Origin of the sequence: Streptomyces sp. NPDC047880, from assembly GCF_040706515.1 — a bacterium.
Lineage (GTDB): Bacteria > Actinomycetota > Actinomycetes > Streptomycetales > Streptomycetaceae > Streptomyces.
Map to the genome: position 1 here is coordinate 20,426 of NZ_JBEZOK010000032.1, position 81,782 is coordinate 102,207.

The window sequence follows — 81,782 nt, forward strand, 5'->3', positions numbered from 1 at the left end:
CGGACGTCGCCGAGGCCGTGGTGGAGGAGCCGGAGCCCGAGCTGGTCCGTGACGACGAGCGGGCGCGCGACGAGGACCTGGCCGTCGAGGAGGCCGCGGAGGTCGTGGCCGAGGCGGCGGTGGACGCTGCGGTCGACGACGTCGCCGAGGCCGTGGTGGAGGAGCCGGAGCCCGAGCTGGTCCGTGACGACGAGCGGGCGCGCGACGAGGACCTGGCCGTCGAGGAGGCCGCGGTGGACGTGGCCGAGGCGGCGGTGGACGCTGCGGACGGGCAGGAGCAGGAGGCCGATCGGGAGGAGCGCCGGCAGCGCAACGAGCCGGACCGGCGTCCGTACGCTGACGTGCCCGACGCCGAGCTCTCCTCGACACTCGCCTACTACGTTGAAGCGGCCGATGCCGCCCAGGAGCACGCTGCCGCCCAGGAGGCGAAGGCGGAGGAACTGCGGGCCGCTCTGGAGCCGGGCGGTGCGGTCGAGCGGAGCGTGGCCGAGCGCGCGGCCCGGGTCGAGGCCATCCGGGAGCTGCGGGCGACGGCCGTGGAGCTGCCCGCCATGGAGGCCGCCGACATCCGGAGGCGGGAGGAGGCTCTGGGGATCGAGGCGCGTCTGGCCGAGACCACGCGCTTCGGACGGCCCGCGGTGCGGGGCGACGACCGGGCCCAGTTGGAGAGTCGTCTGGCTGACCTTCGGGCGGAGCAGGAGCGGGCGGCCGAGCAGATCACCGCACTGCGGCAGCGGCAGGCCGAGGCCGAGCGGAGGGCCGGCCCGGAGGCTCAGCACGATGAGGTGCTGGCTTCGTGGGAGCGCAGCGGCGGGTCGCAGGAGGCGGTGCTGGAGCGCACCCTGGCCGCCCGCCGGCGGCGTGCCGAGGCTGCGGGCAAGGAGGCGATGACCGCGCGGAGCGAGGTCGAGAAGCTGGACGCGGCCGCCGCGACGGTCCGGCAGGAGATGAACCTCCGCGACGCGCAGCCGTACGAGCAGCGCGTTGCCGAGGAGGCCCGGCGCATCCAGGCCCAGCAGGAGGCGGCCCGGCAGCAGTCTCAGCAGCAGTCCGCGCAGCACCCGGGCCCTGACGAGCAGCAGAGCCGGGGCGGGACCAAGCGGTGATCGGGCCGCACACGGCGGAGGCCCCGGGGAGCGTTCCCCGGGGCCTCCGCCGTATTGCCGTGAGCCGTCAGCTCTCCTTCTTCTCTCCGCTCTCCCGGCGGGCAGCCCGCGCCTTCGCTGCGGCCTCGGCCTCCTTGGCCAGCCGCGCCACCTGAGCCTTCGCCGGATGGGCGCGGGGAGCGGTCAGGAACTCCGGCGGCTCGTCGAGCCACTGGCCGAACGCATCGTCGCCGTCGGTCAGCTGCGGCGCCGGTGAGTCCATGTGGGAGGTCTGGCAGCCGGCGCTGTTCAGGCGCGGCAGGAACGCGTACAAGTCCTTGATCCACTCGGCTTCCGCTCGCAGGCCCAGCTTGGTGGGGTCGCCCGCATACGTGCGGACCCACCCGATGTACAGGGCCGTCAGATGCTCGATGATCCGGGGGTGCCGGTACCAGCACCGGGCGATCTGGTTGCGGACGTCGTACGTCTTGATCAGCCAGTCCACCCAGAGGGTGAGCTCGCCCAGTCGCTTCTCCCGGTCGTCGGGGTCCATGTCGGCCCACACCCACCGCTGGGGAGGTTCCGGCTTCTCCTCCTGGGTGTCGGGGGCTTGGGTCTCGGTGGTGGCGTCAGCCATGGTGTGCCTCCAGCGCGGGAGCGTCCGCCTTGTCCAGGGATACCGGCGGCAGCGGACGGGCCAGCCATGCCCGCAGATCCTCGTCCCTCCAGGTCAAGCGCATGTTGGCCCGGATCGGCGGCAGGTTGAAGTATTGGACGATCGCGGTGAACGTGGGGATCTCGCGGAGCTTGTCCACCGGCAGCAGATCGGTCTCCACGATGCCGGTCGACGTTGAGCTGCCCGAGGGGCCGGTGGAGTGGGTCGGCCGCTCGGTCTGCTCCTTGGAGAAGATGTAGTTGAAGTACCGCAGGGTGTTGTCGTCGGCCAGGCCCGGCAGCAGCATCCGCAGCGTGGACGCGGAGATCACCGTCCGGGCCCCGTCCTGCCCCACCCTGGACGCCAGTTGGGCCAGGTCGTGCCAGATGGTCAGCATGGCGATGCCGATGCCGCGGCCGGTGGTGAGGGTCGTGGGCAGCTTGGGGTACCGCAGCGCGTTGCCGGCCTCGTCGATGAAGCAGCCCAGGGCCTTCTCCAGCGGCTTGCCGGTCTTCTCGAACCGGTCCTCGGCCGCGTGGATGATCGAGGCGATGATCGAGGTGAACAGGGGCCCGTACCGCTCCGCGTTCGAGGGCGAGGCGACCAGGCAGACCGTGCCGTTCTCGTCCAGGAGCTGCTCCGGGCTGAAGTCCGTGCGCTCAGCGACGACCCGGACGTCCTTGTTGCGGTAGACGGCGGCGACCACGTTCAGCGTGAACTGGACACTGCCGGCGCCGTCCTCGTGGAGCTTCAGCCACGGCTGGGCGTAGTCCATGGCGACTTCGGGGTAGTCCGGTTCGAGGATCGCGCGGACGTGGTCGACGGCGTCCTTGCCGAGCGCGAGCCACTCCCGGAAGGCGCGGATGCCGCCCTTGGAGATGTGCGCCGCGAGGAGCAGGCCCGCGAGGATGGCGCGGGCCTGCGCGATCCACGGTTCGGCGCGCGGGTCGTAGTGCTTCTGGGCCGCATCCGCCATCCACTCCGCCATGCGCTCGGCGGAATCGGCGTCGCGCGCGTAGTCCACCGGCGACCAGTGGGCGGTCGCCCGCCCGCCGGGCAGGCCCGCGGGTGCGATGACCCAGACCGGGCCGAGGGCCCGGCGGCTGTTGTAGATGGCCTCCAGGTCGGCGGCCTTGGTGGTGGTGAGGACGCACGGACCCTGCCACTCGGCGGCGTTGCCCAGCAGGAGACCGGTCGTCTTCGCCGAGCCCGGCGGGCCGAAGGCGATGGCCGACCCGCTCCGCTCGATCACGGCGACGATCTTCTTGGTGTGCTGGCCGCGTCCGGCCGTGATGCGGTCGGGCCGCTCCTGCGGCTTCTCCGGTACGGCCATCTCCAGCTCGGTCTTCTTGCCGCCCCACCGGGCGCCGCCCAGGTGGGGCTTCCTGCGGCCGAAGGCCCGCAGCAGGAAGGCGACCGCGACGACCAGCAGGACGAGGAGGAGCGCGACCACGAGCCAGAACGCCCACGTCGGCGGGGCCGGATCGTAGACGGCGCCGGGCCCGTGGCTGACGGTCAGGATGATCGTCTCGGGAAGGGTCTTGGTGGAGCTCGCCCACCCGTTGCCGGTCACCAGCCCGGCCAGCGGTGCGGCGGCGAGCACGATGGCGCTCGCCCCGAGGACGAACCCCGCACCGATCGCGGCCAGGAGGGTCTGGTCGTCCACGCTCTTGTCGCCGGCCATCAGACCACCATCCGCTCGTCCGTCTCGAACAGGGACTTCTCGATGTGGCTGAGCATCAGCTGGACGGCGTGCGAGCCGCCGCCGCGGCCGACCTTCCACAACGCGCGGCCGCGCTGGCCGGCGCCCCAGCTGCCGATCAGCTCGCACTCGGCGTCGGTCAGGCCGATCGCCTCGCGGGTGATCTGGAGCGGCTTGGTGTCCTGGGCCAGCTGGATACGGGTCTCGCACGAGGCGATCAAATCCTTGGCGATGGCCACGGCCTCCGAGCCGGCCGCGCCCACGGACTCGAAGTCCGACAGGCGGTGCGTGGCCAGCAGCTGGATCGTGCCCGTCGCACGGCTGAGCCGGAGATCGGCGTCGATCTTGCGGACCATGGCCGCGCCGCCGGATCGCATCTGCCGCCACAGCTCGTCACGGACGACGATCCACGGACGCTCGCCCGGCCGGTCGATCGCGGACTGCGCCCAGGAGGAGACACAGGTCAGCACCATCGCCACGGTCTCGTCCCCGTACTGCTCCAGGGCCGAGATGTCGACGGACTGGATCGGGGCGTCCCAGTCGAGACCGATCGAGGTCTGCTCGTCGAAGAGGCCGCCGAGATGACCGGTGATCATCCCGCCGAGCGCGCTGCGCAGGGACGCCATGTGCTCGCGGGCGAGCTGAATGTCGTCGTCCCGTACACGCAGCTCGCGCGCCATCGCCTCGGTCGGGTCCTTCAGCTTCGCGTAGACGAGGGGCAGGGTGGGCACACTCAGCCGGCTCTGCCCGTGCAGCTCGCCGGTGACCTCGCGGACCGCGACGTCGAGGCACTCCTCCTCCTGCGGCCGCAGGTTGCGCTTGAGCTGGAGTTCGAGCAGTGCCTTGAGAAGGGTGAGCCTGCGGCGGTGGATCTCCTTGAGGCGGGCCTGGAGGACGGTCCGGTCCTTGATCAGCTCCAGGTCGTAGCCCAACGGGCCCGCGTCCAGGGGATTCAGGCGGCCCGACAGGCCGGGGCCGAGGCGGACCGGGTCGACCCCGAGGTATTCGCACAGCGCCTTGTACTCGCCCTTGACGTCACCGGCGATCAGGGTCCGGTGCCCCAGGGCCATGAGCCGGAAGCACAGCGCCTTGATGTGCGCCGACTTCCCGGAGCCCGGGATGCCGGTCACCATCACGTTCGGGTTGGTGCACAGGCCCTCGCGGACCCACGCCGCAGGGTGGGCGGAGAACGCCTGCATCGTCAGCGTGTTCCACCCCATGTACACGCCGACCGGCGGCAGGCTCGCGGCGTGCAGGAAGGGGTAGATCCCGGATGCGCGCTCGGTGTCCGCCCGGAAGACCTCGGGCTTCGCGATCGAGGCGACACGGCCCGCGAAGGGCTGGGGCCAGCCCTTGCGCGGGGCGATCCGCATCGCCGCCTCGGGGTCCTCCAGCAGCCGGGACCGGCGCCGCTCCGCAGCCGAGAGCTGCTTGGGGATCGGCTGGTCTTCCGCGTCGTCGAGGAAGTCCCCCAGCCGGGACGCCTTCAGCTTCGTGTCGCCGCCGTCGCTGCGGCGGAAGGGGAGCGCCATCAGAGGCCCACCCTCCGGTCGGGCAGACCCAGACCCAGCGGCAGGGCGGCGACGGTGAACGCGTCGTCCTGAGCGCCCCAGACCCTCCTGATCTCCAGGCCCGCAGAGGAGGCGTCCGCTTGGAGTTCGGCGCACGCCGTCTCCAGCTGCTCCAGGTCGGTCACCGTGACGGCGATCAGCGCCATGAGCCGGACGACTCCGTGGCCGCTCGCGCGCGCCACGTCCTGGGCCCGCGCGGTCATCGCCTCACGGCGCTCGTCCTCGCTCTCCGCCCTGCCCGTCTTCGCCCGCAGCTTGCGTGCCGCGTCTCGCTTCGTCTTCTCGCGAGCCAGTTCCTGCCGGGCCTTGGCCGGGCCGATCGGCTCGTACACCAAGGTCAGCGAGCGGCGCGCGTTGGAGCGGGGACGCAGCAGCGGCTGGAGGAAGGTGGCGTACACCTCCGACTGGGGGAAGCCGCGGACCTGGTAGCTGACGGTCCATGCGCCGTCGTGCTTGTAGAGGCCCCAGACGGTTTCCGTCGCGGCCGGGCCCGCGAGTTCGGGGTCGACCCCCTTCGGGGCGCCCTTCCAATTCGAGTCTTCCGCCGCGGTGTTGCGCGCGGACAGCGCGAGCTGGGCCTCCGGGTCGAAGGCCGTACGGATCACCTGCGCGACCCCACGGGGCGGGAGCCACTCGACGACCTGGAGTCCGGCGCTCGACAGGGAGCCCGCCATGGCGTTGATCTCGCGGACGAGGACGGCGGCCGCGCCGATCTGCCCGCCGCCGGCGCCCTTGACGGCGAGCCGGGCACGCGCGGCGGACAGGGTGACGGACAGGTAGGTCTCACGGATCGTGGCGGCCGGGCCCGCGCCCTGCATGAGCTCGTCGAGGGCCTCGACAGCTGCGGCGGGGGCGTCGGGGGCGGTGTGGCGCTCGGTCCAGGAGCGCAGGGCCGCCCCGTCGTCGGGCAGGCTGCGCTGGTGGACCGAGATCCGGGTGATCGCCCCGTCCTCCTTGCAGTGGCTGCGCAGGAACGCGGCCCAGCCCTTGACCCGGACGTTCTGGCGCTCGGTGTCGATCAGTGCCAGGCCGGGGAACTTGACCTGGCAGACGGCCGTGTAGGTGTTCTCGATGGGGTTGTGCATCACCCCGATCTGCCCGCCGAGTCCGTCGGGCGCCTCCAGCAGGTGCAGCCGGGCCAGCCGTCCGGGCAGGTCCATCGGCTGGCTTCCGTCCTTGGCCCGGGGCGCGAAGGCGCCGGAGAAGAACAAATTGCGGTTGGTTGCCACTGCGATCTGATGCCTTACTGCGAGAACGATCCACTCGTCTGCCGACAGGCCGAGCACGCGTCCGTACGCGAGGACGAGCAGCACGGCGGCCAGGGGAAGGGCGAAGAACGCTGAGCTCCAGGAGCGGGTGTAGATGGGGATGAGGGCGATAATCACGGAAGCCGTGACCAGGACGAAGCCGAGGCCACTCAGGTTGCCCATGAAACCCGAGCGCTCCGACTGCCATCCGCCGTACAGGGCGGGTTCGGTTTGGGCCACGGGTCAGCTCCCTTCGGAGGACGAGGGTGTGGGGGGCGTGGGTGTGGGCGACGGTGAAGGCGTGGGCGGGGGAGGCTCGGACTCCTGTGTCGCGGGCTGCGGCGCTGGAGTAGACGCGGGGGGCGCGTCCCCGCCGCTGCGGGGCGGGACCACCACGTGGCGGCCGCCCTGGGCGGCGTGACCGAGACCCGCGTTGGCCGCCGCGTTCTGGAACGAGCTCTCGGCCATGTCCTTGCCCACGGCCGCGACCTGGAGGCCGACGCCGACCACGCCGCCGGCCTTGCCCATGAAGCTGCCGCCCTTGCTGCCCATCACGGCCTTGGACCAGAACCCGCGGCCGCCGCCTCCGCCGTCACCGTCGGCGGCGCTGGAGTTCTCGCCCTCCAGGGCCTTGGTGTAGGCGGCGCCGCCGCCGGAGGTGCCCGCGCCGCTCATGGCGGGCTGGTTGCCGCCGAACATGCTGCTGACGGAGCTGCCGACGCTGCTGATGAAGGCCGAGCCAGTTGAGTTGCCATCGCCGTTGGAGGTGATCACGATGAACTTCGCCAGGACGGGCCAGCTGGTGCCCGCGACGACGAAGATGATCAGTCCGACGATGACATTGCGGACGCCCTCGGCGCCCGACATCGCGGAGAAGCCGATGCTGAACACGATGACGATCACCGGCTTCATCAGGATCAGCGCGATGAGGGCGTTGCGCGCCTTCGGCCACCAGTCCTTGGTGGCATCGGCCATCTGGCCGGCCAGGGCCAGCGGCATCATCGTGACCAGGATCATGATTCCGGCCTGGCGGACGAGCATCTCGATCCACAGGGCGCCGATCGCCAGGATGCACAGGATCGAGATCACGATCACGAAGCCGACCGCAGTCGGTGCGATGCCGCTGCCCGTGATCAGCGCGGAGCCCGCCGCAGCGGTGCCGCCGCCGCCGACGAGGCCCGCGAAGAGGGTCCCGAGCTGTTTCTCCATCGCCTTTGAGGCAGCTTCGGTGTCGCCGCTGTTGTTGCCGCTGTCGAATGTGTAGTTGATCAGCGCGGTGCTGAGTGTGTCCGACCAGTTGAGCGCGACCTGGGTGGCCATGAGGTACACGCCGAGGATGACGCCCCACTTGGCGAGCCCGACCACCGCGGTGACCAGCGGCCCGCCCTGTTGGGAGACGGCCAGTTTGCCGAACTGGACCAGCAGCAGGAACGCCGCGACGATCACTGAGAGCCCGGTACTGATTCCCAGCACGGGGCCGATGCCCGTCTTCGACAGGTCGATGGTGGAGATGGAGTTGAAGGCGTCGGCGAACTGCTTGAGCAGCCAGACCACCGAGTGGCCGAGCATCGAAGCGGCCTCTTCGAGCGCGTTGGCCGCCATCTCGCTGATCTTGCCGGCGACCCAGTCCAGCGGAGTCTTCGCCGGGGGCGGCCACTTACTGCCAGCCTCCATCTTGCATTCCTGGAAAGTCTTCTTGTCTTCCTTGACGCACTTTTCCAGGTACGCCTTGATTTTCTCGTAGTTGGGCTGGTTCTTGTCGGCCTTCTTCAGCCACCGCTTCAGCTCGTTGAGCTCGAAGACCCGGGCGTCCTCCGGGTCGGTGGACCCTTCGCCGATGCAGGCCGTCATGCCTGCGGGGAAGTCCTCGCAGTCCACTGGGGCGCGGCAGTTCAGGCGCTTCTTCGGATCGGAGTCGTCCAGGTCGCAGTATTCGCCGGTCTGCTTGTTGATGCCGACCCGTTCGCCGTGGCTCAGCTCCGGCGGGTAGGGGTCCGGTGGCTTGGCGCCGGCGAGGGCTATCGACGTCCCGGACGTCATCAGGATCAGAAGTGCGCCGAGCAGCGTGCCGAGGCGCGCGAGCGTCCTAGCCATCGGCGACCACCCGCCACCCCTCCATCCACGCGTACTTGCTGTCCGGGTCGTACGCACGAGGACCCTTCACCTTGGCCGTGTACTTCGGGTCGGTGGTCACCTTCCAGTCGCCGTCCTCCCACTTGAGGACCAGGTTCGTGACCTCATCCCGCAGCGGGTTCTCGTCGGCGCCCTTGTCCTTGATCGTGGCGAACCGGTCGTAGACCATCCACACGTCGACGACGTCGCCGCTCGTGTCGAGCGAGCGCGAGAGGGCGGCCTTCACGTTGGTGCTGAAGGTGATGCCGTCGGGTGTTCCTCCGGACGGCGGCAGTCCCACGCCCTCACGGACCTTGCGGACCTCGCTGACCCCCGCGTCGATCGTGCCGGGGGAGTCCTTGGCGGCGATGGCAGTCCACTGCTGCCGGGCGATCACGTCGTCCAGGAGGTCGAGGTCCTCCCAGTAGGAGACGGCGGCCGACGTCGCGCCGAGCGCGGAGTGCTCGAAGCCGGTCCCGATCCCGTTGGCGTTCGACTTCGCCTTGAGCAGCGGGATGCGGGGCGCGCTGGCCGGAGTGAACTCCTTGCCACCGCCTGGCGGCTGGGACGAGGTGCTGGACGGACTCGGTGACGTCTTCCCGTCCGATCGGGCCGGGCCGTCGTCACCGTCGAGCGTCGTGATGGCGACGGCTCCGCCGACGGCCAGGGCGGCGACGACAGCGACGCCGATCGCCGCGAGCCGCAGCCGGGCCCGGCGGGCCTTGCGGTCGAAGGAGGCGGCCATCACTGCCCGCCCTGCGTCATGCTGTAGAAGCCCCAGACGAGGCCACTGGTGACGCCGATGCCGACGGCGGCGATGACCGACCAGAGGATGGCCGACTTGCCACGCGAAGCCAGCTGGGCCCTCTCCGTGTTGTGGCCGATGGCGACGCAGGCCCAGCCGGCCAGGCCGCCCAGCACGGCGAGGGAGAGGCCGCCGCCCGCGGTCCAGCCCAGGACCTTGCCCGTCGGGGTCTGGAGGGTGCCGGGCAAGGACGGCTTGAAGCCGGGGATGACAGGCTCATCCGCGGCGAGCGTGATGACGTCGTGCATGGTCTGGAGCATCTGGCTCATGTGAGGACCCCTTCAGGAGCAGGTTGGGCAGGTCGAGCAGGACGGAGGTCTGTGGGGGAGGCGGGCAGAGCCGCGGGAACGGGAGCCGGCGGCAGCGGATCGCCCCAACTGCGCTGTGCCGAGGCCAGCAAGGCCGCGACCAGGGCGGCCCCGGCTTCCGTGGTGCGGCGCGAGAGGCGGGTCGCCTCGGCCAGGCCGTGATTGCGGACGTGCGGATCGAACGGCACGTTGACCACGGCGGACACCTGGGACTGGAGCATCGTCGCGGCAGCCTTCACCACGGGGGGCATACGGCCCTCACCCGTCGCGGTCAGCGCGACGACCATGCGCTGGAGGGGAAGCCCTTCGGCCGAAGCGGCCTTGACCGCCGTCTGGAGAGCGGCCACTCCCGGCCCGGTCGTCGGTGCGCACAGCACCGGCACCGAGAAGGGCAGGGAACACCAGGCCGCGGTCAGGCCGGGCAGCCGCTTCGTGCGCGCGGTGACGATGTCGTGCGCTATCGGATGGGAGGTATCGGCGACCACGGCCTGCCACCCGCCTCCCGCCGCCAGCTGGTACCAGGCCGCTGGATCAGAGGGCAGGTCGAGCGGCCCGTGGCTCCACTCCTGGTGATCGGTGAGCACGCTCCAGGTGCCGACCGGTCCCGGCGAGCGGGACGCCGCCGCGTGCACCTGCTCGCGCGTGAACGGCTGGTCCGGAGGCAGGGACACCAGGCCGGTCCCCGGCTCCGCCGGCCACGAGGGCCAGGGCGACGTCAGGCGCGGCGCCGTGTCCAGCACGATGCTGGTCCCCACCGCAGCCAGGGAACAGGCCAGTAGGCCCGCAGTAGTTGAGCGGCCGCTCCCGCCGCCCGCTCCCAATACCGGTACGACCAAACGGCTTTGGACGGGCAACGTCACGGCCGGTTGCGATTTCTTAGCCAACGCTCCCCCGCATTGCAACTGTAATCACTACAGCAGTCACTTGATGTGAACACGTGTCCGGAAGTCTATGCCGGGCAGGTGACACACCAGTGGTGCCCCTGATGTGGCCTGCGTGTCAATTCCTTTATGTGGCATGGTAGTTGTGCACGTTCATCACCTTTAACGACAGTTTGAGGCGTTCTGTTGCGCCTCGTGAGGGTGATGGCTGCGCGATCGGCGTTACTTCCTTTGGGGACGGAAATGCCGTATGGCAGTGTGACGTTCATGTCGCCGGGGGGTGGCCCGCCGGACGGGTGACACGCCGCCGGGGCGAACGAGCCCCGGCGTGGTGCTCCTAGCAGCGACAGGGACACGGCAAGGGGGAAGGCTTGAAGGCCAAACGGGGGATCGCGGCACTGGTGGCGGCCTTCGTGGTCAGCCCGCTGGCGCTGGGATTCGGCGTGATCATGCTCGTCGCGATGTCCGACGACGACGGCGGCGGAGGGGGAGGCGACTTCGAGCTGAGCGGCGGGTCCCTCCGGGTGGGGAAGGGCTACGTGCCCGCCGAGTACGCGGGGCTGATCGAGAAGGCCGCGGCGGACTGCGACGCGGGCCTGCCGGCCGCCGTGCTGGCGGCTCAGATCAAACAGGAATCGGGCTTCAATCCCCAAGCCCAATCCTGGGAATACAAGAAGGACCCGAAGACCGGAAAGATGGTCAAGTGGCGCCCCCTCGCCAAGGGGATCGCCCAGTTCATAGACAGCACCTGGGCGTCGTCGGGAATCGACGGAAACGGCGACGGCAAGAAAGACGTCTGGGACCCCGAGGACGCAATTCCGTCTCAGGGCCGGATGATGTGCAAGCTCCTCAAGACGGCCAAGAAGCACCCCGAGTACAACGGATCGCCGATCGAGCTGGCCCTGGCGGGATACAACGCGGGCTGGGGGCGCGTCGAGCAGTACAAGGGCGTGCCGCCCCGCTCGTTCGCCGAGGGGCAGACCTACGACTACGTCAAGATCATCATGGCGAACGTGGCGAACCTGACCGCGCCGGACACCTCCGGGGACCCCGAGGTCTCCGGAGGATGGGGCCTGCCGGTCAAGGCGCCGCTGGGAACGCCCTACCACCAGCAGGGCAGCATGTGGTCGAGCGGCTATCACACCGGGATCGACTTCGCGGTGTCCGTCGGCACCACCATCCACGCCATCGGTCCCGGCAAGGTCGTGGCCGCCGGGGACGGCGGAGCGTACGGGAACCAGGTCGTCATCCGGCACTCCGACGGCATGTACAGCCAGTACGCCCACATGAGCAAGATCAAGGTCTCCGTGGGCGACACCGTCCGGGGAGGCACGGTCATCGGTCTGTCCGGCGCCACCGGCAACGTGTCCGGCCCGCACCTGCACATGGAGGTCCGCACCGGCCCCGACTACGGCACCGACATCAACCCCCTGCCGTACATGAGGAAGAAGGGCATAGACATCTGACCCGTCCCGGCGACCGACAGCACCCGCACCACCACGCAAGGAACGGCCTCGTGCACCAGCAACAGCAGCAGTTCGCCCCGTGGGGCGCCGTAAGCCCCACGTTCTGGCAGACCGGACAGCCCGACCACCAGCGTGCCGAAGCCGCTCCCGCACCGCCGCAGGACCGGGAAGCAGCTTCGGCTGTGACCGAGGAGCCGCAGGCGGCCCCCGCGCCTCCGCCGCGGCCCGAGCAGCGGATCGACGCCGCTCACGTACCGCACGCCCGGAGCGCCGGCCCGGCCGCGGCCGAGGATGCGCCCCTCAAGACCGAACCGCAGGACCAGGAGAAGCCCGCCCAGGCGCCGCCGACAGAACACCAGCGGCCCCACGGCGGTGAGCCGCCCGCAGCACGGCCCGAAGCGGACGCCGAGCGTCAGGGAGGTGCCGCCGGCGACGAGCCGAGCGGCCCGCCCGCGGAGTACCGGGACCGGATCAACGCCATCACCGCCGCGTTCAACGCCGCGAACGACGCCGCCCGGCTCGCCGCCGCGGCGGTCGACGCGGAACGGCTAGACCAGGAGTTCACCGCGCGGTACGGGCAGCAGCACGCCTACACCATCAACCTTCGCGAACTGCGGGGCCACCTCGCCTACCTGCAAGGGCAGCCGGGCGTTGCCGTCCGCTGGTGCCTGCACACCGCCGGGCTCCAGGCCCAGCTCTGGGGCAGCGGCCACAAGGTCACGCAAGGCTCGGTGCAGCGGGCCGTCCACATCTGGCTGAGCATCCCGGACCCCCAGGAGAGCCTGACGATCGGGCGGGAGCTGCTGACGATGCTCGCCGCCGTCACGGGCGAGGACAGCGGCCTGTCCCGAAAGGTCCGCGCGCGCCTGGAGGCGATGAGCGCGCCCGGCGCCACCCCGTAGCCCAGGAACTTCGTGCGGCGACCCCCGGCCAACTGGTCGGGGGTTTTCGCATGAAGGGGGGCAACTCCGCGTTCCTCGGCGCGAGGGCAACGCGCCGCTGAGCTGCACTGCTTGACGCTTGTCGGGATTCCCCTACATAGTCAGTCTGTCGGGAAACCCCGACAGACTGCGGAGGGATACCCCGTGACCACGTACAGCGCCAGCTACCAGGGGGACCAGTGGGAGATCAGGAAGGTCTCCCTGGACCCCGAGACGATGACCCCCGAGACCGTGCTGATGGAGCCGGACACCGTTGCCGGCCCCACCGCCTACTGGCCCGACGGCACCACCTCGTACGTCCTGGCCTTCAAGGGCGGCCCTTCCTCCTGGACGATCGCCGACGAGGCCGAGACCGCAATCGCCGCGCTCGAAGCGATCCAGAACGGAGAGGAGATCGGCAAGGAGCTGCTCCAGGCGTACACGCGGGGCGTGCGGCAGCTGGAGATGCGGCTGACCGCCCTGAAGGAGGAACTGCTGCTCTACGCCCGGGAACCGGGACCCAGCGGCAAGGCCCGGCTGACCTTTCGCGAGCTCGGCGACGAACTGCGCCAGCACCACACCACCGTCGCCGAACGCCACCAGCGCATCGTCGACGGCGACACCGCCGACTGGCGCCGATGGGTCACCCACAACACCGACCGCGCTGCCCTCTACGTCAACGGAGGGGAGCCGCCCCGGCCCCCGGAGGCGCCGCGCGAGCACGAGACCGGAGTCTTCGACAGCAGCGAGGAACCCGGCAAGGTCTTGGCCCGCTGCCGGTGCGGCTGGTCGGGCCCGGCCGGGACCAACACCGTGACCGCTTCCCGGCAGGGCAAGGACCACGAACGGAACCCGCTCGACGCGTGAAACCCCGGGGCTGCCGACGGCTCGGCAGCATGGCGGCCGCCCCGGGGACTCCCGATCCGCATCACGAAACGAGGAGCCCCACCATGATGACCGACCGCTCAACCTCCGTGCAGGGCCTGGCGCTGGCCGGCGCCCTGCTCGCCACCTGGGACGGTCTGCACCCACTGTTCGATCAGTGGGCTCAGGCGAGCAGGGACGCGGTGAACAAGGGCGCGCACGGCGACCACCTGGTCTACCGGGACGGAACCCCCGTGGGCGAGGAGACCGACGACCGCACCGGACAGCGCACCATGACCGCCACGCGGCTGGGCTGGATCAGCGCGGCCCGGCACGTCGCCGGATACACCGCCGGCCAGCTGGCCGGAACCGTCGCCGTCACCAGGACCCTGGGCTACCGCGTCCCGGCCGGTGCCCTTCTCACGGGCGCGGGGATCAATGCCCTCACCCACCTGGTCATCGACAAACGCCAGCCCTTGCTGTGGCTCGCCGCCAAGGCCGGGAAGGGCGGCTACGTCGAGCACTGCACCGTCGTGCGCACCGTCGACGAGGAGGGCAATGCGAGGGTCGAGGACTCCGGTCCCGGTAGTGCCGCCTTCGAGCTGGACCAGGCGGCTCACCGCGCGATCGGTGTCGTCGCCGCCCTCGTCACCACCTGGATCACCCTCCGTGCCGCGAGGAAGGGGCGTCGCAATGACCGATGAACTGTGGCACCTGATGCGCGAGACCACAGAGGTCCGTCGGCTGGCTGACGCGCTGCGCCTGAGCGACCTGGCCGGCACCACCACACCCGACCAGGAACGCGAGTACCTGCTGCGCCGGGCGGCGGTCGACCAGCGCCACCTGGTCCTGTTCCCGGCCGACGAGAAGGGGATCGCGGAAGCCCAGCGGTCGGCCGTGATGCTCCGCGATCACGATGCCGTCCACGCGAGCCACCAGGGCGCCGTCCCGGCGGCCGCACCCCAGTGGGTCAGCCTGGACGGAGCCGCGGACTACGTCCGTCAGGAGGCTGCGGCTGCCGGCCTCACCGGCCAGGGCTGAAGACCGCAGGTCCCGAAACACAGGATGCCCCCGCCGAAGCGGGGGCATCCTGTGTTTCCATCCGAGGTCACCGACGGCTGGGCACCATCCCCACGGACAGGCCGGGATTGGGGTCGTGCACCTCGTGCAGGGGCCGCACTCGTCCGTCCGGCATGACGGGGATGGTCGTGCCGTGCATCCACCGATAGAGCTCCTCGCCGCGGTACAGCCCGTACACGTACCGGACCTTGCTCCCGTCCGGGTTCGGGCTGTTCAGCAGGGACAGCAGATAGGTGATGAGCTCACCGCCGCGCTCCGCGTTGACCGTCGCGGCCTCACGCCACGGCTCCTCTTCGTCGCCGTCGATCTGAAGCATGATCCGCGCGGGCTCGTCGGCCACGACCTCGGTCTGCTTGTGGCCGTTCGGTGGACCCCACAGGTCGACCGCGACGATGCGGTCAGCTCGGACGAGGCGATCTGTGGACAAGCGGACCCAGGTGTTCACCAACGACGACATGCTGTATCACTCCCCGCGTGCACCGAACAACCGGGCAACCGCGCCCACTTGGGAACGACGGCCCAGAGTGGCGCGATCTATCCCACGCCACTGTCTGCTTTCTACCACTGGGTACAGACACGTGGCCTGCGCGTTTTCTTCCACCGCGCCGTCCTCCGCCCAGCGGAGTCGACGGGGGCGCCCGGAAACGCCAGTGGCCCGGCAGGAGAGATTCCTCCTGCCGGGCCACTGGCGTTCGATCAGGCAGCTGCTGCGCAGAGCTGCGGCTCCCTCTTCAGTACGCCGTCGAGGAAGAACAGCCACTCGCGGTGCGTGTAGACGTGCTCCGGAGCCTGGTCTTGACGATCGCTCAGCAGCACGGCGTCGTCGGTGATGGTGACCACGATCCGCGAGTCCTCCGCCGGCACCAGCCCGCGGAGGTGGTCCTGGAACACGGTCCATGCGGCCACCGGGTAGACGTGCGCGGTCTTCAGCGGGTTCTTGCTGTCGCGTACCGCGACCAGGTCGCCGGAGAGGAAGGCAACCTCAACGCATCCTTGCGCGCTCTCGGAACGGAGGGCCTTCCGCCACCGCGCGTTAGTGAGGTCAGGGGTCGTGGTCATTTGATCTCCTTCAGCACGGTCTGCATGAACCGCACCGACTCATGCTCATCGAGCGCCATGCCGCGCAGGCGGCTGTGGGACTGGTCGAATCGACGGGTGTCCTTGGCCTTCTGGAGGTACAAGTTCCCGCCGGGGCTATCCAGGTAGACCACCGCGGGCTCCGTGGGGTCCGGAAAATCGGGGATGGTGAAGGCGCCGGTGAGACCCGAGTGGGCGCCCTTGCTGTACGGGAGGACCTGCACGACGACGTTGGGCACCTCCTCCGCCTGCTGGATCAGGTGCTTCAGCTGCGCGCGCTGGCAGTCGAGCCCGCCGACCTGGCGCCAAAGGCACGCCTCGTCGAGTACGACGATGAGGTCCAAGGCCCCGGAATCGCGCTTGAGGACCTGCTGGCGCTGCATGTGGAACTTGAGCAGGTCCTCGATCTCCCCGGCCGGCGCCGAGGGACTGGTGCCGCGAAGAACCGCACGGGCGTACTCCTCGGTGCGGAGGAGGCTGTGGACGGTGCCGAGGGCGTAGACGCGGAGGGTGTCCGCCTCAGCCTCCAGACCGACATAGGTGTCGAGGTTCGGCGGGAGGTCGAAGACGGTCCACCACGCCTCTTCGGGCGTGGCGCTCAGCAGGTTGATCAGGGCTTCCCGCGTTTCGGCGGGGGCCTCGTACGCCTCCAGGAGGCCCTTGAGCTCGATCAGCTGGACGTCTCGCTTGCCATTCTCGATGCGACTGATCGTCGAATCGGAGCGGCCGATCGCTTTTCCTGCCTCTTCGATCGTCAGTCCAGAAGTTTCACGAAGCGTCTGGAGCTCGCGGCCGATCTTGCGTCGTTTGACCATCGGTCCCTGAGCCGCCATCTCCGCACCTCCCCTCAGTCTCCGCCTGCCAACACGGCCCCATCCTGCCGTACCGCGTGGCCGCGGCGTAATCGGTGTGCCCATGCGACCCTCCGCCCGCCAGAAACTTCCGTGAATCTTCTCAGGGAAGTTGCAGAGAGAATCTTCTGAGGTACATCCTAGGGTGACGGGCTCATAACGGCTGGTGATCGCGAAGTCCGGCCGGACGCGTTCCTCGGGCGGACATGCCGAGCGCTGCGCGGCAGACGGAGCCCAGGGAGGGAAGCCCTCGGGATGCGTAACGACGAAGTGCGGCACCAGGAACCGGCGCTCACGACCGGGGCGCCCGACGCGAGCGGCGCCCGGCGATTCGAGATCCCCGTCAGTACGGAGGTCTTACGCAAGCTCCAGGGAGCGCTCTGCATCCGGTGCGGCATCCCCGGCGGGCGGCTCTACCCCGACGGCCGCGCCGTCACCGTCTCCCCCGACGACTCCAACCCGATGTCATGGGACGTCCGCGCACACTCCAAGTGCATGGGACGGACCCAGTGACCGCCCCCGCCGCTACGAGCGCCGTCCGGCCCCGCGACCTCCAGCTCCCCGCCGGCCTCGCCTGGGATGCCGTCGTGATGCCCCAGGCCCTGGGCGTGGCCGTCCGCCACACCCTCGACGTCCTGTTCGTCTTCGAGCAGGAACCGGCGGTCATCGACGCCCCGGAGTGCGGCCGCATGTACTTCCTGACCGAGCCCGGACGCGGAGGCGTCTGGGGCGCAGACGTCTGGACGCTCGACGCCGGATCGTGGCTCCCCGTCCCCCACCTGCCGAACGGCGGCCCGCTGCCCGTCTCGGACCTGCGGAGGGCTCTGAACCTGGCGTACCCCGCCTTCCGCTGGCGCACCGCGGGGCTCCCCCCACAGCAGTCGACCCCCGGAGGCATTCTGTGACGCCACCACTCACCCCGACCGCGGCCGCCGTCCCGGAGAGCCGGGCGTACGTCTTCGACCGTGACCGCCGTACGGCCGCGCTCGCCCGCCACCAGGTCCGCGCGGACCTGACGGACTGGAAGGTGCCCGAGGAGCGCATCGAATCGGCGGTCCAGGTGGTATCCGAGATCGCGACCAACGCGGTCGAGCACACGCAGTCCATGCGCATCCGGCTTGAGGTCGAGCGGCACCCCGAAGAGATCCGGATCGCCGTACGAGACAGCGGCCCCCGCCCGCAGGCTCCCCTCGACACGTACCTGACGGCGCCCGCCGATCTGGCGGAGGGCGGCCGCGGCCTGCTTCTCGTGCAGCTGCTCGCCGCCCGATGGGGAGCTGAACCGACGCCGGGAAACGGCCTGCGGGTCTGGGCAGCGATTCCGGCAGGAGACCAGCAGTGAACATGACCGCCGCATCCCAGCCCGCGCCCCCGAGCGCATCGTGGACGCCGCCCCTGGACGCCGAGGGACTCGCGCGGGTCGTCAGCGGACTGCGCGGAGTTCGGCCGCTGGACGCGATCCTCGACGACGTCGGCGACGTGCTCAGCAACCAGGCCCCCCGCGAGGACGAGTTCGCGGAGCTCGACGAACGCCTGCGGGGCGACCTCCGGCGACTCGTCAACATCGCGGTCGCCGCGGAGAACGATGACGGCCAGGTGGCCGACCTCATCGGCCGAGCACAGACGTTGACCGCCGAAGAACTGCCGGCGGACTACCGCGCGGCGCTGGGCTACCTGCGACGAACAGCCGGCGTCACCAACGACCTGCTGGAACGGCTCACCGAGACCGGGACCATAAAGGACGTCGCATGACACCGCCCCGCCAGTTCTACCTGAAGGGGCTGCACGTCCCCTTCATCGCGCCGTGGAGCGCGGAGACCCCGCTCCCGTACGAGATCACCAAGAAGGTGCGGCCGGACGGCCGGGAAGGCATCGGCTACACCGACGAACTCAGCCATGCCGACCGCAGGAACGGCAACCTCTGGGTCCGATGGCCGGCACTGCGCGGACGAGGCAAGCCCGACCTGGCCGCCATCCACCCGCTCCGCCAGCGACAGGCCATGTCGCACATGCTGTGCATGGTCTGCGGCCACTCCACCTTCAACGACGACTTCCGCCGCTTGGGCCACCGGCACCTCTTCATCGCTCGCGCCGTCGAGGGCCACCCGATCCGCGACGGGGAGGTGACCGACACCCCACCGGTGTGCCTGCCCTGCGCCATCGAGTCCGTCGACGCCTGCCCGCACCTGCGCAAGGGCCACACCGCCGCCCTGGTGAAACGGGCGGAGCCCTGGGGAGTGGCCGGGATCGTCTACGACCCGCGCACCCTCCGCCGTATCCCGGCCCCCGCCGACAAGGAACTCACCGAGGTAGCGGACGAAGACCCCGCCATCTGCTGGACGCTCGCCGCCCGCGACCTCGTTGCCCTGACCGGCTGCACCCCCGTGGACCTGAACGATCTCGCGGCGCTGAGCACAGCGGCCTAGACCCCGCCCGGCGGTCCGGCTGCTTCGCGCCCGGACCGTCGGGCGGTCAGCACCGGCGGAATCCGTCCGCCGTTCCGACCCGACGAACGACCGAGAGAGCGAACCCGTATGCCTGACTTCCCTCACCTGCGCCGCATCCGCGCGAACCGCGCCTCGCGCAAGGACTACGAGCCCCGGACGCTCATGGACCTGGTCCTGGACGCCGACGACCACCGTCCGGTGCAGGTCTCGGCCGTGACCATCGGGATCTTCGGCTTCCAGGCGCGCTCACAGGGGAGCACGGGCCTCGCCGCGCTGCGAAACCTGCACCGGGAGCACCCCGTGCTGGTCCGCTGCCTGTGCACCTGGGTCAGCGTCATGTGGCTCCTGGCCGCCGTAGCCGTCGCCAACTCCATCTAGGCGGACGGTCGCCGGCCTCGGCAGCCGCACCCCGGCTACCGAGGCCCAGGCCGTCCGCCTCCCCGACGACCCGACCGCGACCACCGCGGGCATCGCAGAGAGGCCAGCCGTGTTGGACGAGAGAACACAGACCGCCAGCCTTCCAGGGCAACGCGCGGGAGCGAGCCCGCAGTTCGGCCGGGCCGACGCCGAGGCCGTGGCCGGAGAACCGGCCACCTGGGAACTCATGGCAGACCACCGAGACACGGCTGTCTGGCGCGTGGCCGGCCCGCGCGGGCTATGGGCCCTGAAGGTCGGCACGGGCGAGAGCGTGGCCACCGTGGCGCGAGAGGCGATGGTCCTCCAGCAAGCCCACTCCCAGGTACCCGCCCTGTCATACGGAGGCCGAGCGAAGGCCGGCCGGGCCGAGAGCGCGGCGTGGCTCATCACGCCGTGGCTCGAAGGCCCCTCCACCTGGAGCCGATTCGAGGTGGTGCGGGAACGGCGCGACGCCGACCGGGCCGCCGCACTGGCGGCCGCGGTGGACATGTGCGCCGCCGTCGGCGCCCTGCACGCGGCGGGATGGGTGCACGGCGACCTCCAGCCCCACCACACCGTGCACACGACCGGAGCGGTCCGGCTCATCGGCTGCACATGGACATCGAGCCTGACTCTGGCGCCGCCGCACACCTACCTGGGCGGGCTGGTGCACCTGATGTCGCCGGAACTGATGAGCCGCGCGGAGTCATCGGTCCGGCCGGTCGTCACCGACCCTCCGGCCGAGGTGTACGCCCTCGCTGCCGGTCTGTGGTGGGCGGCCACAGGCACCTGGCCGCTGGACTACGCCCAGCTCGGAATCGACCCCGGGAAGTTCACCGCGAAGGTGCTGCGGCAAGTCCTCGCACAGCGCTGGCCGCCCCTCGGCCACATCCCCCAGTGGCCGCAGCTGGAGGAGGTCCTGCGCCACGTACTCACCAGGCGTCCGCAGGACCGGCCCACGGCCCTGCACCTGGCCGAGTGGCTGCGGTCCATGCCCCTGTAGAACTGGCGGATCGCCGCACAGGGAAGGGGCCCGACGGTCGTTACCGTCGGGCCCCTTCCCTGTCTCGCCGAGCCGTCTGTCTACGCGAGCGCAGCCTCCCTCTCCTCGCTGCTCGTGTCGGCTTCCTCTCCGCGCTGGTGTCCGATGCCGGGTGCCTCTGGCTCCTGGCGCTCCCGGGACTCATCCGCGCTGCTCGTGCCGCCGTCCGCAGGCCCCTGATGGTCCGGCGCGGGCTCAGGAGCCCTCAGGGACGCGGCGGCCGCAGCGCGCCGGGCCCGCTCCTCCTCCGCGATCTGCCGCAGCTCCGGGAGCAGTTGCTTCACCGCCGTACGGACCGCTCCATCGGCCAGGATGCCCTCCTGCTTTCCGTTCTTGAGGCCCTTCCCGGCCGCCTTCCCCAGCTCCATGTTCGCCCGGTAGGCGGCCCCGTTGCTGACCTGTGGGCTGTCGTCCAGGACGCGGAGGTCACCGGCCCGGATCTGCTCTACCAGGGCGTCGCGGAGCTGGTCCTTCTTCGGCTTGTTCGAGGGTGCCGGGGACGACGGCACCGGTACCGGCTGGGCGGCGGCCTGCGGAGTCGGACCGGGCGACGGCGCCGGCTGCGCGGCGGCCGCGGTACCTATCGGGCCGGTTGCGGCGGCCGGGGCGGGGGCGGTCGCCGCGGGCGGCTGCTGGGCGGCGACAGGACGCGGCGCCGTCGCCGCCTGCGGCACGGGTGCCGGCGCGGCGGACGCGGCCTGTCGCTGGACCGGAGAAGCGCCCTCCCGCGCCTGAGACGGCTCCGCCGGCTGCGGCGCGGCCGTGGCGTGCTCCACCTCGGGGACGGGCTTCCTGGAGCCCGGGGCGCGGACGTACTGCAAGGTGCTGTGCAGGTCCTCGCGCCACTTCTTCCACATCTGCCAGGGGTAGCCGACGAACGGCACCCACAAGAGCAAGCTGTAGCCGCGCTCGACGTTCTTCTTGACCTTCCGCTTCGGGTACTTGCCGAGGACCAGCTGCTCGACCTTCTTGAGCAAGGTCTCCAGGAACACCGCGTACACCAGCGGCGGGATGACCGCGACGAGCCGGCCGCCGAGCGAGGCCGACGGGGCGTGCAGCAGGTTCATCGTCGCGGAGGCCACGATGAACGCCACCAGGTAGAAACGGGTCAGCTGGCTGGACCGGGCCGTCAGCGCCTCGAACAGCCGCAGCAGCGACAGGCCGAGCGCACCCGCGTCCAGGAGGAGGGCGAAGCCGGTCGCGGCCGACCAGGAACCCCCGTTGCGGTCGAAGGCATACGCCTTCTGCGCGCCGAAGGAGAGCCAGGCCGCGATCCCGGCGATGCAGAAGATGATGACGAAGGCGACCGACAGGCTGATGACGGCCAAGCGGCGGCGCCAGGTCTTGCGCCGCTCCTCGGCGAGCCGTTCGCGCTCCTCGGGGGACATCTTGTCCTGCTCCCGGCTGCGACGCGAGCGCACCACGATCGCCACGGTGCCGAGGACGCAGAGTGCGGCGAGCACGATGCCGCCGGGGAGGATGAACTTCTCGACATCCATCAGCGCGGTCCCCTCCCCCACCACAGGGCGCCTCCGGGCCTGTTGGGCCTGCGGCTGACGGCCGCCGCCTGGTGACGCATGGACTCTCCGTTCATCGGTTTCTGAGGCTCGGGCGTCCCAACCCTAGGACGCCGCTCCGTCAGCCCCGGATACCGCAGCATCCTCCTCCAGTACCGGGCGCCCCGGCGGCCCCTTTTCCTGCACTCGCCCATCGGGCCCCGACGATCGTTGGCCCGGCCGCAGCACAGATGTCGTCTTGACGGGTGGTCGTACTAAAAACCGGCGTCCGTACCCTCCCGAATGCCCGATTGTCGATACCCTCCGGCCCATGGACTGGACTTGGAATAACCCCCTCCCAGAGGAGGGACGGACGATCTCGTTCGTCGGCAAGGGAGGGAGCGCGAAGTCCACCACTCTCGCTCACCTCCTGCGGAACTGGAAGAAGATGGGCATCCCCGCTGTCGCCCACGATGCCGACGACAGCGACGGCCAGGAGGAGCCTGGTTCCCTGCTCGCGTGGGCCGAGATGCTTCCCGTGCACAGTGAGGGCCTCGGTGCCCCTGTGTACCGTGCCCCGGCCGCGCCCTCGCTCAAGGCCGAAGTGGACCGGCTCCGGCCGCCGCACGGCCTGTCCCTGATCGACACCAAAGCCTGGGACCGCGGCAAGCAGAACTCCCACCTCGCCGCGATCCGGGCCTCGGATCTCCTCGTGCTGGCCCTCTATCCGAGCGGCATGGAGAAGTTCCGTGGCGCGTCGATCCTGGGCGCGATGGACGAGGTCGAGACCATGTCCGGCCACCGGCCTCACGTCGTCTGCCTGCTCACGCGCTTCAACCCCAGCGCGGGAGCGGCTGATGGAGTCCGCAAGGAGCTGGAAGAGGAGGGGCTGCACGTCCTCAAGACTGAGATTCCCGCGTCCGAGTCCAAGACGGGTTACGCCCAGAGCTTCGGCACGGTCCCCCGGCTGAAAGCGGACTCCGACATGCACAAACTCGCCAAGGAGCTTCTAGTGGAGGTCACCCGATGAGCGCCCAGGCGCCGGCCCGACCGAGCATGGCCGCGGGCCGGCTCCGAAAGGGCGCCCAGCCCGTGAAGAAGGTGCCCGGCCTGGAGGCCGACCGCTTCAACGGCACCAACGTCATCGACCCTGCCCGCGTCATCAAGGGAACGCCGCAGGAGCAGCTGGAGCAGGTGACGGCCCTGCTCCGCGACGCCAAAGAGAGCGGAGAGGAAGCCGTCGCCGACGTCCTGGCCGTCGGCGCGGTCAACAAGGGTCTGCTCCTGGCCTACGCCAAGGAGAACGACCTGTGGCAGCACTCCAGCTGCACCAGCTTCGAGCAGTGGGGCGCGGAGGTGCTGGAGATCAGCACGAAGTACGTCCACCGGCTCGTCAGGGAAGCCGCGGCCCTGGCCAAGGTGGTGGCGCTGAACATCCGGTGTAAAAAAGTGCACCGCATCAGCAGGCCCTCCCACGCCGTCGTCATCGCCGCGGTCATCGACCAGCACGGCGAGGACGCCGCCCTCGCGGTCATCCCCAAGGCGTGGGAGCTGGCGGCGGCCGAGAACCGTCGGCGCCCCACAGCAGCCCTGTTCGAGCGGGCGGCCGCAGAGCTCAAGTACCCCATCAAACTGATCACGGACGAGAGCGACGACGCGGCGCCCGCGCTCACCGCTCCCCCTGCGGTCCTGCGGACCCAGAAGACCCTGACCCGCGTCACCGCGGCGCTCGGCAGCGTCAAGGAGCGGCACATCGCCGCCATGGAACGCAAGGACGCCGACGCGGTCCGGCGCCAGGCGGAGGAAGCCCGTACCCGCCTGACCGAGTACATCGAGACGATCGACAAGGTGTACCCGAAGAAGGTCGTCCCCGCCTCGCGCCCAGAGCTGGAGGGCGACGGGCGGCAGGACGAGGAGCGCACCGCCGTCGCCTGACCGTGCCGTCGCGAAGAAGGCCCCTTGAATCCGCCGACGGCGGGGGCCTTCTTCGCGACCGGGACGCTACTGCTTGGGGAGCAGCGCAGCGCCTGCCGCGCGAGCGGCGGCAAGAGCCTGGTCCAGCTCGCTGATGACGCTCGCCTCCGAGTCGCGGGCCATCATGGCCAGGACCTCCTCCGTGGCGCCGTCTCGGCTGCCGAGGCCCCGCAGCTGCTCACGCTCGCGGTACGAGATTCCCGCCATCGTTACCAGCGCCGCGTACTGCTCAAGGAGGGCCACCCGCTCGGTGATCCCTTCGAGGCGACGGCCCAGGCCCGCCCGGCCGGCGTCCAGGACCCGCGCGGCTTTCTCCCCCGCCGGCCAGGCCGGGAGACTCATCGCCTCCCGGCTGTACGCGGCGAGTGCCTGCGCGATCTCCCACTCGAAGGCGGGCAGGCCGGTGAGGTTCAGGTCGCGGTCGAGGAGTCCCTGCTCATGGAGCTCGGAGCCCAGGATCGAGTCGGTCGCGGCCTGGACGCGCACGAGGACCATGGCGGCGTCGGGCATGAATTCGGCTGGGCCGAGATAGCGGCCGTGGGACTCCTTCAGGAGCTGGGTGGAACGGTGGCGACCCCCCATGCGCTGGTTGGTCACCGCGATCACGACCCAGAACCCCAGCACCGCGAAGAGTGCGCAGCCCCACAGCAGCGACCGCAGCGCGGCCCAGTACGACAGGTCAGCGACTTCGCTGTAGAGCGTTGCGAAGATGGGGCAGAGCGCCACCATCCCCAGCATCAGCCCTGCGAGCCTCCTGAGCGGACGGAAGGCCGACCGCAGGAGTCCCGGCGCCGCGACGTCGGGGACGGGAGTGGACGCGGAGCGCAGGAGAACCGGGTCGAGGCGACGCAGGAACGTCTTCGCCTCTTCGGGGAGGCCCGGGTCGACGGCCACGCGTGGTGTGGCCATTGCGCGGGCGGAGTTGTAGGTGGTCATGAAGCCGGAAGGCCCTTCGTTGCAGGTTTCGAGATGGCCGGGAGAGGGGTGCCGCCCCTTTCCCGGGCGGAGCGTACGAGGGTCGGACGCAGGCGCCGCCGCGCTGATTCGGGTGGCGGGGACGTCGGCGCCCCGATCGGACCGCTGGGCGTCCCCCGGCGGAGTGGACGGGTCAAGTTGACCGGGTACTCCGCCGGGGTGTCTCCCGGATTCCTCACGGCAGCGCCTCGGTCTCGATGTCCGGGTACAGGGCGCGCAGCCGCTCGGGATCGCCGGTGATCACGGGCCACTGCCGGGCGGCGGCCAGGTAGGCGACGTGGCCGGCGGTGGTGCTGGCTTCGCCGTCCACGTTCGCGCGCAGGATGCCCGCCCCGCGCGCGTCCGCCTCATCCAGCGGGGCGACGGTCAGGAGGGGGAACTGGGCGATGGTCGACAGCGCGTGCGCCGCGTCGGTCTTGAGGTCGGCGTGCGCATCGGACAGGGCGGTCGCGGGGACGAGGAGCGGGATGACTCGCTGATGGGCGATCGACAGGAGGGCCTGCATGTAGAGGCTTCCGCGGGCGGCGGCGGTCAGCGCCGTGGTGTCGAGGATGCGGCCGCCGATCACGCGGCGCTGCTCTCTCCGGTGCTGGCGCCGACGCCGAGTGCTTTGGCGGCCCACCCCAGGTGCTCAGCGCCGGGGCGCTCGCCGGGGAAGAGGCGCGCGAGGACGGCGTCCACCTCGGCGGCCTCCTGCTCGCGCTGGAGCAGAGACGTGATGTGCCCCGATACGCTGCTGATCTGTCCTGCGGCCTCCCGCTCCTTGAGCTGGTCGAGAACTTCCTGCGGAATCGTGATCGCTGTCTTCGCCTTGGGCGGGGTCTTCGAGTCGGTCATACCAGAGTCATACCGCATCTCCGCCCTGGGTGCGAGGCACTCGGGGGAAGTCGTTGGCTGGAGCCAACAGGGGTCGATACGCTCGCCTTCGCCGTTGGCTACAACCAACACAGGGGGTTCCGTTGGCGTACGACGTCGACATGTTCGCCGATGAGGTCGAGCAGCTCGCCCAGCAGGCCGACCAGGCCGAGGGCGCCGAGCGCGTTGAGCTCCTGGCTCGCGCGGCCAATCTCGCGATAGACCCCCTGCGTCGCATCGAGCTGCTGATGCAGACCGCGGACGCTGCGGGCCGTGCCGCTCACCAGGCTGCGGGCGCGGCCCGGCGGGGCGAGAACCGGCCGGGGAACGAGCCCGCGACGTACGAGCAGATCGGGGCCGCCGCCGGCTTGAGCCGGGATGTGGCGTACCGGCAGCACACGCACGGTGCTGCGCTCGCATGGCCGGCGAAACGGCGGGGCGTACACAACGGGCGCACCGTGGCGCAGCCCGAGGCGCCTCTGGACAGTGCGGCGGGGGACACGAGGGAAGAGGTGGACGTATGAACGAGGATGACATCGCGCGTGGGGTGGCCCGCGGACTGCACGAGCATGAACAGCGTCGGGCCGAGGGGAACGCGCGCTCGCTGCTGGCGGGCCTGGGCATCATGGCTGCCCTGTTCCTCTTCTTCATCTGGCTGGTGACGTACGCATGACCAAGCCCTTCGAGGTGCATCTCTTCCTCATCAACGGCCAGCCCGACCCGGCGACGTGTGCCTGCCCCCGGGCGGCCTGTGGCGGACTCGTCAAGATGCTCGACGACTGCCCCGTTCACTGCCCCCTCTCGGGGGACGCCCCGATCATGGGTTTCAAGCCCGTCGCGCGTTGCTGCCCGGCGCCGCCCCAATCGGCTTCGGCGTGGAGACGCCCCCCACGAACCGAGGCCCGGACCAACATGGTCCGGGCCTCGGTTCGTGGGGGCGCGGCGCCCTACCGGTCGCCCGCGCTGGTGGAGGGGTCCACCAGCGCGGCCGCTTCCTCCAGGGCCTGCCTGGCCCGTTCGGTGGTCGCGGGCGGCTCGCCGGTCCGCCTGGCGTGCGCGTACGTCTCCCGCACGACGCCGCGCACGTACACGACGAGGTTGGCCCGCTCGGAGGCGTCCCGCCGGTCGTCGACGACGTCGGCCAGCTCGCTCCACCAGAAATCGTCATCCGGGTCGCTCAGGATCTCGCCGGCCTCGAAGTGCTCCAGCAGGGCCCGCGCGGCGGCATCCATCGCCGGGTACCGGGCGTCCTCCGCCCGCTCGCGTTCCCGCCGCTCCAGCTCCTCCTGGGCGGCGCGGGCCTCGATGATCCGGGCCACGTGCGGCTGACGCCGGTCCTCGGGGCGGCCGAGCACCGCCACCTTCAGGCTCGCGTGCCGGTTGAAGGCGCTGGACGGGTTCGGCTCGCCGTCCGCGTTGGTGTACTGGAGGGCCAGGGCCACCTGATCCCACTGCACCCCGGCGCCGCGGGCATCGTCGAGCGCCCGGAGCTGGAGCGGGTCGGCCTGCTGCCGCAGCCACTCGGCCAGCGTGATCCGCAGGAGCGCCGCCTGCTGGTACGCCTCGCCCTCCAGGCGGTCCGCGTGCGCCTGGGCGAAGTGCAGGACGCCGTGCGTCTCGCCGTCGCCCGGCCACCGCTCCAGGTATCCCTGGTCGCCTCGGCGTTCCGCGCGGGCGTGCAGCTCGTACAGCTTCCCGGCGAGCACCCGGGGATCGACCCCTTGCAGTCGTCGTGCCGGGCGGCGCTCCCGCGTCGCCTTCGGCGCCGCCTTCTTCGTTGCTCTGCGGCCCATGACCCCCTCGTTCCTACCGCCGCCACCGTACCGAGAGCGAGGGCGGCCCGCCCGCATGTGACAGCCCTCATGGTCAGTGCAGGTCAGAGCGACGGTGGCGGCTTGTAGCGTGGGCGACATGCCTGTCGATATTCGTACTGTTCTGCGTAAGCACGAGGGAGAGCTGCGGCGTTTTCGCCGGGGCCTGTTCTCCACGGACCCCGCCGACAGTGAGCTGGCCTCCGCGCTGCCCTCGTCCGTGCTGGAGCGGTACCGGGCGGGGGGACTGGCGGTGCCGCACTCTTTCGGTCCGGTGCGCTCGGTGACCGATCGGTTTGCCACCCTCAGCTTCGTCGGGGACATCAGCGACCAGGCCGCGCTCCTGGAGCAGCCGGGCCGGGAGGGGAGTCTGCTGACGCTGTCGGTCGCCGCGAAGCACAAGCAGCTCGGCACCCGTCAGCCCGTTAATCCGGCGGAGGCGCGGGCCTGGGTGGAGGCGATCGTGGGCCCCGAGTGGCTGCCGCACGTCTACTCTGCCGGCGCTCTGACCGGCGTCACCAAGGGCGGTTCCTCGACCTCGAAGCCGCTCACGACGCAGTTCTTCTACCTGTTTCTGGGCGCGGACGGTGTCCCGCACGCCGAGCCGGAGCATCACCTCGGCGTGCAGCTGACCCCGCTCACCGACGCTGCCTGACGCGACGCTGGGCCGCCCCTCGACGAGGAGGCCCGGCACGGCGGAACTGGACCGTCGACCTGCACGGGTGATCCCGTGCATGGGGGCTGACCAGGCGTTTTCTGTCGCCTGGCCCTCGGCGGGCCGCCCGCTCGGGAGGGGTCTCCGCAGCCGCGACCCAAGTTCGGAAACCGGGCGATCTTCGCAAATCCCGGCCGGTCCGCGCGCTTTCACTACTAGTGAAACACGTTCGGAGTACGCCCGGATCATGACATGCGCACGTCATCTAGACCGCGCATAACCGGAATTATGCGCGGCCTAAGTGATCTTGGTTGGATGTCAACAAAACGGTGACACCGCGTCGATGTCATCAATATGATGACGCCATGACTCAAGATCCCGACTCGTACGCGCAGGAGGCGGCCGCCCTGGAGCGGCTCACCCGCCGCCACGGCGGCGAGCACTACCGACGGCTCAACTCCCACGGCGGCCCCTACCTCACAGCCACCCCCCTGGAGGCGGTGATGCTGGTCGCCAAAGCCCTGGACCACGACGGCGGGGGCCGCGTCACAGGCCAGGACCTGGAGGACGCGATCCTGCTGCTCGACCGTGCCCGCGGCGAACTCGACCTCCACGAGCTGGAGCTGATCGACCACGCTCGCCTTCACCACGGCCGTACCTGGGGGCAGGTTGCCGAGGCGGCAGGAGCGGGACGAGACCGCCGCATCGCCCAAACCCGCTACAGCCGCCTGCGAGGCCGCGTGCCCGGCTACACGCCGCCGGTCACCCCCCAGGGGGCGGCCGGCGCATGAACAGCGACTACGAACACACCCGGGACCACATCCGGGCCACCCGTGGCCCGTTCACCCCCGCGGAACAGCGCGCCGCGGAGCTGGAGCTGGCGACGCTCCATGCCGACGGGCACCTTCTGCACCTGCGGGCGTCCGAGGGTGATCCGCCGACGCTGGAGGAGTGGGGGACGCACTACCGCCGCACGGCCCCGCTGCTGGTGCGTCTGGCGCTGTCGAACCCGGGACGCTACGAGGAAATGGCCCGCGTGGCAGTGCGGAAGTGGAGCGAGGCCGAGCAGCTCGAAGTGACCGCCATCGCCGCGGTGGGCACGGGCGAGGACGCCGAACGCTGGCTCGCGGGCAAGGAGGGCCACGCATGAGGGCCCCACACAACCCCTTCCCCGGCGCAGGCCCGCAGGATGAGGACCCGGTGCCGCCGGTGGCGGACCCGACCACGGGGGAGATCCGGCTCCTGGAAGACCGCTGCACGACCTGTGTCCTGAACCCCGCCGCGTCGGCCGCTCCGCTTCGCCCGGGGCGGCGGCAGCAGTTCATCCGCGAGGTCCGGGACTGCGGCGGACAGATCGTGTGCCACTCCACCGTGTCGCCCGTCGTGCCGGACGACTTTCCCGCCGCGATGTGCAGGGGGTTCGTCGATGCCTACGGGCTTCCCCAGGCGGCCCGGGAAGCCATCGAGCTCGGGGTCGGGCACATCGTGGAAGTCCCCGACCCCACGCGGACCGGCGCCAGTGCGCACGGAGGGCTTCAGCAGTGAACGGACCGAAGCCCGGCCAGGTCCAGATTCCGACCAACCTGGTCGTCATGCGGAGGCAGGAAGACGGAAGCGCCCTGCTTCCCGCCCGTCAGGTGACGGAGCTGCTGCGCACCCTGTCCACGGCCTTCCGGGATCACCCGGAGATGGACCCTGCGGAAGGACTTGCCTCCCTGGCGGACCAGCTCGACCTCATCGTCATCACTGCACTCGGCAGCGACACCGAAGGAGACACGTGACCACACCCCCCATGCTGCGGCGTCCGGCGCCGCGCCCCCTCGGCACCGACCCGGCCCACGCGGAGCACGGCGCCCCGGTCGCACGCCGGGGTGAACTCGCCATGGCGCCCAGGGACGCCAGTTTCCTCCGCAGCCCCAGCACCGGCGGCGACACCCAGCTGCACGTCGCCGTCTTCACACAGCAGTACGCCGTCGGGAGCGGCATGGTCGGCATCGCCGCGGCGTGCGACCCCGTGCGCATCCTCCTGGACGAGGGCCTGTTCTTCGGGGCCCACGAACTCCCCAAGTCCCGCTGCCGCCGCCCCGGCTGCCGGACGCTGTTCGAGGCGGCCGACCGGCAGCACGACGACCTGGAGCACATGAGGGCGTACTACGGCCTCCAGGAGCGCCACGGCGTTCACCTCGGCCTGGCCGTCCGCGTGCGGCGCCACGGCCGCCCCGGGACCGTCGTCGACACCGCCGGCCGGTACCTCCTCGTCCGCCTGGACGACGAGCCCCGGCCCGTGCGCTGCCACGTGACACACGCGATGGAGTACGAGACCGGGCCGGGGGAGTGGGTCGCCGTCGCCCCCATCACCCACGACGGGGCGCCCGCGCCCGCCGGATAGGCGGCGGGGGAACGAAAAGGGGGTCCGGAGGCATTCGCGCTGCCTCCGGACCCCCTCGAACTGTACGGGCCCCGAACGAGGAAGGGGCCTCACACCGGTTGTCCCGGTGTGAGGCCCCTTCCCTGTGCGTGTCAGTCGACGCCGGGCACGGCCACGGGGTTGTCGCCGAGGTAGCCGAGCCGGGCGTCCACGTTCGCCTCAGCCTCCCGGAGCCGCTTGGTGTGCGGCTTCTCAGACACCCGCCCGTTCCTGGTCACGCAGCGCTCGCCCGAGCTGACGTGGCAGGTCTCGCACTCCAGCTCCAGGACCTCGACCTCGACCGCTGCGTCCCGCTCCCTGCGGCGCCTGGCCTGGGCCGCCTTGGATTCCCAAATGACCCGCATCCCCGCCATGGCCTCCGGGTACGTGGTCGTCTCCGTTCCCGGTACCCGGGCGCCGTAGGCGAGGTGGAGCAGCTGGCGCGCCGTGGGCACGACGGCGGGCCCGCCGAAGTCCTCGCGATCGGTGCCGCGCGCCGCAGATCCCCACGGATCGCCGGTACCGGAGAACTTCGTGGCGAGCGGGACGTCGCCCTCGACGATCCGGGCGAGCTTGCCGGCCTCCTCGCCGATCTCCCGCAGCTGTCCGGCCTTCGAGCGCAGACTGTCGATCATCGGCTCCAGCTCGACCGGCGTGGCGGGCGTCTCCGCCGCGCGAGCGATCTGCCGCAGCCTCAGCTCGATCGCCGCCAGTTCGACCGCGATCTCGTCGAGCGTGATCTGACGCCCCGCCATGAGGTGGGCGATGTCGGCCTCGGCGTCGGTCTCGTACGACGTGTCGTTGTTGTTCAGCAAGTCCGCTCCAAACGGGGAAGCAAGCCCCTGTGCGAGATTTCGAGTGATGACGCTGGTCGAGGTGCCACCCCCTGCCAGCAATGACAACAATACCACCTTTATTGGTGGCGTGGGAGGGAAAAGGGTCCTCGAACGTCTCGCCGTCGAGCTCCTCCGGCTTGTGCCGGAGCGTGCCCGTGCGTTCAGCGGAGAACGGTTGGCTGCTCTGGCGGGCCGTGGCTGAGGAGGTCAGCGATCAAGTCCGCGAGGCCGCGCGGGTAGACCGTCTCTCTGGTGTCGCGGAGCTCCTGGAGCGTCCACCAGCGGCGGGCTCGGATGTTGTCGGTCTGGGTGGCGCGAGCTGGGTCGACGTCGGAAGCCTCGATACGGGCGAGGAAGTATTTCTCGACCTGGCGGACCAGTTGCCCGGCGACGGCATGGTCCTGGCAGCGTTCAGCGACCTGAGCGACCAGGGTGACGTTCGCAGCCCCGAGTTCTTCGCCGAGCTCCCGCAGGACGGCCGTGGGGTAGTCCTCGTCCGGCTCCAGGCCCCCGCCGGGGGTGGCCCAGAAGCCGCCGACCTCGGCGTAGTGAAGCAGCAGGACCCGCCGGTGGGCGTCGATGGCGACGGCTCGGGCCGCCTTCCGGAGGGGCGGAGCGCTCATCGGGCCAGTCTGGCAGCAAGATGATCCGTGGCGGACGGTGACCGCCCGTCCAACATCCGTTTATCCCTGCTGCTCAGTGCTGGGGCCTGCGCCGTGGGTGGTGCGGTCCATGCGCGCCGTGAATCCTCCCGCGCTGTCCCTGGTGAGCAGGAGCAGGGGCTCGGTGGCGATCAGGTCGGGGGTGCCGGTGATGCCGCCGACCTTGCGGGTCGTGGTGACCGCGACGAAGTCGCCGCCCGCGGCGATCTCGTCGAGATACTCGGTGTTGCGCCGGGCGCGTTCCCCGTTGAGTAGGCACTTGGCGGCGCCGAGGACGCCGAGTGTCAGGCAGCCGCCGAGCAGGATCACGGTGGTGCCCTGGTCGAGGGTGAGCCGGGTGATGATGGTCAGGTCCGCCAGGAGCTCGCCCTCGGGTGCCCAGGTAGGGGCCAGCCGGATGTCCCCGTGGCCGGGGAAGAGGAGCGCCGGGTCCGGGGGAGCGGAGAAGCGGTAGGGGAGGTGAGGGCCGAACTCCGCGTACGCGGTGTTCCGGTCCGGTGCGCCGAGAACCACCAGGCAGTCCGGCTCAGCGTTGTAATACTCCCCGGGGTGGAAGTCCCGGACCTTGGCGGCCGGGAAGTCCTGGGCGAGGCGGGCGCGGACGTAGAACAGGGCGTCCAGGTCGGCGAAGCCCGCATAGCGGGAGTACAGCGGGTCGTTGGGGCGCTGTCGGGGCCGGTCCGGGAGCGCCGAACAGACGACGTCGATGCGGGAGGCCCCCGAGACTCCGAAGAACTGGGCGGCCTCACCGGCCGGGGCGGGTGCGCCTTCGGGCGCCGGCGGGGTGTGTGCGAGGTAGCTCCCGTCCGCGACGAGGAGCGCGAGAGTGTCCAATGCCTGTCCAGCGTGACGGCGAACGGTCTTGGCGGAGCAGCCCAGCACCCGGGCGAGCGACTCCTGCCGCTCCGTCAGGGTCGGCCAGGAGTGTTCGGGCAGCAGATTGAAGTCGGCGGCAGCGTAACGGCGCTCGTGCGGCGTCAACCCGTCGATCGCCCGGCGCAGGGCCGCGACCAGGCGGGTCGTCTCGCTTCCGGCGTCCGACAGCGGGGCCTGGCGGGCCAGCAGCAGCCCGCGGAGTTGATCGCTCAGCGCCGCCACGGCCCCCGGGTGGCCCAGGGCAGGGCCCTGCCGGAGTCTCAGCAGCTGCGTGCGGACGTCCTCCGGGGAGAGTCGGGGCGGCGGAACGGCGGGTGCCGGCGCCGGGCGTTGACGTACTCCGTCGCGCATCCGAGGCGCCCCCTTCCGGGTCCGGCCACACAGAAAGATCACCAACTGTCACGATCTCGTCACCCTAGGGTGTACCGCCTGAATCTTCTCCTTGCAACTTCACTGCGAAACTTCACCGACTGCCCAGGGGGTGGGCGCCCCTTGTCCAAGCGGTGTCCAGCGGGCGGGATCTGTCCAGGTCTTGGGGCAGCTGACGGGATGTCTGCACGGTGCGAACCGCGGCGACGATGACGCAGCCCGCTGACCCGATGCGGGCTCTGGACCTGCGACGACAAGGGAGTAATGCCATGCCGCAGCCCCCGCCTCCTCCGCCCCCGCCTCCGCCTCCGCCGCCGATCCCGCAGCCCCCGCCCCCGGGCGGCGGTCGCTGAACCGACGCGACGGTTCAGCCCCCTGCCCGCGGCCCCGGGACCGGACTTCCTCCGGCCCCGGGGCCGCACCCCTTTCGAGCCCCGAAGGAGAACCTCCGTGGAAGCACGCCCGGTGTCCGCACTCGTACTCAACCCCGACGAACTCGGCCCCGACCCGGTGCCCGGGATGGACCTGGCGGTGAAGCTGGGCATCGGCCAGCTGGAGATCCGATCGGCCGAGGGCGCCAACGCGGTGACCCTGCCCGACGAGCGGCTGCGGCACATCCGCGCGCTGGCCGACCAGCGCGGCCTGGCGGTCGCCGCGCTGGCGTCGCCGCTGTGGAAGTGGTGCCGCCCCGAGGCCCGCCCCGGACGCGTGGACACCTTCGGCTTCCCCACCCAGGTCCCGCCCGAGGAGAGGCTGGACTGGGTGCGCCGCGCCCTCGCGGCCGCCGTGACCCTCGGCGCCCCCATCGTGCGGGTCTTCTCACACCTGCGCGTCGAACCGGAGCTGACCGAGCAGTTCGCCAGTGATCCCCTGCTCGCCCAGGCCCTCGAAGAAGCCGACCGGGCGGGGGTGCGGCTGCTGCTGGAGAACGAGCCGGTGTGCACCGTCGCCCATGCCGAGCCCCTGCTGGAGGTGCTCGACCGCTACCACGCGCAGGGCCTCGGTCTGTGGCTCGATGTGGCGAATCTCCACGAGGTCGGCCAGGCGAACAAGGAGACCGTCCGCGCACTGGCCCCCTACGTGGGCTACGTGCACGTCAAGGACTACCGGCCCACCGACGCCGGCCGCACCTTCTGCCCGGCAGGCGAGGGCTGCGTGCCCTACGCCGAGGTGCTGCCGCTACTGCACGCGGCCCACCCGGCCCTGCCGTACGCGCTGGAGACCCACGTACGCGACACCCCCGCCGACGCCCTGGCCGCCGGGGCGGCCTTCCTGCGCACGGCCATTCCCGGCGGGCTGGCGTGAAGCGGGTCCTGCTGGTCGGCGCCGGCGAGGTCGGGGCCAAGCACCTCACCGCCCTCGCCGGAGCCGACGGCCTGACCGTCGCGGGGATCGTCGATCCGGCGCCGCGCACCGAACTGCCGGACGGCATCCCGTCCTTCGCCGCCCTGCGCCCGGCCCTGGCCGTCCTCAAGCCCGACCTGGTCGTGGTGGCCGCTCCGCCCGGGGCCGCGCTCGCGGCGGCCCGGGTCGCCGCCGCCGATGGCGCCGCGGTCCTCGTGGAGAAGCCCGCGACCATCGTCGTTACCGCACTGGCACCCCGGCCGGAGGACGGGCGGATCTTCGTGGGCTTTCAGCCGCACTTCGCCCCCGGCCTGCACGATCTCCTCGCCCGGCCCCCGGCCGTCGAGCGCGCCGTGGTCCGCCTTGCCGTACGGCGCGACCCCCCGTACTTCCGCGGCTGGAGACGCACCCATGCCGCCGCCGGCGGGGTGCTCCACCAACAGGCCATCCACGGCCTGGCGCTCGCCCTGCGGCTAATCCCGGGCGACGTCGAGAGCGTGAGCGCCACGGCGGTGCACCGCCGCAACCTGGCCGAGACCGAGGACCGCATCACCGCCGACCTCACGCTGGCCGGCGCGCGGAGCGTGCACGTGGACGCCCGCGTCGACCATGAGGGCCCGCCCCGGCACGAGGTCCTGCTCCAGCTCGCCGACGGGCGGCGCCTGCACATCCGCGGCCGGAACCTCGAAGCCGGGCTAGCAGACCCGGCAGCCGCCCCCACCCACGAGCAACTTCGGCGCCAGATGTACGCGGCCGTGCTCGACGCCGCCAAAGGCCGCCCCGCCCACCCCTGCCTGTTCCCGCTGTCGGCGCTGCGGCGCCCCCTGGAGGTGATCGAACGTGTCTACCGCGACGCGAACCGTGTCCGCGCAGCGCACCCCGCTGCCGCATGAACTGGCCGTCGAGATCGTCGAGCGCAAGGGCATCGGCCACCCCGACACCCTCGCCGACGGCATCGCCGAACTGGCGTCCATCCGCTACAGCCAGCACTGCCTGAACGAGACCGGTGCCGTCCTGCACCACAACCTGGACAAGGTCGCCGTCCTCGGCGGGCGCGCCGCCTTCACCGACACCGACGGCGTCTACGACCGGCCCCTGCGCGTCGTCTTCGGCGGCCGGATCTCCACCTCCTTCGCCGGGCAGGAGCTGCCGGTGCGGGAGATCCTTGAGCAGGCCGCCGTCGACCACCTCCGCGCGGCCCTGCCGGGCTTCGACCGGGTCCGGCTTGAGATCCGGCACGAGACCACCGACTCCAGCAAGTTCCGCCACTGGTTCGCCCCCCGCTCGCTGCACGACCTTCCCGAGCGGCCCCGGCCGTTCTCCAACGACACCGCCTATCTCGTCGGCTCCGCCCCGCGCACGGCCGCGGAGAGCCTCGCCCTGCTGGCCGAGGCGTGGTTCCGTAACCGCGCGTGGGCCGGCAGCGACATCAAGGCCCTCGTCGTGCGGCGCGGCGACGCCTGGACGGTGACGGTGTGCGTGCCCGCACTCGCCGGTCACCTGGCCACCTCGGCCGAGTTCGACGACGCGGTGACCACCTGCGCCCGCGAGCTGGAACAGCGGCTCCCGGGCCGCGTCGAGGTGGTGTGCAACACCCGGGGCAGCCGCACCGGGCCGATCTCCGGGCAATACTTCACGCTCTCCGGCTCGGCGGTCGACTACGGCGAGGACGGCCTGGTCGGCCGGGGCAACGCCCGCACCGGGCTGATCAGCGGTGCCCACCTCGCGGGCAACGAGGCGACGTTCGGGAAGAACCCGGCCTACCACGTCGGCAAGGTGGGTGGCTGGCTCGCCGACGCGGCCGCCCGCGCCGTGGCCGCCGAGTTCGGGCCGTGCCGCATCGGGCTGCTGTGGCGCAACGGCGCCGCGTACGATCAACCCGCCTCCGTCGAGATCACCACCAGCGAGCAGGCACCGCCCAAGGCGGCGGAGGAGCTGGTGCGCGCGACGCTGGCCCGAACCGACTGGACGGAAGACCTGCTGTCCGGCCGGTACCTGCCCAAGGTGGAGCCGGTCGAGGACCTGCTGACCGACTTCATCAAGGCCCTCCGGTGACCACGCACCGGATCGTCACCGGCCACGTCTCCGCGCTGCTCGCCCTGCCCGACGGCCTGGACAGCGCGGCCGCCCGCGCCGCCGATCGGTCCCTGCCCGGCGGCTGGCGCCTGGAAGCCGCCCCCGACGCCGCGGGGACGGCGGACATCGAGGTCACCATCGGGGCCGCGGCCGTCACCGCCGGCAGGCACACGGTGCGTGTCCGCCTGCCCCGAGCCGCCGCCAGCTCGGACACCCTCGCGTACGTCACCTACACCGCCCTGGAGCGCGCCCGCCAGCGTCGGCGCAAGGTCACCATGCACGGCACCGCCCTGCACCCGCCCGGCGGTCCGGCCGTGCTGCTCCTCGGAGCCAAGGGCGCGGGCAAGACTTCCACCGCGCTCGCACTCGCCGCCCGCGGCTGGCTCCACGGCGGGGACGACCTGGTCGTCCTCGAAGGCGCCGAGGCCGGGGCAGCGGTGTGGCCGGGCAAGCCCACCGCCGCCGTCCGCGCCCCCGCCCGCCCGCTGGACCCCAAGCCCCAGCACTCCCTGCGCCCATTCGTGACGGGGCCGGCCCCGCTCGGGCGGATCGTGCGGGTGGCCGTCCACCCCGAGCTGACCGCGGCATCGCTGACGCCCGCGCGCCCGCTGTCGGTGAACGAACGCCTGCGTCTGCACGAGAACCTGGCCCGCTACATCTCCGGCCTGCCCACCCCGCTCAACGGCGTGTCCGGGATGCCGTACGGGCCGGTGTGGCCTCTGGACACCCCCGCCCTGGCCCGGTGGCGAAGCCACCTCATCGCCACGCTCGCGGCCAGCCGGTTCGACTACCTGCACGCCCCCGACGCCGAGACGGCCGCCGACCTGCTCGCCAAGGAGACCGAGACCGGATGAGCCCTGCCGTGATCCTGCCCAGCCGGAACGAGCCGACCACCATCAGCGCCGTCACCGCCGCCGTCGACGCCGCCCTCGGCGACTCCGCGGCGGTCATCGTCCACGCCGACACCTCCGACACCCCGCAAACGGCCGAGCAGTTCACCACCACGGCGACCCGGGCCGCGAAGCTCGGGCTGACCGGACTCGTACGCGGCAAGGGCGCCCAGATCCTGGCCGCCGCCCGGTGCCCGCAGACCGCCGGGGCCGCGGTCGTGCTGATCGCCGACACCGACACCCGCAACCCCGATCCCGCCGTCTACCGCGCGCTGCTGGACCGCGTGCGCGGAGGGGCCGCCCTGGCCATCGCCGACTACCCGCGCCACTGGGACGAGGCCAACCTCACCAACCACCTCGCCCGGCCGCTCATCACCGCCGTGACCGGCCACGACGTGCCCCAGCCCCTGGCCGGGGACCTCGCCCTGTCCCGCGCCGCTCTGGACGCCGCCCTGCGGGCCGCCGAGGCCCTGCCCGAAGACCTTGCGGCCTGCGTGGACGGCTACGGCATCGACGCCTTCCTGCTGCTGACCGCCGCCACGGCCGGACCCGTGACCTCGGTACGGCTGGCCGAGCCCAAGCGGCACGCCGCGTCCTTCCCCCACCTGCCCGTCATCTACCACCAGGCCGTCCCCGTGCTGCTGCACCTGACCGCCGGAAGGCCGCCACGGACTCCGGTCGACGAGGACCCGGCGCTCTACCGGGCCGCCCCCCGCGACATCGAACCCGCCCGCCTCCAGGCCATGCTCACCGCGCTGGACAGCCTTGGCCCACGCCCCGACGGATACGATGAGCGTCCCTGGCCGCTCCCGGCCGCGGACGCCTGGCACGCCGTCAACTCCGGTACTCCGGCGGCCGAAGCCGCCCGCCAGCTGTGGCCGTACTACCTGCACCGCGTCCGAGACTGGCTCGCCACCGGACAGCACGCCACCGCCGAACAGCGAGCCGAGACGCTCGCCGCCGCACACGCCCGTCTGCACACCGCCCTCACCACCGCAGGAGCCTCGTGATGACCGCCCCGACCTCCGGCTTCTCCGCTTTCGCCCTGGAGCCCTTCCCCGAGATCCACCCCGGTGACGACCTGGCCGACGCGATCGCCGACGTCATCACGCGCACCGGCAGCGAACTGCGCGACGGGGACCTTGTGGTGGTGGCCTCCAAGGTCGTCTCCATCGCGGAGAAGCGCTACGTCGACCTGGCCAGCGTCACCCCCACCCCCCAGGCCCTGGAACTCTCCGCCCGCACCGGAAAGCCCGCCGAGATCGTCCAGCTGATCCTGGACAACTCCACCGAGCACTTCCTGGCCACCGAGGGCGGCCCGATCATCGCCCGGCACACCCTGGGCTACCAGCTCACTTCCGCCGGAATCGACCGCGCAGGCAGCGAGGGCGCGTGGCTGCTGCCGCTGGACCCGGACGGCTCCGCCCGCGCCCTGCGGGACGCCCTGATCACCTACACCGGCGCCGAGGTCGCCGTCGTCATCGCGGACTCCGACGGCCGCGCCGACCGGCGCGGCGCCACCGTCATCTCGATCGGTGCCGCCGGAGTCGCCCCGCTGCGTACGACCGAGCACGACGGCAAGCGGCAGGAAGAGACCCTCACCGACCTGATCGCCGCGGCGGCGGGGCTCATCCTCGGCCAGCGCGGCCGCGGCGCCCCGGTCGCCGTGCTGCGCGGCATCAACTACCCGGCCAGCGACGAGGGCGTAGCCACGATGCTCCACCACCGGCCGTGACCCTTCTGATCACCGGGGCCGCCGGGACCATCGGTGCCCGACTGGCCGCCGATCTCGCCACCCGCGGGGTGCCGCTGCGGCTGCTCGACCGACGGCCCCCCAGCTCCGGCACGCCCGCGGGCGCCGACTTCGTCCAGGCCGACCTCCGCGATCAGGCCGCCATCGAGGCGGCGGCCGCCAGAGTCTCCGCCATCGTGCACCTCGCCGGCGTCACCGACGAGGGACCGTTCGCCGCGATGGTCGAGCACAACATCACCGGCACCCACCACGTCCTGGAGGCGGCCCGCCGCCAGCGGGTGCCGCGCGTCGTGCTGGCCAGCAGCCACCACGTCACCGGCCTGAACCCCGTTGGCCATCCGATGGCGGACGTGACGGCCCCAGACAGCTTCTACGCCGTCAGCAAGGTCACCCTGGAAGCCCTGGGGCGCCTCTACGCCCACAAGACCGGCGTCGAGATCGTCGCCGTACGGATCGGCAGCTACCGCACGCACCCCAGCGAGCCCCGCCACCGGGCGACCTGGCTCAGCCCCGCGGACGCCACCACCCTGCTGCACGCCGCCGCCACCCGGCCGCTGCCCTGCCGCTTCCTCACCGTCCACGGGACCTCGGGCAACAGCGAATCCTGGTGGCCCCGCACCGGCTGGGACGCCCTCGGCTACCACCCCGCCGACGATGCCGCCCGGCACCCCGAGACCGGACCGCTCACCGATACCCACGTGGGCGGCGCCTTCGCCGACTACGACCTCCCCGCGTAGAAGGAGCGCCCGGATGAGGCAGCTCGCCGTCCTCGGCTCCCCGATCACCCAGGCCCTCTCTCCGGTGCTGCACCGCGCCGCCTACCGGGCGCTCGGGCTCGACTGGACGTACCGCGCCATCGACTGCGCCCCGGACCAACTGGCGCCCTTCCTCGCCGCCATGGACGACCGATGGGCCGGGCTGTCGCTGACCATGCCACTCAAGCGGGCCGCCGTCCCGCTCCTGGACGAGGTCTCACCCCTGGTCCAGGCGACCGGAACCGCCAACACCGTGACCCGCCGGGGCGGTCGGCTCCTGGGAGAGAACACCGACGTCGACGGCATGGTCCAGGCCCTCCGCGAGGCCGGAGTCCACCACGTCGAATCGGTGTGCGTCCTCGGGGCGGGCGCGACGGCCGCGACCGCCCTCGCGGCCGTCCACCGGCTGGGCTGCACCACAGCGACCGCCGTCGCCCGCGACCCCGGCCGCACCGGCGAGCTGGGCCGGGCGGCGGAGCGCCTCGGGATCGCCCTGCGCATCGGTTCGTGGGACGCGGCACCCCGGCACCTGGAGGCGGGCCTGGTCGTCTCCGCCCTCCCGCCCGGGGCCGCCGACCGGCTCGCCCCGCTGTGGCCGGCCGCAGCCGACACGCTGCTCGACGTCGTGTATCGGCCCTGGCCCACCCCGATAGCCCGCGCCGCGCGGGAGGCGGGCACCACGGTCGTCGGCGGGCTGCCCATGCTCGTGCACCAGGCCGCCCGGCAGGTCGAGCTCCAGACCGGCCATACCCCGGCCCCCCTGGCCGCGATGAGGCGCGCGGCCGAACTCGCCCTGACGTCCTCCCAGCACCGATGACCCGGTCCTGTCCGACCCCACGGGTAGCTTTGGTGATCCAGAGCAAGGAGGGGACGCGTGGACGACCAGGGCGTGAAGTTCCAGATGATCGTGCAGAGCGAGGCGAAGCTGGACCGCGACCGTGCACTGGTGGCGTTCCTGCGGGCACGCATCGCTGAACGCGCGCCGACCGCCGACGAGCGGGAGCGGCAGCTGCTGGCCGGCACACAGAGGGTCCTGGACGAGTTCGCCGCCAACTTCGAGCGCGCCGCCAAGGTCGAGCACACGGACTACTTCCCCGGGCAGATCGACGCCCTCGGCTGGTCGCTGCGCTGCACGGCCTTCGCGGCCTTCTCCGAGCACCCCGACTTCCAGATGGACTTCAAGCCGTGATGCCCCGCCCGGAGCTGGCGGAGCGCCCCGCCGGCGAGATCGCACGACCCACGACCCGGGCGGAAGACGCCTTTGCCAAGATCCGCCAGGATCTGGGGCAGGTGGCCCCGCGCGATCCGGTCAAGCGCACGCTGGGCCCGCGCCGTCACCGCATGGACATCCTGCGCGACATCTGCACCGCCGAGGCGTTCACCACCGTCATGAACTGGCTGGCGTCCTCCACGATCCCCAGCATCAACTCGAAGCGGAACTACGCCGACGACATCCGGTTCTGGCACCAGTTCGCGCAGGAACTAGGGCACGAACGCTTCTTCATCGGCTGCATCACCCGCGGTGACGTCACCACCTGGCGGCTGAGCGAGGAGAAGCGCGAGCGAGCCAACCGCAGCATCGCGCGCCGCCTGTCCGCCCTGTCCTCCCTGCACAGCTTCGCCGCCGAGGAGGCGCAGACCTACATCCCCAACCCGGTCACCCGCCACAACCGGCCCAAGATCGACCGCCACGACGAGACCACCGCCACCCCCGTGGTGGAGGTCGACGAGTTCGCCGCCCTCTTCGACTGGGCGGAGTGCCTGCGCGACGTCGTCGTGACCAGCCTCGTCTACACCTTCGCCGGGCGCGTCAGCGAGTGGTGCGAGGCCGACGTCACCGACTTCCGCGACGGCCGCAACCCCGTGATCGACCTGACCCGCAAGGGCGACAAGGGCAGGCAGTGGTCCCTCCCGCACCAGCTCGCCGAGCTCCTGGTCCTCCTCATCAACGGCCGGACCGACGGGCCGCTCCTCCTGGACTCCGAAGGGCGGCGGCTGGACCGCCACGACGTCGACCGCATCCTGACCCGCCTGGGGAAACGGGCCGGAGTCCTGCCCGGCCGCGACCTCACCCCGCACGTCCTGCGCGCCTCCCGCCTGACCCACATGCACGACGACGGGGTCCCTCTGGAGGAGATCCAGGAGTTCGCCGGACACGACGATCCAGCGACCACGCTCTCCTACATCCGGCGGCGCGGCGACCAGGCACGCCGGGCCCGGCACGCGGCCGATGGCGTCGACAAGTTCAGCGCACAGCTCGGGCGCTGGCTCGCCCTGGCCGCATGACGTGCACCCACCCGGCCCGAGCATCGGCAACCTGGTGCCTGTTCTCGGGCATGGTGACGCCATGAGTGAGCGCTCCTACTCCTGCGAGACCGCGGTGGCCGTCGCCGAGGCAGTGCGTCCCTGGCTGGACAAGCACACCGACGAGCCACCGCCGGCCGCCGCGATCGTGGCCGCGCTACGGGCCGCCGAGGCGGAACACGGCGGCTACCAGCGGGATCTGTGGGGCCACGCGGCGGGCAATGCGGCGTGCGCCACGGCCGCCACCGACGAGTCCCGCGCGGGCTGGCTCTGGGCCACCTCGCTCGACTACGTCGTACGCGCCGTCGAGGCCGCACCGCCCGCAGAGGTCCCCTCTTCGGGTGAAAGCGCCAACGCCGCCTGTCCGCCACCCTCACGCGCAAGTGCTCCTGCCAGCCGCGACACGCCCCAAGTGGAAACGGGCAACCCCTTCCTGTCCCGCCTCACCGCCAGCAGCCTGGAGCCATGAACCCCGTACCGGTCACGATCGAGTCCTTCGGCTTCCGCCACCGGGACGACCAGCCCGTGGGCCACGCCCTCCTGTTCGACGTCCGTGGTCTGCTGCCCGCCTCCGAGGCCGGGCTTCCGCGCGATACCGGGCTCGATCCCCGGGTACGCCAGCAGATCAGGCAGAGCGAGTGCGCCGAAGAACTGGTCGAGCGCATCGCGGGGGAGACCGCCGCGCTCCTCGCCTACGCCCAGCCCCGCGGCCGCAGCGTGCACGTCCTGGTCGGCGGCCTGGACGGTGTACGCGGAAGCGTTGCCGTGGCCGAATGGGCCGGGGAGCTACTGCGCCACCGGCTGGGCCCCGCCGGTGGCGCGGTCGAAGTCGTCCACCGGCACATCGCCGGGAACGTCGTACGGCCGTGAGTCACGGCACGGCCTACTGACAGGCGCGGGCCCCGCGCCACGCTTGTCACCGAAACGTTGACGCTCGGGCGGAGTGGTTCCGGAGCCGCGACAGGCGATCCCTACGGCACCCGCGTGATGCTTTCGAGGCGTGCCCTCATCTCGTCGCCCACGTCGGTCTTGCTCATCCACTCCGACAGGCGGTCGTGGTCCTTCGCGGGCAGCGCCCCCTGCTGGAGACCGGCGTAGAGCAGACCGCTCATCAGAGTTCTCTGGACCGTCTCCGGCGAACACATCGTCGTCAGAAGGCCCTGGAACACCCGGGCCGTCGCCTCATCGCCGGCGCCGGAGGCATCGACGTACGCGCGGAACAGCATCGACGCCCGCAGCTGGTCCGCGAGGACTTCCCGGTCCTCCGGGCTGGTGGCCGCCTCGGCCAGCAGGTGGTCCTCGATCTTCTTGGCCTGCTCCAGGTCACCGGCCATGAGGGCGTCACGGAACGCCTTCACCTGCCGCGTCTCGAAGATGTCAGGCAGCTGCATCGCCACGGAAACGCCCCCTTGCGTACGTCCAGTTCCGCCCCGAGCGTATGCCGCCGCGGTCGCCCGCCGGTGACGATGCCCAGGAAGCGGCCGAGATCAATCGGACACGCGAACGTGCCGAGAGGCGATCAGGAGGCCAGCCACCGGCCGAGGAGCACGGCGCCGAGGATGACCGGCGAGAAGATCCCGAGCAGGTTGACCGCCTTCATCAGGGGCCCGTCGCCCCTGCGTGTACGGACATGGGCCACGTGTCCTGCTCCCCTCTTTGCGGACTCGGCCGACGCCCGACAGCATCCCACCTCCCAGGGAAGCGGACAGCCCGAACAGGGGTGATGCCGCAGCCCGCCCGATACGGCACAATGAGCAGCCGGCCGGGGGATAATGAGTCCTTATCGGGAATCGAAGGGAATGCCGCTTGTCCGCGAACACCGTTGACGATGACCGTTTTCCCGCGGTCGAGGAGCTGCCCGCGCTCATCCAGAAGGTGCTGGCCGCCCCGGACATGACCGAGAGCGTGGCCGGTCACGTCCGCTGGGTGGAGGGCACGCTGAAGAGGGCGCTGGAGCGGGAGGACTTCCGGAACCGGTACGGGAAGTCGATGCGGGATCTGCTCGGGCCCGGCGCCACCGCCTTGTGCGAGATGACCGACAACGGCGAGCTGCGGGCCAAGGAGCTCAAGACCCCGCCCAAGGGCGTGACCGCCTCCCAGCGGCGCCGGGCGAGCATCCTGCGCCGCTTCGCCGCCGCGGCGGGCGTCCCCAGCGGCGCGATCTCCTACCCGAAGCCGACCCCGAAGCCGACGATGCCGGCTTGGGCCCGCAGCGAGCTCCACAACCGCCTCCAGGACGAGGTCGACCGCAAGCCGTCGGCCCCCGGCCGGGCCCGCCTCCTGGTTGTCCTCGGCGTGGTCCTGGACACCGCCGCCCGGTCCGGGGAGCTGTGCACCATCGGCATTGCCGACCTCGCACCCGATCTGTCCTGGGTCAAGATCATCCGGAACCCGCAGGCCATCGGCTCCCCCCTCCACATCACGGAGGTCTGGCCCCTGTCGCCCATCACGCAGGCCGCGCTCGCGAACTGGCTCCCGATCCGCGGCCGCCTGATCGAGGATCTGGAGGGGGGCGCCAGCGCCCTGCTCGTCGTCCTGCACGGCAACCGTGCCTTCCACCGCGCGGGCGCCTACAAGAAGGGGATGCCGCTCAAGGTCCGCGGCCTGATCGACAGCTACCGGGCGCACGTCCAGGAGCTGAAGGCCGAGGTGACCAACCGCGGCGAATCGGGCTGGGAACTTCCCCAGGGGCTGGAGCAGCTGCGGCGCGGCGTCGAGGAACGCCGCAGCGCGTACGACAACGACCGGCGGGCCGGGGCCCGGACTCCGCAGTGGTGCCCGGCCGTCGTGCTGAACCCGCTGCTGCCCGAAGAGGCGGAGAAGAAGAAGACGGCGGCAGCGTTCGCCAAGGCCGCCCAGGCGGTGACGGCCTTCCACCAGGCCCGGGAGGCCGCCGGAGGCGACGAGACCGACCCGCAGGTCCTGAAGACCCGGCGCACGCTGCGGGAGACGACGCGGATGGCGTGGGCGCGGTCCGACCACGCCACCACACTCAAGCTCCTGCGGCAGGCCGGCCTGTCCGACGACGACCTCGCGGCCGCAGGCTACAGCGAGCTGCTGCTGGACGCGCTGGAACGCTCATGAGGCGACGGCCACCGGAGTAGCCGGCCGCTGGGTGACCGCAGCCCGGCGGCCGCGGTCACCCAGCTCGATCATCAGCGGCGGCCCGCCACGATGAGGGCGCGCGCATGGCTCTCCACGTACTCGTACATCCGATCCCGGTCGAAGCTGAAGGCGTAGGCGAGCATCGTTGCGGCGAACCAGCCGCCCGACAGCAGCAGCTCGACGTGATCCCGCCCGGCCCCGGGCCGCGCCCACTCGATGACCAGTCCGGCGGCCCGCTGTTCCCTCGCCTCCAGCTCTGCCTCGTCGACGTCACCGCCTGCTGTGCGGTGCAGCTCCTCGGCGAACACCGCGGCGACGTCGACGACGACCGAGTCCGCCGGATGCTCGACCGTCAGGCTGACCTGGTGCTCGCGCACCGTACGGGCGTGGACGTCGAGCCAGGAGGTCACCGCCGCCGGGTCGTCGTCCTGCGTGATGGCCAGCGCGGCGACCGTCGTACGCCCCAGCGCGCACACGATGGGCACGATCTCGGTCCGCAGGTCCGCGCCGCGCGCCCACTTCGACATGTAGAGCAGGCCCTCGCGGACCCCGCCCCGGGCCTGGTCCACCGTCTGCTCCAGGCCCTTCCTCTCCAGAACCCCGCCCATCAGGGACCGCACCAACGTCAGGGCGGCGAGCTGCGGGCCCACGGCCGCGCGGACCGTGCTCCCGCTCACCGCTCGCCCCTGTCCTCGATGGCGGCCGGGGTGCCGATCGGCAGGCCCGAGAGCTCCGGGTGCCGCTCGGCTGCCAGGTGCGCCCCGTGGTCGTACGCGGTCACGCCGGCGGCGTGCATCCAGTGCATGGCCCGCCGCAACCAGTCCGCCGCGGTGTAGTCCGGCATCCGGGTCTTCGAGCGGTGCCGCTGCCAGTGCCGTTCACGGCCCAGTTCGCGGCGTACCTCGGGGAGCGTCTTGCCGTCGAGGGCACCGAGCGCCCTGGCCTGCGCCAGCGCGTCGAAGCTACGAGCGTCACCCGATGCGGCGGGCAGCGCCGCCCGTGCCCCGGTCATCGCCTGGCGCACGCGCGACAGGGCGTACGCCAGCTTGGGCACCCGCTCCGGCTCGATGCCCAGATGCTCGCGCACGGCGGCCGCCGCCTCGTCGAAGGCGTCTTCGTCGACGTCGACCAGAAGCCCCTCCGCCATGCGGCGCCGGATCTCGTCCAGGGTGAACGTGCAGGCGCTGGTGAAGGTGTCGGCGAGTTCGTCCAGGCCGTCCACGGCGGCCGCGAGATCGGCCGGGGTGTCGCCGGGCGCCTCCCAGTGCTGGCAGACGTAGCCGTACAGGGCCCGCTCCGCCGTCCACACGGCGGCCGCCGGGGTGCCGGCGACCGCGGGGAGCGCCCGCTGCACCGACCGCCCCGAGGCCCGCGCGCTGTAGCGCTTCTCCGGCACCGGCCCCAGCAGCTGCGTCGCGATCGGGTGCTCCGCGCCCTCCTCTTCCCGCTCCTCGCCGGGCGGCGGCATCGTGCCGCCCGGCACCGCGCACCATCCGCCCGGCGGGTAGAGCACCGCTTCGGCCCGCAGCTGCTCCTCGGACGCCGCGATGATCTCCGGCAGGACCGAGACCGCGCCGGAGGCGTGGGCGGTGTGGCTGCTCCACTCCCGCAGCTCGTACAGCAGCCGCGACGCCGTGCTGAGCGTCTGGTCCACCGCGTTGTCCGGGGCCTGGCCGGGCTTCGGCCACTCGGAGACCAGGCCGTCGCCGTACGTCTGCACCAGGTCCCGGAACGCGGACAGGTGCAGGTGCGCCGCGTTGACCTGGCGCGCCATCAGCACCGCCACCGTGGACGGCACTTCGGCGGGCCGGTGCTTGGAGGCCCTGGGCATGTCCGGCCCGTCGTCCTCGATGCCGGCGCCGGTGCCGTGCGGCGCCGCGTCGGGCCGGGTGTCGACCTCCAGGTAGCTGCGGCCGCCGCTGTAGGGAGCCGGCTCCGTCACCGTGAAGTGCTCCGCGAGCACGTCGAGCAGGGCCTGCGTCGCCGCGTCATCGCCGGTGATCCGTACGCGGGCGACCCCGGGCAGGGTCGTACGGCGGCTCACGACAGCGTCCCGCGGACCGCAACCAGACCGCCCAGCACGTGGCCGGCCTCGGCGGCCCGGCTCACCGCCGTCAGCCAGTCGTCGCCCTGCCGGTCGCCCACGGTGCCCGCGGGCACGACCAGAAGCAGCGCCTTTCGCTGACGGGCCGCCTGCCGCCAGTTGCCGGGTGTCGCATACCCGCCTTCCTGGCGGTACCAGGCTCCACCGCCCGCGCGCATCACCGAGACCATGCGGCCGCGCTCGCACCGCAGGTGCCATCCGTCCAGCACCGGGAAGGGCGTGGCCCCGGTCAGGTCGACGGGCTTGAACCCCTCGGACAGGCGGGCCGCCAGGTGCCCCTCGATCCCGTGCTCGTCGTGCTCGCCCGGCTCGACGAGCACCAGCGGCACCGTCCCGCCGCCCGGCTGCCGGGCGACGCTGAAGTGCGTGTAGTCCGCGTTCCGCGGGCCCTGCGTGGCCGGCTTCTCCGGCTGACGGTCGTCGGGGGCCACGTACAGGCCGCGGCGCTGCCGCTCCGTCATCAGCTCCGGCCACGGCCAGATGCGGGTCCGGCCGCAGCCGGAATGCGTCCACACCGGTTGCACCGCGTCGAGCTCGCGGCCGTCGACCGTCAGCGTGCGGGTGCTCAGTCCGACGTGCACCTCCGACTCCGCCGCCACGTCGATCGGCTCGTCACACAGGAAGCACACCACGGGATCGCCCGCCCCGGCGGACTTCTCGGCGTGCTCGACCAGACCCTGCATCTCCTCCACGCTCAGCAGCTGGTCCATGCCCGCGCTCATCAGGTAGGCCGTCCCGCTCGCTGCGGCGTAGCGGTGGGCCTCTTCCTCCTTCGCGTCCGTCTCCCGGTCCGGGGTGCCGGCCTCTGCGGCCGGGGCGGTCCCGGCGGCGGCCGCCCACAGGTCGAGCGTGTCCTCCAGGAGCGCCTCCAGGTCCTCCGCGTTCAGCTCCTCGACTGCGGCGAGGACCGCCGGTCCGTAGCCGGGGCGCGCGGTGTCGTGGGCCACGGCGTGGAACCGCTGGGTGGCGGGGGAGCACGCGGAGCCGGGGGAGGGCAGCAGCGAGTAGACGCTTCCGGCGAGGCTGGCGATGACGAGCCGGTCACCGGCGAGGACCTTGTCCGCCAGGCTGGCCTGGCACGGTCGGCACTTCTCCACGCAGGCCCCGATCAGCGCGGAAGCCGTCTGCATGTCGGCCTGCCGGTCGGCGCCGAAGCCGGAGCCGTCGACCGGGCCGATCTCGGGGCCCCGGTGGCGGTGGACGGTGCCCGACTGGGCGGAGGTGTACGAGGCGCCGCTGGCGGCCTTCTTGGCCTTGATCCGCTCCCGCTCCGCGTGGCTCTTGCGGCGGCGGTTCTTCTTCTCGATCTTCGACACAGCTGACTCTTCTCGGCGCGGCACGGTCCCATGACCCGGCGCGCACGAGATCAGCGCACGACGGAGGAAGTCGTCCAAGACGACGGTAAGGAACTCGTGCGCTGGCGCGCTGCCGTGTCCGGCGAGCTGACCGGGTCCCGGGGGACCCTGGCACCTTTGCCCTTCGTGCCTCCCGGTCATGGGCCGGACGGCGGGCTTGGGCCTACGCGATGCCCGCACCCATGGTACCCGCGGCGCGAAGTCAATCCAGGGAGAAACCCGCCATGTTGGTCCATGTTTCCGGCCGACCGTGTCCAGGCGGAGCCGCCGCCGTTGGACGCGGAGGCGCGACCGTCCGGCGCGTCATCGCACGCGGCGCCGCGACCTTCTGCCGCGCCGCCGAATGAGAGGGCGCCGATGACCGAGCACCCCGCACCCGACGACAACCGCCTGCCCCACGCGGTGACACAGCTCGTGACCGTCTTCGAGCAGCTCGGGGCCGAGCACAAGGCCCTGGTCGACGAGGCCGAGAAGACCGCCGCGAAGGAGCGGCGCGGCACCGTGAACCGCATGGTCGACTGCATCGCTCAGGCCGGCTACACCCTGAACCACATCGTGAACATGCTGGCCACCGTCCACGGGCTGAGGGTCCTGGGGATCGACAGGCAGTTCTCCAAGGACGCCGACGGCCGCGACTACAGTCCGCTGAACAGCCTTGGGTACCCCGGCGAGACGCTCTACGAGGCTGCGGGCCACATCCAGGCGGTCGCCCACACCCTGGGCAAGGCGTACACGCCGACCCGGAAGCACCCTTCGCTGGCCAGGGCCCGATGTCCTCAGCAGATGCGAACCGTCCTGGCCAGCCTGCGGTCGGCCCTGGAATCGGTGTGCGCCGACCTCGCCGCCGACCAGGACGTGGAGGCGGTGGACGAGTACACCCCCACCCTGAAGTTCCTGAGCGAGCTGGAGGACCGTGTGTGCCGCACCGTGCCCGCTCAAGGCGCTTGGCCCAGCTCCGAGCACGTGCTGGTGAGTACCGAGCTGTGGCGCGGCCTGCTGGACGCCGGGATCGGACATGTCGAGCGCGACGTCGCGATGTGGCTCATGTGCCAGGCGGGCGAACAGCAGCAGCGGCCTACCGACAAGATCGCCGCGCAGCTCGACTATGACCAAAGCGAGGTCGACGAGGCACTGATGAAGTTGAAGGAGATCGGCATGTTGCGGGATGACGGGACCCTCCACGGTGTCCACTGCGGCCCGGTGCCGGCCTGACGCCACCCTGTGGTTCATGTGCCGCCCGGCCCGCACCACCGCGGTGGGGCCCGTGCAGCAGCAAGCCGCTCCGGAAGGCACGGGGGAAGCCTTCCGGAGCGGCTTTGCTCAGCGTACGGGCTCCGCGCCGGCCGGGGCCCGACTTTCAGTCAGTCGCTCGTGATCATCTCGTCCACCAGTCCCGCGAAGCTCTCCCGTCCGATCGCCGCCACGCCGTACATCGCGAGGAACACCGCGGCGTAGTGCGCCGACACCTGCCGCCCGTGCGCGGTGTCGACGTCCACGCCCCCGGTCGGGTGCCCGGCCGCCGTCGCCTCCAGGTATGCGACCAGCGCCATCCTCATCTCTTCCGGGGCCAGCGCCGCCAGCTCGTGCAGCCGCTGCTCCTGCTGCTGGGTGGAGAGCTCGACCCCGACCGCCGTGGCCATCCGCACCACGTTCTGCATGAACCCGCGTACGAGCATCCACGTCTCGGTTGCCACCGAGACGTGCGCCGCCATCCGCCGCTGGGCCTCCGCCACCTGCTCCGGCTGGCCCAGGCCGTAGCCGCCGACCAGCTGGGCCGTCACCTCCTTCGCCGCCTGGAGGGGATCGAGAGGCGCGGCCGCTGGCCGGCTTCCGAAGAACCCGAGCGCGTCCATCGTCATGAGCGCTTCGGCCTGGGACTGCGTCACCTGCTCGGCGGTGGCCATGGTGGCCTCCACCGTGTCCAGCCAGCGGCGCACGTTGGACCGGCTCAAGTGCGCCGCCTGCTGCCGAAGGCAGCGGATCGCGGCGGCGTGGACGACGGCCGCGAGCTTCTCCCCGACTAGGGGCTCCTCGCCGAACAGGCCGGTGAGTGATCCGGCGCTGAGCGCCCGCAGCGCGTCGGCGACGTCGCGCTCGATCCCGGCTGGGGCGACCCCGACGGGCCCGAACAGCTCCGGCAGCCGGGTGCCCGGGTCCTTCTCCTTCAGCTCCGCCGCGCCTTGACGCAGCAGCAGCCCCACCACGGGCACCGCCCGCTCCAGCGTGCCGCTGTCGGCCATCAGGTCTGCGTGAGCCCGCAGGACAGGGGCCTGTTCCGCCCGGAAGTAGCCGCGCAGCAGGCCCAGCACCGCCGTGTTGGCGGTGCGGAAGTCGGCCAAGTACGAGGGGTCGGCGTCAGTGGTCGTCACGCCGGTACAACGAATCGCCCGGTCGGCGGACACGCTGCGGCAGGCAGGCGCGCGACGCAGGGAACCCGCTGTCGTTCAACGGGCATGGAGATCACGGAGCTGCCCACGACCGCCGCGCCGGGCCTGGCCGAGAACGCCGAGGCCCTGGCGGACACCGCGTGCGCGCTGCACGACATCGCGGCCACCCCGGGCAGCTGGAGCGCGTCGGCGGCCGAGGACGCCGTCGAGGCGATCGAGATCACCGCGCTCGCCCTGGGAAGCGCGCACCCGGCCGCTGCCGCCGCGGTGCTCCCCCTTCTCCGGGACCTGACCCGGCTCCGCCAGACCCTGGCCCTTCCGCCGAGCGACCGGCCCGAACCGGTCCTCCAAAGCGAAGGCCAGACGGTCGCGCCGCCGGTCCCGATCACCCGGGGCCGCTCCCGCCGTGGCCTCGGCCCTGGGTACAAGGGGCTGCGCATTCCCGCGGGCCGTACCGTGCCGGAGGCGTGACCGCACCAGGGTGAACGACGGCTGTCACCGGACCGTTGACATTCGGGCTGCGTCGACCTCCAAGCGGACCGCTGCCAGGTCGGAGAGCAAGGCCACGGCGGCGTCGCGGGCCTGCGCCGCCTCCCGGGCGCGTTCGCCGGCGGGCTCCAGGGGCGGCTGCCCGTGCGGCGCGAGCCTGGTGCGCAGCGTCTCCAGATCGTCGAGCAGCTTCACGCCGTCGCCGTCGCCGTTCAGCCTGTTTTCCAGCGCGCGCAGGGAGTGGGAGGTGAGGAAGTCCTCGGCCAGCTGCGGCCAGGCTTCGGCGACATCGACCAGGCGCTGGACGGTCTGCCGGATGCGGGCCTGATGGGCTGCGCACCACGCCTCCACGGCCCGCTGCCGCGCGCGTTCGCGCCGCTGGGTGGGGACGTCGCGGTCGCGGCTGTGGGACTCGGCCGCCCGCTCCAAGCGGGTCGCCCTGGCCTCGGCGGCCTGCCGGTTCGCCATGCCCAGGCTGTCCGCGATCTTCTGCCACGACGCGCCGCGGTTACGAGCGCCGCGGATCAGGTCCCGCTCCAGCGCGTCTAGACGCGCGCGGGCCTCCTCGACCTGCGTCAGCGCCGCCAGGAGATCCTCCGCCGGCACCTCCGGCGCCTCCTCGCCCTCGCGCACGAAATACCCGAACGCCTGCGCCCGCACGTCCTGCATCACCCGGATCGGGTCCAGGTAGTTGCGGCCCTCCCCGTATCGCGCGCGGAGCAGTTCCTCCGCCGCATCCCGCGTCCGCTGCCGCTTCACGTGGTCGATCGCCATGGGCTCACCCTTCCACCCCGAACGCCGTGTCACCAAAACGTTGACAAGCTGCTGCGCAGCGGGGACGGCCCCGGCGGATCGGGCCCGCCCCTCCCATGTCACCGAATCGTTGACACCGGAATCCGGGTCAGATGCTGCGCCTGCGGACCGGACCCGTCTGCGCGAGTGGGAGCAGATCGAGACGGCCGTCCTCCAGGAGACGGAACCCGGGATGCGGCTGGTCCAGCCGGTAGGCGGCCGCCTCCTCGGCGGGGCACGCGACGGCCACGGCGCCCCGGTCCTCGGTGACCAGCACCAGCCTGCCGAAGGGGTCGTATGCCGCGCGGGCCGCGCCGCGTTCGTCGTCCCACAGCGCTTCCCGCAGCTGACGGTCCACCTCCTGGTGCTCCGTCTTGGGGCCGTACCAGGCCAGGGTCCGTACGTACTCGTCGAGCTGCGGATGCTCGGCGGCCGCCAGGCGCAGAGGCCAGCCGCCCAGGTCCCTGCCGACCGTCTGCACCGGGCCGGGCAGCATCTCGTCGTTCTCCGCCACCGCGGCGAGCAGTGCGGCGTGCCGCTCGCCGGGCAGGCCCTCCCGCCCGGCGAGCAGGACGGTGGCGCGGTGCAGACGGAGCCAGTGCCCCGCCGTGGAACCGCCCGACTCGGCAGCGAACCGGCGAAGTTCCTCCACCGTCGCCGGGTCCAGCTGCGGCACGCACCGCTGCACGACATCACGGGCTTCGTCGCCGTAGACGCGCTCGTAGTAGTCGTGAGCCAGGAGCACGGCGTTGGCCGTTGTGGTGGCGGCGTCTGCCACCGTGGCCGTGTCCCGGTCCTGCCCGGCCTCGGCGAGCTCGGCAGCCCAGGACCGGAGCACCTCGGTGTGCTTCAGGTGCGTCTCCAGCCCCATCGGGTCCCAGTCGACGACCACGGGACGCTCCCCGCCGGCGTACCGGGCGACCACCTCGGGGGTATGCGTGCCCTCCGGGTAAATCTCGACCTCCTCGCCCACCAGATGGGCCAGGTGCGACAAGCGCGCCGGGATCACGCTGGACCCCGCGAACAGCTCCCCGCGCGGCTTGCGCCACCGGTCGAGCAGGCGCGGGAGCGCGCCGGGCAGCAGGAAGGACACGTACATCAGGGACTGCGGATCGTCGCTGGACAAGGGGTTCGAGTTGCGCACCCCGAGCGCGAACACGAAGGTCCGGTACGCCTCTTCCCGGGTGAGCAGCCCGGCGGCCACCACCGATTCCATCACCCACTCGCCGTTGCCGGCCGACGTCGCGTGCATCGTGGCGTTCTCCATGACGGACAGCAGGCACACGATCCGCTCGGCGCCGTCGACACGGCCCCGCCAGATGCGGACGTGGAACAGGTGCGGGTCGCCCGGCGACTGCGTCCACATGCGCGGCACCTCGACCACCCGGTCCACGACGCGCGGCAGGGGCTCCGGGAGCGCGGGCCAGTCCACCCACATCGGTACCGGCAGCCGCCGCACTCCTCCGGCGTGCTCCGCGAGGGCCTGCCCGCGCTGCGCGGCGTACAGCCGCACCATGCCCGGCACCCATAGCGCGTTGCGGGCCTCCCCGGCGTGGTAGCGCGGCGCGGGCTCCTCGCCCCGGCGCAGCCGTCGGCCGACCTCCGTCGCGGAGATCCCCAGGACCCGGGCGACTTGGTTCGCGTTCCACAGTTCCTCGGTCCCGCCCGCTGCACCCGGCGACGTTCCGCGCATCCCCTACCTCCGAAGTCAGGTGAAAGTCATCGCAGGCTATCGGCGGGTGGTTACGCACGTAACCGAGTTGGCGAGTTCGGCGTCCAGGACCAGGTCGTGCGCCAGCTCAGCCGTACGTCGAGCGGCACAGATCAACGATGTTCTGCCCGACTGCCTGACCGGCAGCGCGAAGGCCCGGCAGTGTCACCGGAAAGTTGACACTGCCGGGCCTGTGGACCCCGGCGCCCGTGCGCCAGGAGATCAGTGGAGGTACTTGCTGGCCACCCAGCCCGTACGGCCGTCGAGCGGGCCGTTGAGCACGTAGACCCGCATCCACCCGGCCTTCTTGGCCTTGCACTTGACCTCGACGCCGTCGCCCTCGTGCAGGAGGCCGAGCGAGGAGTAGTTCGTTCCCGGGCCGGACCGGAGCTTGAGGTTGGTGGTGGGGTAGGTCCACCAGTAGCCGGCCGGGTACGTCTTCCCGCAGGCGGAGGTGCCGACGACGGACGCCTTGACCGGGGCGGCCTGGGCGGTGCCCACGAGCGCCGGCACCGTCAGCGTGGCTGCGACCAAGGCGGTGAGCAGTGCTTTACGCATGATCCCCCTAGTTCCATGATCATGTTTGGTCCCGGGCACCGTACCCACCGTCAGCCCCCGTTCCGCAAACGGGTTTTGACGTCGTGTTGACGCACCCCTCGAAGCCACAGAAGCCCCAGACGCCCCTGTGAGCGCACGGCAGCGCGTGCGGCGCGGAATCGGGCACGGAAGCCCTGAACGCGCCCCAGGGCCCGCGCCAGGCCCCTTCTCGGCCGCCTTGGGACCCGAGGAAGCCCCGCCACCTGCACCGATGCGGCGCCCTGCTTCTTCAGTCGCCGCGCGAAGCGCGTCCTTTCTACCCCTTCCACGGACCCGCACCCGGCAACGGCGGGTCGGGGGAGCACGGATGAGAAGCCGAGCGGATGGGTGGGGCGGGGCCTGCCCGGCCCGTACGGCGCGGAGAGGGCCCGGGAACCGCAACCACGGCCCCGCCCCACCCATCCGCCCCTCTTTCGCGCGCCCGCGGCGCGCACTCTCACCTCTGGGGGATAATTAGTCCTCGCGCTCTTGAGGATCGCCCTGGGCTCCGCTCCGTGTGAGGGTGCCGCGCCGTGGGCGAGGGCCCGGCCCGGTGCCCACCGGTCCTGTCCGCTCCGCTCCGCACGGCGACGCCGCTACTACGTCGCGGGGGTTCGTCGCGGCACGTCAGCCCGGGTGTCCCGAGGGGGAGTGGGCCCAGTAGGGCCCACGGACCCGAGGGAGAGAAGCGGTCGCGGGGGACTCATTATCCCCGCGACCTCTGGCGAGGGCCGTACGGCGGGCACGCCGAAGGCCCGCCTCCCATGGATCGGGGAGACGGGCCTTCGGGCCGGGCGGTCAGGGACGGCCGGAGCTCTCGGGGCTGCTGGGCGAACCGGCCACGCGGCGCCGGCGGTGCTCGTCGAGCAGCTCGTCGATCTCCTGGTGGAGCTGGTCCTCGATGTGCTTCGGCCCGGTGGCCGCGTACGCCCTGGCCCACCGGGCGAGAGCCACCAGCGAGAGCTCCATCTGCGCGGTCGCCATGTGGTCGTAGCGGCTCATGACGCCAGCGCCGCGAACAGCGCGACGCACAGGACGGCGGCCGCCGCCACCGTGAGGTCGACGGCGACGCGGACCAGGCGGTGCTTGTCCCGCGCGATCCTGGACAGCGCGATCGTCTGCTCGGCCCGCCGGTCATGGGCCAGCTCCTCCACCAGGGCCTCCGGGGTCAGCGTCGCCCAGTGCAGGAACGAACCCCGGGTCGACTTCCCGAACCGGGAGCGGATCACCAGCAGCACCGTGACCATCGCCGCCGCGTTCAGCGTCACGCCCAGGCCGACCAGGGCCGCGACCAGGCCGGAGAGGTCCGCGTTCGGCAGCACCCCCAGCAGGATCGCGGCCATGACGCTGGACGCCGTGAGCATCGCGCCGGCCTTGCCGTCGTTGCGTGCGACCTCAGCGGCCGCGGCCGCCTGAGCCTTCTCCAGCGGATCGCCCGCGTTCCCCGTACGGCTCACGCTCGCCTGCATCGCATCCTCCTGCGGTTCGGGTTCCGAGTGAATGCCGGTCAGGGAGCCACCCCCTTCCAGCATTGGGAACAATACCAGTTTTCAACCCGACAGGAAACGGGCTGTTGGCTGCAACCAACAGGAGGCGTGGCCATGCGGCACCTCGTTGGCTCCAGCCAACGCCCGCAGACGGCGAAGGCCCGCGCCCCGATTCCGGGCGCGGGCCTTGAAGCGCAGGTACGTCAGTCGATCGGCGTGGGCACCGGGAGATGCCGGACGGTTGCGAGCGGCCGGTCCTCCTTCTCCAGCCGAGCGCCGTTCTTGTCGATTTCGAGGGCTCCGTACACGGCCGGTCCGACCCGGTAGGTCTGGACTCCGACGATGCGCCCCGCGGGCTCCAGCCACCCCTCCGCGAGGAGCGCGTTAACCGCCCGAGAGGTCGCCGAGGTGCTCATCTGGAGCCTCCCGCCGATCGCGGAAGCCGACTCCTCGACGCGGTGACCCAGGGGAGCCCCGCTGGCGACGTACATCAGGATCTTGGTCGCGGCAGGAGGCAGGGCACCGGACTTGCACAGCAGCTCGTGGAGCTGTTCGCGGTCCAGCCAGTGCTCGACGTCGAACTGCTCAGCCGGCGAGCTCATCACTTGCCCTCCTTTGAAGGCCGCGACTTGGAAGCGGACTCCGGCGTAGGTGCCGGGATTACAGGATGCCTCATATCCGCCACCGCCTTCACCTGGTCCTCGGCCGATCCGTCGTAACCGAATCGCCCGTTCAGCCGGTAGAGCTGCACCCTGGCCATGGTTCCGGCCTCCAGCAGGAAGCCGCCCGCGTGGAGCTTCTTGATCGACTTCGAGACCTGCCGGGGGTTCATCCCGAGTTCCTGGCCGATCTCGTCGAAGGTCTTCTCCAACCGTGCGGCCTTCTCGCCCGAGTTGAAGATGTAGTAGCCCAGAACGTCCCGGTCGTTGCGGTCGTACCCGGAGTCCTTCCGCCAGACCGCCGCCCCCATCTCCTTGGAGACGTTCATGTGGCGGCCACGCCAGCTGTACCGGACCGGGGCCTTCTTGGGTTGCTCGTCCTCAAAGCCCGGCAGCATGTCGACGTGCATCATCTCGCCAGTCTCGCGAACCACTCCGGTGCGCCTTGCCATAGCCTCCCACCTCGGGTTTTCCCATGTACGGGAACCAGTGGGCGCCACCTTACACACCCTTCCCGGAATCGGGAAACGCCCCCCGGGGAGCCCGGCGTGTCGAGGCTGGCCCGACCGTTTCCCGATATCGGGAAGGGTGGTGCAGATACTTACATTCGTCTGTCGGGAAACGTACAGATCAAAACGCTCTGACCTGCGGAAACGATCTTCGCCTCTAACTACGTAGTAGACGTCCGTGGGCGACGTGCGGCACGGAGGCGCCTTCGGCGCGTTCACCCGCACCGGCCCGTCGGACAGCGTCCCCGTTGACGGGGGCCTGGGCGAGGAGGCGGCTCCGCCGCGCACCGAAAAGCAGCGCGATCCCGTCCAACTCCCTTCCTGCCAGCCGCTTCTCAGTACCAGGGCACCAGGGTTCGACGGGTGGCGGGCGGCCACGTAATCCGCCCAGGGATGCCGTGCCCCGGTCCTGCTGCACCTGTTCGACGACGTGAAGTTCCTCCGGCCCCGATGTCCACCTCAGCCCGTGACCGGAACCCCGACCGGACCGAGGGCAGTGTTCAACCTCAGCCGATGCCGGCACCACAACGGCGGCCGACCACCAATTCCGGGGGCAACTGCCCAGGGAGGGCCCCCTGGGCCCGAGCGGTCAAGCGCGCAGGTCGCGGAGCGCAGCGGAGTGGCCGAGCACTTGAGGGCAGGCGGCAGTGGCTGGTCCAGCGCAGCCGAAAGGCGCTGGTGGGGGGTCCGGGGGGAGGCGCCCCCCGGCGATGGGCGGTCCAGCGCGCCCTGGGCGCTGGCGAGGGGTCTGGGGGCGAGGAGCCCCCAGTACCGGCCCGTTCGGGCCGGTGCACCACGGCATCCCTGGGCGGTTTACGTGGCGGCCCGCCACCCGACTGCGGGTTGTGGGGGGTTCCCAAAAGCGGCTGGCTACGGGAGGGGGTGGGTGGTGTTGGCGGAGGACTCCGGCGGGCGGGCCGAGGTCGGGCTGATCGCCGTACCGCCCCCGTCACCGATGCGGCAGCGTGAGCGGACCGGTCTGCCCGGCCGGAGCGGAGGGGGAGCAGCTGCTGCCGCGGTGTGGCCGGCGCCGTGAGGCCGCTCCGCTTGGTGCGGGTGTGTGGGGGTTGCTCGTTCGACTGAGGCTGATGGATCTGGTCGGCGCGTGCGCCGTTGATCGCGGCGAAGCCGCCTGTCCTGGCCCGGCCGCACGATCGGGTGAGGTTCCAGGCGGGCCTGGGTGGGCGGAACGCGCCGAAGGCGCCTGGTGCGGAACATGACTCGGCCCCCGTGAGGAGGTTCCTCCGGGGGCCGAGTGGCGCGGTTCAGCTGGTGTGGGCGGGTTCCTTCTGGACGAGCACCGTCCTGCACCGGGTGCACAGCCCGTCGAAGCCGACGGCCGGGCGGTCCCAGGGACAGCCGGTTCGGTCGTGGCCGGGGCAGCGGTCACCCTGCCAATGGGCCTGAGCTGGGATGCCGACCTCGGGCACCGGGTCGGGGCGATCGGCAGGTGCAGCAAGAGCCACTTGTTCGACGCCACGTTCGCGGAGCCGCTTCTGTTCGCGGGCGAAGCCGTCGGCAGCGACCCGGGCGGCGAGGGCCTGGCCCAGCGCGTCGGCGCCCTGGGCGGCCGCTGCCTTGCGGGCCTGCTCGACGCCCTCGGTCACGTACGTGAAGAACGCGGCCGCGGCCTGGTCGTCACCGGCGCTCAGTGCGCGGTGGTCGGCCAGGGCCTGCTCGACGAAGTCGGCCGCGTCGCGCTCGGTCGAGGCGATGGCCCGGGTGCAGTCCTCGCACGGCTGGCCGGCGGTGCCGCGGTCGAGCTGGCAGTGCGGGCAGGCCCGGCGGCGAGCTTCGGCTTCCTTCTCCGCGGCCGCAGCCTTCCGCTCGCGCTCCCGGTCGGCCCGGTAGTTCTTCTCCCGCTCGATGCAGGCCCGGCACGGGGCGCCGTCGTCGAGCTCGCCGTCCTCGCACCGAGGATCGGGGCACGGGCCTGGCTTGAGCATGGCGACGGTCGCACCGACCGGGCTGGTCAGCCTGCCTGCCGCGTGATGCTTGGTGTAGCCGTGCGTCACCCAGCGGCGGGCGACCCGGGCGCCGAGTCTGCGGGCCTGGTCGAGACCGCCCCCGGCCAGCTGCTCCTCGATCGCCTTGATCACAGTCTTGGGCCGGTCCGTGCGGGCCTTGCTGACCAGGGCCTCCCGCAAAGCGTCGGGGAACGCCTCCAGGACCAGCTGGACCTCCGGGGTGACCAGGACTTCCCTGCCCGAGCGAGCCGACTTCCCGTTCGGCGCCTCGGCGCCGCTGGCCGCGGCGGAGCCGCTCGACGTCCCGCGCGCGCTACTACCGGTAGAGGGCCTGCGGCCGTTACCAGCGCTTCGCGCCGAAGGCGCCCCGGGGAGGTTTGAGTGGGGAGGTTCAGGTGGGGAGGTTTGGGGGTCTGTCAATCCCCCCTGCTGGGACTGAGAGTCCCCCCTGACGGGACTCTCAGTCCCCCCTGACGGAGGCGAGGGAGTGGCGCTGTCGAGGGGGGACTCTGTGTCCCCTCTCTGGCCGGCCGCGACCTTCTTCGGACGGGGTTTTCCCTTGTCAGAGCGCTGTGTGCGGCTCGGTGCGGGTGCGATGTCCGGGCGGTTCTCGGGGGTGAGCGGGCCGCGGCCGCGCCGCCGCCGGGACTCGTTGATCTCGTCCGCGTCGGGGAACCAGCTGAACGGGATGAGCAGGTCGTAGACCGTCGGCCGGTAGCGCTGCTCGATGTACTGGGCGGCCCGCTGGTCGCCTCGGCCGATCAGCTTGCGCTCGACCAGCTTCTTGAGCTTGCGCTGCACCGTCTTCTCGTCGCACAGGGCGTCCTTGGCCAGGGTGGCCTTCGACGGGAATGCGTCGCATCCGTCGTCGTCGGCGCGCTCGGCGAGCGAGATCAAGATCAGCTTTTCGGTTGTGTCGGCGACTGGGGCGGCCTTCATCGCCCAGAGCATCGGGGTCAGGCTCATCGGGCCTCACCCCGGGGGTGGGCGGCGAGCCGACGGCGAGCCGGATGAACGGGCGGGTGGTGCTGGAGTGGCACGAGTGCTTCCCTTGAGAGCGTTTTGGGGGAGCCTCGTTGGCCAGATAGTGGGCAAGCGGCGTGATCAACGTGCTGCTGCTGCACGACCGCGTCTATCCTGGCGCTGCCGGCGTGTGGGCAACACACCGGCACGAGGCCCCACCCGGTGGGTGTGGGCGTGCCCCCTTGGGGGCGAAGACTCTGGGCGAGTCGAACTTTGGTGGCCGTTCCGTTCGCGGGGCGGCCACCAGGCTTTTCAGGCGGGGGGAGCAGGACGGCGACTGCGGCCGAGACCGGTTGGTCGTTTCCGGCCGTTCAGCGCGGCGCTGCTCGAAGGTTGCTGCGGCGGTATCGCTCGAACCCGTACGCTCACGAAAGCGCACCTCCCCGTGACTAAAGGTGCGGCCGCGTCGCCGGGAGGCACCCCGGCTGCGGACCGGCAGGCCCCTTCGGGGGCCTGTTGCGTTTGGGGACGATGGGCATATCCCGGTCCCCGTGGATCTATCCGACCACACGCACCGTAATGGGTGTGTCGCTGGGTGCGTGAAGCCATTTGGCGTGGGTCACATCCCTGCGGAGGCCGCCGGGGCGACGGGCCAGCGGGCGGTGCGGTCGCGGCGGAGCTTGGTGACGAACTCGACGCGGTCCCCCGGGATGACCTGTACGGACACCTCGGCGGCCTGGCCGGTTCGGTGGGACGTGCCGACGGTGACCACCTCGAAGACCCACATGGCGGCGGGGATCTCCAGCTGCTTGGCCTCCTCGCGGGAGGACGGCCGGATCGTCGTCCGCTCCTCCCACTCCAGGGGGCCGTGCCCGGCTTCCTCGATCCGGTCGAGGTAGGTCCCGGGGGTGGCGTCCGGCTCGCCCAGCTGTGGTGTCTCCGCCAGGAGGTCGGGGTGAATCCACGCGTCGGTGATCTGGAACGGGCTTTGGCCGGCCGGGGAGGTGATCCACCGCTGGCGTACGGTCCGGGTGCCCGGGGCGATGCCGAGGCGCTCGGCGACCGGGGCCGGTGCGGGCATGGTCGAGGCGGCCGGTCGGCCGTGGGTGACCCACGGTTCATCCGGCGCGGAGGCTGCGGGGAAGACGTATCCCCGCGCGGGGTCCCGGCGCACGACGCTGCCCCGGGCCACCTGGCGACGCTCGCCGGGGTCGCGGACGACCAGGCCCTTCTTCTTGACCGGGCGTACGAGCCCCTCGGCTTGCAGCCGGTTCAGGGCCTCGCGGAGCGTTGCCCTGCTGGCCTTGTATCCGAGGGTGAGCTGGTCATAGCCGGGGAGTGTGCTCCCTGCGGGGAACTCCCCTGTGCTGATGCGCTCGCGTAGGTCATCAGCGATCTCTTCGTAGCGGGTCGCCACTTTGGCGGCTCCTTTCCTTCTGCCCCCTATGTATATCGCAACTGTTCCCCTCTGACGAGCCTTCCGGTCTGCATGAGTTCCGGAACTGTTGACATCTGGCGCGATGATCGGCAGGCTATGAGTGCTGGAACTGTTCGAGCCCCGCACGGGTCTCGGGCGGGGGCGGTGGATCGTCGTCCTGGCTCCGCGAACGCGGGCCGGCGCCGGAGATCCCTTGCCGAACCGGTGTAAGACTGGTATTGTTGTTCATGTTGGAAGGGGTTGGCCCCCCGACCGGCATCACCACTCGAAACCCGCAGAGAAAGGCGGCACTGCCGTGTCCGTTTCCGAAATCCCCGCACGCCCCTCGTACGGGGTCGCGCTGCACGCGCTGTCCACGCTGACCGGACAGCCGGAACACTTCTTCCTCGGCCGCCCGGAGGGCTCCAGCCGCACCCGCAGCGCGAACCTGGAGTTCGTCGCCATGCTGCTGCTGGACCTGGACGACACCGACGCCCTCACCGCCCGCCGCCGCACCACCCCCCGCCCGGAGCTGCTCGCCGTCGTCGACGAGCTGGAGCACGCCGAGGACGTCACCGCCGGCCCCGGCCTGGCCGACGACGACGAGTTCGCCGGGGGGTGGGCCGCGTGAAGATCGACGCCCGCACCATCGAGGCCGTCAACGCCTTCATCCGCCTGTTCCTCGTCCGCGTCGACGAGCTGCACCCCGGCCTGTTCGTCCTGGTCGTCCCGCTGTTCGTGATCGTCGTCGGCGCGGCCGCGGCCGCCGTCATCGTCGTCGCGGCCGCCGTCACCCTGGTCGCCGGAGCGATCGGTGTGATCCTCCTGGCCCGCCGCGGGATCGCCGCCGCCCACGCCTACAGCACCACCCCCAGGCCGGTGACGCAGTGAGGGCCCGCTGCACGCTCCCGCTGACCCGCGCCGCGCTGGACGCCCACCACCTGGCCGACCGCGACGAGGCCCACGAGCTGGGCAAGTGCACGCAGGTCCTGGCCTCCCAGAAGCCGACCGGAACCCCCGTACGAGCCGACGCCCCCCGCGCTCAGGAGATCGCCACCCGATGAGCATCACCGCACCACGCACCCAGACCGACCCCGAGACCGACGAGACCCCGATGATGTCCCGCACCGAGCGGCGCCAGGTCGGCCGAGCGGCCGCCCGGAAGGCCGGAGCCGAGGCCAAAGTCTCCGAGGTCGAGGCCGACAAGGCCGAACAGCTCGCCAGCCTCGACGTCGAGGAGCGCAGCCTCACCGTCGAGCAGAAGCGCGACAAGCTCAAGCAGCAGCGCCGCCAGGCGCAGCGTGCCGAGAAGGCGCGCATCCGCAAGGAAGCGGTGCAGAAGTGGAAGGGCCGCGGCAGGGCCGTCGTGCAGGTCCTGCCCGTGATCGTGGCCGTCGCCGCCGTCGCGGCGCTGATCGTCGCGTCCGTCTGGATCGCGTGGCCGGCCCAGGCCGAGGCCATGCGGGAGGACCTGGGAGAGCGGTCCTGGATCGTCCCGGGCGTGGTCGAGGGCCTGACGTGGACCTTCGCGGCCCTGACCATCCTGGCCGTTCGGCGCGGGGCGCCCGCGGGCCGGTACCGGGCAGGCACGGCCGTGTCCGCCCTGATCGCGGCCAGCCTCAACCTGTTCCACTCGCCCAGCGAGAGCGCGGGACAGGTCAACGCCCTGGCGTCGCTCGCCGGTGTGATCGCCTTCGAGGCCGTGGTCTCCCTGCTCCAGCACACCCAGAGCGGCCGTACCGCCGCCGAGGTCCGCGAGCAGCTCGCCCGGTGGATCGCCCACCCGCTGGTGTCGCTGACCGCCTGGCGCATCCGGGCGCCGTACCGCAAGAAGATCACGGTGCAGGCGGCATGGGATCAGGCGTGGGAGTCGCACCACGGCGGAACGCCGGGGACGACGGCCGCGCGGGTGCGCCGGCAGCGCCGGGCCGAGTTCCGCATGGAGCGGGCCCGGACCACGACCAGCCGCCGCCGGGTGCGCGAGCTGAAGCGTTCCGCGCAGGCCATCGCCGTCGAGGCGGAGGTCGCCGAGCGTTCCGCAGAACTCGCCCAGGCCCGCGCTGACGAGGCCCGCGCCCTGGCCGAGGAGTTCCGCAGCCGGGCCGTCAAGGAGGAGGAGAAGGCCGCCGCCCGGCTCAGTTCCCAGAAGTACCGCAGCCTGCCGTTCATCGGTGGCGAGTGGGTTCCCGTGACCGTTCCGGCCACCCGTTCCGGCGAGGCCGCGAAGCGTTCCGAGAACCCGGAAATTCAGTTCCCGCAAGGGGAGTCGGCCCCTTCGGCCCCGGCCGGGAACGGCTCGGAACGGGTTGAGCGGAACGCCTCCGCGCCGTCCGGGAACGCGGCCAAGACGGCCGGCGGGAACGGATCGGCGGACGGGTCGGAACGCGACCTGAGCGAGCACCTGAAGGCCGCGTTCCCGATCGCGCGGGAACTGGCGTACGCCGCCGCGAAGGACAAGCGCAAGCGGACCGGGAACGGCTTCTTCTCCCCGTACGTGCTCGCGGAACGCGTCGGCATCCGGCGCAAGGACGGCCCCGCACTCGTGGCCCTGCTGGAGGCCGAGCCCGGGTTCGCCGAGGCGATGGCCCAGGAGATCGAGAAGGCCCAGCGCGAGAACGCCCAGGACGACCAGAGCGACAAGACCGAGGAGATCAGCGCATGAGCGGAACGCCCCAGAAGTCCGGCAGCCTGCCGCCCCTGCTGATCCTGGCGGCCCCCGCCGGGATCACCACCCTGTGGGTCATGCCCATGCACTACGGGTGGGACGGCCGGGACACGGCCATCGCCGCGGCGGTCGTCTTCCTCGCGGTCCTGGCCCTGCCCCGGGTGCCGGGGGTCCTGGCCGGCGCGGCCAAGACGGCGGCCAGGGCCACGAAGCGCAAGGCCAAGAACAAGAAGGACGGCAAGGACGACAGCAAGAAGAAGTAGCCCGGCCCCCAGCCGGGGGCGGCGGATGGCACCGCCGCCCCCGACACCCCTCGAAACCCCCGCACCACGCAAGGAGTACGCACCCATGACCCAGCCCACCGACACCCCCGCCACCGGCGGCCAGGTCATCGACCTGATGGACCGGATGCCGCCGCAGCGGCGCGAGGCCCTGGAGAAGGCGGCCCGAGCCGAGGTCCAGAGCACCGCCTCCGGCATCGCCGACGCCAGCACCGGCACCGTCCAGCTCTCGGACGAGGTCGACGGCCAGGACCTGCCCGTGATCGAGCAGGTTGACGACGTCGCCCGCCGCCGCCTGCGCCTGCACCTGCCCGCCGCGCTGGTCAGCCGCGAGGTCTGGCAGCACCGCCGCGCCGTCCTGACGCACGCCGTCGGCTACCACGCCGCGCGCAGCCCCCTCTACCTCGGCCGTCTGGTCAAGCTGTCGTCCATCGGCCTGTGGACCGAGCTGGGCAGCGCGTGGAGCTACCTGTTCGTCACCGAGTACGGCGAGATGATCGCCGAGGCCCGCGCGCAGGCCAAGGCGAAGGGGTACGCCGACCACAGCGACGTCGCCCAGCTGCGGGCCGAGCGCCGCGCCATCGGCCAGGCCCGCCGCCGGGAGAACCTGACCGTTCTGTCCGCCACCGGCGTCACCTCCTACGTCGCCGTCGTCGTCGCCGTCGCCGAGGTCTGGGGCATGGCCATGGCCGCCCCGGCGCTGCTTCCGGTGGTCGGCGTGATGTACGCGTGCGGGCTGCGTGAGGTGCGGCGCCGGGCGGAGCCGTTCGCCATCTTCGAGCAGGCCGCCGCCGACGAGGACGCGCCGGTGTCGGACTCCACCATCAACGCCGCCCTGCGCAAGGTGAAGGTCCTCGGCGAGGACGAGGTGGCCGAGCTGGTCGGCCCGATCCGGGCCGTGACCATCAACGCGTGCGAGGCCACGCTCAAGCTGCCGTCCGGTGTCACCGCGCCGCGCGTGATCGCCGCCCGGGACGCCCTCGCGGAGGCCCTCAACGTCGAGGCGTCGTGGCTGGACGTGCGGCAGGCCGGTCACCCCAACCGGATCACGCTGTGGATCGCCACCTCCGACCCGTTCGCCGAGGCCCGCGTCTCCCCGCTGGTGGAGGCGCCGGAGCGTCAGGACGTGTGGAACCGGGGCATCCCGATCGGCTTCAACCGGCGCGGTGAGGTCGTCTACCTCAAGCTCAAGCACGTCATGGCCCTGCTGGGCGGTATGTCGCGCACGGGCAAGGGCATGTTGCTGCGGTCGATCATCTGTGGTCTCGGCCTGGACCCGCGGGTGAACATCCGCCTCGCGGCCGGGGCCAAGCCGGGCGAGCACATCGGCTACAGCAAGGTGTGCGCGACCTTCTTCGGCCGTCGGCCGGGGCGCCTGGACCTGGTGCTGGACGCGCTGCTGGTCGAGGCGTACCGCCGGGAGGAGTTCCTGGAGGACGAGGGCCGGGCCAAGCTCAGCGAGAAGGACCTGGAGCAGTTCCCGCTGGAGATCCTCATCATCGACGAGGGCCAGGAGTACACCCAGAACGCGGGTGCGCTCTCGGCCGACATCGTGGCGAAGATCGAGCGTCTGGCCGGGTTCGCCGCCGCGCTGAACATCGTGGTGCTGCTGGTCACCCAGGACCCCGACAAGAACACCGTCCCGCGCAAGTTCAAGTCCAACTCCGCGGTGCGGATCGCGACCAAGACCGGGTCCCCGACCCAGACGAACGCGATCCTCAAGGAGGGCGCGACCGGCAACGGCCTGCGGGCGCACGAGATCCCGTTCGAGCGCAAGGGCCTGACCATCGTCGACATCGACGGTGCCGCGGGCGAGCTGATCCGCTCGTACTTCATCGAGGACGAGGAGTACGACGGGGCCGCGCCGGTCATCGCCGCCGGCCGGGCGCTGCGGGAGAGCTGCGGCCGGGCCCCGGGGCAGTTCGAGGACCCGATCGAGGACTTCCTCCTGGAGGCCACCGGCCTGTCCTCCTCCGGGGGCGGCCCCGGCGGCCGGGGCAAGCCGGGACGGCCGGAGGTCTCCGCGGCCGAGGTGACCGTGCTCGACGTGCTGCTGGGCGCCTTCCCGCCGGGAGTCGACCGGGTGCCGCTGGACGACGTGCGGACCGCTCTCGGCGACTGGGATCAGCAGTGGGCCCCGCGGCCCGAGGAGGAGGCCGCCGCCTACGCCGGGCGGATCGGCAAGGCCCTGGGCGACGCGCTCGCCGAGGAGCTGGCAGGCACCGACGTGACGCTGGAGCCCACCCGGTGGCGCGACGGCGGAAACCGGGTCCGCGGCTACCTCAAGGCCGACGTCGAAGCGGCCTACGAGGCCGCCCGGAAGATCCGCAAATGACCCCTGGGCCGGGTCCTGGCCCAGCGGGCATCACCGCAGGTCAGAGCCTGGCCCGACCGTAGGACACCCGTCGGCGGCCCTGGGACACGTCCCAGGGCCGCCGGGCCCCGGGACAGGGCTGTCCACCCCTCCCACCTGCGGTTATGTGCCCTGTCCCAGGCCGTGACCATGCCCCAAACCCGCCTAAAACGATCTTCCCCCGAGGAGTCCCCCCGATCATGAACCGGCCCGCCCGCGCCGATGCCCAGCCCGTCTACACCATCACCCAGCACCGCCCGGCCGACGTGATCGCCGTATCCCCCGGAGCGGCTCCCGTCGCACCGCCCGCGCCGCCCACGGCGGGCGTCGAGCTCGTCACCCTGCCCGGCGGCGAACAGCGCTGGGCCTACGTCCAGCCCGGCCCCCTCCCGGTGCCCGCCGGCCCCGCCCGCCAGCCGGTCCCGGCCTGGGCGAAGACCGCCGCCCTGCTGATGTGGTCGGCCGCCGGAAGCGCCGCCCTCGCCGGGTGGGGCCTCTCACTGGCCGGTCCCTGGCTGGAGGCCCTGGCCTGGGCCCTGGTGGCGTTCGCCGCCGCCGTGACCGTCGTCGCCTTCGTGGTGCGCGGCCTGTTCTCCGGCCTCCGCCGCCGCGGGGGAGGCGGAGGCAACCGGGCCGAGGCCACCGCCACCGCGACCGGCCGGACCGTCCTCGGCGGCAAGGTCACCGCCACCGCAACCGCCATCGCCCGCAGCGAGTAAGGAGAAACCCTTGACCGCCACCCTCACGGTCGCCATCCGCGGCCCGCTCCAGATCAACGGCACCGCCGTGCGGTGCCCCGGCCGGGACCGGGCTCCGGCCCCCTTCCGGCTGAGCCTCATGGTGTCCGGCAACGACGTCATGGCCTCCTGCGGCCAGAAGCACCGGGGCGCGGACGGAGGGCGCAAGGCCAGCTGCTTCTTCGCCGTCGAGCAGCTCACCCCCGCCATGGTCCGGCTCATCGCCGACAAGGCCCAGCCCAACCGGGCCTTCCGCGTGACCCTGCCCGGCGGCAAGGTCATCGAGGGCAAGCGCGGCCCCGCCGCCCAGCCCGCCCCGGCGGGCAAGGGCGGGACCGCCGCCGAGTCCTTCGCCGCGAAGAAGGCGGCCGCCCGCGGCGGCAAGGCGGCACCGGCCCGTCGGAGCGGCGGCGGGACGCTGGCCGCCGCACTCAACGCCGTCACGGCCGTGGCCGGCACCGCGACCGCGGCCGCCAACGCGGTCGGAGCCGGGGCCAACGCCATCGGCAAGGGGTTCGACATGGGGCGCGAAGGGTTCCGCACCGGACAGACCGCCATCAAGGCCGTCGACAGCGCAGGCGCCCGCCGCTTCGCCCGGGACAACGCCAGCTCCGGCGGAGACGACGGAGACGGCCAGACCGACGGCGAGTGACCGCCCCCCCGGGGGCCCTGACCGGGGCGCCCCGGGGCCCACCCCTTGCGCAGTCGGTTCAAAGCTAGTATTGTTCTTTGTGTTGGAAGGGGTTGGCACCCCGACCGACACCACCACTCGAAACCCGACCTCGGAGGCATCCGTGCGCCGCTTCTCCAAGACCCGCCGCTGCACGCACTGCGACACGTACAACCACGCGCTCCGTCTGACCTGCATGGTCTGCCTGCTGCCGATGCCCGGCGTCACCCGCCTCCAGGCCCGCGCCGCCGGGATCGTGCGGCGAGCCGCCGGCCTGGCCGACACGATCGGCCGCGCGGCGTTCATCGGGCTTGCCGCCGTCGCCCTCGTGCGGCGCGGCGCCGAGGTCGGCCTGGCCGACCTGGTCCCGGCCCTGGCCGCCTACGGCCTCGCCCAGATCACCGTGCACCTCCTGGACGACACGGCCGAGTGGATCGCGCCCGGCCCGACCTGGCAGGAGGCGGCCGAGGCCCTGCACGAGACCGAGAAGAAGCTGGCCACGAGCGAGGACCGGGCCGCCGCCGTCGACGAGCTCAACCGGTACGGCGGGGTGTTCCCGGTCATCGGCATCCTGCGCGCGCTCGCGCTGCGCAGCCGGGCCGAGAAGGAAGCGGCCGAGGCCGCCGGTGACACCCAGGAGGCCCTCGCCCAGGAGCGGATGGCGGAGGCGCTGACGGCCGCCGCCCGCGAGATGGACGCCGACGTGGAACGCGCCTGGTCCTGACGGCTGCCCGCGGTCCCGGCGCCCGCCGCCGGGGCCAAGGGGAGCCGGACAGGCCGTCCAGTTCCGCATCCAGCGACCCGAGGAGACACCGCCCCATGGCGAAGTACGTCGTCACCGCCACCTCCCGCACCGGCCAGAAGGTCAACGCCGTCACCGGCGGCCCGAGCGACCAGAAGGCGATCTACAGCGACCAGGAGCTGCGCGAGTTCCAGGCGGCCGCCGCCGCCGACCCGCGCGATCTGGAGGTCACGGTCCGCCCCCTGGACTGACCACGCCCAGCCCCACCGGGGCGGCGGATGGCACCGCCGCCCCGGCCCCCTCGAAACCCGACACGAAGAAGGGCATCACCCCGTGATCCGCGTCATCTCCTTCGGCTACGGCCACGGCGAGCCCCCGGCCGCCGAAGTCACCTACGACCTGCGCGACCTGCTGCGCAACCCCTTCCACGACCCCGAGCTGAAGCACCTCACCGGCCTGGACCCGGCCGTGTACGAGCACGTCATGGACACCCCGGGCGCCGAGCCCCTCGCCCAGGCCGCCGCCTACCTCGCGGTCGGCCTCAACGAGACCACCGGCGCAGACATCACCGTCGCCTTCGGGTGCGTCGGCGGTCGGCACCGCTCGGTCGGCCTGGCCCGCCGCGTCGGGGAGATCACCCAGCTCACCAACCGGCCCGTCACCGTCGAGCACCGCGACGTCGACAAGCCCCTGCTGCCGCCCGGCGCCCACCGCGCACGGACCGCCTGACCGCCCCACTCAGCCAGATACGGAGAAAGAACCCATGATCTTCCGCAGGAACCGGCCCACGGCGACCCAGACCCCGACCGGCACCGTCTACGGCACCCTTCCGCAGCGCCCGGAGCCCCCGCGCGTCGAGTACATCGGCATCACCCTTGCCGAGATGGAGACGCTGGAGCGCATCCTTCTGCACGCCGAGGAGTGCGTCCGCCGCGCCCGCCCGGACCTGGGCTACAGCAGCCGCACCAGCGACCTGATCGCCCGCCTCTACCAGAGCGCCGGCGCCGCCTCCGTCACCCAGCCCGACCCCGACCTGGTCCGCATCCCGGTCCAGAAGGGCGACTTCATGTGGCTGGAGTTCGCGATCCGCGACATCGAGATGTACCGCGGCGACCCCCAGACGGCCCGCGACGCCCGCCATCTCCTCAACCGCTGCAACGCCCTGCTCGGCCAGGCCCGCGCCGTGATCCACATGGGCGGCACCCCCGTCTTCGACCCCGACGCAGCGGCCCCCGAACTGCCCGCCCGCTGACCAGTCCCACCAGGGCGGCCGCCGCCGCGGCCGCCCCCTTCGGAGAGGACGCCGACATGCCCCGCTCGACCGCGCGGACCTGGGCCGCCGCCCGGACCCTGTCCGACCTCGGCGAGCTCACCGCGCAGTGGCTGGAGGGTTCCCTGGCGACCCTGCCCGGAGGCGCCTACCGCGGAGGCCCCGACGAGGAGACCGGCCCCCTGGTGCCCGTGCTCGCCGCCCTGAACCGGTCCGGCTTCGTCACCCTCCAGTCCCAGCCCGGATGCGACGGGCCCGCCTTCGACGGCCGCCGCTGGCAACAGCGCGCCGCCGTCATGTGCCTGACCGACGCCGCCGGCCTCCAGCAGCTCACCCGCACCGCCAGGGGCGCGGGCCTGCTGCTGGCCGCCCACCGCGCCGACCGCCCCGGACCGGTGCGCGACATCCTCGTCACCACCTGGGGCGGGAACGGGCACACCGGCTTCGGCGGCCGCCTGCGCAAGTCGCACATCCGGCGCGAGTACGCCGGATGTCACCGCGACGCCGTGCGAGCAGCCCAGGACGCTCATCAGGTCACCCTCGTCGATCCCTGCTGGGGCCGCGACACCCTGCTGTGGCCCGAGCTGAGCAAGCTGCTCGCCACCGTGCCGAACTGACGCTGAGCGCCCCCGGATTCGCGCCCGACCCGTTGCGAATCAGGTTCAAAGCTGGTATTGTTCTTTGTGTTGGAAGGGGGTGGCACCCCGACTGACACCACCACTCGAAACCCGATCACCGGAGGACGACACCGTGTCGGACACCACCACTACCGAGGACCAGGCCGCCAAGGACCGCGCCGACTACGAGCAGGCGCAGGCGAGGCGTGAGGCCCAGAGCAACCGCGTCAACGGGCTCGGCTACTAGCCCAGGCGCGTCCGGTGCGGCCTGCCCTGAGCGGGCCGCACCGGGGGTCCGCCTCCACCGCCTCCACAGGGCCGCCCAGGGCGGCGGCCGCTTGCCTTCCCTCGTACGGAGCTTGCTGAAGATGACGACCTGTCCGACCCACCAGACCACCGCCCCGCCGGCGCCCGACATGCCCCACCGCCCTCAGCACACGAGGCTGGTGTGCAAGGGCTGCGGCGCCGCCGCGGGCAGCCCGGCGGAACGCCGGGCCCACCACTGCCCGTGCTGCGGCGAGCGGTTCGCGGACGGCTGCACCGGCCAGCCGCGCCGCCGCACCTGCCCGCACTGCGGCACCCTCGACACCCACACCAGTCAGTGGCTCCCGCCCGCCGACCCCATGGCGGACTTCCTGGGCAACCGCTACACCCGAAGCCCGTGGTTCCGGGCCTGGGAAGAGGCGTCGATCCGCTTCGGGCACGACCTCGCCCACCACCTGGTCCAGGTGACCACCGAGATCGACCGGACCCACATGTACGGCGAGATCGTCTTTGGCCGGCACGTGCTCGGCGTCCGGTACGGCACGCGGTTCGAGGCCGCGAGCCCCTGCCCGCGCCGCGACGAGTGCCGCCGGGGCCGCGTGTGGACGCCCGTGTGGACCCGCGAGGACCTGCTCAACGTGCACCTGCACGGCGCGGGCCCCGGGGCATCCGGATGCGACCGCGCCCGGATGCACTCCGAGGGGGCGGGATGAGCCTCTACTCCCTCCAGCGTCGCGACCACGTACCCCGCAACACCCGGGTCATCGTCGGCTGGGACGCCCAGCTCGCCACGTTCTACACCCAGGTGTGGCAGGTGCCCCGCCGCGACGGCGCCCTGATCCGCAACCTCGTCGCCGCGGGCATCCACCCGTACGAGATCGACGACCCCGCCACCGTCGTGGACCTGGCCCGGCCCTACGTGCACATCCCCGAGGACCTGCACGAGCGGCTCGCCGCTGACCGCCTCACCGAGGACGACCCGACCGAGGGCCGCCTGCGGAACGCCCTGGTCAAGCGGCGGGCGGCCGCCGTCCGCTGAACTGCCCCGGGGCGGCCGTCACGGCCGTCACCCCGTCCGCCGCCCCGGGCCCTCCCCTTTGATGCGAACACCGAAAGGAAGCCACCCCATCATGCCGTCCGCGATAGAGACCGGCGCCCTGCTCGACCGTGCCCGCACCGACCTCGCCCGGCCCGACGCCAGCCCCCACGAGCTGCGCAGCGCCCTCGCCCAGGTCGTGCCCGCCGTCGAGATGCTGCTGGCCGAGGTCTCCACGCTCAGCGGTCAGCTCGCCCAGGCCCGCACCTGCCCGGTCACCGGACTGCCCACCCGAGCGGCATGGACCGCACTGGCCCGCGAGATCGTCGCGGCGGGCCCGGCCGCGGCCCTCCTCGTCGACCTCGACGCGTTCAAGCCGGTCAATGACCGGTTCGGACACGAGGCCGGGGACGCCGTCCTCGCGGCCGTCGGCTCGCGCCTGGCCGAGTGGGCCGCCGCCGAGGGCGCCGAGGCCGGGCGGCTAGGCGGCGACGAGTTCGCCGTGATCCTCCCGGACGCCTCCGACCTGCCCGCACGCGTGGCCCGCCTGCACGCCGCGCTGACCCGGCCCGTCCGGCACGAGGGCCTGCGCCTGGAGGTCGGAGCGTCCATCGGTACCGCCCGCACGGTCGACACCGACCCCGGACCCGCCGGCACCCACGGTGCCCTGCTGTCCGCGCTGCTGAAGAACGCCGACGCCTCGATGTACCGCGCCAAGGGGCGCGGCCGCCGAGGCCGCCGCCTGGCCCGGCTTCTCCCCCTGTCCACCCGTCGCCTCGCCGACGTCCTCCCCTTCCGAAAGGCCGCTTGATGTCCACCGCTCCGATCACCCTGCCGTTCGAGACGCCCGCGCTGATCCTCCTGGTCGGCGCGAGCGGCACCGGCAAGACCCGCGTATCGCGGATGTTCCAGCCCAGCCAGGTCCTGCGGGCCGACGACTTCCGCCGGATGTGTGCCGACGACCCCGGGAACCAGTCGGTCAGCGGAGCCGCCTGGCAGGCCCTGGAGACCGTGCTCCGCGCGCGGCTCGCCCTGCGCTTGACGACGGTCGTGGACGCGACCTTCGCCGAGGAGGGCCTGCGCCGCCGCTTCGCCGAACTCGCCGACGAGTACGGGGTCCTCTCCTATGCGCTGGCGATGAGCACGCCGCCGGACCTGGCCCACACCCGCAACGCCGCCCGGACCGGCACCACTCGCGTCCCGGCACACGTCGTGGACAACCAGTTCGCCCAGCTCCGTGAGGCGTCCCCCAAGGCCGAGGGCATCGACCGGACCGTCCTGGCCGAGACCCTCCCCGTGCTGGGCACCGCGCTTGAGCGGCTGGCCGCCGAGGAGGACCGGACCGCCGACCTGGCCGACGTCCGCCGCGTCTTCGGCGAGGCCGCGACCGAGCTGTTCGCCTGGGACGCCACCAGCTCCGACCCGCAGTTCCGCACCGGCACCTTCGCCGCCGGGAGCGAGTCCCTGTGCGTGCGGTGGGTGGACGACCGCGACCCCTTCGACTGGCGGTTCGAGGCCCGCGTGCCCTGCCCGAGCGGCTGCTGCCCCGGGCCGGCCTGGACGCCCGTGCGTTCCGTGGCCGAGCTGGCCGCGGCACACCACAACACGCCCGTCGACGACGCCGAGTGCACCTACTGCGACTGGGCCTGACCGCACCGACGGAACCGCACCGGAACGTCAGCCGGCACGAGGAGAATCACGGATACCCCCGTGCCTTGCGGACCGCCGTCGCATGAACCCGCCCGGAATGTCCGAGCGACGCGACAGAGTGGGGTCCGGGCCGCGGATATCGGCCCCGGACCCCGCCCGTCCAACCTAGGAGAAGCAACCGCCCATGAGCGACACCACCGCTCTGGATGCCGCGCAGGTCGGCATCCGCATGGCCACCCGGGACCTGGGGGGCCGCGCCCTGTACGGGGCGCGCGTCCTGTACGTCCCCAGCGTCCTGGCCGAGGCCGCCGACCTGCTCGCCAAGATGTACGAGGCGGGCCAGCACCACGGCATCACCCCCGAGGACTGGGCCGCCGTCACCAGCCTGCCCACCGGCGTAGTGGACGCCCTCGCCGCCCGCTACTGCTCCCACGTCAAGCTCACCAGTACCGAGCTGCACACCGCCCGGGACACCCTGATCGGGGAACTCGGCACCAAGGGCCTCACCGTCCGGCCCGGCCTGCGCATCGCCGTCGACCCGCCGGCCGGCGGGCCGCGCTTCGGCTACCAGGGGCGGGAGGCGCCCCTCTCGCTCGCGCTCACCAGCGGAGGCTGGGACATCCGCGTCGACGAGCCCGCCAGCGACCGCCCGCACCCGATCGCCGCCCCCGCCACCGAGGAGGGCGCCCGCGAGGTCGCCGAACTCGTCCGCAAGATCCTTTGCGGCGAGGCCCCCAACCCGTTCGCCCGCCCGGCCGTGAAGGAGCCCAGCGCATGACCGAAAACCCGGCCCAGCGCCGTGTCCTGCTCCCCGATGACGAGGACTGGCTGGCCCTGTTCATGAACATGGAGGAACCCCTCCTCCAGCAGCTGGCCCTGAACACCCGCGCGGTCCGCGCAGGGGAAGAGGACGTGTGGCAGCTGCCCGCGGACCTGGACGGCACGGCCGCCCACGACGCATGGGGGCGCCTCTTCCAGGCCCTGCCCGCGCCGCTTCGGCACACCGCCACGAACACCGGCCGCTACGTCCCGAGCGCCGCCCGGCCCCCCGGGCAGTACACCCTGTACGCCCCCGACGGACGTTGGGAGCACACCCCGCTGTACCCCGTCGACATCGACCCGCGCGACGTCGACACCGTGGCCGCCGTCCTGGCGCACTTCCGCCAGGCCGTCGAGGGCCAGGACGACACCGAGCTCGCCGACTTCCTGGAGCAGCTGGCGGGTGACTGGGCCGAGCCCGGCCGCGACGGCGATCCCGAGAAGCTCGTCAACGACTTCGCCCGCGGCCTGGCCGTGCTGAACCTGGACCACCAGCCCGACACCGAGGTGCTGCTCACCGCCGTCGCCGCAGCCGGCCCCGGCCAGGAGCCGCCCGAGCGGATCGTGCTCACCCCGGCCCAGGAAGACGCCTACCAGCGCTTCGCCACCCGGCTTTCCTCCGCGGTCGCCGGGACCAGCGCGCACGACTACGCCCTGCACCGCTTCGCCAACAACTGAGAAGGCCCCCATGCGACACGACGTCACCCCGAGCCCGGCATCCCTCTCCGCAGAGGAGATGTGCGCGGCGCTCACCGCGGCCGCCACGCTCAGCGGCAGCGAGCTGAAGCGCGCCGCGACCCACCTGGTCACCTCCTCCGGCCTGCCCGGCCGGGCCGACTTCGCCCGCCACATCACCCTCACGTGGGCGGAGGTCCCGGACATCGGCCGCGCCCTGACCGCAGAGCTCGACCTCACCGCCCTGCGCGGCGACGAGGGGGTCTACCTCACCGGCACCGACGAGAAGCTGCTGACCCTCGCCCTCAGCTACGCCAAGGGCCGCCCCGTCCCCCTCGACGCCTACCTCAACGGCTTCGGCCACCAGACCGCCCTGAGCGTCCTGGAGGCCCACATCATCGGCATGGGGATGGAGGGGTTCCTCTCCGCGGCCGCCGGCGGCCCCCGGCTCGATGAACTCAACGCCCTGCACGCCGAACTCGGCATCGGGGACGAGCAGTGACCGGCCTGGACGCGCTCGCCGCGCACCTGGACTACACGACCCCCGAACACCGTGAGGGCTGCACCGCCAAGGGCTGGGAGGTCGACTACCGGATTCACCACACCGTCCGCGAGAGCAGCTACAGCGGCCACTCCTGCCCGCTCGACGCCGAGGACAACCTGTGCGGTCACGGCGACGCCTACCGGGCCCTCACCGTACGGATCTACTGCCCGAAGTGCGGCGCGGCGACCAAGCTGGACGCCGAACTCCCTGCGACGCCGCAGGTGTTTGACACCGGCCGACTCGGCATGGGGACCAAGCCCCGGCGCTGCGGACAGGTATGGGTCTACCAGGGGCCGCCGCCCCGGCGCGGCATCCTGCTCGACCCGCCCGGCGATCCCCGGTGGCACCTCGTCGCACGCCGCAACGCGCTGCGGCTCGCCCCCGAGGACATCGTCGGCGTCATCGAACCCGGCTTCGGCCCCCGGGGCGGACCGGGCTACACGGTCAGCTACGGCCTCACCGAACTGTCCGCGCAGGAGCCGGGGGAGCGGCCGACCCCGGTGTTCCGCCACCACCCCCGGGCCGATGACCGCTTCTTCACCACCGTGACGGCGGCCGCGCGGTGGCTCGACGAACACGCCGCGACCGAACCGGCCATGGCCGGGAGAACGGCGTGAGCGCCGCGCTTCCAGTGCCCGCACCGCTCTACGCCGCGTTGCAGATGTGCCACCCCGAAAGCCTGCCCGGCTGGCTGAGTGACGCCATCCCGCGATGTGCCACCGCGGCCGCGCCGCTCCAGCTCGACGAGCACCAGGTCGAGGAGCTCGCCGACCTCACGGCCAGCACGTGGTGGGAGTGCCAGCAGGCCGCTGCCGACGACACCCCGCTCGCCGAGAGCTTCGCCAGGGCCTGCGAGGAGACCCTGACACTGCTGGGACGCGCCAGCAGCTGACCACCGAACGGACCGACGGCCCGCGCCCTCCCCCGTGGAGGCGCGGGCCGTCTGCGTACTCGTCCCTCCTTCTGCGGCGGGAGGCCGGCGCCACGAATCCGAACGCTGCCGGCCCCGAGAAATCCCCTGGTCAAAGGCCGTTTCCACCCTTCCGATTCGGGCTTAGAGCTGGTATTGTTCTTCGTGTTGGAAGGGGGTGGCACCCCGACCGGCATCACCACTCGAAACCCGACCATCGGAGGACCCTTTGACCCCTGCCTGCCGTGCCCGAACGGCCATTGCCGCGATGCTCGCCCACCCCCAGGCGACCCGACGGCCCACCCCGTCCGTGAAGGCCGCCCGCGCGGCCCTCCGCTCCCTGGGCGCCCTGTCCCGCGAAGCCCGACGCCGCGAAGGCGCCGCCACCGCGCAGGAGCTGGTGGACATCGCCGTGAGCGACGCGCTCACGGACGCCTTCCACCTCGCCCGCACCTACGCCCTCAGTCCGCAGGACCTGGAGCAGCTCCACCTCGTCCGCCTCTCCGGGCGGGCCTTCCCCGAACGGATCAACGACCGCGCCGTGGCCCTTGTCTGCTACGTCGGCAATCTCCGGAGGCTCGCGGACGCGTACGGACTGAGCGAGGACGCCCTGCTCCACCAGGCCGAGGAGAACTACAAGCACGAGATCGCGTGACCCCTGCCGGGGGCGGCGGATGGCACCGCCGCCCCCGGCACCCCCTCGAAACCCGTGCCGGAGGAGAACCCCGTGAACACCGCAGATGCCGCCCAGGCGTGGGCCGTGCACCAGGTCACCACGCTCGCCGACGGAGCCCGGGACTGGAACGTCCCGCCGTACGGATCGCTGGCCTGGAGCCAGCTCCCGCCCAACGACCCCCGCCGGTTCGCCGCCGTCGTCGAGGCCGCCGAACGATGGCGCCGCCAGGAGGCCGAGGAGGAGCGCCTGGAGCGGCTGGCCGACGAGGACCCCGCCGCCTGGTACGCCGAGGTGACCGCCGCGGCGAACGAGGAAGCCCGGCGCCTGGCCGGCCGCCTCGCACGGATGCGCACCCAGGCCGAGCGGGACGCCGCGCACTCCCGCCGGCCGCCCCACCGGCTCCGCGCCACCCCCGGCTGGCCCCCCGTCGCCATCCCCGGCCAGCCCGGCCGCTACCTCCGCCCCACCGCTCACCTGGCCGCAGCCTGAGCCGGGCGCCCTTCTGCCGAGTGCAGGCAGTCCGCCGCCTGCGGGCCCGCCGTGGTGCTGAAAAGCGGCTGGCAAGGAGAGGGGTCGGCCCGGCCCGGAGGGCACGCGCAGCGCCGCGAGGAATCCGAGAAAAACCCTGGTCAGACCCCCTTTTCGGCTTCCGTTTCCGGCCAAACACTGGTAATGTTGTCCTTGTTAGGAGGGGGTGGCACCCCGACCGACACCACCACTCGAAACCCGACCTCGGAGGGCACAGCCGTGACCGACATCAAGACCCGCTACCGCTACGGAACGCCGGACGCCAACGGGCGGACCCCCGTCTTTGTGGACGATGCAACCGACCCGGCGGGGCACGTGTGGCGTACGGCGCGCGGCTCCTCGCCCTGGAAGGCACTGGCCACCGGAGATGAGCGCAAGCACGCGACCGATCACACCCGCAAGCACCTCGCCGCGGAACGACTGGTGACCATGGTCGACGTCCGCGCCTCGGCCGTCACCGAGACCGAGCGCCGCCGCGCGCGGCGTACGCAGGCCCCCGCCGGATGGCGCTTCGCCACCTGGGACGAGATCGAGCGCGAGGGCTACCGTCACGTCCGCCCCGTCCACCGCGCCCCCTACATCAGCGGCAACGAGGGCGAGCGCTACCCCGACACCTTCGCCGCCCAGCCGGTCACGCTCCGCCGGGTCACCCGCCTGCACAACGGCTGTGTCGTCCTGGCCGGCGCCGAACGCGGCGAGCACTCCCCGTACGTGCTCCTCATGGACCCCGCGCACGCCGACCTCGGAGCCCTGATCCCGGAGCGGTCCGCACGGTACGCCGCCCCCGGCGACTGCCCGGCGTGCGAGCAGGCCGCCCCGCTGTATCAGGTCGGCACACGGCTCGGGTGCGCCAGCTGCACCGCCGCCGACCTCGGCGTCCCCGCCGATCACCTGCCCGCGCCCATCGAGGACGACGGCGCGGTCTGGTGGCGGGTGGGCGACACCGCCCGCCGGACGTTCGCCCTCCCGGAGCAGGACGGACACGCCGAGACCGGCCGCGTCATCGAGACCGCGACCCACATCACCGACCGGACGCGCCGCGTGCACGTCGACTACGGCGGCCGCTGGCCGATCTCGTCCGCCGCCGCCGAACTCGCCCCCGCGTAACACCCTCCCCGGCTGGGCGGCGGACACCGCCGCCCAGCCCCGCGCCAGCCGCCCCGGGCGCGCGCCGCAGCGCCGAGAACCGCGCCGGCCGCGCCCACGCCGCCCCCCGAACACCGTTGAGGACTTCCGCCGTGCACAACCCCCCGGCCTACACCGCCAAGATCACCGACTATGACCGCAGCGTCTCCACCTGCACGTACAGCGCCATTGAGGCCGATGCCCTGATTGCCGCCGCACTCTGTGACGACGACGAGGTCAGTCCCGACGCTGACCGCTCGGGCCGCATCACCGTCACCCGCGTGATCACCGGACGCCGCAGCGCCCTGGACGCCGAGCGGGTCACGCTACGGCGCACCGTCCGGCTGGAACCGGTGTGCGCGCCGCGTCGGCTGACGGCTCGCCAGTACGAGGACCTACGGCTGATCCGGGAACGCGAAGCGACCCCCGGCGCCGCCCTGGCGAACGGATGCGTCCGGGCCGGGGTCGTATCCATCCCGGCGGCCGCCACCAGGCGTCTCCTGGAGCGCGGTTGGCTCACGGTCGAGCCGGACGGCACCGCGTCCGTCTCCTACGCGGGCCGGGTGGCGATGACGCTGCACGAGCACCGCGCGGAGACCGGCTACATGGGCACGGACAAGTGGGTGGTCGACGCGTTCGGCGTCGGAGAATGGCAGATCGGAGAGCCCCTGTACCTGTCCCGCTGCTCCTGCGGATACCGCGCCGAGGGCCGCTTTGAAGTCCGGGCGATGGCACAGCAGGCGTCCCGCAGGCACCGACTTGAGCACCTGCGAGCCGTGTTCGACCTGACCACCTGACCCACCGCGCGCCCGCTGCCCGGCCGGTGGGGCGGCGGGCGCCGCCCGGTGCGGGGGAGCGGCAGCGGTGGGCGGTTTACGTGGCGGGCCGTCCGCCGTCTGCGGGTCCGCCGTGGTGTTGAGAAGCGGCTGGCAAGGAGGGGGGTCGGCCCGGCCCGGAGGGCACGCGCGGCACCGCGAGGAATCCGAGAAAAACCCTGGTCAGACCCCCTTTTCAGCTTCCGTTTCCGGTCCAACGCTGGTAATGTTGTCCTTGTTGGAAGGGGGTGGCGCCCCGACCGACACCACCACTCGAAACCCGAACGAGGAGGCCCCGCATGGGTATCTACGCCGCCGACATCCAGCCCCGCCGCACCCCCGCCTTCGCCACTCTTGTGGAGATCGCTCCGGACGGCGCCGACATCATCACCGTGCGCGCCGACTCCCGCGACTGGAACCGGGCCGAACTGCTGGCCGCCTACACCTGGGGCCCCTACGAGGGCGCCCCCCTGGACCGCATCGACGGTGCCGCCGACGACTCCCTGCACGCCGCCCTCACCGTCGGCGCCTTCCTCGCCGAGCACCGCTACGCAGGCGCCGTGCACTTCCAGCGAGCCGTCGGCACCACCGAGACCTATCGGATCGTGCTCAACCGCCCCCACTGGGAGTGCTGAGCCCCCCTACCGCACTCACCCGGGGCGGCGGATGGCACCGCCGCCCCGGCCCCCTCGAAACCCCAACCACGGAGGCCCTGTTGTCCCCCACCGACCACCCCCAGAAGCACGCGGCCCGGCCGAGCCTGCACTTCCCCAGCACGGCCGCAGCCATCCGGGCGGCGATCCGCCCGCACCGCGACGCCCTGGCGGCCGAGCTGGACGCCGACCCCCACACCCCCGCTCTCACCCCCGAGGAGGCGGCGGAGGAAGAGGCGCTGATCGCCCGCATCGAAGCCGGGGAAGGGACGCCCGAGGTGTTCGTGCGCTGCTTCTCCGACAAGGGCACGGGGTGGATGAAGACCGCGACCATCACGGCCGGAATCCGTATCGACGACTACCTGTTCGAGGCGGCGACCCCGGTCCACTTCGGCCCGGTGCGCTGCCGTCCCACCGAGAAGCCGCACCAGACCATCAAGCGGCACATCTGGCGCGTCAGCCGGTCCCGCTCGATGTTGGTCGTCGAGCCGGACGTCTCCGTGGTCTGGTACGACGACCCCCGGCCCTGACGGCCCGGAGCCGCAGGGGGCGGGCGCCGTCACGGCGGTGCCCGCCCCTTCGGCGTGCCCCGTCACGGCGGTGCCCGCCCCTTCGGCGTGCCCCGTCACGGCGGTGCCCGCCCCTTCGGCGTGCCCCGTCACGGCGGTGCCCGCCCCTTCGGCG

The 81,782-nt window shown here is 72.0% G+C and carries 98 protein-coding genes and 1 pseudogene; 66 read left to right on the plus strand and 33 right to left on the minus strand.

The annotated features are described in order from the left end of the window. Positions 1 to 1,106 (plus strand): annotated as a pseudogene (locus AB0937_RS33930) (hypothetical protein); the annotation flags it as partial. Between the two features lie 67 nt (positions 1,107 to 1,173). On the opposite strand, the gene AB0937_RS33935 reads toward AB0937_RS33930, so the two are convergent. Genes AB0937_RS33935 through AB0937_RS33970 form a run of 8 tightly spaced genes read right to left on the minus strand, consistent with a single transcriptional unit; the run spans position 1,174 to position 10,240 of the window. Beyond that, positions 1,174 to 1,722, minus strand: a complete 549-nt coding sequence (locus AB0937_RS33935; protein ID WP_366717321.1) for a hypothetical protein — start codon at positions 1,720 to 1,722, stop codon at positions 1,174 to 1,176. Then, positions 1,715 to 3,424, minus strand: a complete 1,710-nt coding sequence (locus tag AB0937_RS33940) for a type IV secretory system conjugative DNA transfer family protein (protein ID WP_366717323.1) — start codon at positions 3,422 to 3,424, stop codon at positions 1,715 to 1,717. The genes AB0937_RS33935 and AB0937_RS33940 overlap by 8 nt, the downstream gene beginning before the upstream one ends. Continuing rightward, positions 3,424 to 4,974, minus strand: coding sequence for a type VI secretion protein (locus AB0937_RS33945; RefSeq protein ID WP_366717325.1), 1,551 nt, complete (start codon positions 4,972 to 4,974; stop codon positions 3,424 to 3,426). Before AB0937_RS33945 ends, AB0937_RS33940 begins: the two co-directional genes overlap by 1 nt. After that, positions 4,974 to 6,500, minus strand: coding sequence for an SCO6880 family protein (locus tag AB0937_RS33950; protein WP_164344724.1), 1,527 nt, complete (start codon positions 6,498 to 6,500; stop codon positions 4,974 to 4,976). Before AB0937_RS33950 ends, AB0937_RS33945 begins: the two co-directional genes overlap by 1 nt. Before the next feature lie 3 nt (positions 6,501 to 6,503). Then, positions 6,504 to 8,354 (minus strand): hypothetical protein, encoded by a 1,851-nt coding sequence (locus AB0937_RS33955; protein WP_366717327.1) that lies wholly within the window; start codon positions 8,352 to 8,354, stop codon positions 6,504 to 6,506. After that, a complete protein-coding gene (locus tag AB0937_RS33960) occupies positions 8,347 to 9,117 on the minus strand; it encodes a hypothetical protein (protein ID WP_330269878.1) in 771 nt (256 codons plus the stop codon). The genes AB0937_RS33955 and AB0937_RS33960 overlap by 8 nt, the downstream gene beginning before the upstream one ends. After that, on the minus strand, positions 9,117 to 9,446 hold the full coding sequence (locus AB0937_RS33965; protein ID WP_164344728.1) for a hypothetical protein: 330 nt from the start codon (positions 9,444 to 9,446) through the stop codon (positions 9,117 to 9,119). Before AB0937_RS33965 ends, AB0937_RS33960 begins: the two co-directional genes overlap by 1 nt. Further along, on the minus strand, positions 9,443 to 10,240 hold the full coding sequence (locus AB0937_RS33970) for a hypothetical protein (protein ID WP_366717329.1): 798 nt from the start codon (positions 10,238 to 10,240) through the stop codon (positions 9,443 to 9,445). Before AB0937_RS33970 ends, AB0937_RS33965 begins: the two co-directional genes overlap by 4 nt. A gap of 527 nt (positions 10,241 to 10,767) precedes the next feature. Here AB0937_RS33970 and AB0937_RS33975 point away from each other — a divergent pair. From AB0937_RS33975 to AB0937_RS33995, 5 genes are all read left to right on the plus strand, one after another. Then, positions 10,768 to 11,832 carry a peptidoglycan DD-metalloendopeptidase family protein gene (locus AB0937_RS33975; protein WP_366717466.1) on the plus strand — a complete coding sequence of 355 codons (1,065 nt, stop codon included), beginning with the start codon at positions 10,768 to 10,770 and terminating at the stop codon, positions 11,830 to 11,832. 50 nt (positions 11,833 to 11,882) lie between these two features. Continuing rightward, a complete protein-coding gene (locus AB0937_RS33980; protein ID WP_366717330.1) occupies positions 11,883 to 12,734 on the plus strand; it encodes a hypothetical protein in 852 nt (283 codons plus the stop codon). 183 nt (positions 12,735 to 12,917) lie between these two features. Next, the gene (locus tag AB0937_RS33985; protein ID WP_164344732.1) at positions 12,918 to 13,619 is read left to right on the plus strand and encodes a hypothetical protein; all 702 of its coding nucleotides are present in this window, start codon (positions 12,918 to 12,920) and stop codon (positions 13,617 to 13,619) included. Positions 13,620 to 13,702: 83 nt separating this feature from the next. Then, positions 13,703 to 14,320 carry a hypothetical protein gene (locus tag AB0937_RS33990; RefSeq protein ID WP_366717332.1) on the plus strand — a complete coding sequence of 206 codons (618 nt, stop codon included), beginning with the start codon at positions 13,703 to 13,705 and terminating at the stop codon, positions 14,318 to 14,320. After that, a complete protein-coding gene (locus tag AB0937_RS33995) occupies positions 14,310 to 14,657 on the plus strand; it encodes a hypothetical protein (protein WP_164344734.1) in 348 nt (115 codons plus the stop codon). The genes AB0937_RS33990 and AB0937_RS33995 overlap by 11 nt, the downstream gene beginning before the upstream one ends. Before the next feature lie 67 nt (positions 14,658 to 14,724). Here the strand turns inward: AB0937_RS33995 and AB0937_RS34000 are convergent, their stop codons facing one another. The 3 genes from AB0937_RS34000 to AB0937_RS34010 form a co-directional block, all read right to left on the minus strand. Next, positions 14,725 to 15,153, minus strand: a complete 429-nt coding sequence (locus tag AB0937_RS34000) for a hypothetical protein (protein WP_366717334.1) — start codon at positions 15,151 to 15,153, stop codon at positions 14,725 to 14,727. A 239-nt stretch (positions 15,154 to 15,392) separates the two neighbouring features. Continuing rightward, on the minus strand, positions 15,393 to 15,755 hold the full coding sequence (locus AB0937_RS34005) for a DUF397 domain-containing protein (RefSeq protein ID WP_164344738.1): 363 nt from the start codon (positions 15,753 to 15,755) through the stop codon (positions 15,393 to 15,395). Then, on the minus strand, positions 15,752 to 16,606 hold the full coding sequence (locus AB0937_RS34010) for a helix-turn-helix transcriptional regulator (RefSeq protein ID WP_366717336.1): 855 nt from the start codon (positions 16,604 to 16,606) through the stop codon (positions 15,752 to 15,754). Before AB0937_RS34010 ends, AB0937_RS34005 begins: the two co-directional genes overlap by 4 nt. A gap of 273 nt (positions 16,607 to 16,879) precedes the next feature. On the opposite strand from AB0937_RS34010, the gene AB0937_RS34015 reads away from it, so the two are divergent. From AB0937_RS34015 to AB0937_RS34045, 7 genes are all read left to right on the plus strand, one after another. Next, positions 16,880 to 17,137, plus strand: a complete 258-nt coding sequence (locus tag AB0937_RS34015) for a hypothetical protein (protein WP_164344742.1) — start codon at positions 16,880 to 16,882, stop codon at positions 17,135 to 17,137. Beyond that, complete coding sequence (locus AB0937_RS34020; RefSeq protein WP_164344744.1) at positions 17,134 to 17,529, plus strand: hypothetical protein; 396 nt, start codon at positions 17,134 to 17,136, stop codon at positions 17,527 to 17,529. Before AB0937_RS34015 ends, AB0937_RS34020 begins: the two co-directional genes overlap by 4 nt. Next, the gene (locus AB0937_RS34025; protein WP_164344746.1) at positions 17,526 to 17,966 is read left to right on the plus strand and encodes an ATP-binding protein; all 441 of its coding nucleotides are present in this window, start codon (positions 17,526 to 17,528) and stop codon (positions 17,964 to 17,966) included. The genes AB0937_RS34020 and AB0937_RS34025 overlap by 4 nt, the downstream gene beginning before the upstream one ends. Positions 17,967 to 17,968: 2 nt before the next feature. After that, positions 17,969 to 18,376 (plus strand): DUF6415 family natural product biosynthesis protein, encoded by a 408-nt coding sequence (locus AB0937_RS34030; protein ID WP_164344748.1) that lies wholly within the window; start codon positions 17,969 to 17,971, stop codon positions 18,374 to 18,376. After that, entirely contained in the window at positions 18,373 to 19,050 is a 678-nt protein-coding gene (locus AB0937_RS34035; protein ID WP_366717339.1) for a hypothetical protein, read from the plus strand. The genes AB0937_RS34030 and AB0937_RS34035 overlap by 4 nt, the downstream gene beginning before the upstream one ends. Positions 19,051 to 19,158: 108 nt before the next feature. Beyond that, positions 19,159 to 19,449: a hypothetical protein gene (locus AB0937_RS34040; protein ID WP_366717341.1), complete on the plus strand. Its 291-nt coding sequence runs from the start codon at positions 19,159 to 19,161 to the stop codon at positions 19,447 to 19,449. A 226-nt stretch (positions 19,450 to 19,675) separates the two neighbouring features. After that, positions 19,676 to 20,470 carry a hypothetical protein gene (locus AB0937_RS34045; protein WP_366717343.1) on the plus strand — a complete coding sequence of 265 codons (795 nt, stop codon included), beginning with the start codon at positions 19,676 to 19,678 and terminating at the stop codon, positions 20,468 to 20,470. An 80-nt stretch (positions 20,471 to 20,550) separates the two neighbouring features. On the opposite strand, the gene AB0937_RS34050 is transcribed toward AB0937_RS34045, so the two are convergent. Continuing rightward, positions 20,551 to 22,008 (minus strand): DUF2637 domain-containing protein, encoded by a 1,458-nt coding sequence (locus AB0937_RS34050; RefSeq protein ID WP_366717345.1) that lies wholly within the window; start codon positions 22,006 to 22,008, stop codon positions 20,551 to 20,553. Between the two features lie 328 nt (positions 22,009 to 22,336). Between AB0937_RS34050 and AB0937_RS34055 the strand changes: the two genes are divergently transcribed. Continuing rightward, positions 22,337 to 23,035, plus strand: coding sequence for a hypothetical protein (locus AB0937_RS34055; RefSeq protein WP_366717347.1), 699 nt, complete (start codon positions 22,337 to 22,339; stop codon positions 23,033 to 23,035). Continuing rightward, positions 23,032 to 23,940: a hypothetical protein gene (locus AB0937_RS34060; RefSeq protein ID WP_330269867.1), complete on the plus strand. Its 909-nt coding sequence runs from the start codon at positions 23,032 to 23,034 to the stop codon at positions 23,938 to 23,940. The genes AB0937_RS34055 and AB0937_RS34060 overlap by 4 nt, the downstream gene beginning before the upstream one ends. A gap of 66 nt (positions 23,941 to 24,006) precedes the next feature. Here AB0937_RS34060 and AB0937_RS34065 read toward each other — a convergent pair whose 3' ends face one another. The 3 genes from AB0937_RS34065 to AB0937_RS34075 all read right to left on the minus strand — a co-directional run bounded on the left by AB0937_RS34065 (position 24,007) and on the right by AB0937_RS34075 (position 25,791). After that, complete coding sequence (locus AB0937_RS34065) at positions 24,007 to 24,915, minus strand: hypothetical protein (protein ID WP_366717349.1); 909 nt, start codon at positions 24,913 to 24,915, stop codon at positions 24,007 to 24,009. Positions 24,916 to 25,129: 214 nt separating this feature from the next. Continuing rightward, a complete protein-coding gene (locus AB0937_RS34070) occupies positions 25,130 to 25,522 on the minus strand; it encodes a hypothetical protein (RefSeq protein WP_366717351.1) in 393 nt (130 codons plus the stop codon). Beyond that, a complete protein-coding gene (locus AB0937_RS34075) occupies positions 25,519 to 25,791 on the minus strand; it encodes a hypothetical protein (RefSeq protein ID WP_366717353.1) in 273 nt (90 codons plus the stop codon). The genes AB0937_RS34070 and AB0937_RS34075 overlap by 4 nt, the downstream gene beginning before the upstream one ends. Positions 25,792 to 25,913: 122 nt before the next feature. Between AB0937_RS34075 and AB0937_RS34080 the strand changes: the two genes are divergently transcribed. Together AB0937_RS34080 and AB0937_RS34085 are read left to right on the plus strand one after the other, a co-directional pair. Next, positions 25,914 to 26,333 carry a hypothetical protein gene (locus AB0937_RS34080; RefSeq protein WP_366717355.1) on the plus strand — a complete coding sequence of 140 codons (420 nt, stop codon included), beginning with the start codon at positions 25,914 to 25,916 and terminating at the stop codon, positions 26,331 to 26,333. Then, positions 26,330 to 26,482: a hypothetical protein gene (locus AB0937_RS34085; protein ID WP_203610188.1), complete on the plus strand. Its 153-nt coding sequence runs from the start codon at positions 26,330 to 26,332 to the stop codon at positions 26,480 to 26,482. The genes AB0937_RS34080 and AB0937_RS34085 overlap by 4 nt, the downstream gene beginning before the upstream one ends. Before the next feature lie 274 nt (positions 26,483 to 26,756). Here AB0937_RS34085 and AB0937_RS34090 read toward each other — a convergent pair whose 3' ends face one another. Further along, positions 26,757 to 27,602, minus strand: coding sequence for a hypothetical protein (locus tag AB0937_RS34090; protein ID WP_366717357.1), 846 nt, complete (start codon positions 27,600 to 27,602; stop codon positions 26,757 to 26,759). A gap of 118 nt (positions 27,603 to 27,720) precedes the next feature. Between AB0937_RS34090 and AB0937_RS34095 the strand changes: the two genes are divergently transcribed. From AB0937_RS34095 to AB0937_RS34120, 6 genes are all read left to right on the plus strand, one after another. Then, positions 27,721 to 28,275, plus strand: a complete 555-nt coding sequence (locus tag AB0937_RS34095; RefSeq protein ID WP_366717359.1) for a hypothetical protein — start codon at positions 27,721 to 27,723, stop codon at positions 28,273 to 28,275. 365 nt (positions 28,276 to 28,640) lie between these two features. Beyond that, positions 28,641 to 29,066 (plus strand): hypothetical protein, encoded by a 426-nt coding sequence (locus tag AB0937_RS34100; RefSeq protein WP_366717361.1) that lies wholly within the window; start codon positions 28,641 to 28,643, stop codon positions 29,064 to 29,066. Beyond that, positions 29,063 to 29,425, plus strand: coding sequence for a hypothetical protein (locus AB0937_RS34105; protein ID WP_366717363.1), 363 nt, complete (start codon positions 29,063 to 29,065; stop codon positions 29,423 to 29,425). The genes AB0937_RS34100 and AB0937_RS34105 overlap by 4 nt, the downstream gene beginning before the upstream one ends. After that, positions 29,422 to 29,820 (plus strand): hypothetical protein, encoded by a 399-nt coding sequence (locus AB0937_RS34110; RefSeq protein WP_366717365.1) that lies wholly within the window; start codon positions 29,422 to 29,424, stop codon positions 29,818 to 29,820. Before AB0937_RS34105 ends, AB0937_RS34110 begins: the two co-directional genes overlap by 4 nt. Next, on the plus strand, positions 29,817 to 30,056 hold the full coding sequence (locus AB0937_RS34115; protein WP_366717367.1) for a hypothetical protein: 240 nt from the start codon (positions 29,817 to 29,819) through the stop codon (positions 30,054 to 30,056). The genes AB0937_RS34110 and AB0937_RS34115 overlap by 4 nt, the downstream gene beginning before the upstream one ends. Next, positions 30,053 to 30,664 (plus strand): hypothetical protein, encoded by a 612-nt coding sequence (locus tag AB0937_RS34120; protein WP_366717369.1) that lies wholly within the window; start codon positions 30,053 to 30,055, stop codon positions 30,662 to 30,664. Before AB0937_RS34115 ends, AB0937_RS34120 begins: the two co-directional genes overlap by 4 nt. A 131-nt stretch (positions 30,665 to 30,795) precedes the next feature. Here AB0937_RS34120 and AB0937_RS34125 read toward each other — a convergent pair whose 3' ends face one another. The 3 genes from AB0937_RS34125 to AB0937_RS34135 form a co-directional block, all read right to left on the minus strand. Beyond that, complete coding sequence (locus tag AB0937_RS34125; protein ID WP_366717371.1) at positions 30,796 to 31,497, minus strand: hypothetical protein; 702 nt, start codon at positions 31,495 to 31,497, stop codon at positions 30,796 to 30,798. A gap of 182 nt (positions 31,498 to 31,679) precedes the next feature. Further along, on the minus strand, positions 31,680 to 32,141 hold the full coding sequence (locus tag AB0937_RS34130; protein ID WP_366717373.1) for an NUDIX domain-containing protein: 462 nt from the start codon (positions 32,139 to 32,141) through the stop codon (positions 31,680 to 31,682). A gap of 60 nt (positions 32,142 to 32,201) precedes the next feature. Next, entirely contained in the window at positions 32,202 to 33,407 is a 1,206-nt protein-coding gene (locus AB0937_RS34135; protein WP_366717374.1) for a hypothetical protein, read from the minus strand. Positions 33,408 to 33,875: 468 nt separating this feature from the next. On the opposite strand from AB0937_RS34135, the gene AB0937_RS34140 reads away from it, so the two are divergent. The 12 genes from AB0937_RS34140 to AB0937_RS34195 all read left to right on the plus strand — a co-directional run bounded on the left by AB0937_RS34140 (position 33,876) and on the right by AB0937_RS34195 (position 43,417). Continuing rightward, positions 33,876 to 34,730, plus strand: coding sequence for a sugar phosphate isomerase/epimerase family protein (locus tag AB0937_RS34140; RefSeq protein ID WP_366717376.1), 855 nt, complete (start codon positions 33,876 to 33,878; stop codon positions 34,728 to 34,730). Next, entirely contained in the window at positions 34,727 to 35,662 is a 936-nt protein-coding gene (locus AB0937_RS34145) for a Gfo/Idh/MocA family oxidoreductase (RefSeq protein ID WP_366717378.1), read from the plus strand. Before AB0937_RS34140 ends, AB0937_RS34145 begins: the two co-directional genes overlap by 4 nt. Continuing rightward, positions 35,610 to 36,824 carry a methionine adenosyltransferase gene (locus AB0937_RS34150; RefSeq protein WP_366717380.1) on the plus strand — a complete coding sequence of 405 codons (1,215 nt, stop codon included), beginning with the start codon at positions 35,610 to 35,612 and terminating at the stop codon, positions 36,822 to 36,824. The genes AB0937_RS34145 and AB0937_RS34150 overlap by 53 nt, the downstream gene beginning before the upstream one ends. Next, on the plus strand, positions 36,821 to 37,699 hold the full coding sequence (locus tag AB0937_RS34155; protein WP_366717382.1) for a hypothetical protein: 879 nt from the start codon (positions 36,821 to 36,823) through the stop codon (positions 37,697 to 37,699). Before AB0937_RS34150 ends, AB0937_RS34155 begins: the two co-directional genes overlap by 4 nt. After that, entirely contained in the window at positions 37,696 to 38,745 is a 1,050-nt protein-coding gene (locus AB0937_RS34160) for a hypothetical protein (RefSeq protein ID WP_366717384.1), read from the plus strand. The genes AB0937_RS34155 and AB0937_RS34160 overlap by 4 nt, the downstream gene beginning before the upstream one ends. Further along, positions 38,745 to 39,470 carry a coenzyme F420-0:L-glutamate ligase gene (locus AB0937_RS34165; RefSeq protein ID WP_366717386.1) on the plus strand — a complete coding sequence of 242 codons (726 nt, stop codon included), beginning with the start codon at positions 38,745 to 38,747 and terminating at the stop codon, positions 39,468 to 39,470. Before AB0937_RS34160 ends, AB0937_RS34165 begins: the two co-directional genes overlap by 1 nt. After that, the gene (locus tag AB0937_RS34170) at positions 39,467 to 40,225 is read left to right on the plus strand and encodes an NAD(P)-dependent oxidoreductase (RefSeq protein WP_366717388.1); all 759 of its coding nucleotides are present in this window, start codon (positions 39,467 to 39,469) and stop codon (positions 40,223 to 40,225) included. Before AB0937_RS34165 ends, AB0937_RS34170 begins: the two co-directional genes overlap by 4 nt. 13 nt (positions 40,226 to 40,238) lie before the next feature. Further along, positions 40,239 to 41,060: a shikimate dehydrogenase gene (locus AB0937_RS34175; protein WP_366717390.1), complete on the plus strand. Its 822-nt coding sequence runs from the start codon at positions 40,239 to 40,241 to the stop codon at positions 41,058 to 41,060. Positions 41,061 to 41,117: 57 nt separating this feature from the next. Next, entirely contained in the window at positions 41,118 to 41,432 is a 315-nt protein-coding gene (locus tag AB0937_RS34180) for a hypothetical protein (RefSeq protein ID WP_330269953.1), read from the plus strand. Next, complete coding sequence (locus AB0937_RS34185; RefSeq protein ID WP_366717393.1) at positions 41,432 to 42,529, plus strand: site-specific integrase; 1,098 nt, start codon at positions 41,432 to 41,434, stop codon at positions 42,527 to 42,529. The genes AB0937_RS34180 and AB0937_RS34185 overlap by 1 nt, the downstream gene beginning before the upstream one ends. Before the next feature lie 61 nt (positions 42,530 to 42,590). Further along, complete coding sequence (locus AB0937_RS34190) at positions 42,591 to 43,016, plus strand: hypothetical protein (protein WP_366717395.1); 426 nt, start codon at positions 42,591 to 42,593, stop codon at positions 43,014 to 43,016. Further along, positions 43,013 to 43,417, plus strand: coding sequence for an RNase adapter RapZ (locus AB0937_RS34195; protein WP_366717397.1), 405 nt, complete (start codon positions 43,013 to 43,015; stop codon positions 43,415 to 43,417). The genes AB0937_RS34190 and AB0937_RS34195 overlap by 4 nt, the downstream gene beginning before the upstream one ends. Before the next feature lie 101 nt (positions 43,418 to 43,518). Here AB0937_RS34195 and AB0937_RS34200 read toward each other — a convergent pair whose 3' ends face one another. Continuing rightward, on the minus strand, positions 43,519 to 43,938 hold the full coding sequence (locus AB0937_RS34200) for a hypothetical protein (protein ID WP_164347901.1): 420 nt from the start codon (positions 43,936 to 43,938) through the stop codon (positions 43,519 to 43,521). A 415-nt stretch (positions 43,939 to 44,353) separates the two neighbouring features. Here AB0937_RS34200 and AB0937_RS34205 point away from each other — a divergent pair, with 415 nt between their 5' ends. Beyond that, positions 44,354 to 45,631 carry a hypothetical protein gene (locus AB0937_RS34205; protein WP_366717399.1) on the plus strand — a complete coding sequence of 426 codons (1,278 nt, stop codon included), beginning with the start codon at positions 44,354 to 44,356 and terminating at the stop codon, positions 45,629 to 45,631. Between the two features lie 71 nt (positions 45,632 to 45,702). Here the strand turns inward: AB0937_RS34205 and AB0937_RS34210 are convergent, their stop codons facing one another. Genes AB0937_RS34210 through AB0937_RS34220 form a run of 3 tightly spaced genes read right to left on the minus strand, consistent with a single transcriptional unit; the run spans position 45,703 to position 49,072 of the window. Further along, entirely contained in the window at positions 45,703 to 46,329 is a 627-nt protein-coding gene (locus AB0937_RS34210) for a hypothetical protein (protein WP_164347881.1), read from the minus strand. Continuing rightward, on the minus strand, positions 46,326 to 47,696 hold the full coding sequence (locus AB0937_RS34215; protein WP_366717401.1) for a hypothetical protein: 1,371 nt from the start codon (positions 47,694 to 47,696) through the stop codon (positions 46,326 to 46,328). Before AB0937_RS34215 ends, AB0937_RS34210 begins: the two co-directional genes overlap by 4 nt. Further along, positions 47,693 to 49,072, minus strand: a complete 1,380-nt coding sequence (locus AB0937_RS34220) for a hypothetical protein (protein ID WP_366717403.1) — start codon at positions 49,070 to 49,072, stop codon at positions 47,693 to 47,695. Before AB0937_RS34220 ends, AB0937_RS34215 begins: the two co-directional genes overlap by 4 nt. A 396-nt stretch (positions 49,073 to 49,468) precedes the next feature. Between AB0937_RS34220 and AB0937_RS34225 the strand changes: the two genes are divergently transcribed. Further along, positions 49,469 to 50,323: a hypothetical protein gene (locus AB0937_RS34225; protein ID WP_164347885.1), complete on the plus strand. Its 855-nt coding sequence runs from the start codon at positions 49,469 to 49,471 to the stop codon at positions 50,321 to 50,323. A 149-nt stretch (positions 50,324 to 50,472) separates the two neighbouring features. Here the strand turns inward: AB0937_RS34225 and AB0937_RS34230 are convergent, their stop codons facing one another. Then, positions 50,473 to 51,480, minus strand: a complete 1,008-nt coding sequence (locus AB0937_RS34230; protein WP_366717406.1) for a hypothetical protein — start codon at positions 51,478 to 51,480, stop codon at positions 50,473 to 50,475. A gap of 84 nt (positions 51,481 to 51,564) precedes the next feature. Between AB0937_RS34230 and AB0937_RS34235 the strand changes: the two genes are divergently transcribed. Continuing rightward, positions 51,565 to 51,969 carry a hypothetical protein gene (locus tag AB0937_RS34235; protein WP_366717408.1) on the plus strand — a complete coding sequence of 135 codons (405 nt, stop codon included), beginning with the start codon at positions 51,565 to 51,567 and terminating at the stop codon, positions 51,967 to 51,969. A gap of 24 nt (positions 51,970 to 51,993) precedes the next feature. Here the strand turns inward: AB0937_RS34235 and AB0937_RS34240 are convergent, their stop codons facing one another. The 9 genes from AB0937_RS34240 to AB0937_RS34280 all read right to left on the minus strand — a co-directional run bounded on the left by AB0937_RS34240 (position 51,994) and on the right by AB0937_RS34280 (position 62,068). After that, the gene (locus tag AB0937_RS34240; RefSeq protein WP_366717410.1) at positions 51,994 to 52,761 is read right to left on the minus strand and encodes a hypothetical protein; all 768 of its coding nucleotides are present in this window, start codon (positions 52,759 to 52,761) and stop codon (positions 51,994 to 51,996) included. A 127-nt stretch (positions 52,762 to 52,888) separates the two neighbouring features. Next, entirely contained in the window at positions 52,889 to 54,472 is a 1,584-nt protein-coding gene (locus AB0937_RS34245; protein ID WP_366717412.1) for a hypothetical protein, read from the minus strand. A 240-nt stretch (positions 54,473 to 54,712) separates the two neighbouring features. Then, entirely contained in the window at positions 54,713 to 55,048 is a 336-nt protein-coding gene (locus AB0937_RS34250) for an SH3 domain-containing protein (RefSeq protein WP_366717414.1), read from the minus strand. A gap of 816 nt (positions 55,049 to 55,864) precedes the next feature. Continuing rightward, positions 55,865 to 56,068 (minus strand): hypothetical protein, encoded by a 204-nt coding sequence (locus AB0937_RS34255; RefSeq protein WP_366717416.1) that lies wholly within the window; start codon positions 56,066 to 56,068, stop codon positions 55,865 to 55,867. After that, the gene (locus AB0937_RS34260) at positions 56,065 to 56,535 is read right to left on the minus strand and encodes a Pycsar system effector family protein (protein WP_366717418.1); all 471 of its coding nucleotides are present in this window, start codon (positions 56,533 to 56,535) and stop codon (positions 56,065 to 56,067) included. The genes AB0937_RS34255 and AB0937_RS34260 overlap by 4 nt, the downstream gene beginning before the upstream one ends. A gap of 221 nt (positions 56,536 to 56,756) precedes the next feature. After that, positions 56,757 to 57,155: a helix-turn-helix domain-containing protein gene (locus AB0937_RS34265; RefSeq protein WP_330269935.1), complete on the minus strand. Its 399-nt coding sequence runs from the start codon at positions 57,153 to 57,155 to the stop codon at positions 56,757 to 56,759. Then, the gene (locus AB0937_RS34270) at positions 57,155 to 57,625 is read right to left on the minus strand and encodes a transcriptional regulator (protein ID WP_366717421.1); all 471 of its coding nucleotides are present in this window, start codon (positions 57,623 to 57,625) and stop codon (positions 57,155 to 57,157) included. The genes AB0937_RS34265 and AB0937_RS34270 overlap by 1 nt, the downstream gene beginning before the upstream one ends. A gap of 1,361 nt (positions 57,626 to 58,986) precedes the next feature. After that, positions 58,987 to 60,654 carry a helix-turn-helix domain-containing protein gene (locus tag AB0937_RS34275; protein WP_366717422.1) on the minus strand — a complete coding sequence of 556 codons (1,668 nt, stop codon included), beginning with the start codon at positions 60,652 to 60,654 and terminating at the stop codon, positions 58,987 to 58,989. Positions 60,655 to 61,270: 616 nt separating this feature from the next. Continuing rightward, entirely contained in the window at positions 61,271 to 62,068 is a 798-nt protein-coding gene (locus AB0937_RS34280) for a GntR family transcriptional regulator (protein WP_366717424.1), read from the minus strand. A 316-nt stretch (positions 62,069 to 62,384) separates the two neighbouring features. Here AB0937_RS34280 and AB0937_RS34285 point away from each other — a divergent pair, with 316 nt between their 5' ends. The 28 genes from AB0937_RS34285 (at position 62,385) to AB0937_RS34420 (ending at position 81,628) form a co-directional block, all read left to right on the plus strand. Beyond that, complete coding sequence (locus tag AB0937_RS34285) at positions 62,385 to 62,699, plus strand: hypothetical protein (protein ID WP_164343977.1); 315 nt, start codon at positions 62,385 to 62,387, stop codon at positions 62,697 to 62,699. Further along, the gene (locus AB0937_RS34290; protein WP_330269929.1) at positions 62,696 to 62,959 is read left to right on the plus strand and encodes a hypothetical protein; all 264 of its coding nucleotides are present in this window, start codon (positions 62,696 to 62,698) and stop codon (positions 62,957 to 62,959) included. The genes AB0937_RS34285 and AB0937_RS34290 overlap by 4 nt, the downstream gene beginning before the upstream one ends. Continuing rightward, entirely contained in the window at positions 62,956 to 63,132 is a 177-nt protein-coding gene (locus AB0937_RS34295; RefSeq protein WP_203609654.1) for a hypothetical protein, read from the plus strand. Before AB0937_RS34290 ends, AB0937_RS34295 begins: the two co-directional genes overlap by 4 nt. Beyond that, positions 63,129 to 64,730 carry a DUF2637 domain-containing protein gene (locus AB0937_RS34300; RefSeq protein WP_366717427.1) on the plus strand — a complete coding sequence of 534 codons (1,602 nt, stop codon included), beginning with the start codon at positions 63,129 to 63,131 and terminating at the stop codon, positions 64,728 to 64,730. Before AB0937_RS34295 ends, AB0937_RS34300 begins: the two co-directional genes overlap by 4 nt. Next, a complete protein-coding gene (locus AB0937_RS34305) occupies positions 64,727 to 64,996 on the plus strand; it encodes a hypothetical protein (RefSeq protein WP_366717429.1) in 270 nt (89 codons plus the stop codon). Before AB0937_RS34300 ends, AB0937_RS34305 begins: the two co-directional genes overlap by 4 nt. Positions 64,997 to 65,081: 85 nt before the next feature. Continuing rightward, entirely contained in the window at positions 65,082 to 67,349 is a 2,268-nt protein-coding gene (locus AB0937_RS34310; RefSeq protein WP_366717431.1) for a hypothetical protein, read from the plus strand. Between the two features lie 218 nt (positions 67,350 to 67,567). After that, positions 67,568 to 68,086, plus strand: coding sequence for a hypothetical protein (locus tag AB0937_RS34315; RefSeq protein ID WP_164343987.1), 519 nt, complete (start codon positions 67,568 to 67,570; stop codon positions 68,084 to 68,086). Between the two features lie 10 nt (positions 68,087 to 68,096). Continuing rightward, positions 68,097 to 68,756, plus strand: coding sequence for a hypothetical protein (locus AB0937_RS34320; protein WP_330269924.1), 660 nt, complete (start codon positions 68,097 to 68,099; stop codon positions 68,754 to 68,756). A gap of 142 nt (positions 68,757 to 68,898) precedes the next feature. Next, on the plus strand, positions 68,899 to 69,498 hold the full coding sequence (locus tag AB0937_RS34325) for a hypothetical protein (RefSeq protein WP_366717434.1): 600 nt from the start codon (positions 68,899 to 68,901) through the stop codon (positions 69,496 to 69,498). A gap of 95 nt (positions 69,499 to 69,593) precedes the next feature. After that, a complete protein-coding gene (locus AB0937_RS34330; protein ID WP_366717435.1) occupies positions 69,594 to 69,767 on the plus strand; it encodes a hypothetical protein in 174 nt (57 codons plus the stop codon). Next, positions 69,736 to 70,245: an RNase adapter RapZ gene (locus AB0937_RS34335; RefSeq protein ID WP_366717468.1), complete on the plus strand. Its 510-nt coding sequence runs from the start codon at positions 69,736 to 69,738 to the stop codon at positions 70,243 to 70,245. The genes AB0937_RS34330 and AB0937_RS34335 overlap by 32 nt, the downstream gene beginning before the upstream one ends. Positions 70,246 to 70,279: 34 nt before the next feature. Continuing rightward, positions 70,280 to 70,768, plus strand: a complete 489-nt coding sequence (locus AB0937_RS34340; protein WP_366717437.1) for a hypothetical protein — start codon at positions 70,280 to 70,282, stop codon at positions 70,766 to 70,768. A 56-nt stretch (positions 70,769 to 70,824) separates the two neighbouring features. Then, the gene (locus tag AB0937_RS34345; protein ID WP_366717439.1) at positions 70,825 to 71,403 is read left to right on the plus strand and encodes a hypothetical protein; all 579 of its coding nucleotides are present in this window, start codon (positions 70,825 to 70,827) and stop codon (positions 71,401 to 71,403) included. Positions 71,404 to 71,771: 368 nt separating this feature from the next. Next, a complete protein-coding gene (locus AB0937_RS34350) occupies positions 71,772 to 72,380 on the plus strand; it encodes a hypothetical protein (protein ID WP_366717441.1) in 609 nt (202 codons plus the stop codon). Next, positions 72,377 to 72,706, plus strand: a complete 330-nt coding sequence (locus tag AB0937_RS34355; protein ID WP_366717443.1) for a hypothetical protein — start codon at positions 72,377 to 72,379, stop codon at positions 72,704 to 72,706. Before AB0937_RS34350 ends, AB0937_RS34355 begins: the two co-directional genes overlap by 4 nt. A gap of 91 nt (positions 72,707 to 72,797) precedes the next feature. Continuing rightward, positions 72,798 to 73,514, plus strand: a complete 717-nt coding sequence (locus AB0937_RS34360; RefSeq protein WP_366717445.1) for a GGDEF domain-containing protein — start codon at positions 72,798 to 72,800, stop codon at positions 73,512 to 73,514. Next, a complete protein-coding gene (locus AB0937_RS34365; protein WP_366717447.1) occupies positions 73,514 to 74,353 on the plus strand; it encodes an ATP-binding protein in 840 nt (279 codons plus the stop codon). Before AB0937_RS34360 ends, AB0937_RS34365 begins: the two co-directional genes overlap by 1 nt. Before the next feature lie 184 nt (positions 74,354 to 74,537). Continuing rightward, positions 74,538 to 75,131 carry a hypothetical protein gene (locus AB0937_RS34370; protein ID WP_366717449.1) on the plus strand — a complete coding sequence of 198 codons (594 nt, stop codon included), beginning with the start codon at positions 74,538 to 74,540 and terminating at the stop codon, positions 75,129 to 75,131. Beyond that, positions 75,128 to 75,850: a hypothetical protein gene (locus AB0937_RS34375; RefSeq protein WP_366717451.1), complete on the plus strand. Its 723-nt coding sequence runs from the start codon at positions 75,128 to 75,130 to the stop codon at positions 75,848 to 75,850. Before AB0937_RS34370 ends, AB0937_RS34375 begins: the two co-directional genes overlap by 4 nt. A 10-nt stretch (positions 75,851 to 75,860) precedes the next feature. Beyond that, entirely contained in the window at positions 75,861 to 76,349 is a 489-nt protein-coding gene (locus AB0937_RS34380) for a hypothetical protein (RefSeq protein WP_366717453.1), read from the plus strand. Beyond that, the gene (locus AB0937_RS34385) at positions 76,346 to 77,008 is read left to right on the plus strand and encodes a hypothetical protein (RefSeq protein ID WP_366717455.1); all 663 of its coding nucleotides are present in this window, start codon (positions 76,346 to 76,348) and stop codon (positions 77,006 to 77,008) included. Before AB0937_RS34380 ends, AB0937_RS34385 begins: the two co-directional genes overlap by 4 nt. Continuing rightward, positions 77,005 to 77,283 carry a hypothetical protein gene (locus AB0937_RS34390; RefSeq protein ID WP_164342745.1) on the plus strand — a complete coding sequence of 93 codons (279 nt, stop codon included), beginning with the start codon at positions 77,005 to 77,007 and terminating at the stop codon, positions 77,281 to 77,283. The genes AB0937_RS34385 and AB0937_RS34390 overlap by 4 nt, the downstream gene beginning before the upstream one ends. Before the next feature lie 286 nt (positions 77,284 to 77,569). Then, the gene (locus AB0937_RS34395) at positions 77,570 to 77,956 is read left to right on the plus strand and encodes a hypothetical protein (RefSeq protein WP_366717457.1); all 387 of its coding nucleotides are present in this window, start codon (positions 77,570 to 77,572) and stop codon (positions 77,954 to 77,956) included. 72 nt (positions 77,957 to 78,028) lie between these two features. Continuing rightward, positions 78,029 to 78,466: a DUF2742 domain-containing protein gene (locus AB0937_RS34400; protein ID WP_366717458.1), complete on the plus strand. Its 438-nt coding sequence runs from the start codon at positions 78,029 to 78,031 to the stop codon at positions 78,464 to 78,466. A 258-nt stretch (positions 78,467 to 78,724) separates the two neighbouring features. Then, complete coding sequence (locus AB0937_RS34405) at positions 78,725 to 79,612, plus strand: hypothetical protein (protein ID WP_366717460.1); 888 nt, start codon at positions 78,725 to 78,727, stop codon at positions 79,610 to 79,612. 131 nt (positions 79,613 to 79,743) lie between these two features. Then, entirely contained in the window at positions 79,744 to 80,427 is a 684-nt protein-coding gene (locus AB0937_RS34410; RefSeq protein WP_366717462.1) for a hypothetical protein, read from the plus strand. Positions 80,428 to 80,744: 317 nt separating this feature from the next. Continuing rightward, positions 80,745 to 81,080, plus strand: coding sequence for a hypothetical protein (locus tag AB0937_RS34415; protein WP_366717464.1), 336 nt, complete (start codon positions 80,745 to 80,747; stop codon positions 81,078 to 81,080). An 80-nt stretch (positions 81,081 to 81,160) separates the two neighbouring features. Next, positions 81,161 to 81,628 carry a hypothetical protein gene (locus AB0937_RS34420; protein ID WP_164342753.1) on the plus strand — a complete coding sequence of 156 codons (468 nt, stop codon included), beginning with the start codon at positions 81,161 to 81,163 and terminating at the stop codon, positions 81,626 to 81,628. Positions 81,629 to 81,782: the final 154 nt, after the last annotated feature.

What these genes read in the sequence shown, in the direction of transcription:
- AB0937_RS34225 (WP_164347885.1), top strand. Translation starts at nt 49,469, where the DNA reads ATGACCGAGCACCCCGCACCCGACGACAACCGCCTGCCCCACGCGGTG.
- AB0937_RS33945 (WP_366717325.1), bottom strand. Translation starts at nt 4,974, where the DNA reads ATGGCGCTCCCCTTCCGCCGCAGCGACGGCGGCGACACGAAGCTGAAG.
- AB0937_RS34100 (WP_366717361.1), top strand. Translation starts at nt 28,641, where the DNA reads ATGACTCAAGATCCCGACTCGTACGCGCAGGAGGCGGCCGCCCTGGAG.
- AB0937_RS34190 (WP_366717395.1), top strand. Translation starts at nt 42,591, where the DNA reads ATGAGTGAGCGCTCCTACTCCTGCGAGACCGCGGTGGCCGTCGCCGAG.
- AB0937_RS34315 (WP_164343987.1), top strand. Translation starts at nt 67,568, where the DNA reads ATGAACCGGCCCGCCCGCGCCGATGCCCAGCCCGTCTACACCATCACC.
- AB0937_RS34305 (WP_366717429.1), top strand. Translation starts at nt 64,727, where the DNA reads ATGAGCGGAACGCCCCAGAAGTCCGGCAGCCTGCCGCCCCTGCTGATC.
- AB0937_RS34095 (WP_366717359.1), top strand. Translation starts at nt 27,721, where the DNA reads ATGCCTGTCGATATTCGTACTGTTCTGCGTAAGCACGAGGGAGAGCTG.
- AB0937_RS34240 (WP_366717410.1), bottom strand. Translation starts at nt 52,761, where the DNA reads ATGGCGATCGACCACGTGAAGCGGCAGCGGACGCGGGATGCGGCGGAG.
- AB0937_RS34130 (WP_366717373.1), bottom strand. Translation starts at nt 32,141, where the DNA reads ATGAGCGCTCCGCCCCTCCGGAAGGCGGCCCGAGCCGTCGCCATCGAC.
- AB0937_RS34350 (WP_366717441.1), top strand. Translation starts at nt 71,772, where the DNA reads ATGACGACCTGTCCGACCCACCAGACCACCGCCCCGCCGGCGCCCGAC.
- AB0937_RS34300 (WP_366717427.1), top strand. Translation starts at nt 63,129, where the DNA reads ATGAGCATCACCGCACCACGCACCCAGACCGACCCCGAGACCGACGAG.
- AB0937_RS34045 (WP_366717343.1), top strand. Translation starts at nt 19,676, where the DNA reads ATGGCAGACCACCGAGACACGGCTGTCTGGCGCGTGGCCGGCCCGCGC.
- AB0937_RS34355 (WP_366717443.1), top strand. Translation starts at nt 72,377, where the DNA reads ATGAGCCTCTACTCCCTCCAGCGTCGCGACCACGTACCCCGCAACACC.
- AB0937_RS34055 (WP_366717347.1), top strand. Translation starts at nt 22,337, where the DNA reads ATGGACTGGACTTGGAATAACCCCCTCCCAGAGGAGGGACGGACGATC.
- AB0937_RS34375 (WP_366717451.1), top strand. Translation starts at nt 75,128, where the DNA reads ATGACCGAAAACCCGGCCCAGCGCCGTGTCCTGCTCCCCGATGACGAG.
- AB0937_RS34110 (WP_366717365.1), top strand. Translation starts at nt 29,422, where the DNA reads ATGAGGGCCCCACACAACCCCTTCCCCGGCGCAGGCCCGCAGGATGAG.
- AB0937_RS34060 (WP_330269867.1), top strand. Translation starts at nt 23,032, where the DNA reads ATGAGCGCCCAGGCGCCGGCCCGACCGAGCATGGCCGCGGGCCGGCTC.
- AB0937_RS34065 (WP_366717349.1), bottom strand. Translation starts at nt 24,915, where the DNA reads ATGACCACCTACAACTCCGCCCGCGCAATGGCCACACCACGCGTGGCC.
- AB0937_RS34260 (WP_366717418.1), bottom strand. Translation starts at nt 56,535, where the DNA reads ATGCAGGCGAGCGTGAGCCGTACGGGGAACGCGGGCGATCCGCTGGAG.
- AB0937_RS34195 (WP_366717397.1), top strand. Translation starts at nt 43,013, where the DNA reads ATGAACCCCGTACCGGTCACGATCGAGTCCTTCGGCTTCCGCCACCGG.
- AB0937_RS34035 (WP_366717339.1), top strand. Translation starts at nt 18,373, where the DNA reads ATGACACCGCCCCGCCAGTTCTACCTGAAGGGGCTGCACGTCCCCTTC.
- AB0937_RS34075 (WP_366717353.1), bottom strand. Translation starts at nt 25,791, where the DNA reads ATGACCGACTCGAAGACCCCGCCCAAGGCGAAGACAGCGATCACGATT.
- AB0937_RS33990 (WP_366717332.1), top strand. Translation starts at nt 13,703, where the DNA reads ATGATGACCGACCGCTCAACCTCCGTGCAGGGCCTGGCGCTGGCCGGC.
- AB0937_RS34360 (WP_366717445.1), top strand. Translation starts at nt 72,798, where the DNA reads ATGCCGTCCGCGATAGAGACCGGCGCCCTGCTCGACCGTGCCCGCACC.
- AB0937_RS34135 (WP_366717374.1), bottom strand. Translation starts at nt 33,407, where the DNA reads ATGCGCGACGGAGTACGTCAACGCCCGGCGCCGGCACCCGCCGTTCCG.
- AB0937_RS34370 (WP_366717449.1), top strand. Translation starts at nt 74,538, where the DNA reads ATGAGCGACACCACCGCTCTGGATGCCGCGCAGGTCGGCATCCGCATG.
- AB0937_RS34105 (WP_366717363.1), top strand. Translation starts at nt 29,063, where the DNA reads ATGAACAGCGACTACGAACACACCCGGGACCACATCCGGGCCACCCGT.
- AB0937_RS34010 (WP_366717336.1), bottom strand. Translation starts at nt 16,606, where the DNA reads ATGGCGGCTCAGGGACCGATGGTCAAACGACGCAAGATCGGCCGCGAG.
- AB0937_RS34090 (WP_366717357.1), bottom strand. Translation starts at nt 27,602, where the DNA reads ATGGGCCGCAGAGCAACGAAGAAGGCGGCGCCGAAGGCGACGCGGGAG.
- AB0937_RS34255 (WP_366717416.1), bottom strand. Translation starts at nt 56,068, where the DNA reads ATGAGCCGCTACGACCACATGGCGACCGCGCAGATGGAGCTCTCGCTG.
- AB0937_RS34415 (WP_366717464.1), top strand. Translation starts at nt 80,745, where the DNA reads ATGGGTATCTACGCCGCCGACATCCAGCCCCGCCGCACCCCCGCCTTC.
- AB0937_RS34340 (WP_366717437.1), top strand. Translation starts at nt 70,280, where the DNA reads ATGATCTTCCGCAGGAACCGGCCCACGGCGACCCAGACCCCGACCGGC.
- AB0937_RS34050 (WP_366717345.1), bottom strand. Translation starts at nt 22,008, where the DNA reads ATGGATGTCGAGAAGTTCATCCTCCCCGGCGGCATCGTGCTCGCCGCA.
- AB0937_RS34015 (WP_164344742.1), top strand. Translation starts at nt 16,880, where the DNA reads ATGCGTAACGACGAAGTGCGGCACCAGGAACCGGCGCTCACGACCGGG.
- AB0937_RS34365 (WP_366717447.1), top strand. Translation starts at nt 73,514, where the DNA reads ATGTCCACCGCTCCGATCACCCTGCCGTTCGAGACGCCCGCGCTGATC.
- AB0937_RS34345 (WP_366717439.1), top strand. Translation starts at nt 70,825, where the DNA reads ATGCCCCGCTCGACCGCGCGGACCTGGGCCGCCGCCCGGACCCTGTCC.
- AB0937_RS34185 (WP_366717393.1), top strand. Translation starts at nt 41,432, where the DNA reads ATGCCCCGCCCGGAGCTGGCGGAGCGCCCCGCCGGCGAGATCGCACGA.
- AB0937_RS33995 (WP_164344734.1), top strand. Translation starts at nt 14,310, where the DNA reads ATGACCGATGAACTGTGGCACCTGATGCGCGAGACCACAGAGGTCCGT.
- AB0937_RS33940 (WP_366717323.1), bottom strand. Translation starts at nt 3,424, where the DNA reads ATGGCCGGCGACAAGAGCGTGGACGACCAGACCCTCCTGGCCGCGATC.
- AB0937_RS34270 (WP_366717421.1), bottom strand. Translation starts at nt 57,625, where the DNA reads ATGATGCACGTCGACATGCTGCCGGGCTTTGAGGACGAGCAACCCAAG.
- AB0937_RS34160 (WP_366717384.1), top strand. Translation starts at nt 37,696, where the DNA reads ATGAGCCCTGCCGTGATCCTGCCCAGCCGGAACGAGCCGACCACCATC.
- AB0937_RS34245 (WP_366717412.1), bottom strand. Translation starts at nt 54,472, where the DNA reads ATGCGCGGAACGTCGCCGGGTGCAGCGGGCGGGACCGAGGAACTGTGG.
- AB0937_RS33965 (WP_164344728.1), bottom strand. Translation starts at nt 9,446, where the DNA reads ATGAGCCAGATGCTCCAGACCATGCACGACGTCATCACGCTCGCCGCG.
- AB0937_RS34265 (WP_330269935.1), bottom strand. Translation starts at nt 57,155, where the DNA reads ATGAGCTCGCCGGCTGAGCAGTTCGACGTCGAGCACTGGCTGGACCGC.
- AB0937_RS33955 (WP_366717327.1), bottom strand. Translation starts at nt 8,354, where the DNA reads ATGGCTAGGACGCTCGCGCGCCTCGGCACGCTGCTCGGCGCACTTCTG.
- AB0937_RS34005 (WP_164344738.1), bottom strand. Translation starts at nt 15,755, where the DNA reads ATGACCACGACCCCTGACCTCACTAACGCGCGGTGGCGGAAGGCCCTC.
- AB0937_RS33960 (WP_330269878.1), bottom strand. Translation starts at nt 9,117, where the DNA reads ATGGCCGCCTCCTTCGACCGCAAGGCCCGCCGGGCCCGGCTGCGGCTC.
- AB0937_RS34310 (WP_366717431.1), top strand. Translation starts at nt 65,082, where the DNA reads ATGACCCAGCCCACCGACACCCCCGCCACCGGCGGCCAGGTCATCGAC.
- AB0937_RS34165 (WP_366717386.1), top strand. Translation starts at nt 38,745, where the DNA reads ATGACCGCCCCGACCTCCGGCTTCTCCGCTTTCGCCCTGGAGCCCTTC.
- AB0937_RS34000 (WP_366717334.1), bottom strand. Translation starts at nt 15,153, where the DNA reads ATGTCGTCGTTGGTGAACACCTGGGTCCGCTTGTCCACAGATCGCCTC.
- AB0937_RS34395 (WP_366717457.1), top strand. Translation starts at nt 77,570, where the DNA reads ATGCTCGCCCACCCCCAGGCGACCCGACGGCCCACCCCGTCCGTGAAG.
- AB0937_RS34380 (WP_366717453.1), top strand. Translation starts at nt 75,861, where the DNA reads ATGCGACACGACGTCACCCCGAGCCCGGCATCCCTCTCCGCAGAGGAG.
- AB0937_RS34085 (WP_203610188.1), top strand. Translation starts at nt 26,330, where the DNA reads ATGAACGAGGATGACATCGCGCGTGGGGTGGCCCGCGGACTGCACGAG.
- AB0937_RS34330 (WP_366717435.1), top strand. Translation starts at nt 69,594, where the DNA reads ATGGCGAAGTACGTCGTCACCGCCACCTCCCGCACCGGCCAGAAGGTC.
- AB0937_RS34030 (WP_164344748.1), top strand. Translation starts at nt 17,969, where the DNA reads ATGACCGCCGCATCCCAGCCCGCGCCCCCGAGCGCATCGTGGACGCCG.
- AB0937_RS34275 (WP_366717422.1), bottom strand. Translation starts at nt 60,654, where the DNA reads ATGAGCCTGACCCCGATGCTCTGGGCGATGAAGGCCGCCCCAGTCGCC.
- AB0937_RS33935 (WP_366717321.1), bottom strand. Translation starts at nt 1,722, where the DNA reads ATGGCTGACGCCACCACCGAGACCCAAGCCCCCGACACCCAGGAGGAG.
- AB0937_RS34040 (WP_366717341.1), top strand. Translation starts at nt 19,159, where the DNA reads ATGCCTGACTTCCCTCACCTGCGCCGCATCCGCGCGAACCGCGCCTCG.
- AB0937_RS34250 (WP_366717414.1), bottom strand. Translation starts at nt 55,048, where the DNA reads ATGCGTAAAGCACTGCTCACCGCCTTGGTCGCAGCCACGCTGACGGTG.
- AB0937_RS34175 (WP_366717390.1), top strand. Translation starts at nt 40,239, where the DNA reads ATGAGGCAGCTCGCCGTCCTCGGCTCCCCGATCACCCAGGCCCTCTCT.
- AB0937_RS34200 (WP_164347901.1), bottom strand. Translation starts at nt 43,938, where the DNA reads ATGCAGCTGCCTGACATCTTCGAGACGCGGCAGGTGAAGGCGTTCCGT.
- AB0937_RS34235 (WP_366717408.1), top strand. Translation starts at nt 51,565, where the DNA reads ATGGAGATCACGGAGCTGCCCACGACCGCCGCGCCGGGCCTGGCCGAG.